Genomic DNA, 96,549 nt, shown 5'->3' on the forward strand with positions numbered 1-96,549 from the left:
TCACCAGGCTCGACGAGATCGTGATCGACCACCGATGACTCATGAATTGCCCGTAAACAACGATCCCCCCCCGCTCGATGTCCGCAAGCCCCAATGGACCGAGCGACACGAGTCGGCGGCGATGCTCGTCGCCGAGGACAAGCTGACGAACGTGGCGATCTGCGCCCAGGTCGGGATCTCCTCGAGCACCCTCGCCAACTGGAAGCGTCGGCCCGACTTCGCGGCGCGAGTCGACGAGATCGTCGAGGCCTTCCGGACGACCGTCCGTCGCCGAGGGATCGCGATCCTCGAACGCCGGGTCGACGCGCTCCACGACCGCTGGCTGCGGATGCAGACGATCATCGAGGAACGCGCCGCGGATAAGGAGATGGACGGGGTGCCCGGCGGCAAGACCGGCTTGATCGTCCGCCAGACCAGGGGATCCGGCCCCGACGCCGAACCCATCGACGATTACGTCGTCGACACCGCGCTCCTGAAAGAGCTCCGCGAGCACGAAAAGCAGGCCGCCCAGGAGCTCGGCCAATGGGTCGAGACCCGGAAGATCGACCAATTCACCAAGGTCTACATCACCCTCGGCCCCGACGACCTTTAGAGCGGATTTCTCTCGCACTCCATCGAACGATGTCAAACGTGATCCACCCCGAGCAACGACCCTACGAACCTTTCGGCGCGGCGAGGGCGCTTTGGTCTGACAAGCGGAGCGAAGTGCTGCTGTCCGGCCCGGCGGGGACGGGCAAGTCGCGGGCGTGCCTGGAGAAGCTCAACGCCGCCTGCCTCCACTGGCCGGGTACTCGCGGGCTGATCGTCCGGAAGACCCGGGAGAGCCTGACCGAATCCGGCCTGGTCACCTTCGAGGAGAAAGTCCTCCCGGTCGGATCGACGATCGCCCGAGGAATCAGGCGCCGGATGAGGCAGGCCTACCACTACCCGAACGGCTCCGAGATCGTCGTCGGCGGATTGGACAAGCCGACGAAGATCATGTCCACGGAATATGACATGATCTATGTTCAAGAGGCCATCGAGCTCCTCGAGAACGACTGGGAGAGCCTGACGACCCGGCTCCGCAACAACGTCGTCCCTTTCCAGCAACTGATCGCCGACACGAACCCCGACGGCCCCCAGCACTGGCTCAACCAACGCTCCCTCCGCAACGCGACGGTGATGCTCGAGTCTCGCCACGAGGACAACCCGACGCTCTGGGACCGGAAGGCCGGCGACTGGACGACGAACGGCCGGGCCTACATCACCAAGCTCGACGGCCTGACGGGCGTCCGCCGGCCTCGGCTCCGGTTCGGCAAATGGGTGCAGGCCGAAGGGGCCGTCTACGAAGAGTGGGACCGACAAAAGCACCTGATCGACCGCCGGGAGATTCCCAAGGCCTGGCGCCGGGTTCGCTCGATCGACTTCGGATACTCGAACCCGTTCGTCTGCCTCTGGATCGCGATCGACGACGACGGCCGGATCTACGTCTATCGCGAGCTCTACCGCACGCGACGGACGGTGAAGACCCACGCCGCCGAGATCCTCCGGCTCTCGGGCGACGAGCGCTACGAATTCACGGTCGCCGACCACGACGCCGAGGACCGCGCCACCTTGCTCGAGAACGGCATCACGACGATCGCCGCGGTGAAGGCCGTACGGCCGGGCATCGAGGCCGTCCAGGAGCGACTCAAGGATGCCGGCGACGGCAAGCCCCGTCTCTTCGTCCTGCGCGACGCCCTCATCGCCCGCGACGCGTCGCTCGAGGAATCGAAGCGCCCCTGTTCCCTCGTCGAGGAGTTCGATGGCTACGTCTGGTCCTCGAGCCAAGCCGGCGATCGTCCCACCCGGGACGAACCGGTCAAGCTCAACGACCACGCCCTCGACGCCCTCCGCTACGCCACGATGGCCATCGACCACAAACTCCCCCCCGTCGAATCGCCCGCGGCCCGCGAATCCCGCGAACGTGACGAGCGAGAGGCGGAGGAAAGACGATGGCACGACATCAACGCGGACCATTGGTGGAACGCATGACGGGGATTGATTCACCGCAAAGGCACAAAAGGACAACGTAAAACCAAATAGTTAACAAGTAATGATTATTATTTTGATTTTTCTTCCTTAGTGTCTTTGTGCCTTTGTGGTGAATCAATCCCCCGTCTCCACCACCTCTCCCATCGCCACCGAGATCATCACTCATGCGACTACGTGAACGCATTGGGTCGGCGTGGCATGCGCTGACATCGAAGTCGGCGCCGCCGGCCGGGAGTTTTTCGTACGGCTGGGGGGGCGGATCGTCCTGGAGCGACGCCTTCCGGTTCCGACGCGCCCCGAGCCCCGCGGAGCTCGTCGAGAGCTATAAGTCGATCGTCTATGCCTGCGTCAACCTCAACGCAAATGCCGTCGCCCGCGCCCCGCTCCGCCTCTTCGCCGCAACTCGGTCGGGCCAGGCCAGGCCCCGTTGCGCCGTGAAGGGGATTTCCAAAGGGGCGAAGCAGCGACTCGGACGACTCGACTATGTCACCAAGACGATCGCCGGAGCCCACGAGGTCGAGGAGGTTACGGACCATCCCCTGCTCGACGCCGTGATGCGGGTCAACGAGGACCTCGACCACGCCCAGCTCATCACCTACACGGCGATGTCCCTGGACATCGTCGGCTCGGCCTACTGGTGGCCGTCCATGGGCAAGTTCGGCACGCCCGAGGAGCTCTGGGCCTTGCCGCCGCACCTGGTCTTCCCCGTCTTCACCTCGGGGACGATGGTGCCGGACGCCTATAGCTTCGGCGGGGTGATGTACGACAAGCGCGACCTCATCCGATTCCGCAGGCTGTCGGCGAAGAACCCTTACGGCCAAGGGTACGGCCCCGAACAAGCGGCGATCGAGTACGCCCGGCTCGAGGACACGTTCGTCTCGATCCAGGACAACCTGCTCTCGAACGGCCCCCGCCCTTCATTGATCGTGAGCCACAAGGATCCGAAGGGGAGCTTCGGGACGGCGGAGCGACAACGGCTCGAGGCCGAGATGGAGCGCCGGGGACGCGGGGGACGGGCCGGCAGCGTCTTCGTCGTCGACGGCGCCGCGGCCGTCACGCCGATCTCGTACACGCCCACCGACCTCGGCGGCTTGCAGGTCTCCTCCTACGACCTCGAGCGGATCGCCAACTGCTTCGACGTCCCGGTCTCGATGCTCAAGACCGACAACGTGAACCGCGCCAACGCCGAGGCCGGCCTCGAGCAACACGGCCGAAACGCCGTCGAGCCGCGCTGCCGAGCGATCGCCTCGACCCTGACCCGGTGGACCCACTCGCTCGACCCCAAGGGCCACCGCGGTTGGGACCGCCTCTTCTGGGCCTTCGACCCCGTCGTGGCCGAGGACAAGCGGGCCGAGTCGGAGTTGCACAAGACGTACCTGGACCTCGGCGTCCTCACCCGCAACGAGGTCCGCCTCGACATCGGTTACGCCCCTGCCGACGGCGGCGACACCCTCCTCGTCCCCAAGGGCCTGGCGCGACTCAGCGACGTCGCCGCCGACCCCGGCGCCTCGGCCGGAGTGACGGACGATGACAGGTCGGCCATCACGCCCGAGCAGGACCGCGAGGCCGTTCCCCCCGCGATCCTCGAAGGAGAGGACGAATGAGGTCGTTTCAGAGAGCGATCGACTGACGAGTGGAATGCCAAATCCCGCGAACCCTCGCAGAATCCTAACTCCCACTTACCGGCGGAACTCCATGGACCTGACAACCGACCTGGCAACGACACCCACGTTCCTCCAAGGCGACCCCGACTGCACTTACAAGTTCGTCGAGGCCCGGGTCTCGTCGATCATCGACCCGGGCGCCGCGGCGGATCTGGCGTGCTACATGACCACGGACGCGGTGGACGCCGACGACGAGGTCGTCCTCCCCTCGGGCGTCGACCTGTCGCGGTTCGAGAAGAATCCGGTCCTGATGCTCTGCCACGCCTACGGGCAGCCGGGGTCGTATTACCCCCTGCCGATCGGGAAGGTGGTCTGGACCAAGAAACGCCCCCACGGCGTGATGGCCGGGATCGCGTTCGCCCGCTCCACGACGATGGGCCGCGAGGTCAAAGCGCTTTTCGACGAAGACATGTGCCGATCGTTCTCCATCGGCTTCCGCTCGCTCGAGTCGTCGCCGATGAGCTGGGATGAGGCCCGCGCCCGGCCCGACTGGAAGGCCGCGTTCGAGCGACGGGCCGGCCGGATCCTCGTGCATCGCCGCTGGTCGCTCCTGGAGTTGTCGGTCGCCCCGATCCCGAGCAACGAGGACGCCCTGCGGGCCAAGTACGCCGCCCGAAACCAGGCCATCCCTTCCTGGCTCAACCTCAACACGGTTCGCGAGGCCAACATGACCGAGACCGACCACCATGACGCCGACACGACGGCGCAACGCCCGGAGCGTCCACCGTCGAACACCGATGACCGGCCGATCGCCGAGGGAGACGCTGTCGAGCTGACCCGCCTCTCCGGAGACCTCCCGGCCCCCGGCCCCGAGCCGGCCAAGTGCTGGGCCAAGCTCGCCCCGTCCCCGGAGGAAGGCGAGGGGGACACCCTCAACGCCTTCGACTTCGTCAGGATCGACGCGCCCCACCACAAGGGGCTCGGACAGGTCCAGAGCCTCCACCGCGACGGCGTCGTCCCCGACGTCGAGGACGACCTCCTCGGAACCCACGCCAACCCCGCCGCGAGGGTCCGATGCTACAAGCCGGTCGGCGACGGCTTCGTCGCCACCACCCTGCACGTGGGACACGCGACCCGACACCTCGAGAAGATTGGCCCCCTGCGTCCCCCGGGCCAACCACGAAACGCGACGCGACAAACCCCCGAGCCCCTCCCTCCGCTCGTCGGGCTCTCCGAACAGCAAGTCCTCGACGACGCCCTGGCGAAGCTCAACCAACTCCTCAAACCCGACTCCATCCGCAAGATGGTCGTCGAGGAGTTGGAAACCCGCCTTGGGGCCGTGTGATTCAGAGTATTGGGGGAGGTATTCGCCACAAAGGCACAAAGGCACACAAATCACAATCTCAATTTCTTAATTTCACCGAATCGTTTCTTGTTCTTTCCCTCTTCCATTGTGTCTTTGTGCCTTTGTGGTGAATAGCTCCCCTCCCCCGCAACCAACCAGTCTCCCCCGCCCCGCATGGGGCTGTCTCCAACGAAAGCAGGGATATCGATGCGTATCAAGATGCTCCAGGCCGTCGGCGAGTACACCAAGGGTGCGGTCGTGCCCGTCGAGGACTCGGTGGGGAAGCGTTACGTGGCCGCCGGGTTCGCCGAGGGGGTGCCCGGTGACGGCGGCGGGGCGCTCGACGACCTGGCGGACACGATCAAGCGGGCCGTGGCCCAGGGATTCGCGGCGGGCGCCGAGGAGGTCGGGACGCGAGGCACGGGCGACGGTCAAGGCAAGGGGTTCCGCCCGAGGATCGACGCCGGCGAGCAGCAGGCCGACCGCACCAGGAGCTTTGCCGACTTCATCAAGCAGGTCGTGATGGTCGGCTGCCCGCAGCTCTGCCCCGGCAAGCAGGCCGAGGCGAGCGAGCGGCTGACGAAGGTTTATAGCTCGAACCTGAACAACTGGGAGAAGAAGGACCTGGCCGAAGGGTCGGGCACGACGGGCGGCTACACCGTCGCGCCGACGTACGCCGGCGAGCTCCTCAAGCTGGCCTCGGAGGAGTCGATCGTCCGGCCGTATGCCAACATCAAGACGCTCCCGGCCCGCGAGGCCTTCTACCCGATGCTCAACCAGACGTTCACGCCGTCCGGCGGGGCGTCGGCCTACTACGGCGGCGTGAGCATGACCTGGACCGGCGAGGCCCAGGCGCGGCCGTCGACCGAGCCGAACTTCAAGCAGGTCCACGTCATCGCCCGAGAGCTCTCCGGGCTCTGCAAGATCAGCCGGACGCTCATGTCCGACTCGATGCTCGCGATGGAGTCCGAGCTCAAGGGCCTCTTCGCCGGGGCGGTGGCGTACGCCGAGGACATGGCGTTCCTCAACGGCGACGGCAACGCCAAGCCCCTCGGCGTGCTCCAGGCCCCGGCGACCATCACGTATGGCACCCGCTCGGCGTCGAACAAGTTCCAGCTCGCCGACGCCGCCAACATGATGGGCGCCATGATCCCCCAGAGCCGCCCCAAGGCGGTCTGGGTGATGGTCAACAACCTCTTCTCCCAGCTCGTCCAGCTCGCCGACGCCAATGGCCGGGTGACGTATCTCCCCAACGTCGGCTCCGGCTACGGCGACACCAAGCTCGCGATGGGGCAACTCCTCCTCTTCGGCCGCCCCGTCCTCTTCACCGAGCGGCTCAACACCCTGGGGACCGCCGGCGACGTCCTCCTGGCCGACTTCTCGAAGTACATCATCGCCGACACCGGCACGCTCGAGATCGCGGCCTCCGACCAGTACGCCTTCAACACCAACCAGATCACCTTCCGCATCATCCAGCGCGTCGACGGCCAGCCCCAGGTCGACGCCCCGTTCACCCAGCAGGACGGCACCACCAAGATCTCGCCGTTCGTCACCCTCCACGCTTGAGTTGAGTTGAGTTGAGTTGAGTTGAGGAGGGGAGATTCACCGCAAAGGCACAAAGACACAAAGGAAGAGCTCAATTCATTTCAATTATTGATTTTTCTTCTTCGTGCCTTTGTGCCTTTGTGGTGAACACCTCCCCTCCCCTCCTCCAACGACGAAACACCAAACCCCAGGAGTTCCTTCCCTTGTATACCGAACTGCTTTCCCAGTCGGTGGCGATCGCGGCGGACGGCATCCATTCCGCCAGCCAGTCGGCCTCCGAGAAGCTCACGAGCGCCGTGGACCTCGCGGCGTTCCCGCAGGTGATGTTCATCGTCGACTCGGGAACGCTCGGCGCGTCCGGGACGCTCGACTTCCAGGTCAAGGGCTCGTCGACGTCGGGCGGGACCTACACGGCGATCACCGGCTCGGCGATCACCCAACTCGTGGTCGCCAGCAACAACAACGAGTACGCGGTCGTCTGCGTGACGGCCGAGAAGGTCGCCGCCCTCGGCCTGGGCTATCGCTACCTGAAGGGCTCGCTGCTGCCCGGCACGGCGGCGGCCAACTCGGCCGTCATCGTGCTCGGCTCCGACGTCCGGTTCGAGCCGGCCCGCAACATCGACGCCACGTCCGTCGTCCAGACGCTCGAGTTGTTCCGCTAAAGCGACTCTCGCTTGCATTGCGCACGTCGGAGGAAAACGGGGACTGGCTCCCGGCAGGGCCGGACCCGGACTCTCGCGATCGACGTCGAGGCCGGGTGCCTTTCCCCATTCTCCGTGTCCCCATTTTCCGGGCCGTCGCCGACCGCTGCGGCGGAAATGGGGACGGGCACCTGCGCTTCGCCGCGGAGCCAGTCCCCGTTTCCGTCTCCGCTCTCGGGTTCGGGTCCCATCGTGCCGTGTGTCAGACAAACGTTAGCCGCTCTACGACGACCCGTTCCCCCGAAGGCCGGACGACCGATCGGGTCGTCCGGCCTCCCGTCGACGATCACGTTCACGACCACGCATACGACCCACCGCCGCTCGTTCTCGGAGCCTCACCCTCGATGGCCACGTACTATGTCGCGACGACCGGCAACGACTCGACCGGCAACGGTAGCCAGGCCACCCCCTGGCGGACCATCAACAAGGCGTACCTCGCCGCCGGCAACGGCGACACGATCCTCGTCGCCGACGGGACCTACCAGGAGAACAGCGGCAGCGGCTGGCTCCAGCTCAGCCGGTCGGACGCCGCCATCACGATCGCCGGCCAGAACGGGACGTCGTCGAACGTCACCGTCCAGGGCACGTCGACGGCCCAGGAGATCGTCTACCAGGGGACCAACCTGACGTTCAAGTACCTCAAGTTCGTCGGGAGGGACGCCAACACCACGCGGGTCATCCGGTTCAACGGGGGCGGCTCGCTCTCCTTCCTCGGCTGCACGCTCACCGTCGTCAGCTCGTCGACGACCACGAACCAGTGCTTCGCCAGCGGGCTCTCGACGACCGCCAGCTTCATCGGCTGCACGTTCGACGGCTGCACGTTCAACCAGGTCGGGACCAACCCGGCTTACGGCATCTACATCCTCTCGCTCGGCCCGACGAGCGTCATCGATTCGTTCACGATCAAGAACTGCACCGGCACCCTCATGAAATGCCCGTGCTCGCTCAACAACGCCACGAATGTCAACGTTTTCAATAATACGTGGATCTCGACCGACCCCAACATCGGCTACGGGCTGATCCTGGGGCAGGACTCGAGCATGAGCGGCTCGAACGTTTATGCGGCGTCGGGCACCATCACGGGCAACGTCATCTGGGCCCAGGGGGGGCACGCCTGCCTCATCGGGGCCGGCGTCACGTCGGCGACCTGCACGAATAATGTCATCATCGGCGGTAACAACACGTCCAACGGCCAGGGGTTGGTGATCAAGGAGGGGACCAACATCACCGCCACCGACAACCTCATTTTCAGCGGCTACATCAACGGCCTGTACATCAAGGGGGCCCAGTCCCCGACCGCGCTTCGGAACACGGTGGTCAACGTCTATGCGACCGCCACGGCGTTCCGGGTGAACGCCAACACCACCGACCCGGGCGCGAACTGGAGCAACGCCACCTGCAAGAACAATTACGCGATCGCCCCGGTGGGCTCGGCCATCTTCATCGGGCCGGCGAGCGCCGAGACGGGGTCGAACTCGGTCATCGACTCGAACGTCTACGACGTCCGAGGATCGGGGTCGTGGGGTATGGTGCGGGCAACGACCCTGACCGGTTTCTCGAGCCTGGCGACGGCGTGGGCCGGGTACGCGACCGCCGGGAACGACTCCCACAGCCTGCCGGGGACCTCGGCGAACGCTCACGTCTACCGGCACTCGGCCAGCACCGGGGCACTACCGACGTCGACGGGGCCCTTCTTGTATCGGGTCATCTTCGACCGGGTGGGGAACGTGTGGAACGGCACGAGCTTCGCTCCGATGGTCGCCGCGAGCTGGTCGCAGTACGTGAACTATCTCGTCGAGGCCACGCCGAGCGGTTACCTCTTCACCGCCCCGGTCTCCCTGAACCTCCCCTCGGGCGACTACCGAGTGTCGGTCTTCTCCCAGTCGGGATCGTCCCCGGCGCTCGGGGACACCATGCTGACGACCCAGGACTTGACCTGGGACGGCGCCCAGCCCGTGCGTTTCGGCTCGGTCTATTCGCGACTCGGGACGCCGACGAGCGGGAGCCTGGCGGCGGACGTCGCCTCGGTGAAGGGGGACACGACGGCCACGACGACGATCGTCCCGGCGATCAAGGCCAAGACCGACAACCTCCCCGCGAGCCCGGCGGCCGTCGGCTCGGCGATGTCACTGGCCACCGGCGCGATCGGCTCCTCCACCTTCGTGACCGGCACGACCTTGCCCGCAGTCGCCTCGGTCGCCTCGGCGGTGACGCTGCCGAACACGCCCCCTTCGGGATATGGGGGGAGCACGGTGATCCACTCGGGGACGGCGACGGCGGGCACCAGCCAGAGCATCACTCTCGACTCGGGGGCGAGCGACGCCGACGGCACCTATCGTTTCAACACCATCTGGCTGACCGCGGGGACCGGCCTCGGCCAGTCCGCCGTGATCTCGGGCTACAACGGGACGACGAAGGTCGCGACGATCACCAGCACGTGGGCGACGACCCCCGACGCCACGACCCAGTTCGCCATCGGCCCGCTCGGCGCCGTGGTGCAAGGGCAGCTCGCCCCGGGGCCTCGGACCGTGACCCAGGACTACCTCGGGGCCGACAGCCTCACGGTCCTCAACCAGGTCAACGGCCTGCCCATCCAGGGGGCGACGGTCACCGCCTACCTCGAATCCGCTTATGAGAGCATGGGCAATGGGGCGTCCGTGATCGCCCAGACCACGACCGACGCCTCGGGACACTGGACACTCACCCTCGACCCCGCCGACTACACGGTCGTCTTCGCCTTCGGGGCGGACGAGATGAACACCGTCACCTTCGTGGTGAATTGACATGCCGATCACGCTCAATCCCTCCGGGATCCCGCTCGGCCCCGCGCCGAACGCCTATGACCTCTGCACGGCGGCCTTCGTCCAGCAGTCGCTCGCGGCCGGAGGCTCCACGCTCTCGCCGGCGCAGTTGCGGGTCGTCCCCTCGTTGATCACGGCGGCCTCGAAGGAGATCGTCCGGTTCTGCGGGCGGCTCTTCGTCCCCAAGACGTTCGACGAGATCGTCACCCCCGAAGGGGCGAGGCAGGATCGCGGCGAGCCGGCCACGGCGAAGCTCCAGGCGTTTCCGATCCTCGACCTCTCTCGCGTCGACACGGGCCGCACGACGGCCCTGTCGATCCGCAACGCCGACGCGATCACCAACCAGGTCGCGACCATACAATTCGCCGTCACGGGCGACGTCGAATACCTCGACCTCGCCTACACGGGGATCGTCCTGAAGCGGATCGCCTCGGGCGTCGCGACGAGCACGACGTTGAGCTTCGCCGCCTGCCCCACGGTGCGGGGCCTCTCAGATGCGATCAACGCCTTGGGAATGGGCTGGTCTTCGACGATCCCGACCGTGGGGTCGGCCCCGGACCTCGGCCTCTTCCCGTCGAGCGACCTCGTCGGCGTCCGCGAACCGAAAGGGGCCCTCTCTCCCGGCGCGGGCCTCGACCTATTCACACGACCCGCGAACCACTACGACATCGACCGCGCCTCGGGGATCATGCGAGTCTACTGCGGAAGCCTCGGAGCGTCCTCGGGAGCCTGGGCCGACCCGTTCGGCGACTCGTGGGATGGCCTCGGCGACTACGGCGGCGGGTCGCTCGGTTGGAACCAGTACCGCGTGCGTTACATCGCCGGCTTCCGCACCGTCCCCCCGGACGTCATACGCGTCTGCGTCGAGCTCGTGAAGTACTCCCTCGAGCGCCTCGCGACCGACCTCACCCTCAAGAGCGAGGTCGCGAAGGATTACTCCTACGCCGTCCGCGACTCATGGCCGATGCTCACCGACGAGGCGGCCGGGGTCCTGATGTTGTATCGGGATTGGAAAGTCTGAGTACTCCTACTCGCGTCACTCCCACTCCCGAAACCCGGTACACCGCCTGTTCTTCACTCGTCGTTCCAACACCATGCGAAAACCATCGTCCCGCTGCTTCCCGAATGTGGTGGCGCTCTACCGCTACACCCCGAGGCGCAAGCCCGACGGTGGAGTCGCGGCGGATCCCTACACGTTGTCGTCTCCGCTCGTGTCCTGCGCCGTGCAGCCGGGCCAGCCCGAACGGGCGTTCGACGGCGAGGTCCTCAAGCCGGTCGAGAAAGGGTCGGGGGCCCTGCTCTTCCCGACGGATCCGGGGCTGGGCCTGAACGACAAGGCCGTCTGGATCGACTCGGCCGGCGTCGTCCATCAGCTCTACATCACGGGCGTCGCCGACCAGGCGGGACGGGGTTCCCTGTTCGAGCTCTCGTACCAGGAGAGGCTGGCCTGAATGACCGTTCCATCCGACCTGTTCGAGGCGATCGTCCAGCATCTCCTCGCCTCGCAACCGCTGGTCGCCGCGTTCGGGGACGACCCCTCGACGCTCCGCACCACCAAGATCTGGGCCGACCAGTCCCAGCCCGGCGTCGACCTCCCACGCGCCTCCTACGAGGACTCCGAAGAGGTCCGCACGCCCATGAGCCGCGACCAGTTCGGCCTCGTCAACACCGTCTGCCGAGGCCGATTCACCTTCCACGTCACCGCCGCGGAAAAACTCCAGGCCCGCCAGCTCGCCGACGAAATCGCCGGGCTCCTCGACGACGCCCCCCTCGCCTTCGCCGACGGCGTCCTCCTCGAGCTCACCCCGACCAAAACCGAGTCGGTCAACGTCACCGACCCCCAGTCCAACGGAGCCGTCGTTGCGTACGTCCAAACGGTGACCTTCGTCTACATCGTCCAACGAGTCGGCTGAAAGCATTCACCACAAAGGCACAAAGACACGAAGAAATTCCGTCTTTTAATTTTCAAAATTCTCTTTTGTTATTCCCTTTGTGTCTTTGTGCCTTTGTGGTGAATACCTTCTTCTCCCCCTGTCACCCCAAGGATCCACTCCATGAGTAATGTCACCGGCACGCTCAAGGTCAACACGTCCAGCGCCCAGACGCCGACGAACCTCCCGGGTTCGATCACGCCACTGACGATCAACCAGGCGATCTCGTCGAACTATGGGAATGGGACGACCGCCGACAATGTCGACCTCCGGTATTGCACAACCCTGACGTTCGTCTCGGGGACGCCGCAGGCGCTCGACCTGACGAACCTGACCGACACCTCCGGGGCGTCGCTGAGCTTCGCCAGAATCCGGCGGATCACGATCATCCCGTCGATGACGACCGACGGTCAGACCCTGAAGCTCGGCTATTCGACGACGACGACGAACGCCTGGACGTCGCTGATCACCAACCCCGGCCAGCTCACGCTCCAGCCGGCCACGTCCAACAATGGCGCGGGGCTCGTCCTGCTCGCCCCGAACACGACGGGCTGGGTCGTCGGGGCGTCGAACAAGCTCCTCAACCTCGACCCCGGGTCTGCCGCCTTCACCGCCGCCATCGAAATCCTCGGCGCATCGGCCTGACATCGAGCGGAATTCCGCGACTGATAAGCCACCGATGGATCAGGGGATCAAAGATTTTATCAACAGATGGCGCAGATGAACGCAGATTGGAAATTCAAAAAATTCCCAGATTTCCTTGAGTTTTCAATCTGCGTTCATCTGGGCCATCTGTTGATGATTTTCTTCATTCTTAATCCGTGTTTCATCCGTGGCTAAGAAATCTTCGTCTTCCACCCGTGGCGGATTAACGTCCGATGTTCGTTCATTGAAACCCAACGAATGACGAGGTGATGCAAGATGGCGGCGACACAGAGCAAGACCGGCAAGGCGGGGTCGATCACGATCGCCGGGACGGTCATCCCGATCACGTCCTGGTCGTCGAAGTTGGCCGTCGACTTCGCCGACTCCACCGACTCCGGCAACTACGACCCGGGGACCGGCACGCTCCCGAAGTCCCAACTCCCCGGCGCCTTCCAGCTCGAGATCTCCATCGAGGCGTTCTGGGACGCGGCGACGACCAGCTCGGGCGTCGTGGCGAAGGCGAAGGCCCCCGGCGGCGGTCCTTACGCCGTGGTGCTCAAGCTCGACGCCTCGACGACCTACTGCTCGGGGAACTTCGACCTCTCCGACGTCGACGTCAAGCTGACCGTCCCCGGCGCGTCGATGGTCACGCTCACGTGCAACGGGAAGTCCAACGGGGCCTTCGTGCTGACGTGAGGATTCGACTTCCCGGAGACCGTCCCCATGCCCCGACTGGACTACGCCCGGCTCACCGACGCGCCCCGAGCCATCACGCTGGGGGGCCAGAGCTACCTGGTCCCCCGGCTCCGACCGGCGATCCTCGGCGAGCTCGACGCCTGGCTCCGCTCGGTCGTTCCCAACCCCCTGCGCGAAGCCAGGGTCTGCCTGAAGGAGTCGCCGCATCTCTCCGAGGACGTGCAAAAAGCCATCTGGCTCGCCTCCATCGAGGCCGCCCGCCACTGGCCCCCGCGCTACGACTCGCCCGAGGGCGAAGACTGGATCTTCGAGACCTTCGAGGGCATCACCCAACTCCTCCATGCCCTGCTCCGTCGGACCAACCCCAGCTTCACCCTCGACGACGCCGCCAAGCTCGCCGACGCCGTCGAGGACCCCGCCGAAATCGACGCCCTCCTCGAGGCGATCGGACCCGGAGAACTCGGCGACCCAAAAGCCGAGGAGGCGCCGGGGGAGGAGACCCGGAGCCAACTTATGAACGCATCAGGGCCCAGCTCGCCCAAGCCTACGGATGGACCTTCGCCACCATCGACGAGATGAGCTTCGACGCCATCGACTCCGCCCTCCGCGAAGGCAAGCCCCCGGCCGGCGTCGAGATCTCCTGCGCCGAGGACATCGCCGAAGTCTCGAAGAATTGGCGACTCTACTACCAAGGCCTCTAGAGCGGCAAACGGTTGGAATGCACACGGCAGGTCGTGTCCGTCACCCGAGAGCGGAGACGAAAACGGGGACTGGCTCCGCAGCGCAGCGGAGGTGCCTGTCCCCATTTTCGCCGCAGCGGACGGCGACGGCCCGGAAAATGGGGACAGGCACCCGGCCTCGAGGTTCCTCCGCGAAAAGCCCAGCCTGATCCTGCCGCGAGCCAGTCCCCGTTTTCCTCCGACGTGAACAACGCGTGTGAGATCCGCTCTAACGCGACGCCGCCGTCGCTCGAGTCGATACGACTCTGGGAAGGCATGCAGAGGCCCACTTCCCAAAACTCAACAACGACCCGACATGGGGCCAAGAATATTGAGGCGACTGAGGATCCTCAGATGACGCGGATTGACGCAGATCAAATCTCAATACGCTTATCTTTCACTCGTTCCCACGGTCTCCGTGGGAATGCCGTCTTGGACGCTCTGCGTCCTCCTTTCCCTCGATACCATGGCCTTCGAGAAATCGCCTGAATACGGTCTCTGTGGGACGCGTCACACAGCCCGAAATGCCGACGCAGAGCGTCGAAGACGGCATTCCCACGGAGACCGTGGGAACGAGATTTATTTTTCCATCCGTGTCAATCTGCGTCATCTGCAGATTGATCTACTTTTTCTTTTCTGTATCCCATCCGTGGCGATTTCCAACCGGAGATCGGCCCGACTCAATACAATCGCACATCATTTCAAAAACGAATCTTCGACGACGTGTAGAGCCCCAATGGCTCGGGCCGTCGTCCTCCGGGAGACGATGCCATGGCGGATCAGGTTCTCGGGAAGGGAACGCACCGGATCTCGGGAGATTCCCCGGAGGTCCTCACAGCGGAAGAACAGTTCTTGAAATCGGCGAGGGCGATTGGCGACACCTTCACCTCGATCCAGGCGAAGATCGAGGCTAGCCGCAAGACGTTCAAGGCGGGCTTCGGAGTCGACGGCTTGAAGGGTGCCGGAAAACTTGAGGAGGGGTTCGACCGACTCACGTCGAAACTCGACGCGACCCGACAACGCACCGCCGAGCCGATTCGCCGAGAGCTTGGCCAATCTTTGCCGAACACCTCAGGGCCGAATGCGTGGTCACTCGCCCGGCAAAAGCAACGCGCCCGCGAAGGCAGACAACACTCCAACGAGCATTCCCCCGAGAACCAACTCGCCCCTCTTGCAACCGGTCTCGAAGTGAAAGTTCTACAGGACCAGGTCGCAAGGGCGGTCGGCAACGGCGAACCGAATCAAGCCACGAAGCTCAACGCCCAACTGCCCGAGGCTGAAGCAAGGCGAGACGCCGGAAACGCGGTCGGGATGGGCCGCAGGCCTCGTCGCGAGTTCAACGGCGAGAGGTACGCCCCGGCCTTCCACGGCCTGACCGAATTCTCCCGGACACTCCAAACAAACGCCCTGAAGCAGGACGACGCCAAGCGAACGGCCGTCGCAACCGAGAAATCCGCCTCGATCCTCCGGAGCATCGAGGCGCAGATGCGGGCCCAGAGGCCCTCGTCCAACTCAGACATCGACATCTCCGAGTAATCTCAGATTTTTCATCGGACTCAGAGTAGGATGTCGAAGACGATCCGCCTTTTCTTGTCTGTGTCCCATCCGTGTCGAGATCCGGTTCAACGCCGAGAAGACAGGAGACCGCACCGATGGCGACCGTGCTGACGGTCCCTTGCGAGATCATGTGGGAGTCGGGGATCGTCGAGGCGAACCCCAAGGACGGGCCGTATGCGGTCGTGAGGATCAAATGCCTCGCGAGCGACCGCTATCAGCTCGTCCAGGAGTTGCTCGGCACGGCGTCCCGCTCGGGGTCGAGCGTCACGAGGACGTACCCGTTCGCCTACGCCCCCTCGCCGAACCTGATCTGTCGCGCGATCGAGAACATCGAGTTCCTCGGCGAGCCGTACCCGCTCATCTCGGGAACCCACTGGATCGCGAAGAAGTGGGCGATCCTGACCGCCAGGTTCGAGCCGGCGCTGTTCTTCCCCGACGGGGCCGGCGACCCGAGCGGCAAGCCCTATACGGCGACCACCCTCAACATCTCGAGCGAATTCCTCACCCTCCCGAGCTCGACCTACAAGTTTCCTTCGGGAGCTCCGACCAACACGCCCGTCGGCCGGCAGATCCCCCAGATTCAGATCAACGAGAAACGATTCATGCTGCCGTTCCTGCCGATCGCCGAGATGGGGGCGATCGTCGGCATGGTGAACGCCGGGGTCTTCTCGTGCGGCGGGCTCGCGTGCCCCTCGGGGACGGTCCTGTTCGTCGGAGGGACGACCGAGATCCAGTCCGACACGATGGGCAACCGCCTCTATTCGGCCGAGTACAACTTCGTCTACAAGCCGATCCCCTGGAACCAGTTCCTCTCGCCGAACCCGACGGAGGGCTTCGCCGTCGTGACGGACGGGAACGGCGACCCCGTGTACGAGTCGGGCGACTTCAGCATCCTCCCCTGAGGTGGTCGAAATGTTCGGACGCATCTTCTCTCGTTTCAAGGGCGGAGGTCGGGTCGGCCCGAAGCGGATCACGCACGCGATTGACGCCGCCGAACGCGCCGGCCGACTCGCAGCCTCCGCCCCCCTGGCCGCCCAGACCTCGCCCGGCGGGACGTTGATCCGGCTCGCCGTCGGCGAACCGTTCTTCGCCAAGATCACCTCCGGCACCGGCCCCTACGCCTGGATCGAACAAATCCCCGCCCCCGGCGGGACCTGGACCGACGGCTGGCTCTCCGGCACCGTCGCCACCAACGGCGCCTACAACAACATCCCGGGCGTCACCTTGACCTTGCCCATCTACGTCGACGACATGACCTTCACCACCGCCGCCGAATACCGCTTCACCGCCAGGACCTGCTCCTGACCGGGACGAGACCCGCACTTCAAGCGAACCTCTCAAGGCCTTAATCCTGGTTTCGACCCGACTCGCGCGCACGCCTCCAGGGCCCAACCCATGCCATCGACCAACGACCCGAACTCTCAACCCACCGGCACCTTCCGAAGGGCTCTCCGGCGCCTGGCCCGTCTTGGCTTCCGAAGCCGCCACATCGCCGCAGCCCCACCTCTCGCCCTCTCTCACCTCGTCCAGAACCCAGCCATCCGCGACGCCCGCCCCCAGCACTTCTGGGCCCGACTGAGCGGAACCACATCACCCTACACCTTCCAAGAAGCCTACCCCACCCCCAACGGCAACTGGGCAGACCTGCCGGGAGGGAGGAGTGGGCAAGTCTACGAGATAAACAACACCCAGGGCATGGGTGGTGAGCAAGTGAGGGTGAGATGGACAACTGCAAACGATTACCGAATGCGTATCGTCAGTGTAGGCTGCGATCCTACGAGCACTCAGGTCTGCGTGTTCGTCCGAGGCTGCAACAATTACGGCCTTGAGGGCGCAACCATCACGGTTAGCAGGGGAACGACCGTCGTTGGGTCGGGCACATCGGTCAACTCAATAAGCGCAATCAACCTGCTTGCGTCAGGCAGCGGCTATACTAATGGCACGGGCTACTCGCTCGGAATAAGTAGCGCTTCAGGAAGCGGGGCAACAGGCACATTCGATGTTGTCAGCGGGCACATCAACAATATTCAGATTACAAACGGAGGCAGTGGATACCAGTCGTATGTGTCAATTGTCATCTCGTTTTCTGGCGCAGGCGCTGGTTCTGGAGCTGTAGCTACAACACTCGTCATGGGTCAATTCTGCGTCGGTGTGACATCTCAGGGGACCTATTCAGTCGCCGTCTCCAAAAGTCGATTCAGCACAGCAACGACTACCGTCACGGTCCCGGCATGCGCCCAGAATGTCTCGGCGACGGTCACGCTGACTGCTTCAACCGGCTACCAGTGTTGCGATCCACCCAATCCTTTGGCCGCTCAACGGTATCTTACCGATGTTAATGGCACGTTCGCGATGACTGGCAATCAGCTCAATTATACGGTCACACTGCCAGGCATTGCTTGCTCCGGAAACTGCAACAGTCCCGATTCGCCGATTTCGGTTGGCGTCCAATACATACTCTTCTGCGGCTCAGGTATGACTCTTAGATGCCAATGGACGGTAGTCGATTGCTTAATGGGAACTGTCGGGCTTCGATATAGCCAGGTTACTTGCAACGTCTATTCCGCCGACGTTGGTGCCCCTTCTCCTAGTCGATTTAGTTCACTTCCCCAGGTCTACACGATGCCCGCGACTTATACGAGTCCACTATCTGGATTCACAAGCGCGAATCCGGGTGGAACCACGGTGACAATCTCAGAATGAAATGCATCACCTGCCCGGTTCGACAGGGCCTGCAATGCCTCGTCGAGAAGTCTCGCGATCAATTCGCAATCTTCTGCGAATGGAGTCGCTCGAGAGATCCAGTGCTGGTTAAGGCGGTCGCCAATCGCGCCGAGTTTGACGCCCCACTGCCTATGGACGATGAGACGGAAAAGTCGACCCAGTCCGAGATCGGAATCTCGGAATACTTGTTACTGGTTTATTCATGTGACTACAGAACTGATGCCCTTGAGGAATGCTCCTGCAAAGCCAGAAGGCATTGCGGGATGCTCAAAGGTCAATTCCGAGAGGAGGAGTGGGCAGTGAGTTTGTCGGATTGTCTGAATTGCGTGTCGAGGAGGTAAACGAAAACGCCTGGCTCAATCGCCAGGCGTTTCGCATTGCCGCTAAACCTCAGGATGCGGTTACTTCGCGTCCCTTACACCGAGCTGTGCATCACGGAACACGTTCACGCGATTCGTCCCCCCGAGGAAGCCAGAGGAATAGATTGGATTATTGCTCGCGTCGGTCCCGATTTGAATAGCGATTTCGGGTTTGCTCGTTGTCACCAAGCCACTCTTAATAAACATGGTGACCAGCATCTGGTCTCCCTTTATATCAGTAGTCCTAGATGCGTACAAGGGAGTCCCGGCTGGCATCGGAAGCTGTGGTGTCAACGTGGTGTCGATCGCGTGAACGTCCGTCCGTTCCGATAGCCAGAAATGGAAGAACGGCTCCTGGAACGACGTATTCGAGGAATAGCTGGTTTGCTGTACTACCTGGCCGTCGGCGTTAACCATGATGTCACAAGTCAGCGAGAACTTGTCGATCGGGAGTAGCGAGCGTTCGAGGCTCGAATTCCAGCTCGAGGCGTCGATCACGACGGAGCCGGGCAACGCGGTCTCCCTCGCACCTTCCACCGGCACGGGACGACGTTTGATCGTGTAGTTCGTATTGATAACCGAGAAGCTGGCGACGTTCTGACCGGCTCCCGTCCAGGTCTCTGTCTCCCATTCGCCGTAGTGGGCGGGAGTGACGATGTTCGGGGTGACCGAGGTATCGATGTTTTCCGGGACGAAAGTCACCTCGTCGTACACGGTGGGGTTGTCATAGTTGTTGTCGAAACCGTCCCAACCGGCGTCCGTATATCCGTAGTTCTTGGCCGGCCCTTTCGCCTGGACGGACAGATCGCCCTGACCATTTACCACATACAGAAATTCCACATTCGCCGTGACGGTTCCACCTGTTCCATAGGGTCTAACGATGCTCGACGCAGTCCCTGGAGGCCCATCGTTCACAAAAAGCTCGGGGTTGTTCCCGGTCGTGTATGGGTTCTGAGTGAGCGGGCCGACAACGGTGTAGTAACGTCCCGAGTCGCCGATGCGTATCTGGTCGCCCAGGCGGATGTTCCACCACCATGACGTTGGCGGGTTCAGAATCGGGGTGGCGGAGTTATCGTAGGCCGCCTGCTCAATACGAAGCACCTTACCGACCACAGAATTCCCGACCGTATCGAAGCCATCGGGGTAGGTTAAAGATGGTGCATATGGGTATGCAGAGTAATAGGTCCGGGGGTTTGACATCGCATCCCATGGCGGCAGATTGTCAGGAATGATGCTGATCTTGCCTTCAGTATAATCACCAGGGATCTCGATCTGTATCAGCCGACTATAGACCAGAGACTTGGTGCCAGCAGTTAGCCCTGCACTGAATGGCGGATCAGTAAGAGTGGGATCCGGCAGCAGCCGAATCCCTCTCGGGGAGTTCGCTCGAATCGCCGCATCGCGAGCTCCGGCCAGGGCCGCCTGGAGGATTCGGGCCGCTTCACTGACTTGTCGGTTGTTGACGGCATTGATGACCGTCGGGAGGACGATGGCCGAGACGATCAAGATGATCGTGATGACCACCAGAAGTTCGACGAGTGTGAAAGCCCTGCGGGCGGTGCTGCGGCGCATCACTGGATCTCCCAGCCGGATTTGGTTCGGGTATCTCGGCTCTTGGTTCACTCACGGGTTGTGCGAGACGGGATACGCGGCAATGTCCGCCTGATCGTGGAACTTGAATCGAAGCAATCGCTCAGCCCATGTCGAAACGCACAAAACGGTTGATCGTAGAACGTACCAAGGAACCGATGAACTCGTGCCTTCTCTCTCCACGAGCCGGACGAGCCCTTGCAGGCCGGGCCCTCGGAGCTCCGGTCGATGGTGACTCGGTTCGAGAATCCTATTCAAGCGACCAGAAAGTTTAGCCAGCCCAATCTAGCACAGGCCCAAGGATTACGAGGACCGAATTCAATCCCTCCGCGTAAGTCGCACAGCAGGTTGGATGTCGTCGACCTATTGGACGTCGGCGATCGGCTTGGCGTTCCCAACTTGATGCGAAATCACGATCTGACGCTGATCCTAAGGTAACGCGCGGTGGCAGGATGGGGCAAGCGGTCGGGCGCCCGGAACAGCCCCATGGCTCTACGATCCTAGGGCCATTTCGTGACCCTGACTCGTCCAAGACTTTGTGAGGACATCGGAAACCTGGCGTAGGCTTGCGGTGTCGACCTGCTCGAAGAGCCGAGGTCAGGTTCTGGAGGACTGCTCGGGTTTCGACTCGGGGGAAAATATTTTGGACGCGAGCCGGCTCATCTGCGAAGTTATCTCGTCTCTGTGAGGAGAGGACCTGTCGGAGCCTTCTCCGATCTCGACGATCGAGACGCGATCACGACTTGGGCCATGGTCAGGCTCGGTTTGCAACCGAGATACACTCGTTTACTATCGATCCCGAACAAAAAAAAGAACGCGACGTCCGACCCGGACCAGGTCCCATGCATCCATTTCGCATCCTGATCGTGGAGGATCATGAAGGGACCCGCAAGGCCTTGCGGGGAATCTTCCTCCGTCGTGGATACTCCGTCGACACGGCGACGACCGTCGCCGAGGCGCTCGAACGGCTGGATCCGGCCCCGTCGTGCATCGTCCTGGACCTGATGCTCCCCGACGGCAAGGGGGAGACCATCCTCGAGAAGGTCCGTCAGGACAACCTCCCGAGCCGGGTCGCCGTTTGTACCGGGAGCCTCGACAGCAGCCGCCTGGCCCACGTTCAACGACTCAAGCCCCAGGCGCTCCTCCACAAACCCGTCGACTTCAACGACCTCTGCCGGGCCTGCGACTGCCCCACGAGGTGATCCGCAGCCTCCTCTTCTCGGCCCTTCCCTTCTCCGCGTCTCGACGTGTGACGTCCTGTCATGCGCCCATCCAATCCGACCAACTCGATTCGCCCGTCCCGGCGCATGGAGCTAAGCCGTTGCTAGAGTTTAGGTTTAGGGTGCCACGGGTTCGATCTTCGGACCCCGTGCTCGCCAGACCCGGCCGGCGACATCGAACCGCCCACCAGTGCCTCCTCGGAGGATCGAGGGATTAGGCCGGGCCTTGTCCACTCAGGGTCCGAAGGCAGAGCCCGTAGCACCCATGCACAAACCCTCAGGGCCGCCAGGAGCGAGATTGGTGCTGGAGGTTGCGGATCAAGGGTCGTACCGGTTGGCACAGAGCCGACGCGGGTGACCACACCGATTCCAGACCTTGAGCCATCCTCAATTCCGATCTCTTTCCGTGCACCCCCATCTTTCCCAAACAAAAGCTTTGAGGCTTCTCCAGGAATGAGGTCGGTGATCGACGGATGAGGCGATCACGATCGACCGCGCAACGTCCGACTAAAGCCTCATCTTTCATCCCGCCCGGCCGCACCTCCCAATCCTTAATAACCACTACAAACCTACCTCCTTCGTGCGGATCTTGAACGCTTCGAAATCTGGTTCGGAAATAGGCCGAATTTTTCCGTTGACATCCCGCCTTCGACGTGGACATACTCCCACTAATACTGATCATCAGTATACTAAACACGGCCCGGATCTGATCCGACTTCACATCTTTGTGGCGCCGTCGCCCGAGGGCTCGGATCGAAGGTTGTGGGACGTCTCGAAGCGAGGACTGGTGATGAACTCCTCCCGAACGCGACGACGAATCCGGCCCCTCGCAATCGCGGGCGGTCGCGCAACGCTCCAGGATCTCGGCCGAATCACGACCAATGCCGAGACTCGAAGCGTCGGGCGATCGAACTGCGGGGAGGATCAGCCTTCGCGCCTACCTGCCACCTTAGCAAATCTTAAGATCATACATTTTCAAATTCACATTTCAAAATTGATCTCCAAATGATTCGTCGGGGCGAGCCCGCGTCCGAGGTTGGGACGCGGGCGTCGACCGTGCAGACGTCGAGCGTATCACCTCCGGCCTGCTTCGATCATGGGAGATCTCCGCATGCCTCCGCCCAGGAAAACGCCCCCCGCACGAGTGGTCACGGGGCCGTATTGCGACCGATGCGATCGGCCGATCGTGGGACCGGTGATCGAGGTCGGGATGAAGAATCGTTGCGTGTCGTGCCTCCTCCGCCCGAATGTGCTCGTGAACTACGCGATCCGGCAGCAACGCACACCGGGGAAGGAGGAGTCGTGGCCCACTCGTCCCTGACCGAACCGGGTTCGGCCTTCCGACCGATCACCTCGGGGCACGACACGAGCCCCGGCCGACATTGCCAGGCCTGCCGCGAGCGCATCGCGGGGACGACGGCCCGGGATGAGCTCCACCGCCCCTATCAGACGGCTTGCCTCTCGACTCACCGGCGAAACGCGAGGACACCATGCTGACCCCGATCGCCCACGACCTGCTCGTCGCCTACGCCACGACACTCGGCGAGTTGCTGCGTCCCAGCCACGACGACCAGTTGCTTCGAGAGTTCCTCCGCCGCGAGCATCTCGACGCGCAGGATGACCTCTACGCCCACCTCTGGTCGTCCTGCAGCGGACGGCTCGACGTGGGACGGCTCGTCATCACGGCGGACAACGAAGGTTTGATCACCGTCCGGACCCGAGGACGCATCCCCGAGGCCCGGTCTCGAACGCCGAGTTGCAACTGAGCCCGCAAGCCGCATCGGGGCGAACCGATCGACCTTGGGCGCCACGGGTTCCGTCTTCGGACCCCGTGGCGCCGACAACGTCCAGCACAGCCCCAACTTCGCCCGATCAACCAACCGAACAGGTTGCGGGACAGGTGGTTAGACGAGCTGGATGTTCTCCGTCACGAGGAGTCGATCCGCCTCTTCGTCGAGGATGCGAAGGGCATTGGCATCGCCGGCGAGGGCCGCGGCGAGGTGGTCGGAGGCGCGACCGCCGAGGAGGTCGGTGAGGGGGACGGAGAGGAGTTCGGGGAGAATCTCCGATTCCTCGGCGGGGGGGAGGCCGTGGATCTGGACGTAAGGCATCCCGTGGCCGGCCCCGGTGAGGGCGATGGCGATCCTCATCAAGCGCTCGACCCGGCTCAGGTACGGCAGGCCGAGGACCCCGGGCACTTGCAGCGTCTGGATCGCCGCACGGCGGACGGCGTGGTGGAGGCAGTGGACGAGAAGCTCTTGGATCGCGGGATCATCGGCCTTACTCATGTCAGTCCCCTGGCAACGCATGCGTCGGGACGATCGCCGCGCGCGGCGCGACGGCGAGCTCCCGAAGACTTCCCCCGGGCCCATAAAAACCATATCACGGAATTCCGGCCGGGATGGACGACCTTGCCCCTCCGACGTAGAAACCTCGGAGGGGACGGTCGCATGCAGGACTTCACTTCGACGCGGGCGGGGCGGGAGGCTGGCTCGACAGTTGGACGAGCGCCTCGAGGATGCGAAGACGCTGCTCGGGCCGGAGCACCAAATAGCGATGACGCCCCTGGGGGTTGGGCTCGAAATGAGTGAAGCCGTCGGGATCGACGGTGACGGTCCCCGGCGGCGAAACGTCGAAATAGCCTCGGTCGGGGGCGACGGCGTCCAGGACGCTGGTAAGGTCCCAGGTCGGGCGGTTGTGCGGCGGCGGGATGTAGCGCACGTAGGCCTCGGCGAGGGGGTGGTGGGCCACGTAGCCGTAGTCGCGTTCGATACTCACCGAGGGATAGGGCAAGGCGATCCCGATCTCGAACCCGCTCCAACTCATCGGCGACGGCCAACGCGCGGCGAGGGCCCGGCAGCTCGGCACGTCCTTCACGACGTTGTACTCGAGGTAGTGGGCGTTCCCCTCGATCGTCTGGAAGGCGCCGGCCATGAGCGACAGCCGCTTCACCTTCTTGCGGACGAGATCCTCACCCGAGAGGGGCGAGTGCTCGTCGGGGGGCGAGTCGAGCAGGCGGGCGAGGTTGGTCGAGAAGCCGACCTGGGCGATGATCACCGAGCCATCCGGATGGGCCGCGAGCGTCTTGCGCAGGACCGAGGTCGCGCTCGGGGCCGATCGGCCGCTGAGGAGGTCGTGCGGATAGCGAAGAGTCCCGCCGTCACGTTCCTCGGCGAGCGGGAGGAACTTGCCCTTCTCGACCACACTCCCCTTCCCGACGACGCCGATCGGGACGTTGCCCCTACCATAGAAGGTGTTCACCGCGTCGACGAAGGGGGCCGCCAGGTCGTTGTCGACGCTTACGGTCACCGCGACGAGCTTGCAGGCCCCGCGGGTCTCGAGGGCGTGGATCATCCCGAGGGCGAGTACGTCGTCGCAGTCGCCGCAGATGTCGGTGTCGAAGATCAGCGGCGGGGCCTCCCCTGCCCTCGCCCTCTTTGCTCCCAAGCCCGCCATTCCGATCGCCGCCAGCATGACCGCGACCCAGGTCGCCTTGTGCCGAGAACCCCGCATGGTCATCCCCCGTCGTGAACCTTCGAGGACGCGACCGACCTGGCCACGCCCCTGGCTGTTGCGGACGAAGGTAACACGACGGAGTTCCTCTCAGAACCTCTCCCGAAACCTGTTTTATTCTTAAAAAACAGGTTTCTGCCCCACATGACATCGTCGACTCACCACGGGATGTCACAGTCTACTCGCTCAGAAACCCGGTCGGCTCAGGTAGCGAGATCGGTGCTGAACTCCTTGTAGGGTGGGCATTGCCCACCAGCATTCCGGGAGGCCCGGTAGACGTCACCAGCCATCGAAATTCGGGCGGGGTGTGTCGTTGACTTTCCTAGTCATCAATTGCCACTGGGAAAGACAGGTGGGCGATGCCCACCCTACGGGATGTCCTCGTCGACCCATTGCGGGATGTCGCCGTCTTCTGGCACAGAAACCCGATTTTTAAGAAAAAATCGGGTTTCACGACGCTTACTCAGGCTTTTCCCTGCGCCTGGGCCGCTTCCATCAACTCGCCGTGGGAGACGTCCTTGATGTGCGTGGCGATCCACCAGAGGTTGCCGGACTTATCTCGGATGCCTGCGTTGCGATCGCCGTAGAACTGGTCTGCGGGTTCCATGACGGACTCCGCACCCGCCTCGATCGCGCTCCGGTAAGTGGCGTCGGTGTCGTCGACGTAGACGTACAACCCGCTCGGCATCGGCGGCCACTCGGCGCGGGACTCCGAGATCATCAGCATCGAGTCGCCGACCTTGACCTCGGCATGGGCGACCTTCCCGTCCGGCCGAGTCATCCGGAAGACCTCCGTCGCGCCGAAGGCCTGCTGGAGGAAGGCGATGAGCTCGGAGGCCCCCTCCACGATCAGATATGGGGTCAGGCTGTGGTAACCGCTCGGGATCGGTTGGACCGCCATCGTCGTCCTCCTGGTTTCGGGTTCCGACAACCTTGACACGGAAAGCCAGGCCACGCTGGTCTTCCGTATATCGGTACACCTGTCCGCAGGAATCCAGCCTTTCGACGTCGAGCGCGCCCTCGAACCAACGCGGCCGCGAAAAGATGGCCGGTCGGGCGTCCTCCAGCCCTAATAGAAGGTGGAAGACGACCACACGAGTGAGTGAGGATGCGGTTCCATGGCTATCGAGACACTGGGGGCTGCCCTGGGCTACCTCAATCGGCTCTTCGACGGGGGGACGCTCTCGGGGCTCCTCGACGACCAGTTGCTCGACCGGTTCCTGGCGACGCACGACGGCGCCGCCTTCGAGGCGATCATGGCGCGGCACGGGGCGATGGTCCTGAAGGTGTGCCGGGCCGTCCTGCGGAACCCGAGCGACGCGGAAGATGCCTTCCAGGCGACCTTCCTGGTCCTGGTCAAGAAGGCGAGCACGCTCCGGGGCCACGCCAACCTCGGGGGGTGGTTGCACCTCGTCGCCTACCGGGTCGCGATCCAGGCCAACGCGGCCGCCGCCCGACGTCGGGTCCAGGAGAAGACGGCCGGGGAGATCTCTCACATGCCCCCCTCGCACGATCCCGCCATCCTCGATGAGCTCCTGCCGGCGCTCCACGAGGAGATCGCCCGCCTGCCCGAGACGATCCGCCTCGCCGTCGTGCTCTGCGACCTCCAGGGCATCTCCCAGGGAGAGGCCGCCGAGTCATTGCGCCTGAGCGAGCGCACCTTACGACGTCGGCTGGTTGATGGTCGTGAACGGCTCAAGGCCCGGCTCGACCGCCGGGGCATGGGGGGCCACGGGGCGGTCCTGGCCACCGTACACATCCGCGAGGCGGCGACGGTCGTCCCGACGGCCTGGCGAGAGTCGACCCTGCGGGCGGCCCTGGATCTCGCCAGTTCGACCGCGGGAGCCGGCATCGCGTCGGCCGCGGCCCAGTCCTTAACCCGCGAGGTGCTCAAGACGATGTTCGTCCAGAGGATCACGATGACCGCAACGGCTTTCCTCGGGGCCGGCCTGATGGCCCTGGCCGCCTCGGCCGCCTTCGTGCCGAGGGGCGATGAGCCTCCCAATGGACCGGCCGAAGCCCCGCAGCCCGCGGCGGGAGTCACGACGAAGGCTCAAGACGAGGGCGGGACCTACCCGATTCGCGGCCGGGTGCTCGACCCCGACGGCAAGCCGGTGGCGAACGCCGGGGTCTACGTGCGTCCGTATACCGAATCGGGTTGGAGCGAAATCGACCCGATGGCCGCGAGGCAGAAGGGACGTGTGGCCTCGACGGATGCGGATGGGCGCTTCCACTTCGACTTGGACAAGGGCGCCAGCGATGGCGCGTACTGGCGAGGCGTGACCGGTTGGCACAAGGCCCAGGTCGCCGTCGCCGCACCGGGATATGCACTCGCCTGGGTCGATGCCGGGAACCTCGTCAAGCGTGGCGAGTTGGCGCTGAGCCTCGTCCGGGATGATGTCCCCGTCCGCGGGCGGGTCCTGGATTCGCAAGGCCGGCCCGTCGCGGGGGTGGTCGTCCGGATCCGAGCCATCTGGAAGCTCAAGGACGGGGTCGACGTCGACGCCCTCCTGGCCTCGGGCGCGGCGGATGACGAGGTGATGTATCGGAACGCACACCGATATGGCGAGTCGCTCGGGTCGTCGACCGCGACGTGGCGGGCGGATCCCAAATCCCTTTGGCCCGGAGGCCGGAACATCTGGACCACGGATGCCGACGGTCGTTTCGAGGTCCAGGGGATCGGCCGAGACCGCATCGCCCGGCTGGAATTCCACGGCGGCGGCGTGGCGGACGGCACGCTCGACGTGATGGCCCGCCCTGCAAAAACGCCGCCGAAGGCTCGGCCGCTCCCCAGCATGAAGAGGGACACCGCGTTCCTTGGCATGTACCCCCAGGGGACACAGCTTGTGGGTTCGACCTTCGAGTACATCGCCAGCCCGACCAAGCCGATCACCGGCATCGTCCGGCTGAAGGGGTCCGGCAAGCCCGTCGAAGGGGCCATCGTCCGTTGTGTCGACCCCGGGACACATACCGGCGTCACCGCCCAGACCGACGCCTCGGGACGCTTCCACATCGAGGGGGTACCGAAGGCGGGTTACTACCAGGTCGAGGTCAACCCGAGGCAAGGGATCGACGCGTTCCTCCGCCGTTTAAAAACCATCGATGATACGGAGGGGCTCAAGCCGCTCGAGGTGACGGTCGACGTGCCCCCGGGTGTGATCGTGACGGGTCGGTTGATCGACAAGACGACCGGCCGGGTGGCCCCACTGGGCAATGTCGAATACACCAAGGCGCCGGGCAACACGGCCGAGGGAAACGCCCTCGGTTTCTCCCGGCTGCCCGACTCGACGTTCGGGCTCACGGTCCCCCCCGGCCGCGGGATGATCGCCGGCGCCTCGGCCGTCGAGGGTACCGTCGACTCGTACGTTGCCGCCCGCCTGAAGCCCGAGGACAAAAGCGACAAAACGCTCGAGGCGACACGTTACACGCATGAGCTCGTCGGCAATCACTCCTACCGATTCGTCGACGTCCCGGCCGGCTCCGGGCCGCTCAAGATCGACCTCGAGCTAACTCGCGGCCCGAGCATCAATGGTCGGCTCGTCGACCTGGACGGGCAGCCCGTCGTCGGCGCCGACGCTTACGGCCTCAGCGCCTGCGACTGGGCGGGGACCATAGGCTCGCGGCCGCTCGACGCCGACACCTTCGAGGTCGGGGGACTGGAGCCGGGCCACCCTCGCCTTCTGGTCTTCACACACAAGGCCCGCAAGCTGGTCGGCGCGGCCGTGCTCAAGGACGACAACCTGAAATCTGGCATCCCGCTTGTGGTCAAGCTCGTCCCCACGGGGGTGATCGCGGGAAGGCTCGTCGATGAGGATGGCCTGCCTCGGGCGGGAGCGATGCTCCGCGTCTGGATGAACGACCCGGGAGGTTCGCCGGGCCACGGGTGTACCTTCGGCGATTCGGAGGTCACCACGGATGCCCAGGGGCGCTTCCAGGTCGAGGCGTTCGTGCCTGGTGTGGAAATGGAGGTGTCGATCCGAGACCCAAATCACGGGAACGTCCCGCTCGAAGGCGGCGAAGCCCTAGGTAAGCCCGCCCTGAAACCGGGCGAGGTCCGCGACCTGGGCGTCGTGACGGCCAAGGAAGTCCGCCGGCAATAATCGCTCGACTCGAGAGGGAGAAAGCCGATGCGAGCGTCCGCCACAAGAACGAACTCGGGCGACCCCTGGGCGCCCTATGTCCCCGACGAATCCACGCCCTGGGACCTGCGTCGGGTCGTCCACCTGCACCGCCGGGCCGGCTTCGCCGCCACCTGGGATGAGCTCCAACGCGACCTGAACGACGGCCCCGAGGCGTCGATCGACCGGCTCCTGAAGGGGACCACTCGATCGCGCGGCGTACCCTCGGGATTCGCCGAGTTCGCCGACCGCCTGGCCGACCGGGCCCTGGCCGCGCCCGACTCCGGTCGACTCAAAGGGTGGTGGGTCTACCGGATGCTCCTCGGCCCCGACCCCCTCACCGAGCGGCTGACGCTGATGTGGCACGGCCACTTCGCCACCAGCAACCTCAAGGTCGACAACCTCGGCTTCATGCTCCGGCAAAACAAGACCCTGCGCTCGCTCGGTCGGGCCCGGTTCGGGCCGCTCCTCCTCGCCATGCTCCGCGACCCGGCCTTGCTCGTCTGGCTCGACGCGCCCGATAACACCAAGGGACATCCCAATGAGAACATGGCCCGCGAGCTGATGGAGCTCTTCACGCTCGGCATCGGCCCCTATTCCGAGGAGGATGTCAAGCAGGCCGCCCGAGCCCTGACCGGGTGGCGGCTCGTGGGGGATCAGGCCCGGTTCCTTCCCTCCCGGCACGACCCTGGCACCAAGACCATCCTCGGCCAGACCGCCGCGTTCGACACCGAAGGTTTGGCGAAGGTCCTCCTGGACCACCCCGCGACGAGTCATCGCCTGGCCTGGCGACTGTCTCATGAGTTCTTCGGCGAAGGGGTGGTCGAGGATCGGGCGAAGAACGAGCTGGCCGAGGGACTGCGGGAGCACGACCTGGACATCGGCTGGGGCGTGGCGACGGTGCTCCGGTCGCGGCGCTTCTTCGACGCCGGCAACCTGGGTCGGCGGATCGCCAGCCCGATCGAGTTCGCCGTGGGTGCGGCTCGGGCGCTCGAGATGTTCGACCCGGCACCGGACACGTTGGTGCTGGCCGACTGGTGCGGACGACTGGGCCAGGATCTGTTCTACCCGCCCAACGTCGGCGGCTGGCCCGGCGGCCGGGCGTGGATCACCACCCGATCGGCGATCGGCCGGGCGAACCTTGCCGCGGCCCTGGTCTCCGGCCAGCCGCTCGGCCTGACCACCCCCTTCGACCCGATCGCGCTGGCTGAGCGTCATGGCCAGAGGCGCAACCCGTCGTTCTTCGCGAACCTGCTGCTCGGTGCCGATGGCCCCGAGATCCCGCTCGACGCGTCGGGAACGGCCCGACAGGCGGTTGCCCGGCTGCTGGCCTCCCCCGAGGCGCAGCGGATTTGATCCCGTCCCCAGGAGATGAGATCGTGATCACTCGCCGTCGATTCCTCGCCCAGGGCCTGGAGAAACCGACCCTCATCGCTCTGGCGCCGACGCTCCCCGGCTTCCTGGCTCGCACCGCCCGTGCGGACGTCGCGAACCACGACGGCCGGATCCTGGTGGTCGTCCAGCTCAACGGCGGCAACGACGGGATCAACACCGTCGTCCCGTTCAAGGACGAGGGGTACGCGAAGCACCGCAAGGCGCTCCGGCTCCCGGAGACGCGGCTGATCAAGGTCAGCGGCGAGGTCGGCCTGCACCCGGCGATGCGAGACGCGGGCAAGTTGCTGGAGTCGGGCCGGCTGGCGATCGTCCCGGGCGTCGGCTATCCCAACCCGAGCCGTTCGCACTTCCGCAGCATGGCGACCTGGCAGTCGGCCCGGCTCGACGAGCGGGAGCACAACGGTCTGGGCTGGGTCGGCCGGGGCCTCGACCAGGCCTCGCCAACCCGCGACGGTGCCCCGGCCGCCATGCTGATGGGGGCCGACGACCCCCCCACGGCCCTCTGCGGGAGGCGTTCCATCACCGCCGCACTCGACCGGCTCGACGACTATGCCCTCATCGAGAAAGCGACCGACGTCAAACCGTTGGGTGGATCCTCACCCTCCGGTGACGAGTTGGGGCAGTTCCTCCGCCGCAGCCTCCTGGACGCCTACACGACCGCGCACCGTCTCGAAGCCCTCTCCGGGGGCCGCGACGACGCCCGTTATCCCGAGTCCGAGTTGGCCGGTCGGCTGAAGCTGACGGCGCAGCTCATCAAGGCGGGGCTGGGCACGCGCGTCTATTACCTCGAACACGGGGACTACGACACCCACAGTTCCCAGGTCCCACGTCATGCCCTCTTGCTGGAGGAGCTCTCGAAATCGCTCCGGTCATTCCTCGACGACTTGGAGGCCTCTCGGCTGGCCGACCGCGTGTTGGTGATGGTCTTCAGCGAGTTCGGCCGCCGGGTCGCCGAGAACGGCTCGGAGGGAACCGATCACGGCACCTCCGGCCCCGTCTTCCTCGCCGGCCCGGCCGTCCGGCCCGGTCTCCACGGGGCCTACCCGAGCCTTAACGACCTCGTCGACGTCGATCTGAAGACCGCGGTCGACTTCCGCCGCGTCTATGCCACCATCCTGGAGGGTTGGCTCGGCCTGGCGTCGAAGGACGCCCTGGGCGGGACCTTCGACCCACTGCCGCTATTCTACGGCTGATGGCCTCTTCCGGAATCCCCTTGGGCTCAACGAGAGGAATCGTCGCTGGGGTAAAGGGTAGCCCCGGTTGTTCCAACCGGGGCTACCCAATTCCTGCAGGAGCCAGGCAACACACGACTTCCGTAATAGCACCAACCTCGTTCCCTGAGCCGACCCGGTTTCGAAGGACAAAACCGGGTCTCGCTACAGGCTCGGGGTCCTCGTCAGCAGGCTTCGAACCCTTCGACACCAGGGGGAGGAAGCTCGGACTCGGCTTCCAAGGCGTCGTGGACGACGAGCGAGTAGAGCGACGGCACAACAAACAACGTGGTCACGAGGCCCGCGAGGATGCCGCCGATGACGGATCGGCCGAGGGGTCCGTTGGCCTCGCTGCCTCGGCCCAACGCCAGGGCCATCGGGATCAGGGCGAAGAAGGCCGCGAGGGCCGTCATGACGACGGGGCGGACGCGAATCGACGCCGCCTTGCGGATCGCAGCGTCGGGGGACAGGCCCTCCTGGGTCCGGAGGTTCTGGGCGAAGTCGACGAGGAGCACCGTGTTCGACACGACGATGCCGACCATGAAGATGACACCCAGGAGCGACTGGACGTTGATCGCCGTGTTGGTGACATAGAGCATGATCACCACGCCGATCAGCCCGAGCGGCACGGCGAAGAGGATCACCAGCGGGGTCAGGTACGACTTGAACAAGGCCGCCATCAAGAAGTAAATGAGCATCGTCGCGAGGATCAGGCCGACGCCCAGGCTCTTGAAGGTCTCCTGCATCCGGGAATACTCGCCGCTCAATTCGAGCGTGGCCCCCTTCAAGGTCGTCCGCTTGCCGGAGCGGTCGTCGGGGTCGTACGGGATCCAGGTGCTGTTGCCCTGGTCTTCGCCGAACTCGCCGACGAGCTTCGTCACGTCGTCGGCGACGTGGCCGAGGTCTCGGCCGTAGACGCCCATTGTGAGGTCGATGGTCGACTGGAGGTTGGTGTGCGTGATCTCCGTCGGAACGGTTCCGCGCTGGAGCGTGGCGATGTTCCGCAACGGGATCGGTTCGGGCTGCTTCGGGCTGGTGATCGGGACGTCGAGCAAGGTTTCGATCGAGTGGATGTCCTCCTCGAAGTACTGGACGCCGACGAAATATTGGTTCTTGCTGACGGGGTCGATCCAGAAATTCTTCTTGTGGTACTGGATGCTCGAGTTGAGGGCGGCGACGACATTCTTCATGACCTCGGACTGATTCAGCCCCAGGTCGGCGGCCTTCGCCCGGTCGACGTTGATGATGAACTCGGGATAGTCGAGGCGCTGGATGATCCGGGCATCGACGACCCCGTCGACCTTCCTGACCTTCGGGAGGATCTGGTCGGCGACGCGACGGGCCTGGGGCATGTTCTTGCCCGAGATCCTCACGTTGATCGGCGACGACTTCCCTTCGTTCATGGCCGACCGGATCATGCCCCCCGCGTCGAAGGCGAACTCGAGGTCGGAGAACGACTTGTCCTTGGCGAACCCGGTCCGGAGCATCTGCACATACTCCTGCGCGGAGTGGTGACGATGCTCGGCAAGCTGGACCTTGATGACCGAGTCCATCGGGCCCGCGTTCGGGGTGTAAGCGGCCGAGAGGTCGGCGACCACTCCGAGCTCGGAGATGATCACCTGCACGTCCTTGCCGACGACGTCGCGGACGAACGCCTCGACCTTCTCGACCCGCTTCTCGGTCTCCTCGATCCGGGTACCGCTCGCCGCCCTCGCATAGATTTCGAAAGCCCCGGCGTCGACCTCGGGGAAGAACTCGCGACGCAGTTGGCTGCCGAGAAGCCCCAGGACCGCCACGAGCGTGACCACCGCCGCGAGGACGACCCCGAGCCGGAATTTCATCGCCCGGTTGAGTTGGCGGACATACCAGCGGATCCCCATCTCGATCAGCGCCTCCCAACGGGCGAAGGCCGCCGAGAACAGGCCGCGCCAGGCCGCCTTTCTGGGCTCCTCGACATGGTCTTCGGGCTGGGCCGCGTGCTCGCCGGAACCCGCCCCTTCGTGACCGTGGGCATGGGAATGAGCGTGGGGACGCAGCCAGCTCGCCGACCGCGACGGGACGAGGGTTCGCGAGAGGAGGTAGGCCGACCCCATCGCGAAGGCGACGGCGGCCGCCATCGGGCGGTAGAGGAACTCGCCGAGGCCCGGCATCAACGCGAGCGGGGCCAGCACGAGGAGGGTACACAAGCTGGCGACGAGTTCGGGCATGGCGACCTCGCTCGCCCCGAGGTAGGCCGCCTCCTCGGGCGACGCCCCCAGGCCGAGGTGCCGGTGCGTGTTCTCGAGGCAGATGATGGCGCTATCGACCAACGGCCCGATCGCCAGGGAGAGCCCGGCGAGGGTCATGACGTTGATCGTGTTGCCCGTCGTATAGAGTCCGACGAGCGCCGCCAGGACCGCGACGGGGATGGTCAAGACGGCGATCACCGTCATCCGCCACTCGCCGAGGAACAGGAGGATCACGAGGGAGCAGAGCACCGCCCCGAGGATCCCTTCTTCCATCAGGCTCTCGATCGACTGGCGTACATAAACCGATTGGTCCATCACGAGCTTCAGGTCGATGCCGCCTCGAGTGAGGCGGGCCTTCATATTATCAAGCGCCCCGCGGAGCGTGTTGACGACCTGCAATGTGCTGGCCCCGAGCTGGCGGAACACGGGGACATACACCTGGCGCTTGCCGTTGACGCGGACGACGTTCGTCTGGATGAAGCTCGCGTCCTTCGGCGTCGCGACGTCGGCGAGATAGGCCGAGTTGCCATGCTCGTTGCGGAGCGGGATCTGCGCCATGTTGCCGACGACGTCGAACATGGAGTTCGAGTCGATCGCGAAGTCGGTTGCGCCGAACTTGGCGCTCCCGGTGGGGAGGAAGACGTTGTAATCATCCACCGCCCGCATCACGTCCTGCGGCGAGAGGTGCCGGGCCTGGAGCTTCACGCGGTCGAGGTAGAGCATGACCGCCCGGACCTTGCCGCCGTAGACGAGAGGCGCGATCGCCCCCGGCTGCGACATGATCTGCGGGCGGATCTCGTAGCGACCGGTGTCGAACAGGGCGGCCTCGCCTTGCGTCGCGCTGTCGAGGGCGAGCAAGCAGACGGGCGTCGTGCTCGTCGGGTCGTAAGGCAGGACGACCGGCGGCAGGGTGCCCGGGGGCATCGTCGGATATTCCCAACCGGCGAGCGAGTTCACCTCGGTCAAGGCACCGCTGCGGTCGATGTTGCTCCGGAAGTAGTCGCGGACGATGCTCACCCCGACGATCGACCGCGACTCGAGCCGCCTCCCCCCCGTCGCCTGGACCACGCCTCGCTCGAGCCGGGCCGTGATATTCTTCTCGATGCTCGCCGCGGGCATGCCGCCGTAGAAGACCAGCGTCTGCACCGCCGGACTGCGGAACACCGGCAAGATATCAATCGGGATCGAATACGCCGCGAGCGTGCCGAGGACGACCACCGCCAGCGACATGACCGTCACCGCGATCGGATTCTTGAGCGATATCTTGATCAATCCATTCATGGAAGAGAGGACTCCGGCAAGTCCTGGGGAGGACCGCGATTGGCCAGGGATGAAGGGAGAGGAGAATGGATCCACAGATGACGCGGACGGACGCAGATTTTTTAAGATTGTTTTTCTAAATCTGCGTCCGTCTGCGTCATCTGTGGATCCATTTGAATTCCATCCGGGATTTTTCTCCGATCAAGAGCGGCTCTGGGCGACGACCGGCATGCCGGCTTCGAGGGGGACGCTCGAGCGGAGGACGACCTCGTCGTCGGGCTTGAGGCCCGAGTCGACCTCGATGATGCTGCCGTTGTCGGTGCCCAGCTCGACCTTCACCCGCTCGACCTTGCCGTCCCTGACGACTTGCACGACCCCTTTCCGCTTCTCGGACCGTTCGAGGACGCAGGCGACCGGCAACGTGAGCCTCTTCGACGCCGGTTCGAGTGCGATCGTCGCGCGGCCGTACATCCCTTCGCGGAGCCGGCCGTTAGGGTTGGGGATGTCAATCTCGATGCGCATCGTCCGGGTGAGGGGATCCTCGGACTCGGCGATTCGCGAGATCGGGGCCTTGAAGACCTGGCCCTCCAGCCCGTCGATGGTCAGGACGACCGGGTCGCCCGCGCCGGCCAGGGCGACGTCGGGGTCCGGCACGCGGACGACAACACGCATCAGGTCGGTCCGGGCGACCGTCAGGAGCGGCAACTCGCCGCCGTCGGAGGCCGATCGGATGAACGAGCCGGGGTGGAAGAATCGGTGGGTCACCACGCCGTCGAAGGGGGCGACGATCTTGGCGTAGGCCACGTCCACGCGGGCCTTCTCGAGCCGGCTCTCGGCCACATCCACGGCCGAGCGGGCCTCCTCGACATCGACCTTGACCTCTTCGATCTTCATCAAGGCGCTGGAGAGTTGGGTCTTGGCGGTCTTGGCCGCGAGGTTCGCGGTCGCTTCGGCGGCCTTGGCCCCCTCGAAGTCGTGCAGTTGCTCGTCGACCAGCTTCTTGTCGACCGCGCGGTGCTCATACAGCGAGTTCACCCGGACGTACTGGGCCTCGGCGAGCTTGCGGTTGGCGACCAGCCGGGCGATGTCGGCCTCCACCTGGGCCGCGGTGGCGGCGGCGGTATCGCGGTCAGCTTCGGCCGTCTTGACCTTGGCCTCCGCCTGCCGGGCACGCACCTTGGACTGCTCAAGGAGGGCCGAGGCTTCATGGACCGCCTGCCGCTCGCGAGGCACGTCGATCTCGGCCAGGACCTGCCCTTTCTTGATATGCGAACCGATGTCGACTTCCTGAGTCTTCAGATATCCCGAGACCATCGCCTGGAGTTGGACCGACTCGATCGAGTGGACGGAGCCCGGCTGGCTGGTCTTTCGCTCGATCCCGCCGACCTTCGGGACGACCACGTCGACCGACGTCGCGGCCGGGGCCCCAGCGGCACTGGCATCGGCGTTGCCGTGCGAGTCCTTGGCCTCCCCGGCCTCGAGCGACGCCCCACGGCCCCTCGGGCGGTATTCGACCGCGACGGCCACGGCGCCGAGGACCAAGAGACTGGCGACGGGTTGCCACCACTTCCAGGACTTCTGACGCGCCGGGCGAGGGTTCGGCCGGGCGGTGGCTTCCGCTTGAGTCGTCACGAGGCTCGACCTCCGGAGTAGTGGTGCGGGACCGACGTGCGTCCCGATTTCGTCGACGAAATCGCGGCCGACCGGGACGGACTGAGGGTCGGGAGAGTCATGCACAATTCACGATCCGAGTAGGTGGGCACCGCCCACCGAGCCTTTCGGGATTGCCGGTGGGCGGTGCCCACCATGCAAAACGTGAAGTAGGCCGCGTCGGAGCCCTCGACGCCCCTGGGCTTCGGCCAAAGTCCAGGGACGAGGGGGGTCGAAGACTCCGGCGCGGCCCACCTCGAACCCCCGGACCTCCGCAAAGCCGACGACCCGGAGAGGGTCCGGGGCATTGTCGGCGAAGGCATTCTAGCCGGGCTTCGGTAAGGGCTCGGTAAGCCGAGAGTAAATTCCGCTTAACCAAGGGATCCCCCCTTCCCCAAACCCGATCATGGTGATTGCAATGGGGTTGAGGCACGACCACTGATCGCGACGGTGGACCCGGCGAGGGTGGATCGCTCGACTTGAAATTCCTGCCGGGAGAGGTGGGAACGGTCCCCGATCGGAATGAGGATCTCATGGGCATCCGGCTACTCGTCATCGAGGACGAGGCGAACATCGCCGACTTCCTGGTGCGCGGGCTGACCGAGGAAGGCTTCACGGTCGAGCACGCCGCCGACGGCGTCGCGGCCTGGCATGCGTTGCGCTCCGGGGGTTGGGACCTCGTCCTGCTCGACTGGTGGCTCCCCGGCCTCGACGGCCTCTCGCTCCTCCGCCAGTTCCGCGAGCGAGATCGTCAGACCCCCGTCCTCTTCCTCACCGCCAGGGACCAGGTCGAGAACCGAGTCCTGGGCCTCGACACCGGCGCGGATGATTACGTCAGCAAACCTTTCGACTTCGACGAGTTGCTCGCGCGGGTCCGGGCCCTGATCCGACGACGGGACAACAGCCCCGGCCTGGTCCTCTCCCACGGGGACGTCTCCGTGGACGTCGTCACCCAGCGGGCCGAGCGGGCCGGGCGAGGCCTGGAGCTCACCGCCAAGGAGATGGCGCTGCTCGTCTACTTCCTCCGCAACGCGGGCCGGGTCCTCTCGAGGACCCGAATCTACGAGCATGTCTGGGGAGGCGGGATCGACGGTCCCTCGAAGACGCTGGACGTACACGTGATGGAGCTTCGCCGCAAGCTCGAGGTCTCGGGCCCTCGGGTCATCCACACGCTCCGAGGCCGGGGCTACCTGTTCGGCGACCCGCCCGGCGCGATGACTGAGGAAGTGCGATGAGCCTGGCGACCCGACTCTCGTCGTTCTTCCTGATCGCCCTGGCGCTCGTCCTCGCGGGCTTCTCGGGGACTTTGTACCTGCTCACGAAGCGGGACCTCGTCAAGCAGAACGACGAACGGCTCGAGCGGGCCCTCGAGACCCTCGAGGCGTCGGTCGACATCGAGCCGGGGGGCCTGGAGTGGGAGCCCTCCGACCGGCACCTGACCCTCGGCGCGGACCCGGGCATCGACGCCGTGCGATGGGCCGTGCGAGACGGCCGAGGCGTCCTGGTCGACCGCTCGTCGAACTCGAAGACTGGAGCGTTTCCGCTCGGCTGGTCGCCCGAAACCCCTCCGAAAAAGGCGAGTGACGGCCCGGTCTTCGGTTCCGTCCCCGGCTGGCGACTGGCGGGTCGGAGGCTCCGCCTCGACGAGCTCCTGCGACAGGGCCGAGGACACCCCGACGACGAGCCCGGATACGAGGTGCAATACCCGGTCCTCGACCTGGTCGTCGGCATGTCCCCCGCGCCCGTCGAGGCGACCCTCGCCCGCTTGAGGATGACCTTGGGGATGCTCTCGTTGGCCGTCTGGATCTCGGCCGCGGCGGTGGGGCGTTGGCTCTGCCTCCGCGCCCTCGCCCCGATGCGGCGGATGGCCAGCGCGATGACGGCCATGACCGCGGCCGACCTCGGACGCCGGCTCCCGAGGCCCGGCACCGGCGACGAGCTCGACGAGCTCGGCCAGGCCTTCAACGACCTCCAGGACCGGCTGCACGAGGCCTTCGCACGCCTGAACGAGGCTTATGAGCTACAACGCCGATTCGCGGGCGACGCCTCGCATCAGCTCCGCACCCCCCTGGCGGCCCTCCTCGGGCAGGTCCAGGTCGTCCGCCGCCGCGACCGATCCCCCGAGGAATACCGGCGCGTCCTCGACCTGGTCCAGGCCGAAGGGGTCCGGCTCCGGCAGATCGTCGACTCGCTCCTCTTCCTGGCGAATCCGAATGGGTCCCGCCCCGATCCCCAGCCGCTCGACCTTGTGGCGTGGGCCCCTGATCACCTCGGGCGTTGGTCATCCCACGCCAGGGCGGCCGACCTTCGCCACGAGATCACCGCATCCTCCCCGCTCATGGTCCGGGCCCACGAAGCCTTGCTCGCCCAGCTCGCGGACAACCTCCTGGAGAACGCCGGCAAGTACAGCACCCCCGGGACCCCCATCGTCGTCCGGGTCGGGCGAGACGGCTCGTCGGCGACCCTGGCCGTGGAGGACCGCGGTCAGGGCCTGGCGGCCGAAGACCTGGCGCGAGTCTTCGAGCCCTTCTACCGGACCGAGGAGGCCCGCCGCAACGGCCAGGGCGGCGTCGGCCTCGGCCTGGCCGTCGCCCGACGGATCGCCGCCGCGTTCGGCGGCTCCTTGACCGCCCAGAGCTTGCCCGAGGGGGGGACACGATTCCTCCTCCGCCTCCCCGAGGACCACACCTCCAATTATCGCGAAGATGTCGATCCATTGGATTCAATCATCGATACCATTCCGACATCGGGATAAGAAGGAGCCAAAGTCCATCCGCAGATGACGCAGATTGACACAGATGAAAATTTTGAAAACCAATTTTATCTGTGTCAATCCGCGGACAAGTTCGCCTTTCCTTATCCGTCTTTCCTCTGTGTCGAAAAGACAATGACCCGACGTCAGGTCGTTGTTTTCATTCCACGAACGCCGCGAACTCGACCTGGATCTCCCCCTCGCCGCGGAAGGTCACGTTGTAGATCGGCAGCCCTTTGGCGAGGTGGCCCAGCGAGTTCTTCGTGTGGACCGCGTCGAGCGACCTGATCTCGGCGAGCAAGGCGGCTCGGATGTCCTTCTCGAACTCGGGGACGAGGTCGGCCTGGAGGAGGAGGAAGTCCACGAGAAGGCCGAAGAGATACTCGCTCACCTGCGGATGATAGATAAACATCTGAGATTCGAAGAACGACGGCGAGATCAGCGGGATCGGCGTGAAGGGGTGGAGCGGCCCCTCGATCCGGGTGATCAGGACGGCCCGCTCGTTGTGCTGGCCGTGCAGCGACTCGAACTCGGCCCGGAACGCCCCCTCCCAGCGGGTCCGGAAGAAGGCGCAGAGGACGTCGAGGACCAGGCCCGACCGGACCCGGTAATCGGCCGAGTGCTGGTGCATCAGCCGGATGTGCCCGCAACCGATCGCCTCCACCCTGCAGAGGTGCTCGAGCACGGCGTCGCGGTGCATGAGCGGCGGACGTCGGAGGAACTGGCGCCATTCCGAGGGATCGCTCGCATACTCGGCGATCGCGGCCTCCAGGCGGGGGTCCTTCCGCATCGACTCCACCACCTTCGACACGGTGGTCTGGTCGGTGTGCATGTAGAACCCGCCGAACGCGTCGATCCTGCGCTCGAGCAAGCCGAGGATGACGTCCTGATCGAGCGGTCGGCCGATCACCGCCTCGATCGCCGCCATGACCAGGAGGAACTGGCCGGCGTCGCCCCCAGGCGTCCCGAGGATGCTGCGGTCGTCGCGGCCGTCGATGCAGGAAAGCTGGGTGTGGAGCACCAAGGCAGCGAGCTTGATCCAGCAGACGGAGAGCGGGTCGCCGAGGTGCCGCTGGACCTGCTCGATCGAGAGTCCCGCCGGTTCCCCGTCCTGGAACTCGGGGAAGATGATCTCGGTGAGGACGTCGCAGCGGTCGAGGATGGACGGGTCCCGAGTCGTCCGAAACCCGAGGCTCAGCCAGTGCGCCATCCCGCCGGCCAGGGCGGCGACATAGCGCATCCCCTGCCCTTCGAGTTTCCGGGCCACGTCGCTCGCCCGTTCGCCACTCCCCGAGACGACCACGAGCGGCGTCTCCGTCCCGAGACGTCCGGCGAGCGAGTCGAGCCGCTCGACGGGGATCCAGTCGGCGCCCGGGATGTATCCGAGCGGGCCGACAAATTCCTGTGGGTCGCGGACGTCGATGAGTCGAACACCAGGGCCTTGGCCGGCCACGAACTCGGCCGGCACCAGCGGCGTCCCCCGCTCCGACCGGGAAAGCCGGGCGCACCAGTTCGCAGTCCACGCGTGCGGAGGGGGCCCGGCGACCGGCTCGGCTCCGGCCGTTTCGTTCGGCTTCGACATGTGACGACTCGCTCCCGTTCGACGTTCGGTCCAGGCCCACAGAGTACCTGTTCCGTCGCCCGGCCCGCAACGACCGAGCCTGGTCGTTCTGAACACTCAAGAAATGACGAGTCCGTCCGACAGCCCGATCCGGATCGTCTCTCCGCGAATTTCGCACCGCGCGAGGTCTTCAGTTGAGATGGCGGAGTCCGGGAATCTTCTGGCTCGTCCCCCGAGCTTTGGAAGAAGGACCAGGGATCCTTCAAGACGCCGTTACGTCGAATCCTACGCCCAAACCGTAGATTTTCGCTTCCTTAAGCCAATAAGCCAGGCGTCCACGACAAAATGCCACGGACCTACGCCATCACTGCGCACCTTTTTCGCTCACCAACAACGTAAACTGCTCAACAGATTCTCAGCGAGCGAATTCGACAGTTCCGATAGAGTCGGCCGGCACAATCGATGTAGTCCCCCGAAAGCACGCGAACAACCGACCAAGGAATGGCGAATCTGCCGAAACATGCGTTATCCTCGATTGTCGATGCTCTCGACACGTTCGCAATCCATAACGCCACCGATAACAGCCCATACTTCCGGCGATGCGGCCTCGACGACTCGCGTCCTTCGTGGATCGGTCGTCTTCGCCCCCCGTCGCTGCCCACCGGAGGTCCGTTAGAATGCCGCACATCCTTAAGTTTGCGATTCGTTGCCTCCCGTCTCTTCCCAGCATAGGGCCTTCATCCCTTGGTCCTCGACGCCTCGAACGATCGGGACTTCGACCCCTTGTCGAGGCCTTCGAAGGGCGAGTGCTCCTGAGCGGGGCGTCGCTCCAATCGCATGTCGAATCCCTCGAGATCGGCCGAACGGTCCACGTCGCCAGGATCCCTTCCGGGGACGACACGACCCGGGCCACGATGACCGCAACGACGCTGACGGACGTCTCGGTCAACGCCGCCCGAGGTGGCAAAACCGTCCTCTCGGCGACGCTCACGTCCAACGGCGCCCCGGTGGCCTACGCGGTCGTCCGCTTCCAGGTCCGGGGAAAGCCGGTCGGCTTTGCCATCACGGATGCGAATGGAATCGCGAGCGGCACGACCGCCAGGTTCACGGGCGGCCGCCCGGCGATCGTCCCCGGAGTTGTCAAGGCGGTCTACGCGGGCGACCCATCCCACCTCCGCAGCGTGAGCCGGGGGAAGCTGACGGTCAGTGCGACCTCGACCAGCCTGACCCTCTCCCCGGTCGACGGGCGTTATGACGATTCCGCCTTCGCGGATGTCAAACTGACGTCCCGAGGCAAGCCCATGTCGGATGGACAAGTGATCCATTTCTACCTCAACGGACAAAGCATCGGCGCCGCCACGACCGACTCGTCCGGCCGCGCGAGTGCTCGACTTAGCCTCCGGCAGACGCCGCTCAACGCGGGTGTGTATCCCAACATCATTACCGCCGTCTATGAAGGAAGTAAGGTGGCACGGCGAAGCGTTGCTGTTGCTACGCTCACGGTCGAGAGAGCCCCGCTCTCGGTCACTCTCAGTAATCTGGCCCAGACGTACGACGGAACTCCGAAGCTCGTCACCACGGGTGCGTTCCTCGTCCCGATCGGATGGAAGGGCTCCGTCGACTATTCGGGAATCCCCCTTTCGGTCACGTACACCGACTCGAGTGGCCACGTCATCGCGGCCCCAACCGCGGTCGGATCCTATCACGTGAGCGCGACCGTCGCCGATCCGAACTACGTCGGGGATGCGTCCGGAACCCTCGTGATTTCGCCTCCATAAGCCGTCGGTGACAGTTCCCTTCAACGACGTCGGCACGCGTGATCCGTGCGATCCCAAAACCCGTCGCATGGCCCAGAGGAGGGAAGGCGGAGCTTTCCCTCTTGGTGTATTCGAACCTCCTCGCACATGCCTCCCACTCGAGCGAGTCCCGGACCGTTGAAAATAATCACCCCGTTTTCCCAGTCTTCGCCAATTGCACCAATTGCGGCAACCTTGTTAGACTTGACGATCGTGCGTGGCCGTTGATTCGACGGCCCGGCCCTTAGAGACGGATGCAAGGCCGTCTCGACGAGGGTTTTCTCCGTCAAACGAGGAGGACACGGCTCGTGACACCGGGAGGTTACCGACGGATCCGAAGGTTCGTCGTGGACCTCGTTGAGTGAGGGTTCGCCGCGATCGAAGAAAAGACGGTAGGCGAGCCACGCTTCCGGGTGTGATTTTTTGCGCGCCGATCGAGGACGAGGACCATCGACGGAAAGACACGCCATACGTCTCTGTCGATGGATGTGATCGCTTCAAGAGCCATGAGGGCTTGCCTCGGAATACGGCGCCTCCCTCGGCACGAGGACGAACGACTCGCGCCATCCCCGTACCGTATCCCCCCACAAACACGGTGGTTGTTCGCTGGAGGTCTCATGTTGCGAAACTTTGGATTTGAGAACGAGAGGTTGCCGTCTCGGCCCGAGGCCGATGACACCGAGGGCCGAGGTCGGATGTCGAGCCAGGACGGTGGTCGGGCTCGCCGCGACCGCTCTCGCAGGCCGCTCGTCGTCGAGCCGGTCGAAGAACGAGTGCTCCTGAGCGGGGCGTCGCTCCGCGCATTGGCGGATGCCCCGCATCTCGGCCACTCCGCGATCGTCGGTACGAACCACGCCGGTGCCCACGAGATCCACGCGGCCGTGGCTTCGCAGGCACGTCGGGTGCCGAAGGCCGCGACGATCATGACCAACGTCTCGGGCTACGGGGTCATGAACGGGACGGCGACCCTCACGGCGACGGTGACCTCCAACGGTGCGCCGGTGCAGAACGCCATCGTCCGCTTCCAGCTCAAGGGCAAGGTCGTCGCCGTCACGTATACCGACGTCAATGGCGTCGCGGTCGTGCCCAACGTCCGGCTCAAGAACTACATCCCGGGGACCTACCCCGTCGCCATCAAGGCCGTCTACGCCGGCGATCGCACGCACCTTCGCAGCATCGGCCTCGGGGCCCTCGCGGTGAGCCAGTTCCCGGCGAGCCTCAACGACGTGTCGGGCAGCGGCCTTTACAACGGGAATGCCACGCTGACGGCCACGCTCAAGTCCAACGGGACTCCGCTCACCGGCCAGTCGGTCCAGTTCCTGGTCAATGGCAAGGTCGTCGGCACGGCCTCGACCGACGGCCAAGGGATCGCGACCCTCTCCGGCGTGCCCCTCGCGGGGATCAACACCGGGGTCTACGCCGACGCGATCACCGCGAAGTTCGAGGGGGGGATCACCTACACGCAGAGCACGAGCAGCGGCACCCTGACGGTGAACAAGTCGCTCGCAATCGTCGCCCTCGGCAACCTGACCCAGGCCTACAACGGGATGCCGAAGTCGGTCACCGTCACCACGAGCCCGGCGGGCCTGCTCACGAACGTCTCGTACACCGACTCGACCGGCAAGCCCGTGGCCAGCCCGACCGGGGTCGGGACCTACTCGGTGATCGCGACCGTCGCCGACCCGAACTACGTGGGCTTTTCCACGGGCACCCTCGTGATCACGCCGGTCCCGCTCCAGGTCAACGGCACCTTCACGGCCGCCGACAAGACCTATAACGGGACCACCACCACGTCCGTCACCGCGGCCAACGCCTCGGTGACGGGCCTGTTGGCGGGCGACTCCGCCACGCTGGTCACGACCCAGGCCTTCGGCGTCTTCGACTCGAAGAACGTCGGCACCGCCAAATTGGTGGCGGTGCTCGGCCTGGCCCTCACGGGCCCCGACGCCTCGAATTACGTCCTGATCCCGCCCACGACCACCGCGGACATCACCCCGGCGCCCATTGGCGTCTCCGGGATCGTCGCCGACAACAAGGTGTACGACGCCACCACGGGAGTTGCCCTCGACGTCTCCCAGGCCAGGCTCGACGATGACGTCCCCCCCGGCGAGGAATTATCCTTGAACTTTAGCAAGATCAAAGGCGAATTCGACAGCAAGGATGTCGGCACGGGCAAGTCGGTCGTGGTCACCGGCATCACCCTCGACGGGGCCGACGCCGCGAATTACCTGGTGATCCCGGTCACGACCACGGCCGACATCACCGCCGCCACACTCACCGTCACCGGGATCAAAGGGGTCGACAAGCCGTTCGACGGCACCACCAACGCCACCCTCGACACCTCGGCCGCCGCGCTCCAGGGAGTCCTCACCGGCGACGACGTGACGCTCGTGACCACGGGGGCCACCGGCACCTTCGACACGCCCGACGTGGGCGACAACAAGACCATCACCGTCAGCGGCCTCACCCTCGCCGGGGCCGACGCCGGGAATTACTCGTTGACTCAGCCCACCACGACCGCCAACATCACCGCATAGTCCAGCAGCAGCTCCGAAGTGGTCTGACGTACTTCAGCACACGCTCGGACGAGCCGGCTCCCCGGAAACCCGGGATTCCCTAAATCATTTTGATGCTTTCAAGCATCCTCCCGCCGTCCTCCGCCCGTCGCAAAGCTTCTTCGCCACTCCCCTTACCCAACGGCGACTTTCGCCCCCTGCCCTGAAGACTCGGCCGAGCCACCCGGATCCCGTCCCGGGCGATCGCGATCTTATAATTGCGCCAATGCCTCGGCGTGTGGGGCCGCACCCCCTCTCGACGAATGACCCGGGTCCGGGAAGAGTCTTTCAATTCGCGAGGCGACGGTTACACTCGGGGCGAATCCGGGACGGGACGAGCCGGCGAAGGGGCGACACGTCCTCGATCGATCCCCGGTCGACTCGCTCGGCCCGGCCGATGGCCCGCAATTCTTCATGACCCATCCAACCGCGTTGTTCCTCTCCGAATCGAGGGCTGGAGTCTTGATTATGCCTTTTGCGCTGGCTCGGGTAAGGGGTCGGTTGACGACGACCTTGGCGTCGTTCGTCCTGGGAGGGCTCTGTTTGGCCGCGACGGCCGACGCGCAGGAAACTCCGAGCGGGACCGCCGCGTCGAAGGCGGACGTACTGGCGCTCACCTCGACCTGGAAGGGCGAGCGATCGGCCGACGGCCGGCCGAAGGTCAGCGACGACCTGGTCCGCCGCATGAAGATGGTCTCGATTGAGGAAGCCTGGGAGCTCCTGCGGATCAAGGGCTTCGAGAACCAGTTCGCCGGCGGCTGGCAGATCCTCCGCCCGGACAAGCCGTTCGTGGGACGGGCGCTCACCGCCTCGTACCTCCCGAGCCGGCCCGACTTCGTGGAGCGCGTGAACCAGCTCGGCAAGGCCGAGGGCCGCATCGGGCCGACGAACTCGTGGCCGATCGACATGCTCCGGAAGGGGGACGTCTACATCGCCGACGGGTTCGGCAAGGTCGCCGACGGCACCCTGATCGGGGACAACCTCGGCAACGCCATCTATGCCAAGTCCGGCAACGGCGTCGTCTTCGACGCGGGCGCCCGCGACATCGACGGCCTCGCCGCGATCCACGGGTTCAACGCGTTCGTCCGGGGCTGGGACCCGTCGTTCATGAAGAATATGCTTATGTACTCGATCAACCGCCCGATCCGCATCGGCCAGGTCACGGTCCTCCCCGGCGACATCATCCTCGCCAGGCGCGAGGGCGTGATCGTCATCCCGCCCCACCTCGCCGAAGAGGTCGTCCTCAGCTCCGAAGTCGTCCGCCTCAAGGACGAGTTCGGACACCTCCGCCTCCGCGAAGGCACTTATACCCCCGGCCAGATCGACGTCCCCTGGACCGACGCCATCAAGGCCGACTTCTTCAAGTGGCTCGACGCCCAGCCCAACAAGCCCCCGACCCCTCGGGCCGAGATCGAGAAACGCCTGTAACTCGATCTCACATCTCTCTCGAAACCCGGTTTTTCTTCAAAACCGGGTCTCTGCCCCAAGGCCAGGCCACACCAACGGTTCGGTGGGCGATGCCCACCCCACGAGAAAGGCATGTTCATCCCTCGTAGGGTGGGCATCGCCCACCGAATCTGCCGGCTCACCCTTCGAAACGCGGACCGTTCTCAAAGCCGCGTTTCGAGGGAGCCCCTTTACAGCTTCAAGCACTCGCAAAGATCGCCCGAAGACGCTCGCCGACGATCGCGTCCTCGCCCGGCTCCATCATCCAGACGCCGATGGAGAGACGACGGCCGGAGCCCGGTCCGACCTCGATGCTGGGCTTGCCGGCGCGGAGCTTCTCGACGACCTGGGCGGGGGTCACGCCCAGGGCCTTCGAATCCCAGTTGATCCGGAGGTGCGGCACGGCGTTGGCGCCCGAGGGGACGTAGACCTCGGTCTTGACGTCCTTGAACGACGCGAGGGCGTCGGAGATCGTCTTACAGCGCCCTTCCCAATCCTTCCAAACCGCAGCGTGGTCTTCCTTGAGGTAGGTCTCGAGGGCCACGAGCATCCCGATGATCTCTTCCTTGTTGACCTTGTTCGTGCGGCCGATCGTGTCGCCGTTGGGGCTGGTGTTGAGCTTGGCGGCGGCGATCAGGTCCTTGTCGCCGAGCAAGAGCCCCGCCGACTGCGGCCCGCGCAGGCCTTTGCCGCCGGAGAAGGCGACGAGGCTGAAGCCGAGCTTCGTGAATCGCCAGAGGTTGTCGACCGGGGGGACATCCGCCGCCGCGTCGATCAGCGTGGGGATCTTGTGCTTCTTGGCGATCGCGATGAATTCTTCGTGGTGGACCTTCCCGCTCGAGTCCGCGGAGTTCAGGAAGAACATCATCGCGGTCTTGTCGTTGATCGCCTTCTCGAGTTCCTCGGCCGTCTCGACCTCGACCATCTTGACGCCGGTGTTGCGGATGGCGTGGTCGTAGTTGACGCGATGGGAGCGCTGGACGATGACCTCGCTCTTCATGCCTTCGAGGTTCGGCAGCCGGCTCATCTTGTCCTTGTCGGAGCCGGTGAGGCAGGCGGCGGTCCCGAGCATCATGGCCGAGGCACAGCCGGACGTCACCAGGGCCGCGGGGCAGCCGATCAGCTCGGAGATCTTCCGGCCGACGGCGGCATGGACCTCGTCCAGCATCACGAACTTTCGCGAGGCGGCCTGCATGGCCGCCATGACTTCGGGACGCATCAACGACCCGGTCATCATCGTGAAGGTGCCGGCCGCGTTGATGAAGCTCCGGACGCCGAGCTCCTCGATCATGTCACGTCCCGGCGAGTGATCGGCGGCCGCGGCGGCGTACGCCTCGCCGCCGGGGAGGAGCATGCGCACGCCGGGCAGGCCGGCAAGGACGCTGAGGAACGCTCGACGCTTGGTCTTCAGGGAACCGCCCATCTCGATTGGCCTCCGACGTTCGTGGATCTTCGGGAGACTCGACGTGACGCAACACCGTCCGGGGTGATCGTTGATCGAATTGGCCGAGGAGAGGACGGCCGAGGAGAGTCTGTCGACTTGGCGCGCCCTCCAGGTTACCGGGCGATCGCTCGGGAAATGGTCCGACGGACCCACTCGTCGAACGGCTCTCGGTTCCCGTCCCAGATCCGGGCCCCCGTGGACCGGTAATCCTTGGGGAGGGTCTTCCAATCGGGGCGGGAAAGGCCGTTCAGCTCGTAGACGATCCTCCCGTTGCGGACGGTCATCTCGCAGGACAACCTCTTGTCGCCGCGGAGGAGCGCCCCGTAGCCGTCGATGTAGCCGAAGGAGCCGGTCTCGAGCCGCAGGACGGCGACATCCGCCGGTGCGCCGACCGAGAGGTTCCCGAGTTGTTCCTGACGGAGCGAACGCGCGGGGTTCCAGGTCGAGCGGAGGATCACGTCCTCGAGCGGCATCCCCAGGACGAGGAACTTGCTCATGACGTTCAGCATGTCCTTCATGCCCGCGAGTGCGCTATTGATGTGGAGGTCCGTCGAGATCGTATCGGGCTTGAATCCTTCCTCGTAGATCGGGACCGCGACCCGCCACGCGAAGCTGCCCCCGCCGTGTCCGACGTCGAAAAGGATCCCGCGCTTCCGGCCTTCGAACAACGCCGGGTTCGCATGGCCCGAGGGGTCGAGCTCGCCGCGGAGGCCCGAGTAGACGTGGGTGTAGATGTCACCCGGGCGGAGCTTCTTCGTCAGCAGTTCCTCGAGCGACTTCGTCTTCGGGTTCGCCCGACCGAAGTCGATCATCACGGGGATGCCCGCCAATCGGCCGGCCTCCACGGCCCGGTCCACCGCGGCGAAGTCGGCGCCTGGGTAGTGGGCCGTCTTGATCCCGACGACCCAATCCTTGTACTTCTTGGCCATCGCGGCCGTGGGCTCGGGCTGCATGTCGCCGAGGTCCCGCTCGAAGTTCCTCCCGCGCATGCCGTGCCCGACGATGTTGATGAACGCCAGGACGCGGGTCCTCGAGCGGTCGATGATCCGCGTCTTGAACTCCTCGAAGTCCCGCCAACCGGCGCATCCGGCGTCGGCGACCGTCGTCACCCCGGCGCGGAAGGTGAAGCCGTCGGGGGCGACGCTCTGCCCGCCGACATAAGAGTTCCGCTCACCAGGGCCCGCGAACACGTGCACATGCTCGTCCACGAGCCCGGGGGTGACGTAGAGTCCCGAGACATCCACGCTCTTCAACGCCTTGGCGGGGTCGATGTTCGGCGCGACCTCCGCGATCTTGCCGTCGAGGATCGCGACGTCGGCGACGGCATTCCTGTGATTCTTGGGGTCGATGACGTGGCCGCCACGCAACAAAAGATGATACTGCGGCTGCACGCTCGCACTCGCGGCGAGGATCAGAATAAGACCGGCTGGCAGCGACATCGTGGTCCCCTCGCGGATGTCCGGGGTGTTTGGAAGCGTCGTGTCGTCCCACCCACATGTTGGGACAACGGCGACTCCGAATCAAGCCGGGCGCAGGCCGACGGACGATAGAATGCGTGCGCGCGGTCTGATACACTCGCCGCCGACGTCGACACATCCGCCTATACCTCCGGAATTCGCACGAAAAGGATGGGAGACATGAGCAGAGTTCGTCTGGTCGCCCTCGCGCCGATCGCCCTGGCCCTCGGCCTCGCCCAGCCGGCCGTCGGCCAGGCTCCTGCCAAGAAGTTCATCACGAAGAACGGCGAACGCCCCAAGGCGCTCTTCGCCCCCGGCGTGATGGTCGGGAAGACGCTCTACGTCGCGGGCAAGGGGGACTACCGCCCCGACGCCCCCTTCCCGGAGAAGGTCCAGAACTGCCTCAACGAGATCCGCAAGACCTTGCAGATGGCCGGCCTCGACATGGGACACGTGGTGAAGTCGTTCGTCTACCTCGAGGATCCCGACAAGTACGCCGAGATGAACGCCGAGTACGCGAAGTTCTTCCCGAAGAACCCGCCCGCGCGGACGACCCTGGGCGTCCCCCAGGTCCCGGGCGAGTCTCGCGTCGAGATCACCTGCATCGCGTATAGCGACCTCGCCGAGCGGAAGGCGATCGGCTCGCCCCCCGAAGGGCGTCCCTACAGCCCCGGGATCCAGGCGGGCGACACGGTTTACGTCTCGGGCAAAGGGGACCAGACCGCCGACGGCAAGCATCCCGAGACGTTCGAGGAGCAGGTCCGCCAGTGCATGAAGAACGTCCAGTCGACGCTCAAGGAGGCGAACCTGGATTTCAAGAACGTCGTCATGAGCCACGTCTTCCTCGACAAGTATGAGAACCTCGAGGTCGCGGCCAAGGTCTACAAGGAATTCTTCCCGGAGGGTGACGAACCCGCCTGCTCCACCGTCTTCGTCGACTGGATCCCCGGCGGCTCCCACGTCGAAGTGACCTGCTTCGCCACCACCGACCTGGCCAACCGCAAGGTCATCCGCCCGGCCGACTTCAAGCCCGGCCCGATGGAAGCCTCGGTCGTCGCGAGCCCCGGCATCCTGGCCGGCAACACGCTCTACATGTCCGGCCTCTCCGCCTTCAAGGTCGGCGGCAGCCCCGTCACCGCGAAACTCGAAGAACAGGTCGTCGAGATGGCCAAGAACCACACCGCCGTCCTCGAGGCCGCCGGCCTGACCCCCGAAGACATCGTCGCGGGCTGGGTCTACCTCAAAGACATGAAAGACTACAAGCCCATGAACGACGTCTACGGCAAGTTCTACTCCAAGGGCCCCGGCGTCCGCACCTGCCTGATGCCGAACTCCTCCTACGAAAAGAACGACATCCTCGTCCGCGGCTCGTTCATCGGCGCACGGACGAAATAAACGCCCATCGCCGGAAGGGAGAACCATCCGCAGATGACGCAGATGACCGCAGATTAAAACCAATTCTATTTTTAGTGATCTCCATCTGCGTTCATCTGCGTCATCTGTGGATCGTCTGTTCTCCGTCCCTTCTTATCCGTGTTTCATCCGTGTTCAATCCGTGGCTAAAGTCCCCTCCGGGATCCACCCCGGGAACACAAACGCAAACGCCGTGACGATCAACCCCACGATCGCGACGAGCGCCAGGCTGTGCTTGAGGACCGCCCGGAAGATCGCCGCCTCGTTGCCCGTCTGCTGGGTCGCGGCTCCCGCGACGACGATCGACTGCGCGTCGATCATCTTGCCCATCACCCCACCGCTCGAATTGGCCGCCGCCATCAGCACCGGCGAGAGCCCGAGGCGCTCGGCGGTGACCTTCTGCAGGTTCCCAAAAAGGGCGTTCGAGCCCGCGTCCGTCCCCGTCAAAGCCACGCCCAACCAGCCGAGCAGTGTGCCGAAGAACGGGAAGCCCGCGCCGGTGTGGGTCAGGCTCAGGCCGAGGATCGTGTCCATGCCCGAGTAGCGAGTGACGAACGCCAAGCCCACCATGAAGCTGATGGCCAGCAGCGATGGGGCCATCCGAACGACCGTCCTGCCCAGGATCTGCGCGACTCGAACGGGAGAGAGCCCGAGGCCGAACGCGGAGAGGAATCCGCCGAGGAAGACCGCCGTCCCCGGCAACGTGAGCACGTTCAGGTCGACGAAGGCATCCTCGGGCGTTGGCTCCTTCACGACCGGCGGGACCCGGACCACGGCCTTATGGAGCCCGGGCATCGGTTGCTTCAGGGTGGGGAGGCTCAAAGCCGCGACGACCTTCGGCTGGGTCGCGAGGAAGATGAGCAGCGAGGCGAGCAAGAACGGCGACCACCCTTTGAGCACGGCGAAGACCGAGTGGTGCCGCACCTCGGGCGTACCGGCCATCCCGTGGTCATGCCCGAGGACGACCGCCGGACGCCAGATCTTCAGGAACGCAACCATGGCGAGCAGCGAGACAAGAGCGGCGACCATGTCGACCAGTCCAGAGTCCTGGTAGTTGGACCAGTAGAACTGCGTCAGCGCGAAGGAGAGCCCGCTGACGACGAGCGCCGGCCAGACGGCGAACGTCTCGCGCCAGCCGACCATGCTCCGGACGAGCCAGAGCGGCAGGATCGCGGAGAGCGGCGGGAGGATCCGGCCCGTCATGGCGCTGAGCGCGGCCTCGGGCAGGCCGGTGACGCCCGCCAGGACCCGGACCGGATTGCCGACGCCCCCCCAGGCGACCGGCGCCGTGTTCGCGACCAGGCAAAGCGTCGCCGCCTGGAACGGGTCGAAACCCAGGCCGATCAGGAACGACCCCGCGATCGCCACGGGCGCACCGCCGCCTCCGGTCCCTTCGAGGAAGGCCCCGAAGCAGAAGGCCACGAGGATCAGTTGGAGCCGACGGTCCGCCGAGAGCGACGCGATCGACTCCTTCATCACCGAGAACTGCCCCGTCTCGACGGCGATCTCATACAGGAAGATCGACGCGACGATGATCCAGGCGATCCGCCATAAGCCGAACTGGACGCCGAGCGCAAACGCCCCGCCCACCAGGGACGGCGGCATCTTGAAGACGACCAGTGCCAGCATCACCGCGACCAACGCCCCCGCCAGCGCCGCGACCCAGACCCGGGCCTTGAGCACCAGGAGCACGAAGAAGAGCGACAGCACCGGCAACGCCGCGACCATGGTGGAGAGCGGCCAGGCATTCAGCGGGTCGTAGTCTTGTGACCAGGGACTCACGTCTCGTCCTCCCGGCGTCGACGAGGGCCGGATCACGGCCCCGCGTATCAGGCCGCTCTCCGTGAGCCTCTCGAAGGCCGCAATGCCTGAATGAATTCCGAACCCCAACGATCGAAGCCGAGTCGACCGTCGCCGCATCGAACGGTGAAATCCCGACCCGCCTGAGTCATCGCCAGATGCGAATCGGTTCACCCACCGTGCCAGAAGCCAAACACTCTAGGAGATGCGTCCCCCCGTGTCGATCGGGCACCGCAGACACACCGGCCTCAGCATGCCTCAGCGCGAGTCTCCACGAAAGGAATCCGTAAGCGAAACGTCGCGAAGGGGCAGAACTATGGAGGAACCCTCGACGCATAGGAAACCGAAAGCCATGCTCAGACGGCTCGCTTCGATCGTTCTTCTCGTGGGACTCACGGCAGAGGCCCAGACGGTACCCCTGCCCCCGACGACACCCTACCCCGTTCAGCGAGGGAATCTGGGGATCGGGGTCAACCCGACTCCCGTCCCGCTGGTGACCCTGATCCATCACCCGGCGATCCAGGCCGAATTGAAGATGACAAGGGCCCAGGCCGAACGCATCGCCTCGCTTCAAGAAGAGCGTCCCGTCGCGATGGATCGCGTGATGGCGGACTATCGCGCCAGCACGCCCCCGCCGGATCAGGCCGATCCCGAGGTGGTTCAGCTCGTGAAGCAGCAGATGAACGAAGCCCGAGCCACGATCAACGAGCAGTGGGAGTGGTCCACGCTCAACGTCCTGAAGCCTCAGCAGCGCTCACGCCTGGTCCAGGTGCAGGCCCAGGCCGAAGGGCCGTTCGCGTTCACTCGACCCGACTTCGTCGAGAAGATGAACCTGAGCCCTGAGCAAATCGAGTTGATCCAGGAGATCGTCGCCCAAGGCCGAGAGATCATGTGGGAAACCTCGGCCATCCCCCTCCCCCAGCCGCCCGACGATCACCCACTCACCCCGGAAGAACGCATGGACTCGACCAAATCGAAAGAGTTCAAGGAGGCGGCCAAGAAAGGGCGAACCGCGACGCTGAAAGCACGTGCCGAGACGATGCAAGCGATTACCAAGCTCTTCACCAAAGGGCAGCGCGCAAACTACCGCCGACTGCTCGGGCCCCCCTACGACCTCGCGAAGCTGCAGCCCCCGGCTTCGCCGGGCGAGAAACCCGCGACGAAGGAAACGTCTCCTCACAAGTAGGTCGACCTTCGGCCGAGGCGTCATCGCATCGGCCGAGGATCGAGGTCGGGGACGTCAAAAGCACATCTTCCCCCGCACGTCGCAGATGTCGTAAGAGTTCGAGGTGTTTTGGTAGACGTTGGCCAGGGGCAGAGTCGCCCGGCGACCCCGGAGATCTCGGTCACCGGCAATCTCGCCAGCAATGCCTCCGCCGCGTCGTCGTCGAGGATCGCCTCCGCCCCGTAGGGCTTGGCCGAGTCCGAGATCAGCTTCGCCAGCGTCCGGCTCCGCGCGATCCCGACGGTCACGGGGACCCGGACCTGCTCCCTAATCCTGTTGCGGATCGCCTCGGCCGTCTCTTGCAGGTCCTCGCCCCGCAGCAGGATCGCGGCGAAGAAGAATTCGTCGATCGAGTCATACTCGACCCGGGGCGAGAACTCCTGGATCGTCTCGAACATCATCCGCGAGAGCACTTCGTAACCTGCGGAAGTCCCGCTTCACGTCGAGGCCATCCGGACATTTCTCGAGGGCTTCCCAGATCGGCTCCCCCGTCTTCACCCCGCCTTCATCTCGTAGCTCTTCGCGATCACGCACGCGCCCTGGTTCCCCAACACGCCCACGGGCAGGTCGGCGAGGTGCGTGTAACGCACACGTTCGGCGGACACGTAAAAACAATCCGCGTCCAGATGTCCCACGAGACCTTGGCGCATGAGCGAAAGTATAGTAGAGAACAGACGATCAGAACAAGGCCGACAGGAGCCATTCGGCGGGTGTGTCTCGGTATCGCACTGGCAGGGAATGAATTGCCCACGGAGTTGCTGGGGCTGCCCGGCCTGGTCCGGCGCCGCTACGTTCGCGGCGACGGCGAGGAATATCGTTTCCTCTGGCGAGACAGGAACCCGAGGCTGCCGATCCGGCGCGACGGCCGGCTTGTCCTCGCCCGCTGGGGCAATGGCCGCGGGCAGAGCCGCTTCCTGCCCAGGACCGGCTGGACGTGGCGGGCGACGATCGAAGAAGGCGGCTGGCGGAACATCGAAGCGAGGCTCGTCGACATCCCCGCCAGCTTCGGCCTGGAACGCCGAGGCGTCTGGTACTTGATCGAAGCCGGGATCCGAGGCCTGCTGGTCGCGGATGAGCGGGGCAACGCCGTCGCCTACATCGTCTGCGAACCAGCCACCCACTACTACCAGACCATGACGGGTTCACCGAGGATGCCCATGCTCATTGACCAGCGCATTTGACACACGAGTGGATTCGACCTGACGGCCTCGGCTCGACATGGCCAGCGTCGGTCGAACGAGCGTCGTCAAGCGACACATCGCAATCCGACGCCTGCTGGCCGGGAGAGCAAATCAAAAGCACGGGGAGGACGAATCGTCGAGAGGAAGACGGCCGACTCCGTCGAGGAATTCGAGCGGGTACCGAGGGTTGGGCCGAAGAGGATGGCGGAATTAAGCGGCACGCCTGAACTGCGTGACAGGCATCCCCTTCTTCGAGACCGAGACCGGCGTGTCCGCAAACAGTGGCCTCAGCTCGGGTGGCAACGCCGTTGATGCGGACGAGTCGGCATCGGAGACTTCGACGGCTCGAGCGTTCCGGCGGGAAGTAGGAATAAAACGACACAACGACCCACGACCAGATCACGATCGCGACACCAGCGAGAAGCCAAACCCAAATCGCACCGATCTCGGGGACTTTGTTAGGCGGCGGGCGATCCGGACCATCGATGTCCGGATCGTAATTCCCTCGAAGATCTGTCTCCATGGAATGGCACTCCTCGGGCTTGGCCATCAACTTTACCTTCTCCAACTCCCTGTGGAATGTCAAAGGAGGCCAAACGGTTTCGTTTGCCCCTCCGTCAACGAAGTCCCCTGATACTCCAAAAACTTTGATTCGATATTTCTAAATACAAAAACTAATTTAATATTAATACTCCAAATACAAAGCAAGCCCCTGATCGACGCAGTCTCCGGCCCACCGAAGGAATTCCAACAACCAAGGGTCGCGAGCCTTTTCCTTGAAATCGTCAAGTGTGCGGGCGTAGTTCTCCTCGTAGTCGGGAATCGCCCAATCGCCGTGGACGATGGAATTCCAGGCTCGCGTCAGCTCGAGCAGGATCGCGAGGTCTTCATACAAGGCCCCGTAACCGACGTCGCGGCCATTATGGATAGCGGAAAGGTCGTCGAGCGGATCAATCCAAGCCTCTATCACGACTGGTTCGGAGAGCCTCAGGATCTTCTCCCGTAGTTCGGCCAAGTCGGGCGACTTCGCCCAGTCACCGTTCTGTTTCAATGTTGCCCACGCGTTGCCGCGGAGGTAAGACCAGTGGTAGTGCATAAAATCACTGGTCGCACACAGATGAAGTTCGCTGAGATAGAGGTCGATCTTGCCGCCAACGACCTGCTCGATCCACTGCCGCCATTCTCCGATCTGAAGGCGGAGCGACTCGGGAAGCAAAGTACGGTTCGCTTGAAGTCGCCAGAGCGGCGGGAAAATCGGGTTATTCGTGATCGCTGAGACCCGCCAGGATGCCGCCAACTCGGGGATATCCGAGGGACAGTTTCGTGCATCATCCCAGTCGGGGAAGGAGAGGCATTCGAAGAATGCATCCGAGGCAGCACGATACGCATCGAGGTGAAGCCGCTCGTTCAGAGCGCGTCGGACTGCGTCGTAGTCGGAACTTGCGAGAGACGACCAGCCCCACATCGACTGGGATGCGATGGCTTGCTGCTCAACCAACGCCTCGAGTCGATCAAGTGAAGAAGCTCTCGGCAGCGTGGCTCGGACCCAATTCACTCCCATCTGGGCTCCTTCGAGTCGACAAAGGCCGGTCGGGGCGAAGGCGAGGCGGTTGGACCGACGGAGTCGATCAAGGCATCAATGCGTCCGAGTCCGCCGTGTGAGCATTCGTCAGGCTCGCCGGTACACTCGACCGCCGCCAGATCCGCCAGCTCGGTCTGTGACTTTACGCAGAGTACAGATGCGGGGCCACTCGTCGAAGGAGAGGATCGAAACGTTCGAAACGAAAAACCCCTGGTTTCCCAGGGGTTTGCGTCTCAGTATGCCCGGCAGGACTTGAACCTGCAACCTTTAGCTCCGGAGGCTAACGCTCTATCCAATTGAGCTACGGGCACGTCAGAAACTTATTTCAATCGAAGGACGGCTCATTGTCAAGGGTGGGCCGATCTTCGTCGCGAGGCAAAGGCAACCTTCGAGGATCCTCGATTTGACTACCGGGGCGGCCGTGACGCCGCGTAGGATGGTGGGCCTTCACGCCGGATCAGCCCGGTCGTTATGGGGGGGAGTCCGATGATTTGTGTCGCCGTAACGTATCTCATCAAGGCCGGACACGAGGAGGAGGCGGTCGCCTTGTTCCGCCCGCTGGCCGAGCAGACGCGTCAGGAACCGGGGTGCCGGCTCTATCTGGCGCATCGGTCGCCGACCGAGCCGAGTCGGTTCTTCCTCTATGAGCAGTACGACGACCAGGCGGCCCTCGACGCGCATCGCGCCTCGCCGCATTTCGTCGAATATGCGGTCGGCGGTCTATTCAAGATCATCGAGAGCCGGTCGCCCGAAGTCTACGAACTCCTGGTCGACTGAACGGAGTACGGTCGGCGAGAGCGAGGAACGGCGCATGGATGAACCGGAGGTCGGTGATCGAAATCCTGGCCGCCAAACTCATCGAGCGGGTTTCCGGCTCCTGGCTCTCGTCTCTTGTGTGTGGGCCGCCTGGCTCATGGGCCAGGTTGTCCGCGACCGCTCCTGGCTGTTTGGTCTCCTGTTCGACTTCCCCTCGTCGATCATGGCGGGACTCTGCGTCGCCGCGACTGTGCGACTCCGGTCGAAGGGGGAGAAACGGCTGGCCGTCGCCCTGGGACTTCTCGCGCTGGCCCCGATAGGCATGGTGGGCCTGGTCGAAAACCAGTGGAGGCGTCCAAGGATCACAAGTCCTGCGGGCGAGGCGTTCACGCTGAGCCACTGGAACCTTGGCTACGGCATCTGGGGGCTCCGAGGAGTCGAGGATGTGCTGTTGGACCGACGCTCTCACCTCTACGTGCTCTCGGAGGCTCCCGTAGGATTTGAAACCAGGCTCGCGAAGAGACTCGGGCCGGGGTACACCGCGGTTCGAATGGGCACGATGGCGGTCGTCGCCGAAGGTCGGGTAAGCCCGCCTCGCCGACTGACCGAGGGGCGGACGATCCAGGTCGACATGATGAGTTGGGAAAGCCGTGGCGAGCGTCTCGAGATCTTCGCCGTCGATATCGGCTCCAGCCTTCGAGTCGCCCGCGACCCCTTGCTCCGCCAACTCCAAATCCTCATGGAAACGCATCGGCCCGATGTGGTGGTCGGCGACTTCAACTCCCCTCGACGCTCGAGGGCACTCTGCCCTCCGCCCGAAGGTTTTGTGCACGCCTACGACGTTGCGGGATCGGGTTGGTCGGCGACGTGGCCGGTCCCCTGCCCTGTTCTGGCGATCGACCAATGCCTCGTCTCCTCGAGGATCTCGCCGATCCGTTACGACCTCGACTCGACCTGGCATAGCGACCACCGACTCCAACAACTCGAGTTCGTCGTCGCCCACAACCAGGATGGTGACGGAGTCGATCATCGGACTCGACCGGAAGCTCGAGCGAGGTAGGACGGCCGGCTGTCACGCCGGTTCGATCTCACGCTTGGCGGATTCGGAGTTCCTCGACGCCGGGTTTCGTCGAGGCGAGAGGATGAACGCCCCGTTCGGGAGGGTTTCTCGACCTTTCCACTCGTGGGCAACTCGCCAGTGCCGAATTCACGAAGACCGAAGGGATATGACCGGTGAAGAATTCAAGACCCATACTCCTCGGGGTCGTCCTCTCCCTGCTGGCGTCAAGTCTCCAGGCCGCCGAGTTTCACGTCAGTCCTCGGGGGGATGACCGGAATCCGGGCACGGCGGAGCGTCCCTGGAAGAGCTTGGCGGGCGCCAGGGATGGCGTGAGAACGCTCAAGGCAAAGTCCTCAGGACCGATCACGGTGGTCATCCACGCGGGGGCATACTCCCTGCCGGAGACCCTGGTGTTCGGCCCCGAGGACTCGGGGACCGCTGAGGCGACGATCACGTATCGGGCGATGCCGGGGGACGAAGTGGTCATCAGCGGTGGAGTCGTACTCGAGCCAAGATGGACGCCGCATCGGGACGGAATCTTCAAGGCCGACGTTCCCGAAGGGTTCCGGACGGACCAACTTTTTGTCGACGGGGAACGTCAACCGCTCGCGCGATTTCCCGATGAAGATCCCAAGGCCCAGTACTTCAACGGCTCGGACCGAGACGCCTTCGGCCCGGAGCGCGCGAAGCGCTGGTCGGATCCGAGGGGTGGGTTCATCCACGCGATGCACAAGCACATGTGGGGTGATTTCCACTACAGGATCACGGGGAAGGACGCGGAGGGGAACGTCACGTACGAGGGGGGGTGGCAGAACAACCGCCGTCTCGGGATGCACGACGAGATCCGGTTCGTGGAGAACGTGTTCGAGGAGCTCGATGCCCCCGGCGAATGGTTCCTCGACGAGAAGGCCCACACCCTGTATGTCTACCCGCCCAAGGGTGTCGACCTCGCGAGGGCCAGGGTCGAGGCAGTCCGCCTGGGGCACCTGGTCGAGTTCAAGGGGAACGAGACTCAGCCGGTCCGGTTCGTCGCCCTCTCGGGGTTCGTCTTCAGGCACGCCTCGCGGACCTTCATGGAGAATCGGGAGCCCTTGCTCCGCAGCGATTGGACGACCTATCGCGGCGGGGCCGTCGTCTTCGAGAACGCCGACGACTGTTCGCTTGAGGAGAGCACGATCGACCGCGTCGGTGGGAACGCCATATTCGTGAACCGAGGGAACCGTCGCGTCGCGGTCCGGCGCTGTCGGATCACGCAGGCCGGGGCCAACGGCGTTGCGTTCGTGGGAGACCCCAAGGCCGTGCGAAACCCGTTGTTCGAATACGGGGAACGACAGGGCCTCGGGGCGATCGACAGGACCTCGGGCCCGGAGACGGACGATTACCCCGCGGACGGGCTCGTCGAGGATTGCCTGATCGAGCGGACCGGACGGTTCGAGAAGCAATCGGCACCCGTCCAGATCGCCATGGCGAGGAGGATCACCGTCCGGCATTGCTCGATCTACGACGTCCCCCGCGCCGGCATCAACATCGGGGACGGATGCTGGGGCGGGCACATCATCGAGTTTTGCGACGTCTTCGACACCGTGAAGGAGACGGGCGACCACGGGTCGTTCAACTCCTGGGGACGCGACCGGTACTGGGGGCTGACGGACGTCGACCTGAACACGATCTCCGGGGGCGAACTGCGCGACCTGCCGAAGCTGGACGCGGTCGAGCCCAACATTCTTCGCAACAACCGCTGGCGGTGCGACCACGGGTGGGATATCGACCTCGACGACGGATCGTCGAACTATCAGATTTACAACAATCTCTGCTTGAACGGCGGGATCAAGCTGCGCGAGGGGTTCGACCGGACGTGTGAGAACAACGTCATGGTGAACAACTCGTTCCACCCGCACGTCTGGTACGTGGGGAGCGAGGACCGGTTCCGACGCAATATTGTGTTCAAGGAGTACGCGCCGATCAACGTCCCGAAGCCCTGGGGGCGGGAGTGCGACTTCACTCTATCGCACACGCCCGGCAAGTCGACCGCGACCCCTGCGAAGGCCTTGCAGGCGCAGAGCGGTCGCGACGAGCATTCGGTCGAGGCCGACGCGACGTTCGTCGACCCTTCGCGGGGCGACTACCGCGTGGCGGAGGGCTCGCCGGCGCTCGCGCTCGGATTCAAGAACTTCCCGATGGATCAGTTCGGCGTCCGCGACCCTAGGCTGAGAGCGATCGCACGGACCCCACTCCTGCCGGGGAGCGAGGCCACGGCCACGGCAACGGCTCGACTGGCTCGCGAAGGGGGATGGCTCGGGGCGAAGGTCAAGGACGTCTCGGGACCCGGGGAGGTCTCCGCGGCGGGACTGCCCGGAGAAGTCGGTGTGCTCGTTCTCGACGTTCCGAAAGCTAGTCGGGCTGCCAAGGCGGGATTGAAGCGTTCTGATGTGATTCTCAAACTCGACGACAAGGCCATCGGGTCACTCGATGACCTTGAGACGGCGACGAAGGCCGCTTCGACAGGGAAAGGCTTCACCCTGGCCGTGTGGCGGGGGCAAGTCGAGTTCGCGATCCCTATCGAAGCCGATCGACCCCGTTGAGCCCTGCCTTCGAATCCCGGTTGTCTCTTTAAAACCGGGTTTCGATGGCAGGCGAGTTCTCTTCATTCCCAGCACTGAAAATCAGCCCCGATGGCCGAGCCTACCGCGGCGTCTTCGAATCGCCAGGCTCGCCCGCCGGTGCCGGCCCAGGTTCGACGGGCTCCCGGATGGTGAGGAGGGTGTCGGCGGCCTGGGCTTTGAGGACGGTGCGACGACCGCCGGGCCAGAGGATCTCGATGGAATCGATCGCGGAGGCCTCGCCGAGTCCGAAGTGGAGGTCGAAGGCACTTTGGGATTGATACGTCGATCCGCTCCGGAGTTCGCGGAGTTGGGTCTTCTCGCCGGTTGAGACGAGTACTCGGGCCTGGAGGGCGGGGCTGCCGTGGCGGTTCAAGAGGCGGAGCTTGGTCCAGTGGCCCTTCCTCGGGGTCTCGTTGCGGAGGAGGATCGGGGGGACGTCGATCGCGGTCATGAGCACGTCGAGGTCGCCGTCGTCGTCGTAGTCGCCGACCGCGAGGCCTCGAGCCGCAGCCGAATCCTGGAAGCCGGGCCCGGCCGAGGCCGAGACTTCGGACAAGGCCCCCTTGTCATTGCGCAAGAGCATCGGCTTCTGTCGATAGGTCTCCTTGAGCCCCGGGACCGTGTCCACCTGGGGATAGATGTGGCCGTTGGCGATCATGATGTCGACGTCTGCGTCCTGGTCGAAGTCGAAAAACGTGCAGCCCCAACTCAGTGACATATACGTGTATTCTTTGAGTCGAAGGCCGACGCTGATGTCCTCGAAGTTCAGGCCGCCGAGGTTGCGGTAGAACGTCGAGTAGTCGTGGGAGAAATGCGTGGTGAAGATGTCCTGGAGGCCGTCGCCGTCGAAGTCGGCCGCGTCGACCCCCATACTCGCCTGGGCGACCCCTTCGCCGCTCAAGCCCGCGCCGCTGATGGTGCCGATGTCGGTGAACTTGCCGGTTCCGTCGTTGCGGTAGAGGAAGTTCGGGTTCGAGTCGTTCGCGACGTAGACGTCGATATCGCCGTCGTTGTCGAGGTCCGAGGCCAGGACGCCGAGGCCGTACGACTCGGCCAGGTCGGTCATGCCGACTTCCTCGGTCGCGTCGCGGAACGTCCCGTCGCCGTTGTTGTGATAGAAGTGGTCCTTGCCGCCCCGCAGCCCGAACGGCCCCGCCATCACCTTGATCGTGTCTTGCCAGAGCGTCGTCCGGCGCGCAGCGAGGACTTCGTCCAGGGTGGCTTCGATGTAATTCGCCACGTACAGGTCGAGGTGTCCGTCGCCGTCGGCGTCGAAGAACGAAGCCCCGGAGCTCCATCCTTGAGTGGCGACCCCGGCATGCTCGGCTACCTGCTCGAACGTCCCGCCGCCCCGGTTGCGATAGAGGCGGTTCGTGCCGAAATGCGTGATGTAGAGGTCGACGTGGCCGTCGTTGTCGTAGTCGGCCGCGCAAACACCACACCCCCACCCCTCGTCGGCCACCCCCGCGCGGTCGGTCGCGTCCTCGAACCGGCCGCCCCCGAGGTTCCGATAGAGGGCGTTCCTTCCCTTCTCTCGGACCCTCGACGGATTCTCATCGAGCGCCCAGCCGTTGACGACGAAGAGGTCGAGTTTGCCGTCCTCGTCATAGTCGATCATCGCGGCGCCCGAGCCGACCGACTCGAGCAGATGGTCTTTATCCGTGCCGCCGCACCACAAGACCCGCGAGAGCCCCGATTGTTTCGCGACGTCCACGAATCGCGGATTTGGGTCGAGGACCGGCTCAGGCTTCGGGGCCGCAGGTTTTGGTGTTGGAGGTTGAGGGGGCGACTGCGTCGCCACACGGTCCGGAGACTCGCCTCCACCACACCCGACGAAACCCGCCGCCGACACCAGGACCGAGACGACGACTCGCCGGATTTTCATGGACATATCCTGTTGATACGCCGGACGGCCATCGTCCGGGCATGCTGCGAAACCGGTGGCGGGCGGGTCTGTGCTCCACCCTGTGAGGTCACGATCCGTGTAGGGGGGCATCGCCCACCAGGCTTTCCCAACGACGATGGGCGGTGCCCACCCAACGCAAGGCTCCTGACGAGATCGACGCCGACATCCCCTCACGGGGCCTTGCTGCCGACTCCGATGGAGACCTGGTTGGCTCAAGGTGCGAACTCGGTGCAGCCACACGCATCGGCGGTGTGGTGTCGCTCCTGCGTAATCTGGGTAGCACCGGTTGTGCCAACCGGTGCTACCCTTAATCCGCTACCTCCAGCACCGAGTTGCCCCTTGGGCCGATCCGGCCTTTCAGAAAAAGCCGGGGTTTCTGCCGGGGTTTCGGGACAGGCACTCATTCCTCGGCGATCGCCTTGGCGAAGAGCGTTTCGAGTTCACCGCCGACCGCCCTGATGTCGTCGGTGCTCGCCTTGGCGCCGAGCTGGGCGACTTTGCGAGAGAGGGCGAGGAGATCCTTCTTCTCCTTGCTGTTGATGAACATGTAGTCTTCCTTGGTGACCACGTCGGTGTTGTGGGTGTGGCCGGCCTTCGAGAGGCGCTGGCGGACGGCCTGGATCCGCTTGTCCCCTTCGTTGGCGACGTCGCCGATGGCGGTCGCCGCGGATTCGAGGTGGGCGGCCCGGGCCCGTTCGTCGGAGGCGGCCATGCGGAGATGGCCCTTGGCCGCGGCGTTGTAGCCGAGGAGGATGCTCTTCACCAGCTCGTCTTCGGTGCGTTCGATCTCGATGATGGCCGTGGCGAGATGCTCATAGGTGAGCGCCGCGGACTGGTCCATCGCCTGCTCCGACTTCTCCGCGGTCTTCGTTTGGCCGAAGGCCTGCAACGTCAACAAGGCGACGCCGCCGATCAGGATCGAGGCCAAAACTTTCATCGGTGCAGCTCCAGGGTTGGGAGTGATGGAACACAAGTACACACCACGCATCCCGGCCTCCTCAATCCAACGATCGAGGAAACGTCAGGACGGGGTGTAATGCCGTCGGTCGAGTCCGACCGCCGTTGCGGCTTCCCGGTTCCTTCGAGGCTTCGGGACACCGTCGTGGTCCGACCGGATTCGACCCGACCGGGTTGCGACGAATCCCCTTCCCACCCCTCGCGGACGATCAGTCCGGCCGTTTCGTTCCACGGCCGAGCGACAGACCGGCGGCACCGGTCGCCTCGCCCTGCGGGCCGGGACGGGTGGCGTCGGCACTCGCGGGCACCGTCGACGAGGGTTGATCCTCGCGAAGGACCCAAAGGAGTGCCTGTTCCATCTCGTCGGGTTTGAACCCGAAGGGGCCCCGACCGCTCTTGTACGCCACTTGGCCCTGCCGGTCAATGACGTAGAGGCGGCTCGGCATCCCGCTGTAGCGAGCACCGACGTGATCGTCGAGCGTGTCGACGACCATCGGCAAGCTCAGGCCCATGGTCCGGCTGCACGTCTGGGCGACGTCTCGGCGCTCCCCATAGTCGCGTGGTTGCGGGAGGGCGACGCCGGACCGGAGGTTGCTCTCCAGTTGCCAGCCATCGGTGGGATGGGCCTCGCGGACGTAGACCATCAGGAATGTGGCCCGGTCCCGGTGGCGGAGGTAGACTTTCTCGACATTCCCCCCCTGCCCTCGGAACGGGCTGCACGTGAAGTTGCCGAAGACCAGGACGACCGGCTTGGGGCCGATGAGCTTCGACAGCGTCACCTCCTCAGCCTTGTCGACGGTCTTCAACGTGAAGTCCGGCACCGAGTGTCCGAGCGCGGGGCCAGGTTGGAGGGAGCCGATCTCCTGGCGGAACAGGCCGCGGACCAGAGTGGTGCGGCTCGGCTCGGAAGAATTGGAGGACGAGACGCGGCGTCTCGGCCTGACGAAGCTGTCGCGAAGGTCGGTTTGCGACAGGTATCCCCCCTCCGCACCGCCGAGGGCGTCGAAGAGGGCGTCGAACTCCTCGCGGGTGATCTTGCCGTTGCCGTCGCGATCGGCCTGATAGAAGGCCATCAACCCGGGCGAGGGGGTCAGGGCATGTGCGGAGAAATCGAGGTCCGGCGGCGAGATCACGCCGTCGTGGTCGCGGTCGAGCCGGTCGAAGTCGGTCGCGGGGCCGGCGAACTCCTCCCTCGAGATCGCACCATCCGCATCCCTATCGAAGCGGGACGCCAGCCGTTTCCAATCGAAACGCGTCTGGGCGACGGCCTTGCGGAACCAACCGTCCTCCGGACCGAGTTGGCTACCCGACAGGATGTCGACGAACATCGCCACCCATTCCGGATGCCCCGGCCAACGGCTCTCTAACCGCTCGATAGGACGAGGTTTGGTCTCTGGGGAAACCGGAGTCGCTTCGGCCCCTCGAGTGGAACCGCTCGCACCCAGGACAGTCAGCGCAAACGCGGTTGCCAGTGTGATCGGCCGACGCACGCGTCGAAGCACCTGGGCACAACGCAGGGTCATGGTGCGGATCCTCTCGATGCTCAACTCGATGGGGAAAGGCCCTGCATGATTCGCTTCAAGGCGTCGCGCGACCAAGCTTCCCGCGTAGGTTCCAAACTCTCGCCACGATACGGTCCCGACGTCGAGGACGTCGGGACCAGTCGCTTCGACCGCTCAGACCACCGACATGCAGAGTACGAACGCAGAGACGAGGAAGATCATGACGAAGTTGACGACCTTCCAAGCCTTATCTTCAACCTGACGAACCATCGTGGGATACATGGTAGGAATCTCCCCTCAAGCTCGGGAATGCGACCGGATGAAAGAATGAAGACCAGTTCGACGGCTCATTGCTGAGCCTGCCGCGGAGCGTCGACGATTTCGGGCTCCAAAGACTCCTGGAGAGCTTTGACACGCGACACGCCCAAAAAGCACAAAGGCTCGAGGAGTGTCGCGACATACCCGAAACTGGTCGGAGGAACCGCCCAACGGCCGCATGTTGCGTAGTTCGGACACGCTTCGCGTCAGCTCTCTCATTCGTAGGGATTAGGGAAAAGGTTCGGTAAGAAACTTTCCCTAGCACGAATCGGGAGTCGTTGCGGAAGGCGAGTCGAACGGTCGCGAGGAAGAGAAGACCTCGCGAGAGGACGCCTCAGCGGGTGGTCGAAAGTCGAGGAGGTCGGTCGATGGACTCGGTCCGCATCAGCGGGTGTCGAGGCGCATTCTCAAGGGTAAGGAGGAAGAGATCGGGATCGCTCTCTGGCGAAGTGGGCAGGACGCAACACCAGCGATCGATCCGTTCGGGTGCAGGCGGCGGAGGTGAAGCCGGAGTCTGCGATCGACCTGAGCAGGTCGGCCCCGAACAAGGTGGCGGATCCAAGGGTACCGGCGAGTCGGAATCGACCTCGACCTGTGCGGGATCCATGCTGGCCAGGAGCTGCGACGGGAAAAGTCCCGCGCGGTCCGAGAGGGAAATGGCGTGCTGGCCGCAAGAGGCATCTGCCGTCGACGGTACGATGGCCCCGAAGACCACGAGCGTCAAGAACGCCCCGGCCATCAAGGTTACCGATCGTGCCGAAGACGGAATCTTCATCGGACCTCTCTTTGGATGAAGAGGGACGATATGAGCCTTGCTACCAACATACCCCGCGTTCCCCGGTCTGCAAGAGCAATCCTTCAAAGATTCTCATGCATGCCCCTCACTCCTAGTCGTGCCGGACTCAAATCCCTGTATCGGTCTCGGTGCAAGCTCGGTGCTCACGATGGAGCATCGAGAAAGGCCGCCACAGGCTTTCGTAAAGGTGGGCATCGCCCACCGACACTGGGAAAAACCGGTGGGCATCGCCCAATGACAACTGGGAGAAGCTGGTGGGCGGTGCCCACCCTACAAGACTGGAGTGTGATTGCCCTGGCTCATCGACAGACACGTGGCGGAGGAACGACCGAGGTGATCGTTCCCTCGTCAATCGTACAATCGAGAGACAAATGCACGCATGCAACCATCCATCAATCCAATGATTCACGAGGAAAGGTTGAGGTAGCTTTCCTGTCCTTCATCCAGAAGCTCAACCCCCGGGGAACCCTCGAAACTGCAATGTGCGCCGCACAACACAATCGATTCCCCTGCTTTCGAAGACGCTGACGGCAGAGCAAGGCCCTGTGTCTCCACAATCCCCTCGTTCAGGACTCGGGATTGGGGCACAGCGGCCAGGCCTGGAGAACCAAACACCCAATGCATCGCGACTTCCTCGCAAAATATGAAGGATGGATGTACGCAGCCATTGACTTCCGGCCGGATGTCCCTTAAATTAATCAGGGTAGTGTATCGAGGGATAAATACATTCCCTCGCGACGAGCAGAAGAGGTCCCCCCCGCTCCAGAGTTCGCGTTGACGCGACGACCCTAGAGGGTCGTCGCGCGGACATCACCGTCCCCGGGGGTTTGGCCCGAAGTGAAGGCGACCGTGGTTGACGCGAGGCCCGAACGGGCTTCGTCGCGGCGATCGTTCATCTTTTCAAAAATGACACTTGTCATTAGCCAAAAAGATAAAACGGTTTCCATCGACTGTCACACGGATGATATCACGCAGTAAGTCTTGCGAATTGCTCGCCGGAGACCATCCTCGAGAATCGGGCCCGGGCCCCGGGCCGGTCCTCAACGAGAGGGGACGCCGATCGCGTCGCCCCTCGCTCCGCCACGCCCCCCCGCGGAGAGCCGCGGATTTCGGATCGCGACGCCTCCGGGGATGCACCGGGCCGTCGAGCGTGGCTTGTTGCGCCCTCCGAATTTTCATACGAACACCCGTATGAAATTCGCACTCCTCACCCGAATCGGCCCCTCCGGGCCAAGGCATGTGACGCATGCGCAAGGTTCTCTTCGTCCGCCGGATGTCGATCGCCATCGCGGCGGGTTTCGTGATCTCCGTCATGCCGGGATGCAATAACGGGGGCGAAGACCCCGCGATCTTCAAGCCCGTGGACGCGAGCAAGGCTTCGACGAACAGTGCAGACGCCCTGGTGAAGGTCACCCCCAAGAAGCATCGGATGCGGGCCAGGCGATAAGCGCCGGACGCGCCCCCGGGTCGTGAGCATTCCAACACTGTCGACGGCGCGACGGGCCAGGGCCCGCTCGCGAACGTCCAAGGGTCTCTGTACGCCCGGGCCGAGTCAAGGCCGGGCGTCTCGAATCGGTATCCTCTTTTCTCGCAGGAGTCCGTGGATGATCCTCAAGCGTCGCGGTTTCACGCTGATCGAGCTGCTGGTGGTGATCGCGATCATCGCCGTGTTGATCGCCTTGCTGTTGCCCGCCGTGCAGGCTGCCCGCGAGGCCGCCCGCCGCGCCCAGTGCGTCAACAACCTGAAGCAGATCGGGTTGGCGATGCACAATTACATCTCCACAAACGAAACAATCCCCCCCGCGGGCATCACGGACGTCAACGGCCTGACCTCGGCCAACGGCAGCAACGTCATCCCCCCCTCGCCGCAGAACGCGTCGGTCTTCGTCAGGCTCCTCTCGTTCATCGAGCAGCAGCAGGTCTTCAACGCCTACAACTTCTCGGTGGGCGACGCGTATTGCACCCTGACCCCCTACTCCTACGCCCCGAACACCACCGTCATGCAGTTGAAGGTCAACGCCTTCCAGTGCCCCTCCGACGGTAACCCGGGCAACTCGGGCACCATCGTCGGGTTCACCACCGGGATCGTCGCGACCACCAACTACACGGTGAACGGCGGGGCGAACCGCCAGTACTACGGCGGCACCGTCAACGGCGCCGCGTGGTGGGGCGGCCCCAGCACGGCGTACGGGCGCAAGGTGTCGATCGCCTCGATCACCGACGGCACGAGCAACTCGGCCGGCTTCAGCGAGTGGATCAAGGGCCGCTCCGGCGCCAATTCGGCCGGCAGGAACTTGGTCTACACCCTCACCGGAAGCACGTTCGCGCTCGGCAGCCCCCAGCTCGACTACAGCACCTGCCTGGCTTCCACCACCGCACTCTGGGACTACAAGGGGGAATATTGGACCGAGCAGGATAGCGGCCGAGGCGGCCCCTACTACCACATCATGACCCCGAACAAGCTCTCGTGCGCCATCGCCGGCTCGGGCACCGGGACCGCCACCCTCGCCGCGGGGACGATCGACACCTTCATCGCCCCGAGCTCCAATCACTCGGGCGGCGTGAACGTCATGATGCTCGACGGCTCGGTGAAGTTCGTCAAGGACACGATCGCCCTCAACATCTGGAACGGCCTCGGAACCATCAACGGCGGCGAAGTCATCAGCGCCGACGCCTTCTGACGATTCGCAGAGCCCGAAGCCCGGCCCACTCTCCGGGGCCGGGACTTCGGATTCTCGGACATTTGAAGTGAGTTTCGACATCGGATCGCCGTCGTCAACTCCCGCCTCTCGAAGGAGACCGTGAGGTTGATGACGGCGAATCAACGCGCGGTGTACCCACCGTCGACGGGGAGAATGGCGCCGGTGATGAAGCTGGCGTCGTCGGAGGCGAGGAAGGCGACGGCGGCGGCGATCTCGTCGCCCCGGCCGATCCGACCGATCGGGTGGCCGGCGACGAGCATGGCGAGGAACCCCTCGGCGTCGGCAGACATCGCCATCGCCCGGCGCAGGACGGGAGTGTCGACGGTCCCCGGGCAGACGCAATTGACGCGGACGCCCCGGGCGGCGTATTCGACGGCGAGTTGCCGGGTGAGTTGGAGGACGGCCCCCTTGCTCGGGGCGTAGGGGGCCTGGCCGGGGATCCCGGCCAGCCCCGAGATCGAGCCGTTGATGATCACGGAGCCACCGACGGGGTCTTGCGCGAGCATCTGCCGGACCGCCTCGCGGGCAGAGAGGAAGACTCCCTTGGCGTTGACCCCCATCACGTGATCCCAATCTTCGTCCGAGGTCTGGAGCAGATCCCCCGAGTAGCCGATCCCCGCGTTGGCGAAGAGGGTGTCGAGCCGGCCGAAGTGGGAAACCGCTGTCTCGACGGCGCGTCGGACGTCGTCGGAGCGGGTCACGTCCATGGCGACCGCGACGGCGCGATGGCCTTCGGCCCGAAGTCTTCCGGCCTCACGCTCGGCGGCCTCGGCCTGGTTGTCGGCCAGCACGACCGCCGCCCCTTCGCGGACGAACCGATCGACCGTGGCCAGGCCGATCCCCGACGCCGCGCCCGTGATGAGCGCCACCTTCCCTTCGAGCCGACCCTGCATCCGCGTCTCCTCGACATCTCTGCCCGGCCGGACGGACGTTGAACGCCGTCCTTCGGTCCGGGTGGATCACCAGTGCATCACATAACCGCCGTCGACGTTGATCGTCTGCCCCGTGACATTTCCCGCCCGGGGCGAGGCGAGGAAGACGGCCATCGCGGCGAGGTCTTCGGGCTCCTGCCATCGTCCGAGCGGGACGAGCTTCGCGATCTTCTCCGCGGCCCAGTCCTCGTAGGACGGGGGAGAACTCCCCGCCTGTCCGGCCGCCCAGGCCTCATAGACCGATCGGTTCAGGGCCGTGCGGACCATCCCCGGGCAGAGGGTGTTGACCCTGACGTTGTGCGGGGCGAGGTCGCGTGCGGTGCATTGCGCGAAGTTGATCAATCCCGCCTTCGACGCGCTATAGGGCGGGTCGGTCTGCGAACCGATCTGGCCGGCGACCGAGGCGAGGAAAAGGAACGTCCCCGTGCGGGCCTCGGACATCGCGGGGGCGAAGGCATGGGCCACGTTGGCCGCACCGATCAGGTTGACCCGGAGCACGCGGTCCCAGTCCTCGGGCTGGAGATTCCAAAACGGGAACCCGAACTTGCCCGACCCCACCCCCGCGGCGAAGACGACGTGGTCGCACCGGCCGAAATCGCGAAAGACATCCGCGGCGATCTGCCGCATGGCGGCGGCATCCGTCACGTCGCCAACGATCCCCGAGGCCCGGACCTTCCCGCTCGAGGTAAGCCCTCGCGCCGAGGCCGGTGTTTCGGGGTCACGGTCGACGAGGACGACATCGGCCCCTTCCTCGGCAAACGCATCGGCGATGGCACGACCGATCCCCCGGGTCCCGCCGACCACGACCGCCACATTTCCCGCAATTCGCAGGTCCATCTCTCGACTCGCCCCGACGACCTCAAACAGCCGCGACCCGCGGCCGCCGACGCCTCGCTTACCCTACCAGAGGGGACGGCCTACGCAAGGGGGCCGAATCGGAGAGCAAGACCCGCGTTCGTCAGGGGCCTCCATACTCCAGCAGAACCCACTTCCAGAGATTCCTCCCTCGTTCCCACGGAGACCGAGGGAACGAGTGATCAATCTCTCACAACCTATAGACAAGCCATAACGAGGACCGTGATAACGAGTGCATCGTCCGAAAATATGAAAATCGGACAGACGACGAATCGTCAGGCCAGCCGCCAGCGTTGGACTCGGAAAAGGCCCTGACGGTCGGTCCAGGCGGCGTCTTCCTCGAAGCCGGCGCGATGGGCGAGGTCGCGGAGCCCCTCGAGGGTGTACTTGTGCGAGCTCTCGGTGTGGATCGATTCGCCCTCGTCGAAACGGACGGTCAGGGACGAACCGGGGATCCGCACGGCCTGGTCGGAACGGCTAACGAGGTGCATCTCGACGCGGCCGAGTTCGGGACGATAGACGGCGCGGTGGGCGAAGGAGTCGACGTCGAAGTCGCCGCCGAGCTCGCGGTTGATCCGTGCGAGGATGTTGAGGTTGAACCGGGCGGTCACCCCTTGGGCATCGTCGTAGGCCGCCTCCAGGGTCGCGGCGTCCTTGGCGAGGTCGGTACCCAGGAGGAGCCGGTCGTCGGGGCCCATCGCATTGGCCAACTGGCGGAGGAGTTCGGCAGCCCCCTCGTCGTCGTAATTCCCGAGGCTCGAGCCGAGGAAGACCCAGAATTTCGGACCTTCGACCTCTTCGGCGACGACGGGCAGGGCGTCCTGATAGGTGGCCGTGTGGCCCGTCACCCGGAGTTCGGGGAAGTGTCGCACGAGTGCCTGGGCCGACTCGATGAGGGCGGTCGGGGAGACGTCGATGGGGATGTAGTGGAGCCGGCCGTAGCGTCGCAGGGCCGCCGAGATCAGGCGGCGCGTCTTCGTCGCGCTGCCGCTGCCGAGCTCGACCATCACCGGGTCGCGTGACCACCCCGCGACCATGGCACCGGCGTGGTCGCGAAGGATCTCGTCCTCGGTGCGCGTCAGGTAGTACTCGGGGAGATCGCAGATCTGCTCGAACAGACGGGAGCCGGCCTCGTCGTAGAAATAGGGCCAGGGGAGCGTCTTCGGCCGGGACGAGAGCCCGGAGCGGACGGCCTCCGAGAACGACTCAGTCCCGGGATCCGCCGACTCCGACGGTCCCACAATCGTCAGCCGTCTCAGCCTGACTTCCGGCGCGGTCTCGAATGGCAAAGGGCACCTCAAGCGCAGAGTTCACCCGCCCTATCGCGGCAGGTGGCAAGTCCCCCTCACGATGCAACCGGCATGCCGATCACGGAGGGCGGGCCGAGGGGCGGGCCGGCCGACTGCGTGACGACCCGTGACGGGAAATCGGCAACACGCCCCGGGAAGGATAGGCAGGCGGTGAAGAGGAATCAAACCCCTACCGAGTCGATAGCTCGGCTCGCGTCCGAAGGTCTTGTTGAAATGACAAACTGATACCGAAGGTCAACCCGTCGAAGTTTTCCGGAATTCCTTTGCGATTTCTCTCAAGTGGCTGCGTATAATACGCTCGTGGGCCGGCCTCGGACGTCGAGGTCGGTTTCCAAAGTTTAGGCACGTGTCTTGCATCCACGGTTCGTCACCTCCCTGATTCACACCTCGCACTTCTCCGGTTGAACCGACCCAAGTTACGTGCCGTGTCCGGCCTCCCAGCAGGGACGCGGCCGAGCGCCTACACATTACCTGGTAAGTGGGCTCCAGGAGACGGCCCGCTTCCCGCAGGGATGGTTGCCATGTTTGCCCAGATCAGGACGGCGGCACTCTTGGGGGTCCTCGGATTGGGGACCGTAGGGTGCGCCGGCGTGCGCGAGGTGCGTTACGTTTATCAGGACGGGGAATCCGGCGTCGTCGGGCTCCCCGAGAATACGTCGCGATGGCCCACTTACTATCGCAAACATGCAGAAGAGTTGATGGCAAAGCACTTCCCCGAGGGCTACGAGATCGTCCGCGCCGAGGAAGTGGACGAAGGTTCGAGGACCCTGACCATCAAGGGGACGAACGCGGCCGAGATCGACGCGGCCGGGCCGGCCAACATGCTCTCGCTGGCGAAGCTGGGCCGGACCTCGAGCCGGACCCAATCCGACACGCTCAAGATTCGAGAGTGTCGCATCGTTTACAAGAAGTCCCGGCCCACGGACCACGGCGACTACGCCGAGCAAGCCAACTGGACCCCGCCCGTGTACGTCGACCCCAACATCCAGGCCCGCAAACCGGGGACGCCCCCAAAATCGGAGGCCGCGAAACGGACCGAGGCGCCTCGTCAGGCGAAATCCTCGCCGGATGAAGCGAAACTCGAGGAGCCGAAGCTCGAGGAGCCCGAGCTCATCCCGAATCTCGGAGAGATCTCGGAAGACAAACCGTTGTCATCCGAGAAGCCGGCCCCCCCTGCCCCTCCCAGCAAGTTCAAGGTCGCCTGACGATCGACCACGAACACGGGCAGGCGAGAGAGGACTGAAGCCGATCCGCAGTCGATACAGATCGACGCAGATAAACTTGAGAATTTTTAATATCTTTATCTGCGTCGATCTAAATCCCCGGACAAGTTCACCTGCCTGTGATTCCTCCCAGGCCAGGAGACGACTGTCCCAACCGACGCTATGACGCCTCGTCGACCCGCGCGTGGAGTTCTTCGGGGATCGGGAGATTCGGGGAGAGAGGCGACGCCGCGGGGGGGATCACCAGGTTGTTGAGAAACATCTGCGCGTGCTCGCGGAGGAGACGACCCGCGGTCTCGCCGTCTCCTTGGGCCAATGCCTCGACGATCGGCGTGTGGGTCTCGGCGACCGCGTCGAGCGGGAGCGTCAACTGGTTCAAGCGGATCCGGGTACGGACCTCGAGCATCAGCGAGTCCCAGAGACGCAGCAAGACCGCGTTTTCGGACGCCTGGACGATCCGGCGGTGGAATTCCATGTTGTGTCGCGCGTAGCCGTCGAGGTCCCGAACCGCGGCGGTGGCCCTGAGGGCCTCGAGCGAGGCCCGGAGCGGCGTGAGATGCTCGTCGCCCATCGGGACCGCGAGCCGGGCCGCCGAGTCCTCGAGAAGTCCGCGTACCTGCGTCGTCTCGTGCATCTCGCGCTCGCCGATCGAGCGCACGCGAGTCCCCCGGTACGTCTGCGACTCGACCAGCCGGAGTGCCTCCAGTTCGCGCAAGGCCTCGCGCACCGGCCCCTGGCTCGTCTGGAACTCGCGCGCGATCTGCAGCTCGAGCAGGCGGTCGCCCGGCTTATAAGTCCCATCCAAAATCCGTTTCACCAAGACGCGGCGGATCTCGCCACGAATGCTGTCGCGCCGCACTCCCATGGAACGCCCCCGGAAGCCCTCGATCCTACCTCCGATATTATGGATGGTTCATGCGAAATCAATCCATAACGGCGAATTCGGGGCGAGCCGACCGCCGGACCATCTCGGGGGGCCCTACTCCGGCGCGAGTATGAGGTCCTGATCGAATTCCGGCTTGCGCCGACGGACCATACCTTCCACCGAACGTTCGAGAATGGGTGGTACCTCTCGGATATGGTAGGTGAGGCCAGGGATGACCCGGTCGACTTCGATTCTCCCTTGTTCGTCGGATTTGACCGTCCGGCGTAAGGACGTAAACTCCCCCTCTCCGACCTTCGGCGCGACGGAGAACTCCCGCGAGGCCAGCGCCGCTCCTCGGGTTTTCTCGAGCGTCGTCCCCGCCTTCAGCGGCCGACGCATGGGTATTTTCAGCCGAGCCTTGGGATCGGGTCGGGCCTCCGTCCTGAATGAAATGGCCCCCGCCCACTGGCCATCCTCCGACTCGGCGTAGAGGCCGAGCGTCTGTCCCGAGGGGACATCCTGCAGGGTAAAGCGGCCCTCGTCGTCGGTACGAGGAGGATGGGCCCAACTTGAGTTGCTCGAGGAGGCGAACCGACCCGTCGCGACATGGACGGTCACTCCCGAGGCCGGTGATCCGTCGGGCTTGGCACAGATGCCGGAGAGGTCGATAAGACGACCGGCGATCGGCGGTATCGTCAGGGGGACGTGCTTCACGCCTCCCTGGAAATCGAAGGCGGTGTTTGCGCCCGGGTCGTCGTCCACCGCCCCTTCGAGGTAGGTTCCCTCGGGCGGCCCCGCGACCCCGAGATGGATTTCGGTCGGCAAGGAGTAGAACGTCGCCCGGCCCAGTTCGTCGGTGGTGGCGTCGAACCGGGCGCCGCTGCCCGTCTCCTTATCGAAGCCCCAGACCCTCGCGCCGGCCACCGGCTTCCTCGTCCCTTGCTCGACGACCGTGACACGGATGAGGCCCGCCCTCCTGGCCTGGAGATCGAGCGTCGTTGGCTCGCCGGGCTCGAGGGTGAGGGTCTGGGTCACGATGGCGAACTTACCACCATCGATCCATATCTTGTACATTCCATTTCCCGTCTCGCCCGCGTGCCAGGCTCTCATGTCCCAGCCTCGTGCCTTCAAGCCGTCGAATCGATACCGGCCTCGAGCATCCGATGTCGCTCGCTCGAAGCTCCAGAGGAACTCGGTATGCAGCACGACCTCGATGCCCGCGAGCGGCTCGCCATCGGGTCCCGTCACCGTGCCGGATAACGAGGCCGAGGGGGTCAGGCGGATCGTGGTCTGCCCGGGGAACGCATAGGTCTCCGCGAAGCCAGGCTTCGTCGCGATGAAGTTGGCATTCGTCCTGGGGAGTTGCGAGAGAGTGGCCCGACCTTTGGCGTCCGTAATCGAAGTGAGGGGGCCTTCCTGAACTCGGAGTGCGAGCGGTTTCCGGTAGAGTGGCGAAGCCGAAGACAGGTCTCCCAAACCAAGGGCCGTGACGATCGCCCCCTCGAGGGGCCGGTCCTTGCTGTCGACGACGGTGATGGTCCGGCGGATGGGCTCGGTGAGGATGAGATCTCCCTGGAACGAGGATGTGGCATCGGGGACGACCAGCCAGCCGACGGCGAGGCCGGGGTGGTCGGCGAGCAGCACGCGACGCGGGAAGTCTCTCGTTTTCGAGGGACGCGGGGCTTGCAGGGCCCCATCGAGTCGGAACGAGCCGTCGGGTTCGGCCTTGGTCTCTTCGACCAGCGTGTTGAGACGCTCCCAGAGGCTGTCCCTGTGATAGAGACGGACCCGGGCCCCATCGACGGGCTTCCCTTTGCTATCGAGCACTCGACCAAGGATCCGTGGTCCCTCGGGGGGGGCAGGTCCTTCGGCCTGTGCTGGGGAGAAGAGCGCGGACCAGCCGACGGCGATGATCCCGGCCATCAGCCCGGCGCCGGCCCACCCCGCCTCGCCTCGGGATGGGTTTGCCGAGTCGGGCAATACCAGCCGACGAACTCGGTCGCGCAACGATCCACCCGTGGCCGCCAGGCTGGGGGCCGGCGTGCTCCGCAGTTCCTCGAGGGTGAAGAGGGTGCGAGCGACGAGGAGGCGGTCGCCGCCGCAGAGGTCGACGGCCAGGTCGTCGCAACAGTGCTCGCGCTCGACGCGGATCCGGCCCGAGACCCACCAGACCGCGGGGTGGAAGAAGAGCAACGCCTCGACGATGACCTGAAAAGAATTGACCAGGAAATCGAGCCGACGAATATGCGCGAGCTCGTGGGCAAGCAAGGCCTCGAGTTGATCGACGGTCAGTCGTGCCAGGCTCGACACCGGGATCAGGACCGTCGGGCGGAGCCACCCGACGACGGAGGGGACCTCGACCCGACGCGACAGGAAGCATCGGACCGGGCGCCGGCAACCGAGGCGTTGTAACATCCGATCGAACACGGTTAGGAGCTCTCCGGACGCGGGCTCGATCCCGAGCCGCGTCAGGCCCCGAATCTCGACGAGCCCCAGGGCCAGTCGTAGTGCCAAAGCACACACGCCCAGGAGCCAAAACGCGACGGCCGCAGGCAGCCAGGCCTCGAGTCGAGCCCGCCAATCGCGTTGCCCATTTATCACGGGGGCCGATGCCACACGGGTCGCCTCGATCCCATCATCCTCCGGCGTAGGGCCAGGGACGACTTCTCGAGCCGGGATGAATCCCAAGGCAGGCTTGACCTCGGCATCGCCGTGCGTCGTCATGGAAGTTGGAATCGAATCGAGACGGCCCCGTAACGCCATTCCCCCGGGATGAGCCACCAGGCCCCGAACGGTGGTCACCACGGGGCACGCCACCATGAGGAGTAATCCCGCCAGGGCGACGGTGTACCGCAATTGGGCGGATCGACGGCGCAACGCCCGGAGAAGCGTCGCGACCCCGAGGCCGATGATCAGCCCCTGGATCAGGAACAGTACCAGGGCCCAGCCGATGGCCAGGACCAACGACTCAAACCATTCCGGCATTGTTGCCAGGGTCAGGTTCATCGCTCTCCCCCTCGATCTGATCCAGCAGGGAACGGATTTCCGCCAGCTCCTCCGGAGAAGCCGGACGGGCCGACAGGGCCTGTAACACCAGGTCGCGTCCCGATCCTCCGAACGCACGTTCGATCAAATCCAGCACCAGTCGGCGCTGGGTCGCCGTACGACTCGGCTGGGCGCGGTAGACGTGGGATTTGTGAGCTTCGTCCCGCTCGACCAACCCCTTGGTCACCATGATCTGCATCAGCTTGAGCACCGTGGTGTAGCCGGTGTTCCGGGCTTTGCCGACGCGCTCGTAGACCTCGCGGACCGTGCTCGGCCCGCGCTCCCAAAGCACCTGAAGGATCGCCAGCTCCGCCTCCGAAGGGCGGGGTGTCTCCGGTTTGCTCATCGACTCTTCATGCTCCTCGAGCCCCACCTACGAAAGCGTTCGTAGGAGATTATACGAAGCGGTTCGTAGGTTCAAGCGTTTCCCTGATGCCCCGATGCGGAATCGGTCGTCGGCATAGTCGCCAAGGGGCGGGGGAATCTGGCTCAAGGAACGAGGCAACCGTCGCGTTGCCGAATCAGATTACTTGTTGACACAATATTCGTTCTTGCCTAAGATTCCGGTCATGAGCCACGACGAGGCGGAAAAGAAGGGGAAGGTGCGGTCGGTTTTGCAGGAGGAGATCAAGAAGCGCGACCCGTTCGATGTGCCGGAGCAAGAGGTGACCTTGAACCTCGCACGGACGCACGAAGTGCTCCAGTGCGAGTTTTCGAGGATGTTCAAGGCGAAGGGGCTCTCGCACGCGCAATATAACGTCTTGAGGATCCTGCGAGGTGCCGGGACGGAGCTCCCCTGCCTCGAGGTCGCGAGCCGGATGATCTCGCAGTTGCCGGACATCACCCGGCTCGTCGACCGGCTCGAAGGGGCCGGGCTCGTGGCCCGATGTCGGACGCAGGAGGACCGGAGGCTCGTCCTGATCCGGATCACGGACGCGGGGCGGACGGTCCTGGCCGAGCTCGATGAGCCGATCATCGAACTCCATCGTCGGCAGCTCGCACACCTGACACCCGAAGAGTTGGAGGAGCTGAATCGGCTCCTGGTCAAGGCCCGGCGGCCCGGCGGCTGAGATCCGCAGCGGGCGTCGTCCGTGTCATTGCAGTCCACCATATTGTCGTTGCAACAACAGTTGAGGCAGCAAAGATTTCAACGATCGCGACCTGGCGTACGCTCGACTCGCGGAGGGTCGAGTTCCCTTGAGTTCTCGAAAGGACAGTTCGATGATGCTGCGAAAGTTCTTCCTGGCGATGGGTCTGGTGTCCGGGTTGGCCCTGGGTTCGGGCTCGGTGCCGACGGCGTCGGGGCAGACCTTCACGGTCGACGCGGTGCATTCCTCGGTGATCTTCCGTGTCAAGCACGCGAACACCAGTTATGCTTATGGTCGGTTCAATGAGATCTCGGGCCAGTTCGCGATCGTCGACCAGAACCCGGCGCAGAGCCATTTCGACTTCCAGGTCAAGACGGCGAGCATCGACACGGGGAACGCCAAGCGTGACGAGCACCTGAAGAGCCCCGACTTTTTCAACGCGGTCCAGTTCCCGACCATCGCGTTCAAGAGCACGTCGGTGACGAAGACGGCCCCCGAGACCTACCAGGTCGCCGGCGACCTGTCGCTCCACGGCGTGACCCGCCCGATCAAGCTGTCGCTCAAGCGCACCGGCACGGGCAAAGATATGAAGGGCAAGGCGATCGCCGGGCTCGAGGCGAGCTTCTTCGCGATCAAGCGGAGCGAATTCAAGATGGCCAACATGGTGGGGCCGATCGGCGACGACGTGTGGGTGACCGTGAGCGTCGAAGGCGGCGAGTAACGCTTCAAAGAGTCGTTAAAACAAGGGGCCGTCGGGGAGGTTGAGGACGGGCCGATCGGCCCCCGCTCCCCGGACGGCCCGGCCCACTTTATCGAGGAGACGCTTCGCGTGGACGTCAAGATGTTGCTCTTCGGCGTCGGGCTCTCCGGGTTGGTTTCGGGGATCCTCTACGCCGTGCTCCTCGCGATCGGGTCGCGCGTCGGCTCGAGGAACGCGAAACCCTGGGCCCTCGGCCCCGCGCTGGCGGCGGGCTACCTCGCGGGCCAGGCCGCGACCGCCTGGCCGTCGTCGGACGTGACCGACCGGATCCCCTGGATCGCCCTCGGGGCGTCGCTCCTGGGATTCTTCGAGGCCCTCTGGCCGGCCCCCCTCTGGGCTCGCGTCGAGAATCGCCTCATCTTCGCGGCGTCGGCCGTGCTCGTCATGCTCGGGCCGGCGGTCCAGGAGACGTGGGAGTCGCGAGAGATCATGCTCTGGCTCTCGGGATTGGGCCTCGTCATCCTCGTCGCGTGGACGAGCCTCGAAGGTCTGGCCTCGAGGAGCCGGGGGGTGGCGCTCGCCCTGCCCTTGATCGCGATGACCGGGGGGACGGCCGCGGTGATGCTGCTGTCGGGGAGCCTGGTGATGGGTCAACTCGGGGGTGCCCTGACGGCTGCGCTCGCCGCGGCCTGGGTCGTCTCGTGGTGGGCCCCTCCCCTGGAACTCGGTCGGGGGAGCCTGCCGGTCTTGGTCCTGATCCTCTCGGGGCTCGTCCTCGAGGCCCACGTCTACGCCAGCCTCACCACCGTGGGCGCGGCGCTCGTCGCGGGGTCGACGCTGGCCCCCTGGGTCACTCGCATCGGGCCCGTCGCCAGGCTCGCGCCTTGGAAGGTGGGGGTCATCGGCACGGTGTTCGTCCTCATCCCGATCGGCATCGCCGCGGGGCTGGCCATCGCGGAGGCCGCGGCGTCGACCGTAGAATATTGATCGTCCATGATTTCGGCTCATGCCGCGAACCCGGGGGGCCGATAGAGACCAACCCGGGTACATGCGTTAGAATTGACAAGGTCGTGCGTTTGGCGCGGACATCCGGAACCGGCCCTCTCCGAGATCTCGACCCATGTGGAGGCTCTCCCGACCGCCGAGCGTCCCCCTGATCCTCCTGGCCACGCTCGGGTTCCTGCTCCCATCGGCCGCCCCCCCCTCGAAAGAACTCCCCCCCTTGAATGCGAAGGTCGTCGAGTTCGCGAAGGCGAACCTCGGGAAGAAGGTCGGGAACGGGATCTGCATCACCCTCGCCGTCGAGGCGATCCGCGACTCGGGGGCGAAACGGTTCCCCCTCAATCGGTCCGACGGCGACTATGAGTGGGGGGAGCGCGTGGAAACGCTGGCGGACGCCCTACCCGGGGACATCCTCCAGTTCCGCGACGCCCTATTCAAAGGGAAGAAGCGTCTCCCGAGGGGCCGTTGGATTTCCTGGCACCACGAGTACGCCCACCACACGGCGGTCGTCCTGGCCGTGAGCGAGGGGGGGCGGGTGGTCACGATCCTCCACCAGAATGCCGGGCGGGCGGACGCGGACGTGGCGGTGCGTCAGGTCGTCCAGGAAGGGACGCTCCGGATGGACTCGCTGCAAGCGGGGGGCTGGGTGCGGGCGTATCGACCGATCCCCGACGACCGCGACCCTTCTCGAAAGGGGCATCGACGTCGCGAGGGTTTCGACGAGGAATCGTCCGCGACTCGGGAAGGCGAACAGGCGTCCGGCCCCAACTGACGAGAGAGCCTACCAAGGTTCGGTCTGGGATCGAGGCGGGGATCGTCGAGGGGTGCGGCGGCCCCGGACCCGGGGTCGGGTTGGCGAACGCGAATCGCAACATCCAAGTAAGGTGGGAACATGGGCAAGTTCGTCTGGTCGAACATGGCGCAGGTCACCTCCGAGCCCGTCCGTTGGCTCTGGGAGGGGCGGATCCCGCTGGGCAAGGTCACCCTGCTGGAAGGCGAGCCCGGGATCGGCAAGTCGACGCTCGCGTTCGACCTGGCCGCCAAGGTGAGCCGGGGCGCACCGATGGCCCTGACGCGGGGCCTGGACTCTCCCTCGGCCCCCGCCGACGTCATCCTCTACTGCGGCGACGACGACCTCGGCGACACCGTCCGCCCCCGGCTCGAGTCGGCCGGGGCTGACCTGACCCGGATCCGCCCGATCGACCGCGAGCTCCATAAAGAGGACCTCGGCGATCTTCGGCCCGCGCTGATCATCCTCGACCCCCTCTCGAGCTACATGTGCCTCTCCTGCGACGAGACCCCTCGCCAGGTGATGCAGAACCTCGCCATGCTCGCCCGCGACACCGACGCGGCCGTGCTCGCCGTGCAGGCCCTCCCGAGCCGCGAGGATTCGGAGTGGGCGCGCGAGGCCTACGGTGTGGCGCGGTCGGTCCTATCGATCACGACCGTGGGCCACGGTGGTCGCCGAATCGCCGTCTCGAAGTCGAACCTCCGCTCTCTCTCCGAAGTCCATCCTCTCGTGTACCACCACGAGGACAAGGACGGCGTCGTCCACATCGTTGGGTGGTCCGACGGCCGATGATCGGGCGAGGCATTCCCCCCATTCCTGCGTCTCACCGACATCTCCCGGCCGCCGACAACCCCCCGAACTCACGACATAACCGCCTGCGGCACAACGACTAAAAAATATCGATAATTCGCCCATTGATTTCCTAGACGACCGGTCTAATATGATCCCTGTTGAGACAACGAATTTCGAGTTGCGGGACGGCGATCCCGGGGACCTACCGGGGGCGGGACGATGAGCAAGGAAAAGACGAAGGCCATCCTTCTGGAGGCGGGCAAACAGGTTTTCCTGGCGAAGGGGTATAACCACGCGGGCATTGAGGCGATCTTGCAGGCCGCCAAAGTTCCCAAGGGGTCGTTTTACTACTACTTCGACAGCAAGGAAGACTTCGGCCTCCAGGTCATCAACCGCTTCGCCGAGTGTTATCAGGAAAACATCGACCGCTACCTGTGTGATCGGACGCTCCCCCCCCTGGATCGACTCCGAGGATACTTCGAGTCGGTCTGCGAGCGTCTCGAGACGCAACAGTGTCGTAACGGCTGTCTCGTCGGGAACCTGAGCCAGGAGATGGCCGACCAGAGCGAGGTGTTCCGGGCGAGGCTGGAGGAGATCTTTGCGGGGTGGGTCGGGCGCTACGCCGAATGCCTCGAGGAAGCTCGGGCGGCCGGGGCGATCTCACCCCACATCGACGTCCAGGAGTTGGCGGAGTTCTGGCTCAACAGTTGGCAAGGGGCCGTCCTCCGGGCGAAGGCGACGCGGAGCACCCAACCGCTCCGGACGTTCCTCAACGTCATGTTCGGATACATCCTTCAGGCCCAGCGGGCCTGACCGTCTCGACCGCGTGTTCGGTCGGGGCCGTGGAATGAATCTTGCTGTAGGCCGGTCGATGACGGTTCCGGAAGGAGTGAACGGAACGCGAGACCGCTCATTTGCTCGATGCGGGCAAAGGACGACGACTCATGGCTGCCGCAAACGCGATGATGGACTCGACCCACGACACCGACGCCGACACGTCCCTCGACGCCCCGTCCTCTTCGCGGCGCCTGGACGCGGCAGCGAAGGCCCAGATCGACCGGTTGGTACGTCGGGGGGTCTCCGCCGAGATCCTGGCCGGCCAGTTCGGGGTCTCCACCACCCGGATCGGTCGGGTCGCCAACGAGATGAGGGCCCAGCGCATCCTCGAGCAGAAACTCGAGTTCATGCACGACCCGAGCTTCGAGGAGCGTAAGCGTGAGGCGGAGTTCCTCGCGCCGCTGCCCGAGACGGCCAATGGTAAGGCAATCCGCCGAGGCAAGGCCCCGGAAGGGTTACCCCCCTACCTGGCCAGCCTTTACGACGTGCCGCTTCTGTCCCGGGAGCAGGAAGCGCATCTCTTCCGGAAGATGAACTACCTGAAGTACCGGGCGAGCAAGCTCCGCGAGGCGATGGACCCGACGCGGGCCAAGACGGCCGACCTCGACGAGATCGAGCGGTTCCAGTCCGAGGCGCTCGCGGTCAAGAACCAAATCATCCGCGCCAACCTTCGGCTGGTGGTCTCGATCGCCAAGAAGCACCTCGGCGCCTCGAACAACTTCTTCGAGCTCGTGAGCGATGGTAACATGTCGCTGATCCGGGCCGTCGAGAAGTTCGACTTCGCCCGGGGCAACAAGTTCAGCACGTACGCGAGCTGGGCGATCATGCGGAACTTCATCCGCACGATCCCCGAAGAGAAGCACCGTCGCGACCGGTTCGTCACCGGCCACGAGGAGATGTTCGAAGCCGCCGCCGATACCCGGACCGACGAACGCGAGTACGAGTCGGCCCAGAAGCGGAACCAGGAGACGGTCCGCGGACTGCTGAGCAAGCTCAGTGACCGCGAGCGCTGGATCATCGCGAACCGCTACGGGCTCGAAGGGGCCGTCGAGCAGACGCTGGAGCAGCTCGGGCACGAGCTGGGGGTCACCAAGGAGCGCGTCCGACAGATCGAGTCTCGGGCCCAGGAGAAGCTCCGCCGATTTGCCCTCGAAGAACGGCTCGAGCTCCCGTCGATCTGACCCGGCCGCCGGGAATCGGCTTCGGCCGCGAGGCTCGAGGGGGTCCGGGACCCGGGAGCCTCGGTCTTGAGGTAACGACATGAAGGTTTACCGCATCCATGAGGTTGGCAGTCCGGACGCGTTGACGCTCGACGAGCTCCCCACGCCGGTCCCGGGGCCGGGGAAGGTGCTCGTCCGGGTGCGGGCAGCCTCGCTGAACTACCGCGACCTGCTCGTCGTCAAGGGGCACTACAGCAAGAATCTCCCCTTGCCGATGATCCCCCTCTCCGACGGTGCGGGCGAGGTCGTCGAAGTCGGCGCGGGTGTCACTCGAGTCAAGCCGGGCGACCGCGTCGCCGCGGCGTTCATGCAGGCCTGGCAGTCCGGCCGCCTCACCGAAATCGCCGCGAAGTCGGCACTTGGTGGCGCGATCGACGGGATCCTCGCGGAATCGGTCGTCCTGCACGAGGACGGCCTGGTCCCGATCCCCGACCACCTGACCTTCGAAGAGGCCGCCACCCTGCCCTGTGCCGCGGTGACCGCGTGGCATGCCCTCTTCGCCGAAGAAGGGCTCGCGCCCGGGGCGACGGTCCTGATCCAGGGGACCGGCGGTGTTTCGCTATTCGCCCTCCAGCTCGCAACGCTCGCCGGAGCTCGGGTGATCGCCACCTCGAGCAGCGACGAAAAGCTCGAACGAGTCCTCGCCATGGGGGCCTCCGACGGGATCAATTACAAGTCGACACCCGACTGGGAGATGCGCGTCCTCGAGCTGACCGGCGGTGCCGGCGTCGACCACATCGTCGAGGTCGGCGGGGCCGGCACGCTCGGCAAGTCACTCCGAGCCGTCCGACACGGTGGACATATCAGCCTCATCGGCGTCCTCTCGGGCGGATCCGGCGACATTCCTCTCTTTAGCGCCCTCATGAAGAACGTGCGGATCCAGGGCATCTACGTCGGCTCTCGCGCCATGTTCGAGGACATGAACCGGGCCATCGCCCTGCACAAACTCCGCCCGGTCGTCGATCGCGTCTTCAACTTCACCGACGCCCCCGCCGCACTCCGGCACCTCGAAAGCGGCGCCCATTTCGGGAAAGTCGTCATTCGGGTCAACTGACACCGGCGGACAATCGCTCGGTCGACGAGAGCGGTTGACCTTTCCCCGAAACCAGCCCGAATCGCCAGCGGGCGAATCTTCCTCGAGCGATCCGATCAGGGGAACATTCGCCCGCTGGCGATTCGGGCTGGCTTCGTTGTTTTCGGTGCGAGCCGACTCGTGGGCGCAGGCCGTCAGAGCGATGACGCACAACCCGAGCAGGTCACCGAAGGTCCCGAAACCTCACTCGATTCGACTCCATGATCTCAACCCTCCGCTCGAGCATGGTCAGGATGGACTATATCGACATTTTCGATCGACTTCATCCCACATCTCTTTCGCCTCCATCTTCACACGTCTGACGAAGCCCACGCCACAGACCAACCCAAGACCTCGACCTCCCGCCAAGCCCATGCAAAGGTCAATCATGGACGCTTGACGATAGTTGCGATGGTGTTGTCGTACAAGCGTCAAACGACCAACTACATCTGTCAGACATCGCCAGAGTAAAACTTTACCGAATTCAACACAATCGATCACACCGCGCATCCAAATCTGTTCTCATACCGCAAATTGTAGCAGTTCAAGAGTTTATCTCGAAGAGGCAGCAATCCAAAGGGAGGAGACGATCAAGAACTCACCTGATTTTTTAATTCTTCAAGGATTAGGAGATCACGAACTTGACTCCGTATCCCTAAGGAGTTAGGCTCCATCAAGGTCTTATTCGATCGGTCCATCCTACGGTCGGGTTCCTATCTTCCTCCCGATCGGGCTGGTTTCCGCGTTCGCGTCGACATCGAGTCAAGTCATTGTCATTATCTCGGAGGCGGTTGCGTATGCGCTCGTCGTTGGATCGTCAGAGGCGTGGTTTTACGCTGATCGAGTTGTTGGTGGTGATTGCCATCATCGCGGTGTTGATTGCCCTGTTGTTGCCGGCCGTCCAGGCGGCGCGCGAGGCGGCCAGGCGTGCGCAGTGCACGAACAACCTGAAGCAGATCGGGATCGCGCTGCACAGCTATCATGACCAGAGCGGGTCGTTCCCGCTGGGCGGGGTGAACCTCGGGAAGTCCTCGCAAGGTTGGAACGGGACGTCGAATTCGCTGTCGTGGCGGGCGTTGATCCTGCCGCAGCTCGAGCAGAACAACATTTACAATGCGCTCAACCTGGGCGTCACCATGAGCGCGAACAGCTACGACTCCTCGGCGGGCTACACCGTCTGGATGACCGTGTCGAACGTGTGGCTGTGCCCCTCCGACGGCCTGAACAACAACGGCCAGAGGCCCTCCATTACCTCCGACGTGAACAACGGCAATGGGACGATCAGCAACCCGCCGACGAACCCGCTGACCGGCCAGCCGGCGACCACGACGCCCGTGTCGAACTACGCGGGGAGCTTCGGCGACAACCAGGCGATCGGCCCGCTCGTGGCCGGCTCGAATCCCTGGGAAACGCCCTCCTGCACCACGCCGCCCGTGGGCCAGACGCAAATCGGTTGGGCCGGATTCTGGGGCACGACCTACACCTGCGACGCCTCGACGGACACGGGCGGGACGCTCCGCGGCTTCTTCGACTATCGGACGGGCCAGGTCGTCACCATGGCGGGCGTCAACGACGGGACGAGCAACACCATCCTGGTGGGCGAAGTCATCCCCCAGCAGGCCGCCGACAGCAATATGTACTGCCTCAACGGTTGCACGGCCGGGACGACGCTCCCCATCAACCTGAACACGTCGGGGATCCCCGGCCAGTATCCTGGGTGTAACTCGAACGACTGGGCGTCGACCGTCTGGCAGTGCCGATTCAGCCCCGCGAGCAAGGGCTTCAAGAGCTCCCACCCCGGCGGCGCGACCTTCCTGTTCGGGGACGGCTCGGTCCACTTCCTCAAGGCGAGCATCAACCGCTTCATCTACGCCGGACTCGGCAGTCGCAACGGTGGCGAGGTGATCAGCGCCGACGCATTCTGAGGCGACGCCCGATGGTTTCCTCGAGGCCAGGTCGTGGTCGCGACACCCGAACGGGACGTGACCTCACCTGGCCCTCCTTCATTACGGCCTCACCGCATCGGCGACACCCCATCGAAAGCCGCCGACTGCTCCTCTCAGAACCCGACTTGAAACCCGTTTTTTTCTTAAAACGCGGGTTTCTGTGGGACAGACGTCGACATCCCGGGAGGGGTTGTCGACGGCGTTGGCGTCAGAAACCCGTTTTTAAGAAAAAAACAGGTTTCGGGCCTGACTCTCGGATTCGCCCGTCGGCTCCCTCTTTCATCAAAATGAGCGTGCGATCATGAAACAGCAATCCTTTCCCTCGCGCCCCATCATCGCGACTGCCCTTTCCCTGGCCTGCGGCCTTTTCTTCTCGGGGTGCGGTCCGGACGATGGAATCGGCCAGCGATTCAAGGTTTACGGCACCGTGAAGCTCAACGGCGAGCCGCTGAAGAAGGGGACGATCAACTTCATCCCGGAAGACACCGAGACGGCGCGTCCCGCCTCCGGCTCGATCCAGGAGGATGGGACGTACGCCCTCACGACTCAGACGCCTGGCGACGGTGCGATGGGGGGCAAGTACAAGGTCGCGGTCAACGCCTACGACGTCGAAGAGAAGAACACCGCCCCGTTCGGCGGCGTCGCCGACCAGAGGCTGCTCGCCAAGGTCAAGAAGACGAGCATCATCCCGCTCAAATACACCGGGACCGACAGCTCGGGCTTCACCGCCATCGTCGGGCCCTCCTCCAGCAAGTTCGACTTCGAGATGGAAGGAGCTCCGGAAACCCAGAGTTCCAAGATCTCCAAGAATTCCAAGAGATGAGACACGACTCGCCGGACTCCACCGAACTCCGGTGAGGCGAGATTCTCAACCCGAAGTCGACAAAGCATCAAAGTGACAATCCTGGAGGACGCGAATACCCCTCGAAACTGGGTCGAGGGGTATTCGCGTCCTCATTCCTTTGTCGTGAAGCGACAACATCATTAATCAATCAAATCATCAATCGATTCTGCAACGAATCCAGGAAAATGCCCCTCACCGCGACGGCATCGACGCTTGGAACTTCGGCCGGACGCTCGCGCCCTGAGCGAGATTGCGACGGCGACTGACGACAACACGGTCTTTCACGGTCAAGCCCGCGCTCACCGCGACCTCTCCGGCGGTGCGTCGGTTAAGGTCGATTGAAACCGGGCGTTGCTCGAGCCGGTTCTGCTCATTGACGATGAATACCGAGAATTTCCCATAAGATTGAATCAGCTCAGGGCTGGTCCTGGCCCTGCATGCCTCCGCCGGGATGAACAGAGTCTTCTCCGGGCCCCCAGTCTCGATCAGGACCACGGCTTGCATCCCCGGAACAAGAGCATGCTTGGCATTTGAGACAACGGCTGTCAATTGGAGTGAGTCGGTCGAGGAATCCGCCTTGAAATCCATGAAGTGCGCACGGGCCGGAATCGGCTCATTCACCCCGACGTTGGGCGCCAGGATCGCCACGTTGAGTTCGAAATCCTCGTCGGATCCGCTCGATCCCTTGGCCCTCAACGGAAGTAGCTTTCGGTAAATCGAGGTGGGGACCGTGCAAATGACGTCCAGTGGATCCTCGGCGATGATCCTTGCAAGCGCTGTCATATTGGCGACCGTAATGTTCCCTTCCGTAAGCAACGGGCGGCCGATTCTCCCGGTGATGGGAGCCGTAACCCTGGTCTGCTCGAGATGAAGCTTGGCAAGTTCGAGCGTCGCCGTCGCCACATCAATGGCGGCTTGGGCTTCCTCAAGGTCGCCCTCGGCGCGAACAAAATCCTCATGGCTCATCATGTTTCGCTTTCGGAGGACCTCGCTATGCTTGAGGCTGGCCTCCGTGACCCGCTTCCGGGACGCGGCACGCCGTAGCTCCGCCTCGGCGATCTTCACCTGGGCCTGGTAAGAGGCCGAGTCAATCTCGAAGAGGATGGCACCTTTCTTGACCACTCGACCGGATTGGAACGCAACGCGGGTGACCATCCCTCCGACCTGAGGGCGAATCTCGGCAGTCTGGATCGCGTCGACTCGAGCGTTGAATTCCAGGGTCTCGGAGGCCACCTCCCTGACGACTGGAGAAACCACGATCACTTCCGGGTCACCGCTCGGCGGGGCCGCTTCAGGAGAGGCCGCCTCACCCCCGGGTGCCGCCGGCTTCGAGGCCGCGTCCTGGCCTCCGGAGGCCTCCGCCGGAGCCTTCGCTTCCGGGGGTTTCGACGCAGGTGCCTCGACGACCGGCGTGTCTGCGGAAGCCGGCGGCACGGCCTCGGACTTCGACTCGGGCGGGACGCCCCGGGCCAACGCCGGCAGGAGCGGCAGCGCCAAGAACCCGAGGAGCAGCCATCGCCCTACCCGTGGCCTGGCTATCGACGCGGCGGACGTCTCTTGTAAAATCATGCTCAATCTCCGTTTCAAAGGTGGAATTCGCCCGACGCCGGTCGCCCCTGCGGGCCAGGGCAGTCGGGGCCCGGACAAATAGGAGGCGGTCGCCACGAGCGCGAGGGCATAAGCCTCGGCCGCCTCCGGCAACGCCCAGGACACCCAGGCGTCGCAGCACTGCTCCTCAACCTCTTCCAACTCTCGACGCGCCCACCACGCGACGGGGTCCCACCAGTAGAGGCCCAAGACCACCGCCTCGAGCCGGCGCACCCAATGGTCGAGACGTTTCAGGTGGGCCAATTCGTGGACCAGGATGGTCTCCCGCTGCGCATCATCGAGTTGTCCCCAGAGCTCGTCCGGGATCAAAAGCTTTGCAGGTCCGAAGAGCGCCCAGAGCATCGGCGGGATCCGAGCGGGGACCATCCAGGTCGAAGGAGTTCGCCGAAGTTCGAGCCGCTCGGCCAATCGTCGGATCCGGGCCTGAAGCTCTTCAGGGGCCGGTCGAGCAGACCGGAGCAACCGCCGAAATCGAACCGCCTGGAGTGCAACGACCGAACACCACCAGGCCACACCGGTGAACCACAAACCGACCGCGTAGGTCCGCAAGGGCCAGGTCCGTCCGGTCGAAATGGGCGCGACCGACTCGGCCTGTCTGGTCTTCGTACTCGAGTCGACGGAGGGTCTCGACACGGGAGGCGTCTCGATTGCCTCCGATGTCCTCACCACGAGCGGAGCCGGGATCGAGAACGCCTGTGGTGGCGAAACAGGTCGAGTCTCCCTAGGCTCCAAAATCCACCAGGCCGGGAATTGCACCAGGGATGGCGTGGCGAGCTTCAGCAGGACCAGGAGCCAGAGACTATGAATCAGGGCCGGTCTGTGTCGCCAAAACCTGCGACTGATCGCCGCCACCAGGGCCAACGCGGTCGCCCACCCCGCGTTCACCAGGAAGGCTCCCGTGAGAATCTCCAAGGTCGGGTCCCCTATTTTCGAGGCTCGTCCGAGGTTTGGTTTGGCTTCCGCCGCCGCTCGCGGAGAAAGGTGTAGAGCTCCTCGATCTCCGCCGAGGACAACGGCTGCGACCGGACCAGGTTCATCACCAGGGGCGCCACCGCCCCGTTGCAAAGCCGGTCCGCCAGCCCTTGCAACCGCCGACGGATGAACTCGTCGCGATCGACGGTCGCCGTGAAAACCAGGGCCCCCTCCCCCTCGCGACGCTCGTTGCGGACGAACCCCTTCCGCTCGAGACGCCCCAACAGGTTCTGCACCGTGGCGTAATGCGACTCGGCCCCGCCGGGATAAAGCGCATCCGTCACCTGACGACGCGTCGCCTCGCCGCGATCCCAGAGGACCTCGAGCATCGCCAGCTCCGTCTCGGTCACATCCTCGTTCGTTCGTCGTCCCATGATCCCCCCCAGGCAATCTGCCTAGGGCCAAGGTAAGGCAATTCGCCTAGGGTGTCAACCATGGAGTGGATTTTGAAGGGCCACAGATCGGGGACGATTTAGCCACGGATGAAACACGGATGAAACACGGATGAAACACGGATGAAACACGGATGAAACACGGACAACTTAATAAAACTATTAATATATTACATGATAATAAATTTTCTATTTTTTATCCGTGTTTCATCCGTGTTCAATCCGTGGCTAAATCGTCCCCGATCTTCCCTCGCCAATGCCCCCGAAATGCTCCCCGGGCGTATTACCAGGAGGGGGTAGCGGTGCTACAATGAATGATGGTGGAGGGTCTCTGCAGGAAGCCGAGTCAGATCACGAGGGTGATTCCCCCCGAGGAACTGCGTCGAGGGAATTGCAAAGGGAGGATGCCATGGTTCGGTCCATTCGGTGGTGGGCAGCGTCTCTGCTGCTCCTGGGGTCGCCGCTGCAGGCGGGCGAGTTGGACGCGGAGTACGGCGCGAAAGCCAGGAAGGTTTCGGATTCCGAACGCCCGGCCGTGGCCAAGTCGTCCGAGTTGGACGCCGAGACGCCGACTCAAGCCTTCGGCGGTCACGGAGGAGGACACTTCGGCGGCGGGCATTTCGGCGGCGGCGGACACTTCGGCGGTGGGGGCTGGGGCCATCACGGTGGCTTCGGATACGGCGGCTTCGGGGGCTACGGCCGAGGCTTCGGATACGGCGGCTTCGGGGGCTACGGCCGAGGCTTCGGCTATGGCGGCTACGGGGGTTACGGCCGAGGCTTCGGATACGGCGGCTACGGGGGTTACGGCGGCTTCGGATACGGCTTGGGGCTTGGGTATGGCCTGGGCTACGGGCTCGGGTACGGCTTGGGCTACGGCGGCTACGGGGGTTATGGCGGCTATGGCTTCGGGTATGGTGGCTATGGTGGGGGTTACGGCTATAGCGTCTACCAGCCTGTCAGCTACTACACCCCATACGCGATCGGTTACTCCTCCTACGGTTGTTACTGGTGATCGTCGCCCGTGATGGGGTCGACGGTCTTGGACGCGAACGAGCCCGGTCGACCTCGTCCCGTCGACCGGGATAAACTTCAATCGACGCATCGACGACCTCCGTCAAGGTCCGGTGCGTCGCCCTTCTTCTCGAATTCGCCGGAGGCGTCATGCGGTGGGTCACGGCCTTCAGCCTGCTCATCCTGGTCGCTTCCGCCGAGTTTGGGTGGGCCCAGGTTGGCTCGAGCCGCGAGTCGTCGCCTAACGATCGCCCTCCGACCGTCGCCCGACTGGCGAATGCGCCTCAGATCCGGGCGCGACTCGGTCTGACGCCCGAGTACGAAAACGTGGCCGGGATCGGGTCGGTGAAAGTGGCCGTGCTCGACTATGGCTTCGACGGCGTCGGCAACGGCCGACCGTACTTGCCGAAGGACGCGGTGGTCGTCGAGCATTACGACCCGGACTTCGTCCGTCGCTTCGGCCTTGGCGATCCCGAGTATCGCAAGGCGTTCGACCCGTTCAACCGCCACGGACGGGTCATGGCCCAGATCCTCTGGGGGGTCACGGGGTCGCGGCCCGAGGGCCCGAAGTTCTACCTCCTCAACGCGAACGGCCCGACGATGTTGCGGCGGGCCGTCCGATACGCGATCGAGCAGAAGGTGGACGTCATCCTGTTCAGCGGGTCGTTCGAGGGGGGCGGTAGCGGCAACGGACGAGGCCCGATCGACCGCGTGGTCGCGGACGCGCTCGCGGCGGGGATCCTCTGGATCAACGCCGCCGGCAACTTCGGCGGGCGCGTGTACAATGGGCCGGTCCGCATCCTCCGCGACGGATTCCTCCGCCTCCGAGAAGGGTCCGACGTCGCCTCGCTCCGGTTCCGGAACCATGTCGACGAGAACACCGTCACGGTCACGCTGACCTGGAACGACTACCGCGAGGACGAAGACGCCGGGACCGACAAGGACCTCGACCTCTCCGTGGAGGACTGGGCCGGTCGTCGCGTCGGCGAAGGGGCGAAGGTCCAGGTTTCGGGCACAAAGGTCCCCGGCCCCGACGAGAGCCGCAACCCCCGAGAGCGGGTGGTCCTGGTCGACCTCCCGGCCAGCCCGACCCTCGCGTCGGATCCCGAGTACGCGTATCGGATCCGGGTGCGGGCCAGCAGGGGTCGGTTCACTCCCGACGACCGCATCCGGATCCTCGTGACGTCGAGCCGAGAAGCCTACGTCGCGCCCGGGCGAGAAATCCCGGAGCCGGCCCTCGAGTTCCTCGACGCGACCAACGAGGGGGAGATCTATCCGCCGGCCGACCACCCGCTCGTGCTGACGGTCGGGGACGGCGACCCGTCCTCCTCACTGGGCCCGACCCTGGATCGACGCGTAAAGCCCGACGCGATCGTCGAGGATTCTCGGGCGTTCTTCACCGACGGCCAGGTCTTGACCGGGTCGTCGAACGCCGCTGCCTACGTCGCCGGAGTCGTCACGGTCCTCCGTGCCTCGGCGCCGGGCCTCCGGCCGGGCGATCTGCTCCGGATCGCCCGGCTGGGCACCCCGATCACCACGAAGTCCCTGAGAGGACAGGGGTCGACCACGACGTCCCCCGCCCCACCTCCGTCGACGACACCGGCGCCGACACCGACGCCGACGAGCCTGACGCGGACGAACGTCAACTCGGCGACGTCCACGCGAAGGACGACCCTCGGGTCGATCCCCACCATCACGATTCCCGTCCCTCCGACGCCCGGCGGCTCTCGTCCCTGGAAGCCTCCCGCGGCCGAATTCCGCATCTGGAAGACGCCGACGCGAGCCAAGCTCGCCGAGATCCTCCGCGAAGGCCGTTGAGCCCCGGATCGAGGCTCGCGGCTCGCCTTCGAGGACCTTTCCTCAACGCTCGAGGAATCGCCTGGGAACCAAACCCTTGGCATGAGGTCGCCTGCACGCGAAACTGTCGAATGCGCGTGGCCCTCCGAGTCCTCGAAGCCGGGAGAACGTCGAGATGATCCGGATCGTGTCGCTATCGATGTTGGCCGCACTTGTTATCAGCGTTTCGGCGGGGCCGGTCGCGGCCGACCCGCCCGGGCTCCACACCCTGGAGATCGGTGCCAAGGCCCCCGACTTCCACCTTCCGGGCGTCGACGGGAAGACGTACAGCCTCGCCGACTTCGCCAAGTCCAAAGTGCTCGTCGTCATCTTCACTTGCAACCACTGCCCGACCGCCCAGGCCTACGAGGCGAGGGTCGCCAAGCTCGAGGCCGACTACCGCGACAAGGGTGTCGCCGTCGTGGCGATCTCGCCCAACGACGCCGCCGCCCTCCGGCTCGACGAGCTCGGCTTCACCGACCTGGGCGACTCGTTCGAAGACATGAAGATCCGTGCCAAGGATATCAAGATCGCCTACCCGTACCTCTACGACGGCGAGACCCAGGCGACCGCGAAGGCCTACGGGGTCCTGGCCACGCCCCACGTCTACATCTTCGACCAGGAGCGGAAGCTGAGGTACGTCGGCCGGTTCGACGACGCCGAGGTGAAGGCCGTGAAGTCGCACGACGCCATCAACGCGGTCGACGCGCTCCTCGCCGGCAAGCCGGTCCCCGTCGAGACGACCCGCGTCAGCGGCTGCTCGACGAAGTGGGCCGACAAACGCGAGAGCGCCAAGACCTCGCTGGCCAAGTGGGACAAAGAGGAGGTCAAGCTCCAGCCCATCGACGAAGCGGGGATCGCGAACCTCGTCCGCAACGACACCAAGTCGCTCCTCATGGTCAACGTCTGGGCGACGTGGTGCGGTCCTTGCGTGGCCGAGCTCGACGAGTTCACCACGATGAACCGGATGTATCGCACCCGGCGCTTCAAGATGGTCACGATCAGCATCGACGAGCCGGAGAAGGAAGAGGAGGCGCTGAAGGTCCTCAAGGAACACCATCTCTCGGCCACCAACTACCTCCGCCGCGCCGAGGACCGCGACAAGTTCGCCGACGCCCTCGACAAGGGATGGCCGGGCCCGGTCCCCTACACGATGATCATCGCACCCGGAGGCAAGGTCATCTACCGGAAGACCGGAGCCATCGACCCTCTCGAAGTCCGACGGGCACTCGTCCAGTACCTGGGCCGGACGGCCTCCTCCTGAACTTCCCCGAACGACGTCGGGGATTCCGTCCCGACTCGCGGTCGGAATCCCTCCCCTCACTTCGGAGCGGCCCCCGCGACGACTCGAGAGGCCGCTCGAAGCAGACCGAGCCGGGCGACGCTCGGGACTTTGGGAACCCGCGATGATCATCAACGAGCCAGAGCCGGTCGACCTCCCCACCCCGTACGGCCCGATGCGGACGTACCTGTTCCGTCCGGCCGCGCCGGGGCGGTATCCCGGCCTCGTCTTCTTCTCCGAGATCTTCCAACTCACGGGCCCGATCCGCAGGACGGCCGCGTACCTGGCGGGGCATGGCTATATCGTCGCCGTGCCCGAGATCTTCCACGAGTTGGAAACGCCCGACACGGTCCTCGTCTACGACCAGGCCGGGACCGAACGAGGGAATGCCGACAAGGTCGCGAAGGAGTTGGCCTCCTACGACGCCGATTCCCGGGCCGCACTCGACGCACTCGCGGCCCATCCGGCCTGCACCGGAAAGCTCGGGGCCATCGGCGTCTGCATCGGCGGCCACCTCGCCTTCCGCGCCGCCATGAACCCGGACGTCCTCGCCTCCGCCTGCCTCTATGCGACCGACATCCACAAGCGAAGCCTGGGCAAGGGTATGAACGACGACTCGCTCGATCGCATCGGCGAGATCCCGGGCGAGCTTCTGATGATCTGGGGCCGCCAGGACCCCCACGTCCCCCGCGAAGGACGAGCGGCCATCTACGCCGCACTCGCCGAAGCGGGCGCCACGTTCACCTGGCACGAATTCAACGCGCAGCATGCGTTCCTGCGTGACGAGGGCCCTCGTTACGACCCCGCCGCGGCGCGTCTTTCCTTCGAGTTGATCCTCGAGCTCTTCTCGCGAAAACTCGGGTCCGGCAATGCCCTAACGGGGTAAGCATTCGGTAAACCCGTTCTCGGCTCTCGCTTTTCCGTTACCGGTCGGCTAGCTTCGGCCAACTATGGATGACGGTTTGGCCTCCGTGTTCTGTGTCACTCCCTTACGCGTTCCGGTCTCGGAACTCGGTCGGCTCACGGCTTGTCCGCCAGCCCCATCGTCGTCGACTGCTCCGCTCTGTTCGGCCCCGCCACTGCCTCAAGGACCCTGTCCCGTCTGCCCGCGGCTGGAGCAAGAGTTCGAACCGTACCGGCTCGCTGGCTACTGGAAGGCCATGCACGCTCGTGCTCTCGATCGCGAGGCGCAGCTCAAGGAGGAGGTCGGGCGGCTCCAGGCGTTACTCCGACTCCGCGAACAGCAACTCTTCGGGCGCAAGACCGAAACGGCCTCGGCATCCACCGGGG

Annotated in this window: 73 protein-coding genes, 1 tRNA gene and 1 pseudogene; 51 read left to right on the plus strand and 24 right to left on the minus strand. The window is 64.7% G+C overall.

Annotated features, from left to right (window positions below):
- The first annotated feature begins 34 nt into the window (after window positions 1–34).
- From ACYOEI_RS25310 to ACYOEI_RS25390, 17 genes are all read left to right on the plus strand, one after another.
- On the plus strand, window positions 35–592 hold the full coding sequence (locus ACYOEI_RS25310; protein ID WP_462852414.1) for a phBC6A51 family helix-turn-helix protein: 558 nt from the start codon (window positions 35–37) through the stop codon (window positions 590–592).
- 29 nt (window positions 593–621) lie between these two features.
- On the plus strand, window positions 622–2,013 hold the full coding sequence (locus ACYOEI_RS25315) for a phage terminase large subunit (RefSeq protein ID WP_462852415.1): 1,392 nt from the start codon (window positions 622–624) through the stop codon (window positions 2,011–2,013).
- Window positions 2,014–2,177: 164 nt separating this feature from the next.
- Window positions 2,178–3,617, plus strand: coding sequence for a phage portal protein (locus ACYOEI_RS25320; protein WP_462852416.1), 1,440 nt, complete (start codon window positions 2,178–2,180; stop codon window positions 3,615–3,617).
- A 91-nt stretch (window positions 3,618–3,708) separates the two neighbouring features.
- Window positions 3,709–4,962: an HK97 family phage prohead protease gene (locus tag ACYOEI_RS25325; protein ID WP_462852417.1), complete on the plus strand. Its 1,254-nt coding sequence runs from the start codon at window positions 3,709–3,711 to the stop codon at window positions 4,960–4,962.
- Window positions 4,963–5,169: 207 nt separating this feature from the next.
- Window positions 5,170–6,528 (plus strand): phage major capsid protein, encoded by a 1,359-nt coding sequence (locus tag ACYOEI_RS25330; protein WP_462852418.1) that lies wholly within the window; start codon window positions 5,170–5,172, stop codon window positions 6,526–6,528.
- A gap of 182 nt (window positions 6,529–6,710) precedes the next feature.
- Entirely contained in the window at window positions 6,711–7,169 is a 459-nt protein-coding gene (locus ACYOEI_RS25335) for a hypothetical protein (RefSeq protein ID WP_462852419.1), read from the plus strand.
- 383 nt (window positions 7,170–7,552) lie between these two features.
- A complete protein-coding gene (locus ACYOEI_RS25340) occupies window positions 7,553–9,991 on the plus strand; it encodes a DUF1565 domain-containing protein (RefSeq protein WP_462852420.1) in 2,439 nt (812 codons plus the stop codon).
- Between the two features lies 1 nt (window position 9,992).
- Window positions 9,993–11,030, plus strand: coding sequence for a hypothetical protein (locus ACYOEI_RS25345; RefSeq protein ID WP_462852421.1), 1,038 nt, complete (start codon window positions 9,993–9,995; stop codon window positions 11,028–11,030).
- Window positions 11,031–11,103: 73 nt separating this feature from the next.
- Window positions 11,104–11,460, plus strand: coding sequence for a hypothetical protein (locus tag ACYOEI_RS25350; protein WP_462852422.1), 357 nt, complete (start codon window positions 11,104–11,106; stop codon window positions 11,458–11,460).
- Window positions 11,461–11,922 (plus strand): tail completion protein gp17, encoded by a 462-nt coding sequence (gene gp17, locus ACYOEI_RS25355; RefSeq protein WP_462852423.1) that lies wholly within the window; start codon window positions 11,461–11,463, stop codon window positions 11,920–11,922. It abuts the gene before it with no gap.
- 141 nt (window positions 11,923–12,063) lie between these two features.
- The gene (locus ACYOEI_RS25360) at window positions 12,064–12,585 is read left to right on the plus strand and encodes a hypothetical protein (RefSeq protein WP_462852424.1); all 522 of its coding nucleotides are present in this window, start codon (window positions 12,064–12,066) and stop codon (window positions 12,583–12,585) included.
- A gap of 276 nt (window positions 12,586–12,861) precedes the next feature.
- Window positions 12,862–13,281: a hypothetical protein gene (locus tag ACYOEI_RS25365; RefSeq protein WP_462852425.1), complete on the plus strand. Its 420-nt coding sequence runs from the start codon at window positions 12,862–12,864 to the stop codon at window positions 13,279–13,281.
- A 27-nt stretch (window positions 13,282–13,308) separates the two neighbouring features.
- Window positions 13,309–13,860, plus strand: coding sequence for a hypothetical protein (locus tag ACYOEI_RS25370; protein ID WP_462852426.1), 552 nt, complete (start codon window positions 13,309–13,311; stop codon window positions 13,858–13,860).
- Window positions 13,857–13,982: a hypothetical protein gene (locus ACYOEI_RS25375; RefSeq protein WP_462852427.1), complete on the plus strand. Its 126-nt coding sequence runs from the start codon at window positions 13,857–13,859 to the stop codon at window positions 13,980–13,982. Before ACYOEI_RS25370 ends, ACYOEI_RS25375 begins: the two co-directional genes overlap by 4 nt.
- A 789-nt stretch (window positions 13,983–14,771) precedes the next feature.
- Window positions 14,772–15,536 carry a hypothetical protein gene (locus ACYOEI_RS25380; protein WP_462852428.1) on the plus strand — a complete coding sequence of 255 codons (765 nt, stop codon included), beginning with the start codon at window positions 14,772–14,774 and terminating at the stop codon, window positions 15,534–15,536.
- Between the two features lie 116 nt (window positions 15,537–15,652).
- Window positions 15,653–16,459, plus strand: coding sequence for a hypothetical protein (locus ACYOEI_RS25385; protein WP_462852429.1), 807 nt, complete (start codon window positions 15,653–15,655; stop codon window positions 16,457–16,459).
- Between the two features lie 10 nt (window positions 16,460–16,469).
- Window positions 16,470–16,862, plus strand: a complete 393-nt coding sequence (locus ACYOEI_RS25390; RefSeq protein WP_462852430.1) for a hypothetical protein — start codon at window positions 16,470–16,472, stop codon at window positions 16,860–16,862.
- A gap of 1,820 nt (window positions 16,863–18,682) precedes the next feature.
- Here the strand turns inward: ACYOEI_RS25390 and ACYOEI_RS25395 are convergent.
- Window positions 18,683–20,212, minus strand: a complete 1,530-nt coding sequence (locus ACYOEI_RS25395) for a prepilin-type N-terminal cleavage/methylation domain-containing protein (RefSeq protein WP_462852431.1) — start codon at window positions 20,210–20,212, stop codon at window positions 18,683–18,685.
- A gap of 860 nt (window positions 20,213–21,072) precedes the next feature.
- On the opposite strand from ACYOEI_RS25395, the gene ACYOEI_RS25400 reads away from it, so the two are divergent.
- From ACYOEI_RS25400 to ACYOEI_RS25410, 3 genes are all read left to right on the plus strand, one after another.
- Window positions 21,073–21,432, plus strand: a complete 360-nt coding sequence (locus ACYOEI_RS25400) for a response regulator (protein WP_462852432.1) — start codon at window positions 21,073–21,075, stop codon at window positions 21,430–21,432.
- Window positions 21,433–22,752: 1,320 nt separating this feature from the next.
- Window positions 22,753–22,947 (plus strand): hypothetical protein, encoded by a 195-nt coding sequence (locus ACYOEI_RS25405; RefSeq protein WP_462852433.1) that lies wholly within the window; start codon window positions 22,753–22,755, stop codon window positions 22,945–22,947.
- Complete coding sequence (locus ACYOEI_RS25410; protein ID WP_462852435.1) at window positions 22,941–23,216, plus strand: hypothetical protein; 276 nt, start codon at window positions 22,941–22,943, stop codon at window positions 23,214–23,216. The genes ACYOEI_RS25405 and ACYOEI_RS25410 overlap by 7 nt, the downstream gene beginning before the upstream one ends.
- A gap of 138 nt (window positions 23,217–23,354) precedes the next feature.
- On the opposite strand, the gene ACYOEI_RS25415 is transcribed toward ACYOEI_RS25410, so the two are convergent.
- From ACYOEI_RS25415 to ACYOEI_RS25425, 3 genes are all read right to left on the minus strand, one after another.
- Entirely contained in the window at window positions 23,355–23,738 is a 384-nt protein-coding gene (locus tag ACYOEI_RS25415; protein WP_462852436.1) for a hypothetical protein, read from the minus strand.
- 172 nt (window positions 23,739–23,910) lie between these two features.
- Window positions 23,911–24,963, minus strand: a complete 1,053-nt coding sequence (locus ACYOEI_RS25420; RefSeq protein WP_462852437.1) for a nucleoside hydrolase — start codon at window positions 24,961–24,963, stop codon at window positions 23,911–23,913.
- A gap of 463 nt (window positions 24,964–25,426) precedes the next feature.
- On the minus strand, window positions 25,427–25,864 hold the full coding sequence (locus ACYOEI_RS25425) for a VOC family protein (protein ID WP_462852438.1): 438 nt from the start codon (window positions 25,862–25,864) through the stop codon (window positions 25,427–25,429).
- A 217-nt stretch (window positions 25,865–26,081) separates the two neighbouring features.
- On the opposite strand from ACYOEI_RS25425, the gene ACYOEI_RS25430 reads away from it, so the two are divergent.
- The 3 genes from ACYOEI_RS25430 to ACYOEI_RS25440 are packed head-to-tail and all read left to right on the plus strand — an operon-like array spanning window position 26,082 to window position 31,669.
- A complete protein-coding gene (locus ACYOEI_RS25430) occupies window positions 26,082–29,063 on the plus strand; it encodes a sigma-70 family RNA polymerase sigma factor (protein ID WP_462852439.1) in 2,982 nt (993 codons plus the stop codon).
- 27 nt (window positions 29,064–29,090) lie between these two features.
- On the plus strand, window positions 29,091–30,437 hold the full coding sequence (locus tag ACYOEI_RS25435; protein ID WP_462852440.1) for a DUF1800 domain-containing protein: 1,347 nt from the start codon (window positions 29,091–29,093) through the stop codon (window positions 30,435–30,437).
- A gap of 23 nt (window positions 30,438–30,460) precedes the next feature.
- Window positions 30,461–31,669 carry a DUF1501 domain-containing protein gene (locus ACYOEI_RS25440; protein WP_462852441.1) on the plus strand — a complete coding sequence of 403 codons (1,209 nt, stop codon included), beginning with the start codon at window positions 30,461–30,463 and terminating at the stop codon, window positions 31,667–31,669.
- Between the two features lie 203 nt (window positions 31,670–31,872).
- On the opposite strand, the gene ACYOEI_RS25445 is transcribed toward ACYOEI_RS25440, so the two are convergent.
- Together ACYOEI_RS25445 and ACYOEI_RS25450 are read right to left on the minus strand one after the other, a co-directional pair.
- Entirely contained in the window at window positions 31,873–35,196 is a 3,324-nt protein-coding gene (locus tag ACYOEI_RS25445) for an efflux RND transporter permease subunit (RefSeq protein ID WP_462852442.1), read from the minus strand.
- A 180-nt stretch (window positions 35,197–35,376) separates the two neighbouring features.
- The gene (locus ACYOEI_RS25450) at window positions 35,377–36,807 is read right to left on the minus strand and encodes an efflux RND transporter periplasmic adaptor subunit (protein ID WP_462852443.1); all 1,431 of its coding nucleotides are present in this window, start codon (window positions 36,805–36,807) and stop codon (window positions 35,377–35,379) included.
- A gap of 551 nt (window positions 36,808–37,358) precedes the next feature.
- Here ACYOEI_RS25450 and ACYOEI_RS25455 point away from each other — a divergent pair.
- Both ACYOEI_RS25455 and ACYOEI_RS25460 read left to right on the plus strand, forming a co-directional pair.
- The gene (locus tag ACYOEI_RS25455) at window positions 37,359–38,060 is read left to right on the plus strand and encodes a response regulator transcription factor (RefSeq protein ID WP_462852444.1); all 702 of its coding nucleotides are present in this window, start codon (window positions 37,359–37,361) and stop codon (window positions 38,058–38,060) included.
- Entirely contained in the window at window positions 38,057–39,580 is a 1,524-nt protein-coding gene (locus ACYOEI_RS25460) for a sensor histidine kinase (protein WP_462852445.1), read from the plus strand. Before ACYOEI_RS25455 ends, ACYOEI_RS25460 begins: the two co-directional genes overlap by 4 nt.
- Window positions 39,581–39,737: 157 nt before the next feature.
- Here the strand turns inward: ACYOEI_RS25460 and ACYOEI_RS25465 are convergent, their stop codons facing one another.
- On the minus strand, window positions 39,738–41,159 hold the full coding sequence (locus ACYOEI_RS25465) for a rhodanese-like domain-containing protein (RefSeq protein WP_462852446.1): 1,422 nt from the start codon (window positions 41,157–41,159) through the stop codon (window positions 39,738–39,740).
- 785 nt (window positions 41,160–41,944) lie between these two features.
- On the opposite strand from ACYOEI_RS25465, the gene ACYOEI_RS25470 reads away from it, so the two are divergent.
- The 3 genes from ACYOEI_RS25470 (at window position 41,945) to ACYOEI_RS25480 (ending at window position 46,917) form a co-directional block, all read left to right on the plus strand.
- A complete protein-coding gene (locus ACYOEI_RS25470) occupies window positions 41,945–42,916 on the plus strand; it encodes an MBG domain-containing protein (protein ID WP_462852447.1) in 972 nt (323 codons plus the stop codon).
- 635 nt (window positions 42,917–43,551) lie between these two features.
- On the plus strand, window positions 43,552–45,471 hold the full coding sequence (locus ACYOEI_RS25475; protein ID WP_462852448.1) for a YDG domain-containing protein: 1,920 nt from the start codon (window positions 43,552–43,554) through the stop codon (window positions 45,469–45,471).
- Window positions 45,472–45,990: 519 nt separating this feature from the next.
- Window positions 45,991–46,917, plus strand: a complete 927-nt coding sequence (locus tag ACYOEI_RS25480) for an RraA family protein (RefSeq protein WP_462852449.1) — start codon at window positions 45,991–45,993, stop codon at window positions 46,915–46,917.
- A 217-nt stretch (window positions 46,918–47,134) separates the two neighbouring features.
- On the opposite strand, the gene ACYOEI_RS25485 is transcribed toward ACYOEI_RS25480, so the two are convergent.
- On the minus strand, window positions 47,135–48,358 hold the full coding sequence (locus tag ACYOEI_RS25485) for an aminotransferase class V-fold PLP-dependent enzyme (RefSeq protein ID WP_462852450.1): 1,224 nt from the start codon (window positions 48,356–48,358) through the stop codon (window positions 47,135–47,137).
- A gap of 134 nt (window positions 48,359–48,492) precedes the next feature.
- Window positions 48,493–49,818 carry an amidohydrolase/deacetylase family metallohydrolase gene (locus ACYOEI_RS25490; RefSeq protein WP_462852451.1) on the minus strand — a complete coding sequence of 442 codons (1,326 nt, stop codon included), beginning with the start codon at window positions 49,816–49,818 and terminating at the stop codon, window positions 48,493–48,495.
- A 198-nt stretch (window positions 49,819–50,016) separates the two neighbouring features.
- Here ACYOEI_RS25490 and ACYOEI_RS25495 point away from each other — a divergent pair, with 198 nt between their 5' ends.
- Entirely contained in the window at window positions 50,017–51,231 is a 1,215-nt protein-coding gene (locus ACYOEI_RS25495) for a Rid family hydrolase (RefSeq protein ID WP_462852452.1), read from the plus strand.
- 153 nt (window positions 51,232–51,384) lie between these two features.
- Here ACYOEI_RS25495 and ACYOEI_RS25500 read toward each other — a convergent pair whose 3' ends face one another.
- Window positions 51,385–53,031, minus strand: coding sequence for an L-lactate permease (locus ACYOEI_RS25500; protein WP_462852453.1), 1,647 nt, complete (start codon window positions 53,029–53,031; stop codon window positions 51,385–51,387).
- A gap of 370 nt (window positions 53,032–53,401) precedes the next feature.
- Here ACYOEI_RS25500 and ACYOEI_RS25505 point away from each other — a divergent pair, with 370 nt between their 5' ends.
- The gene (locus tag ACYOEI_RS25505) at window positions 53,402–54,235 is read left to right on the plus strand and encodes a hypothetical protein (protein ID WP_462852454.1); all 834 of its coding nucleotides are present in this window, start codon (window positions 53,402–53,404) and stop codon (window positions 54,233–54,235) included.
- Between the two features lie 20 nt (window positions 54,236–54,255).
- Here the strand turns inward: ACYOEI_RS25505 and ACYOEI_RS25510 are convergent.
- A pseudogene (locus tag ACYOEI_RS25510) lies at window positions 54,256–54,924 on the minus strand (DNA polymerase Y family protein).
- A 60-nt stretch (window positions 54,925–54,984) separates the two neighbouring features.
- Here ACYOEI_RS25510 and ACYOEI_RS25515 point away from each other — a divergent pair.
- Window positions 54,985–55,455 carry a hypothetical protein gene (locus tag ACYOEI_RS25515; protein WP_462852455.1) on the plus strand — a complete coding sequence of 157 codons (471 nt, stop codon included), beginning with the start codon at window positions 54,985–54,987 and terminating at the stop codon, window positions 55,453–55,455.
- A 685-nt stretch (window positions 55,456–56,140) separates the two neighbouring features.
- Here the strand turns inward: ACYOEI_RS25515 and ACYOEI_RS25520 are convergent.
- Entirely contained in the window at window positions 56,141–57,010 is an 870-nt protein-coding gene (locus tag ACYOEI_RS25520) for a hypothetical protein (protein ID WP_462852456.1), read from the minus strand.
- A gap of 264 nt (window positions 57,011–57,274) precedes the next feature.
- A tRNA-Arg gene (locus ACYOEI_RS25525) sits at window positions 57,275–57,348 on the minus strand.
- 175 nt (window positions 57,349–57,523) lie between these two features.
- On the opposite strand from ACYOEI_RS25525, the gene ACYOEI_RS25530 reads away from it, so the two are divergent.
- From ACYOEI_RS25530 to ACYOEI_RS25540, 3 genes are all read left to right on the plus strand, one after another.
- Window positions 57,524–57,814 carry a putative quinol monooxygenase gene (locus ACYOEI_RS25530; protein WP_462852457.1) on the plus strand — a complete coding sequence of 97 codons (291 nt, stop codon included), beginning with the start codon at window positions 57,524–57,526 and terminating at the stop codon, window positions 57,812–57,814.
- A 34-nt stretch (window positions 57,815–57,848) separates the two neighbouring features.
- A complete protein-coding gene (locus ACYOEI_RS25535; RefSeq protein ID WP_462852458.1) occupies window positions 57,849–58,853 on the plus strand; it encodes an endonuclease/exonuclease/phosphatase family protein in 1,005 nt (334 codons plus the stop codon).
- A 173-nt stretch (window positions 58,854–59,026) separates the two neighbouring features.
- Window positions 59,027–61,435, plus strand: a complete 2,409-nt coding sequence (locus ACYOEI_RS25540) for a right-handed parallel beta-helix repeat-containing protein (RefSeq protein WP_462852459.1) — start codon at window positions 59,027–59,029, stop codon at window positions 61,433–61,435.
- 100 nt (window positions 61,436–61,535) lie between these two features.
- Here the strand turns inward: ACYOEI_RS25540 and ACYOEI_RS25545 are convergent, their stop codons facing one another.
- From ACYOEI_RS25545 to ACYOEI_RS25555, 3 genes are all read right to left on the minus strand, one after another.
- Window positions 61,536–63,341, minus strand: coding sequence for a CRTAC1 family protein (locus ACYOEI_RS25545; protein WP_462852460.1), 1,806 nt, complete (start codon window positions 63,339–63,341; stop codon window positions 61,536–61,538).
- Window positions 63,342–63,762: 421 nt separating this feature from the next.
- A complete protein-coding gene (locus ACYOEI_RS25550; protein ID WP_462852461.1) occupies window positions 63,763–64,299 on the minus strand; it encodes a hypothetical protein in 537 nt (178 codons plus the stop codon).
- 229 nt (window positions 64,300–64,528) lie between these two features.
- A complete protein-coding gene (locus ACYOEI_RS25555; protein ID WP_462852462.1) occupies window positions 64,529–65,842 on the minus strand; it encodes a deiodinase family protein in 1,314 nt (437 codons plus the stop codon).
- A gap of 2,339 nt (window positions 65,843–68,181) precedes the next feature.
- On the opposite strand from ACYOEI_RS25555, the gene ACYOEI_RS25560 reads away from it, so the two are divergent.
- Entirely contained in the window at window positions 68,182–68,382 is a 201-nt protein-coding gene (locus ACYOEI_RS25560; RefSeq protein ID WP_462852463.1) for a hypothetical protein, read from the plus strand.
- Window positions 68,383–68,539: 157 nt separating this feature from the next.
- Window positions 68,540–69,616 (plus strand): DUF1559 family PulG-like putative transporter, encoded by a 1,077-nt coding sequence (locus ACYOEI_RS25565; RefSeq protein ID WP_462852464.1) that lies wholly within the window; start codon window positions 68,540–68,542, stop codon window positions 69,614–69,616.
- A 140-nt stretch (window positions 69,617–69,756) separates the two neighbouring features.
- Here ACYOEI_RS25565 and ACYOEI_RS25570 read toward each other — a convergent pair whose 3' ends face one another.
- The 3 genes from ACYOEI_RS25570 to egtD all read right to left on the minus strand — a co-directional run bounded on the left by ACYOEI_RS25570 (window position 69,757) and on the right by egtD (window position 72,713).
- Window positions 69,757–70,530 (minus strand): SDR family NAD(P)-dependent oxidoreductase, encoded by a 774-nt coding sequence (locus tag ACYOEI_RS25570; protein ID WP_462852465.1) that lies wholly within the window; start codon window positions 70,528–70,530, stop codon window positions 69,757–69,759.
- A gap of 66 nt (window positions 70,531–70,596) precedes the next feature.
- On the minus strand, window positions 70,597–71,406 hold the full coding sequence (locus ACYOEI_RS25575) for an SDR family NAD(P)-dependent oxidoreductase (protein WP_462852466.1): 810 nt from the start codon (window positions 71,404–71,406) through the stop codon (window positions 70,597–70,599).
- A 293-nt stretch (window positions 71,407–71,699) separates the two neighbouring features.
- Window positions 71,700–72,713, minus strand: coding sequence for an L-histidine N(alpha)-methyltransferase (gene egtD / locus ACYOEI_RS25580; RefSeq protein WP_462852467.1), 1,014 nt, complete (start codon window positions 72,711–72,713; stop codon window positions 71,700–71,702).
- A gap of 542 nt (window positions 72,714–73,255) precedes the next feature.
- Between egtD and ACYOEI_RS25585 the strand changes: the two genes are divergently transcribed.
- The gene (locus tag ACYOEI_RS25585; protein ID WP_462852468.1) at window positions 73,256–73,939 is read left to right on the plus strand and encodes a hypothetical protein; all 684 of its coding nucleotides are present in this window, start codon (window positions 73,256–73,258) and stop codon (window positions 73,937–73,939) included.
- Between the two features lie 178 nt (window positions 73,940–74,117).
- Here the strand turns inward: ACYOEI_RS25585 and ACYOEI_RS25590 are convergent, their stop codons facing one another.
- The 3 genes from ACYOEI_RS25590 to ACYOEI_RS25600 all read right to left on the minus strand — a co-directional run bounded on the left by ACYOEI_RS25590 (window position 74,118) and on the right by ACYOEI_RS25600 (window position 78,213).
- On the minus strand, window positions 74,118–74,822 hold the full coding sequence (locus tag ACYOEI_RS25590; RefSeq protein ID WP_462852469.1) for a GntR family transcriptional regulator: 705 nt from the start codon (window positions 74,820–74,822) through the stop codon (window positions 74,118–74,120).
- 114 nt (window positions 74,823–74,936) lie between these two features.
- On the minus strand, window positions 74,937–77,828 hold the full coding sequence (locus tag ACYOEI_RS25595; RefSeq protein ID WP_462852470.1) for a carboxypeptidase regulatory-like domain-containing protein: 2,892 nt from the start codon (window positions 77,826–77,828) through the stop codon (window positions 74,937–74,939).
- A complete protein-coding gene (locus ACYOEI_RS25600; RefSeq protein WP_462852471.1) occupies window positions 77,791–78,213 on the minus strand; it encodes a BlaI/MecI/CopY family transcriptional regulator in 423 nt (140 codons plus the stop codon). The genes ACYOEI_RS25595 and ACYOEI_RS25600 overlap by 38 nt, the downstream gene beginning before the upstream one ends.
- 223 nt (window positions 78,214–78,436) lie before the next feature.
- On the opposite strand from ACYOEI_RS25600, the gene ACYOEI_RS25605 reads away from it, so the two are divergent.
- From ACYOEI_RS25605 to ACYOEI_RS25650, 10 genes are all read left to right on the plus strand, one after another.
- Complete coding sequence (locus ACYOEI_RS25605) at window positions 78,437–78,937, plus strand: MarR family winged helix-turn-helix transcriptional regulator (protein ID WP_462852472.1); 501 nt, start codon at window positions 78,437–78,439, stop codon at window positions 78,935–78,937.
- A gap of 151 nt (window positions 78,938–79,088) precedes the next feature.
- Entirely contained in the window at window positions 79,089–79,676 is a 588-nt protein-coding gene (locus ACYOEI_RS25610) for a YceI family protein (RefSeq protein ID WP_462852473.1), read from the plus strand.
- A 108-nt stretch (window positions 79,677–79,784) separates the two neighbouring features.
- Window positions 79,785–80,642, plus strand: coding sequence for a hypothetical protein (locus tag ACYOEI_RS25615; protein ID WP_462852474.1), 858 nt, complete (start codon window positions 79,785–79,787; stop codon window positions 80,640–80,642).
- A 133-nt stretch (window positions 80,643–80,775) separates the two neighbouring features.
- Window positions 80,776–81,429 (plus strand): hypothetical protein, encoded by a 654-nt coding sequence (locus tag ACYOEI_RS25620; RefSeq protein ID WP_462852475.1) that lies wholly within the window; start codon window positions 80,776–80,778, stop codon window positions 81,427–81,429.
- Window positions 81,430–81,549: 120 nt separating this feature from the next.
- Window positions 81,550–82,239 carry an AAA family ATPase gene (locus ACYOEI_RS25625; protein WP_462852476.1) on the plus strand — a complete coding sequence of 230 codons (690 nt, stop codon included), beginning with the start codon at window positions 81,550–81,552 and terminating at the stop codon, window positions 82,237–82,239.
- A 219-nt stretch (window positions 82,240–82,458) separates the two neighbouring features.
- Entirely contained in the window at window positions 82,459–83,052 is a 594-nt protein-coding gene (locus tag ACYOEI_RS25630; protein ID WP_462852477.1) for a TetR/AcrR family transcriptional regulator, read from the plus strand.
- Between the two features lie 131 nt (window positions 83,053–83,183).
- Entirely contained in the window at window positions 83,184–84,257 is a 1,074-nt protein-coding gene (locus ACYOEI_RS25635) for a sigma-70 family RNA polymerase sigma factor (protein ID WP_462852478.1), read from the plus strand.
- Window positions 84,258–84,336: 79 nt separating this feature from the next.
- Window positions 84,337–85,350 carry a zinc-dependent alcohol dehydrogenase family protein gene (locus ACYOEI_RS25640; RefSeq protein WP_462852480.1) on the plus strand — a complete coding sequence of 338 codons (1,014 nt, stop codon included), beginning with the start codon at window positions 84,337–84,339 and terminating at the stop codon, window positions 85,348–85,350.
- Window positions 85,351–86,165: 815 nt separating this feature from the next.
- On the plus strand, window positions 86,166–87,293 hold the full coding sequence (locus ACYOEI_RS25645; protein ID WP_462852481.1) for a DUF1559 family PulG-like putative transporter: 1,128 nt from the start codon (window positions 86,166–86,168) through the stop codon (window positions 87,291–87,293).
- Between the two features lie 322 nt (window positions 87,294–87,615).
- A complete protein-coding gene (locus ACYOEI_RS25650; RefSeq protein ID WP_462852482.1) occupies window positions 87,616–88,137 on the plus strand; it encodes a hypothetical protein in 522 nt (173 codons plus the stop codon).
- Between the two features lie 213 nt (window positions 88,138–88,350).
- On the opposite strand, the gene ACYOEI_RS25655 is transcribed toward ACYOEI_RS25650, so the two are convergent.
- Together ACYOEI_RS25655 and ACYOEI_RS25660 are read right to left on the minus strand one after the other, a co-directional pair.
- Window positions 88,351–90,678: an efflux RND transporter periplasmic adaptor subunit gene (locus ACYOEI_RS25655; protein WP_462852483.1), complete on the minus strand. Its 2,328-nt coding sequence runs from the start codon at window positions 90,676–90,678 to the stop codon at window positions 88,351–88,353.
- An 11-nt stretch (window positions 90,679–90,689) separates the two neighbouring features.
- The gene (locus tag ACYOEI_RS25660) at window positions 90,690–91,112 is read right to left on the minus strand and encodes a BlaI/MecI/CopY family transcriptional regulator (RefSeq protein ID WP_462852484.1); all 423 of its coding nucleotides are present in this window, start codon (window positions 91,110–91,112) and stop codon (window positions 90,690–90,692) included.
- A 427-nt stretch (window positions 91,113–91,539) separates the two neighbouring features.
- On the opposite strand from ACYOEI_RS25660, the gene ACYOEI_RS25665 reads away from it, so the two are divergent.
- From ACYOEI_RS25665 to ACYOEI_RS25680, 4 genes are all read left to right on the plus strand, one after another.
- Entirely contained in the window at window positions 91,540–92,142 is a 603-nt protein-coding gene (locus tag ACYOEI_RS25665; protein ID WP_462852485.1) for a hypothetical protein, read from the plus strand.
- 149 nt (window positions 92,143–92,291) lie between these two features.
- Window positions 92,292–93,959, plus strand: a complete 1,668-nt coding sequence (locus ACYOEI_RS25670) for a S8 family serine peptidase (RefSeq protein ID WP_462852486.1) — start codon at window positions 92,292–92,294, stop codon at window positions 93,957–93,959.
- Window positions 93,960–94,113: 154 nt separating this feature from the next.
- Window positions 94,114–95,241 (plus strand): redoxin domain-containing protein, encoded by a 1,128-nt coding sequence (locus ACYOEI_RS25675; protein WP_462852487.1) that lies wholly within the window; start codon window positions 94,114–94,116, stop codon window positions 95,239–95,241.
- 142 nt (window positions 95,242–95,383) lie between these two features.
- The gene (locus ACYOEI_RS25680) at window positions 95,384–96,145 is read left to right on the plus strand and encodes a dienelactone hydrolase family protein (protein WP_462852488.1); all 762 of its coding nucleotides are present in this window, start codon (window positions 95,384–95,386) and stop codon (window positions 96,143–96,145) included.
- Window positions 96,146–96,549: the final 404 nt, after the last annotated feature.

The sequence above is a fragment of the Singulisphaera rosea genome (assembly GCF_054877945.1).

Excerpts from the sequence above, each read along its gene's own strand:
- ACYOEI_RS25310 (WP_462852414.1), top strand. The coding sequence starts at position 35 with ATGACTCATGAATTGCCCGTAAACAACGATCCCCCCCCGCTCGATGTC.
- ACYOEI_RS25315 (WP_462852415.1), top strand. The coding sequence starts at position 622 with ATGTCAAACGTGATCCACCCCGAGCAACGACCCTACGAACCTTTCGGC.
- ACYOEI_RS25320 (WP_462852416.1), top strand. The coding sequence starts at position 2,178 with ATGCGACTACGTGAACGCATTGGGTCGGCGTGGCATGCGCTGACATCG.
- ACYOEI_RS25325 (WP_462852417.1), top strand. The coding sequence starts at position 3,709 with ATGGACCTGACAACCGACCTGGCAACGACACCCACGTTCCTCCAAGGC.
- ACYOEI_RS25330 (WP_462852418.1), top strand. The coding sequence starts at position 5,170 with ATGCGTATCAAGATGCTCCAGGCCGTCGGCGAGTACACCAAGGGTGCG.
- ACYOEI_RS25340 (WP_462852420.1), top strand. The coding sequence starts at position 7,553 with ATGGCCACGTACTATGTCGCGACGACCGGCAACGACTCGACCGGCAAC.
- ACYOEI_RS25345 (WP_462852421.1), top strand. The coding sequence starts at position 9,993 with ATGCCGATCACGCTCAATCCCTCCGGGATCCCGCTCGGCCCCGCGCCG.
- ACYOEI_RS25350 (WP_462852422.1), top strand. The coding sequence starts at position 11,104 with ATGCGAAAACCATCGTCCCGCTGCTTCCCGAATGTGGTGGCGCTCTAC.
- gp17 (WP_462852423.1), top strand. The coding sequence starts at position 11,461 with ATGACCGTTCCATCCGACCTGTTCGAGGCGATCGTCCAGCATCTCCTC.
- ACYOEI_RS25360 (WP_462852424.1), top strand. The coding sequence starts at position 12,064 with ATGAGTAATGTCACCGGCACGCTCAAGGTCAACACGTCCAGCGCCCAG.
- ACYOEI_RS25365 (WP_462852425.1), top strand. The coding sequence starts at position 12,862 with ATGGCGGCGACACAGAGCAAGACCGGCAAGGCGGGGTCGATCACGATC.
- ACYOEI_RS25370 (WP_462852426.1), top strand. The coding sequence starts at position 13,309 with ATGCCCCGACTGGACTACGCCCGGCTCACCGACGCGCCCCGAGCCATC.
- ACYOEI_RS25375 (WP_462852427.1), top strand. The coding sequence starts at position 13,857 with ATGAGCTTCGACGCCATCGACTCCGCCCTCCGCGAAGGCAAGCCCCCG.
- ACYOEI_RS25380 (WP_462852428.1), top strand. The coding sequence starts at position 14,772 with ATGGCGGATCAGGTTCTCGGGAAGGGAACGCACCGGATCTCGGGAGAT.
- ACYOEI_RS25385 (WP_462852429.1), top strand. The coding sequence starts at position 15,653 with ATGGCGACCGTGCTGACGGTCCCTTGCGAGATCATGTGGGAGTCGGGG.
- ACYOEI_RS25390 (WP_462852430.1), top strand. The coding sequence starts at position 16,470 with ATGTTCGGACGCATCTTCTCTCGTTTCAAGGGCGGAGGTCGGGTCGGC.
- ACYOEI_RS25395 (WP_462852431.1), bottom strand. The coding sequence starts at position 20,212 with ATGCGCCGCAGCACCGCCCGCAGGGCTTTCACACTCGTCGAACTTCTG.
- ACYOEI_RS25400 (WP_462852432.1), top strand. The coding sequence starts at position 21,073 with ATGCATCCATTTCGCATCCTGATCGTGGAGGATCATGAAGGGACCCGC.
- ACYOEI_RS25410 (WP_462852435.1), top strand. The coding sequence starts at position 22,941 with ATGCTGACCCCGATCGCCCACGACCTGCTCGTCGCCTACGCCACGACA.
- ACYOEI_RS25415 (WP_462852436.1), bottom strand. The coding sequence starts at position 23,738 with ATGAGTAAGGCCGATGATCCCGCGATCCAAGAGCTTCTCGTCCACTGC.
- ACYOEI_RS25420 (WP_462852437.1), bottom strand. The coding sequence starts at position 24,963 with ATGCGGGGTTCTCGGCACAAGGCGACCTGGGTCGCGGTCATGCTGGCG.
- ACYOEI_RS25425 (WP_462852438.1), bottom strand. The coding sequence starts at position 25,864 with ATGGCGGTCCAACCGATCCCGAGCGGTTACCACAGCCTGACCCCATAT.
- ACYOEI_RS25430 (WP_462852439.1), top strand. The coding sequence starts at position 26,082 with ATGGCTATCGAGACACTGGGGGCTGCCCTGGGCTACCTCAATCGGCTC.
- ACYOEI_RS25435 (WP_462852440.1), top strand. The coding sequence starts at position 29,091 with ATGCGAGCGTCCGCCACAAGAACGAACTCGGGCGACCCCTGGGCGCCC.
- ACYOEI_RS25445 (WP_462852442.1), bottom strand. The coding sequence starts at position 35,196 with ATGAATGGATTGATCAAGATATCGCTCAAGAATCCGATCGCGGTGACG.
- ACYOEI_RS25455 (WP_462852444.1), top strand. The coding sequence starts at position 37,359 with ATGGGCATCCGGCTACTCGTCATCGAGGACGAGGCGAACATCGCCGAC.
- ACYOEI_RS25460 (WP_462852445.1), top strand. The coding sequence starts at position 38,057 with ATGAGCCTGGCGACCCGACTCTCGTCGTTCTTCCTGATCGCCCTGGCG.
- ACYOEI_RS25465 (WP_462852446.1), bottom strand. The coding sequence starts at position 41,159 with ATGTCGAAGCCGAACGAAACGGCCGGAGCCGAGCCGGTCGCCGGGCCC.
- ACYOEI_RS25475 (WP_462852448.1), top strand. The coding sequence starts at position 43,552 with ATGTTGCGAAACTTTGGATTTGAGAACGAGAGGTTGCCGTCTCGGCCC.
- ACYOEI_RS25485 (WP_462852450.1), bottom strand. The coding sequence starts at position 48,358 with ATGGGCGGTTCCCTGAAGACCAAGCGTCGAGCGTTCCTCAGCGTCCTT.
- ACYOEI_RS25490 (WP_462852451.1), bottom strand. The coding sequence starts at position 49,818 with ATGTCGCTGCCAGCCGGTCTTATTCTGATCCTCGCCGCGAGTGCGAGC.
- ACYOEI_RS25495 (WP_462852452.1), top strand. The coding sequence starts at position 50,017 with ATGAGCAGAGTTCGTCTGGTCGCCCTCGCGCCGATCGCCCTGGCCCTC.
- ACYOEI_RS25505 (WP_462852454.1), top strand. The coding sequence starts at position 53,402 with ATGCTCAGACGGCTCGCTTCGATCGTTCTTCTCGTGGGACTCACGGCA.
- ACYOEI_RS25530 (WP_462852457.1), top strand. The coding sequence starts at position 57,524 with ATGATTTGTGTCGCCGTAACGTATCTCATCAAGGCCGGACACGAGGAG.
- ACYOEI_RS25535 (WP_462852458.1), top strand. The coding sequence starts at position 57,849 with ATGGATGAACCGGAGGTCGGTGATCGAAATCCTGGCCGCCAAACTCAT.
- ACYOEI_RS25545 (WP_462852460.1), bottom strand. The coding sequence starts at position 63,341 with ATGAAAATCCGGCGAGTCGTCGTCTCGGTCCTGGTGTCGGCGGCGGGT.
- ACYOEI_RS25550 (WP_462852461.1), bottom strand. The coding sequence starts at position 64,299 with ATGAAAGTTTTGGCCTCGATCCTGATCGGCGGCGTCGCCTTGTTGACG.
- ACYOEI_RS25555 (WP_462852462.1), bottom strand. The coding sequence starts at position 65,842 with ATGACCCTGCGTTGTGCCCAGGTGCTTCGACGCGTGCGTCGGCCGATC.
- ACYOEI_RS25560 (WP_462852463.1), top strand. The coding sequence starts at position 68,182 with ATGCGCAAGGTTCTCTTCGTCCGCCGGATGTCGATCGCCATCGCGGCG.
- ACYOEI_RS25565 (WP_462852464.1), top strand. The coding sequence starts at position 68,540 with ATGATCCTCAAGCGTCGCGGTTTCACGCTGATCGAGCTGCTGGTGGTG.
- ACYOEI_RS25570 (WP_462852465.1), bottom strand. The coding sequence starts at position 70,530 with ATGCAGGGTCGGCTCGAAGGGAAGGTGGCGCTCATCACGGGCGCGGCG.
- ACYOEI_RS25575 (WP_462852466.1), bottom strand. The coding sequence starts at position 71,406 with ATGGACCTGCGAATTGCGGGAAATGTGGCGGTCGTGGTCGGCGGGACC.
- ACYOEI_RS25585 (WP_462852468.1), top strand. The coding sequence starts at position 73,256 with ATGTTTGCCCAGATCAGGACGGCGGCACTCTTGGGGGTCCTCGGATTG.
- ACYOEI_RS25590 (WP_462852469.1), bottom strand. The coding sequence starts at position 74,822 with ATGGGAGTGCGGCGCGACAGCATTCGTGGCGAGATCCGCCGCGTCTTG.
- ACYOEI_RS25595 (WP_462852470.1), bottom strand. The coding sequence starts at position 77,828 with ATGAACCTGACCCTGGCAACAATGCCGGAATGGTTTGAGTCGTTGGTC.
- ACYOEI_RS25600 (WP_462852471.1), bottom strand. The coding sequence starts at position 78,213 with ATGAGCAAACCGGAGACACCCCGCCCTTCGGAGGCGGAGCTGGCGATC.
- ACYOEI_RS25605 (WP_462852472.1), top strand. The coding sequence starts at position 78,437 with ATGAGCCACGACGAGGCGGAAAAGAAGGGGAAGGTGCGGTCGGTTTTG.
- ACYOEI_RS25610 (WP_462852473.1), top strand. The coding sequence starts at position 79,089 with ATGATGCTGCGAAAGTTCTTCCTGGCGATGGGTCTGGTGTCCGGGTTG.
- ACYOEI_RS25620 (WP_462852475.1), top strand. The coding sequence starts at position 80,776 with ATGTGGAGGCTCTCCCGACCGCCGAGCGTCCCCCTGATCCTCCTGGCC.
- ACYOEI_RS25625 (WP_462852476.1), top strand. The coding sequence starts at position 81,550 with ATGGGCAAGTTCGTCTGGTCGAACATGGCGCAGGTCACCTCCGAGCCC.
- ACYOEI_RS25630 (WP_462852477.1), top strand. The coding sequence starts at position 82,459 with ATGAGCAAGGAAAAGACGAAGGCCATCCTTCTGGAGGCGGGCAAACAG.
- ACYOEI_RS25635 (WP_462852478.1), top strand. The coding sequence starts at position 83,184 with ATGGCTGCCGCAAACGCGATGATGGACTCGACCCACGACACCGACGCC.
- ACYOEI_RS25640 (WP_462852480.1), top strand. The coding sequence starts at position 84,337 with ATGAAGGTTTACCGCATCCATGAGGTTGGCAGTCCGGACGCGTTGACG.
- ACYOEI_RS25645 (WP_462852481.1), top strand. The coding sequence starts at position 86,166 with ATGCGCTCGTCGTTGGATCGTCAGAGGCGTGGTTTTACGCTGATCGAG.
- ACYOEI_RS25650 (WP_462852482.1), top strand. The coding sequence starts at position 87,616 with ATGAAACAGCAATCCTTTCCCTCGCGCCCCATCATCGCGACTGCCCTT.
- ACYOEI_RS25660 (WP_462852484.1), bottom strand. The coding sequence starts at position 91,112 with ATGGGACGACGAACGAACGAGGATGTGACCGAGACGGAGCTGGCGATG.
- ACYOEI_RS25665 (WP_462852485.1), top strand. The coding sequence starts at position 91,540 with ATGGTTCGGTCCATTCGGTGGTGGGCAGCGTCTCTGCTGCTCCTGGGG.
- ACYOEI_RS25670 (WP_462852486.1), top strand. The coding sequence starts at position 92,292 with ATGCGGTGGGTCACGGCCTTCAGCCTGCTCATCCTGGTCGCTTCCGCC.
- ACYOEI_RS25675 (WP_462852487.1), top strand. The coding sequence starts at position 94,114 with ATGATCCGGATCGTGTCGCTATCGATGTTGGCCGCACTTGTTATCAGC.
- ACYOEI_RS25680 (WP_462852488.1), top strand. The coding sequence starts at position 95,384 with ATGATCATCAACGAGCCAGAGCCGGTCGACCTCCCCACCCCGTACGGC.